Genomic DNA, 114584 nt, shown 5'->3' on the forward strand with positions numbered 1-114584 from the left:
ACAGCCACGGGAGCCTCATTTCATCGTCGAATGGCCCATGTTTTCATATTGTGAGAAAACATTCTTGCTAGACGAGATTAGCGAGGCTTGTGCTGGAGGGTCAATACGCGCCCCGCGGCGGCGGCACTGCTCGCCCCCGGAAGGTTGCTACAAACCGATTGTGACCGCCCAGGCACCCCTTCTTCCTTGACCCGGGGTGATGCAGGTCATACTCTTATTTCACTATTCAATAGTTCGCTTCCGCGATGTGGAATAACAGCAACGGCGTCAGCCGCGCCGGCCTCACCACCGCGGCAGCCATCAGGAATTGAGATCCCTATGCAAACCCCTCCACCGGTGGGCGTTGACGCAGCAGACCTGACAGCGCCGTCAGTTGCCGCAACCCACCTTTCCGCCACCGTCGAGGACCTGTGCAAGGAAGCCAGCCTGGCGTCCGGCCAGCCCATCAGTCCCTCCCTCTACAACGCGGACCTTGCACCCACCAAGCGGGCGGGCCGCAACTGGTCCGGCTACAGCATCTTCACCCTCTGGGCCAATGACGTTCACAGCCTGGGCAACTACGCCTTCGCCATCGGCCTGTTCGCCCTCGGGCTGGGTGGATGGCAGATCCTCCTGGCACTTGGGATCGGGGCCGCCCTGCTGTTCGGCCTGCTCAACCTCTCCGGTTTCATGGGGGTCAAGACCGGCGTTCCCTTCCCCGTGATGAGCCGCATCAGCTTCGGCATCAGGGGCGCGCAGATAGCGGCCCTCCTCCGCGGGGCCGTGGCTGTCGCGTGGTTCGGCATCCAGACCTACCTTGCCTCCGTGGTCTTCCGCGTCATGCTCGTGGCCATGTTCCCGTCCCTGGCAGACCTTGACAAGGACTCGGTTTTGGGCCTGTCCACGCTGGGCTGGGTTGCATTCCTGATCCTGTGGGTGGTCCAGCTGGCCATTGTCAGCTTCGGCATGGAGATGATCCGCAAGTACGAGGCCTTCGCCGGCCCGGTCATCCTCGCCACGATGGCCGCAATCGCCGTCTGGATCTTCATCGAGGCGGGCGGTGCCATTGCCTGGACCTCGGACAAGGCCTTGGAAGGCCCCGAGATGTGGCTGACGATCTTCGCCGGCGGAGCACTCTGGGTCTCCATCTACGGCACCTTCGTCCTGAACTTCTGCGACTTCACCCGCGCCGCCGTCTCAAAGAAGGCTGTGGTCCGGGGCAACTTCTGGGGCATCCCCATCAACATGCTGGTCTTCGGCGCCATCGTGGTGGTCATGGCCGGCGGACAGTTCAAGATCAACGGCACCATCATCGAAAGCCCCTCGGACATCGTCCAGACCATCCCCAACACCCTCTTCCTGGTGCTGGCCTGCCTGGCCCTGTTGATCCTCACCATTGCCGTGAACCTCATGGCGAACTTCGTGGCTCCCGTGTATGCCCTGACCAACCTGTTCCCCAAGCGGCTTAACTTCCGCCGCGCCGCCGTCGTCAGCGCCGTCATCGGCCTGGTCATCCTGCCTTGGAACCTCTACAACAACCCGTTGGTCATCGTGTACTTCCTGGGCGGTCTTGGCGCCCTCCTTGGCCCCCTGTTCGGCGTCGTGATGGCGGATTACTGGCTGATCCGCCGGGGCAAGGTCAACGTGCCCGAGCTGTACACGGCATCGCCGGACGGAGCCTACTTCTACCGGAACGGCGTCAATCCGCGGGCGATCACCGCCATGGTGCCTGCCGCCGTCGTCGCCCTTCTCATCGCCTTCGTCCCGGCACTGGCTTCGGCAGCACCCTTCGCCTGGTTCTTTGCGGCAGGCATCGCGGCGGCCGTGTACTACTTCGTCGCCGACCGCAACCAGAAGCTGGAAGACCGCGACGGCGAGGCCATCGCCGTCGCGAGCAAGCACTGACAGCGCCCCAAACCCGCAAAAGGACCCAGCATGCGCATCCTCGTAGCAAACGTGAACACCACCGCATCCATGACGGACTCCATCGCCGTCTCCGCACGCGCCGTCGCCGCACCCGGCACCGAGATCGTCGGACTGACCCCGCGCTTCGGCGCCGACTCCTGCGAGGGGAACTTCGAAAGCTACCTCGCAGCGATCGCCGTCATGGATGCCGTCACCTCCTATCCCGAACCATTCGACGCCGTCATCCAGGCCGGCTACGGCGAGCACGGGCGGGAAGGCCTGCAGGAACTGCTGGACGTGCCGGTGGTGGACATTACCGAGGCCGCCGCCAGCACCGCCATGTTCCTAGGCCACAAATATTCCGTGGTCACCACGCTGGACCGCACCGTCCCGCTGATCGAGGACCGGCTCAAGCTCGCGGGGCTCGAGGCCCGGTGCGCATCGGTGCGGGCCAGCGGCATGGCGGTCCTGGAGCTTGAAGAGGAACCGGAGCGCGCCGTGGAAGCGATCATCAGCCAGGCGATGGCCGCGGTCAGCCAGGACAAGGCGGAGGTGATTGTGCTCGGCTGCGGCGGCATGGCGGGCCTGGACGAGCAGATCCGGCAGCGCGCCGGTGTCCCCGTGGTGGACGGCGTGGCGTCCGCCGTAACAATTGCCGAGTCGCTGGTCCGGATGGGGCTGTCCACTTCCAAGGTACGGACCTACGCCGCGCCGCGGCCCAAGACCGTCGTAGGCTGGCCGCTGAACAAGCAGGCCGTCCCGGCACCGCTCTAGCAGGACATCTTCAGGAGAACAGCGTGCAGAATCCCACCCCCACCGGACGCGTCGCCGTTGTTACCGGGGCAGGCTCCGGCATCGGGCGGGAGGTGGCGCGGCAGATGCTGGCCGCCGGCTACCGCGTTGCGCTGGCCGGGCGCCGCGAAGCGCAACTGAAGGAGACCGCGGACAACCACCCGGAAGCGCTGGTGGTGCCGTGCGACGTTACCCGGCCCGACGACGTCGAGCGCCTTTTCGAGGCCGCCCGGCAGCGCTGGGGCCGGGTGGACGTGCTGTTCAACAACGCTGGAGTGTTCGGTCCGGCCGCCAGCGTGGACGAAATCAGCGTGGACGACTGGAACAACACGCTCGCGGTGAACCTCACGGGCTCCATGCTGTGTGCCGCCGCCGCCGTGCGGACCATGAAGGCGCAGGAGCCGCAGGGCGGGCGGATCATCAACAACGGCTCCATTTCCGCGCATTCGCCGCGGCCGCGCACCGTGGCCTACACCGTGACCAAGCACGCCATGACTGGCCTGACTAAAAGCATCGAGCTGGATGGCCGCGGCTTCGGGATCACCTGCGGCCAGATCGACATCGGAAACACGGCCACGGAGATCATGGACACCATCGGCGTCGGTTCGGGAGCACTGCAGGCTGACGGCAGCCGGCGGGTGGAGCCGATGTTCCCGGTGGCCGACGCTGCGCGGGCGGTACTCATGATGGCGGACATGCCGCCCGCCGCAAGTGTGGGTTCCGTGGTGGTAACCGCGGCGGGCATGCCCTTCATCGGCCGCGGCTAACCTTGGAGTTTTTGTCCAGATATGCAGGGTTAAGTGGCCCGGAAGTCTGCATATCTGGACAAAAACTCCGGAGTGGAACAGCCGGGCTGTGGATAACCTCTATAAGGCCCAGTGACGGTGGCTGAATGGAGCATGAGCAGATTGCCGCCGCTGCCGGAACCGTTGGATGGCCGGCCCTTCGCCCTGACCGAGGCTGAAACAGCTGGACTGGGCAGGAGCCGCTTGAACGCCCGGGACCTGCACAGGCCAAGCAGGGGTGTCCGGGTTCCGAAGGCAGGTCACTCGGAGCTGGCGGCGCTGGTGCGGTCCCACACCCGACTGGATGCCGATATCTTCGCCAGCCTCATCACCGCCGCCCAGATTCTGGAAGTTCCTTTGCCACGCTGGGCGGAGTTCAGCCCCGACGGCGGCGGGCCGGTTACCGCCGTCACCGAACCTGTCCCGTGGGGCAAGAAGTCGGGTGTCCATTTCCGCGAACCCGGCAAGTTTCTGCACCTGTCCCGGCGAAATGGTGGGACGCTGCCGCGGCGCAAGGGTGTGGCGGGGCACCGACTGAAGGTCCGCGACGGCGACCTCCTGGAGATTGATGGGCTGCGGGTAACCTCGGTTGCCCGCACTTGGGTTGACCTTGGCTCCGTCCTGCCGATGGATGACCTCATTGTCGCCGGGGATGCCATCGTCAGTGAGCATGCCCGGACATTCGGGAAGCCAAAACTCCCCGTGGTGCCGCTGGCCGAGTTGCGGCGATTTGTGGACGGTGCCAACGGGATCCACGGCGTCCGCAAGGCGAGGGAGGCTTTGGAACAGCTGCGGGTGGGCGTTGACTCGCCGCCCGAAACGAAAGTCCGCCTGATGCTCGACGACGCGGGCCTTCCGGAGTTTGTTCCCGACTGCCGCGTGGACGATGCCGTGGGGAAGCCCGTATGGACGGATCTGGGTTGTATCCGTTTCCGGACCTGCGTGGAGTATGAAGGCCTGCACCACCTCCTGCCGGAGCAGCAGGCGCTTGATTCCTACCGGGACCAGCGTGTTGCTGAAGCGGGTTGGCGGCAGGTCAAGATCAACCGGATTGACATGGAACGCGGGCCGGAGTGGGTGGTTTCCAGGGTCGCGCAGACGCTCCGCAAGCAGGGCTGGCACCGCTGAGTTTTTGTCCAGATATGCAGAGTTCCGGGCCCCGGAAGCCTGCATATCTGGACAAAAACTTTAGAGGGGGAGGAGGGCGGAGAGATCCGCGCGCTGTCCTGACGCTGCGACCTTGCCGGCCGCGACAGCCTCCGCCCACGCCATCTGGCCCGTCACCATCCCAAGCCAGGTGGCGGCGTCGCACTCGATCACGTTCGGCGGGGTGCCGCGCGTGTGGCGGGGCCCCTCCACGCACTGCGTAACGCCGAACGGCGGCACGCGCACCTCCACCGAATTCCCCGGCGCCCGCGCTGTCACCTCCTCCAGCGAGTAGCGCACGGCGGTGGCGAGGACGGTGCGCGGCAAAGGAGCGTCCGACGGCGACCCGGCAGCCTGGCGCCAGGCCGCCAGTGCCGCTGCGCCTTCCTGAACGTTTATCCGACGGCGTGCTACGGGCATATTAACGAATTCTTTCCGGTGGATATTCTCAGTAATCGCGCCCGGGCGGGCGCGTAGTGGTGGCCGCAAAGACGGGTAGCCACGAAGGCAATTAGAGTACCGCGGACACTGGTGGAGCATATATCCGGTCGAGCATGCTCATTAACAAGGCTCAACGCAGAGCCGGCAGCAGAGCCCGTCCCTCATGAAACCGGGGCAGACAGGGCACACCATTCCGCCGGCCGCACAGCCCGGCATCTCCCTCACTGATTTCCCGCCCAGCGAAGGACTGCCCATGATTCCCCTTGCCCTCGACGATGCCCTCAACGGGCTCACCCAAAGCAGCCTCAGCGAACTGTACGCCGAGTTCTCGCCCTATTTTCCGCTCGCCATAGCCGGCATAATCGTCTGGGGCCTGTGGCTGTACCGCTTCATCCTCTCCCACCGGGCCCGGCCCATCGTGACGGACTACAAGGCTTCCACGTCCGTGATCGTGCCGTCATTCCACGAGGACCCGGACATCCTGATGAGCGCCCTGGAGTCCTGGCGGCAGCAGAAACCTGACGAAATCATCATTGTCCTGGACGTTGAGGACCTGGACGCCTACCAGCGGATCACCGCCCTTGGCGACGACTCGCTCCGCCCTGTCCTCTTCCACCACATGGGCAAGCGGTCCGCCCTGGGGGTGGGCATGCGGATGGCCCGGCACGAGATCCTGGTCCTCACCGACTCGGACACGTGGTGGCAGCCGGGCCTGCTGGCCAACGTCCAGATGCCCTTCGAGGATCCTTTGGTGGGAGCCGTCGGCACCCACCAGAACGTGTACCAGCGCGATACCAGCATCTGGCGCCGCATAGCGGACTGGCTGGTGAACGTCAGGTATCTGGACTACGTCCCGGCCATGGGCAGGGCAGGCGCGGTGCCATGCGTCTCAGGGCGGACCGCCGTCTATCGGCGCAGTGCCGTCATGGGAGTTATCGAGCATCTCGAGAACGAATACTTCATGGGCAAGCGCTGCATTTCCGGCGACGATGGCCGGCTCACCTGGCTGGTGCTGGCCTCCGGCTACAAAACCGTCCACCAGTCGTCCGCCCGGGCGCTGTCAATGTTCCCTTCCAGCTTCCGCGCCTTCATGAAACAGCGCATCCGCTGGAGCCGGAACTCGTACCGCTGCTACCTCACCGCCATCGCGAAGGGCTGGCTCTGGAAGGTCCCGTTCGTCACCAAGGTGACCGTCCTGCAGATCCTGCTAACCCCGGTCACCATGGGCCTCACGCTGGTGTACCTGGTCTTCCACCGCCTTGACCCCACACCGTTCGGGGTCGGTGCTGCCGTCTGCTGGCTCCTTCTGGGCCGCGGGATCCGCGGCGCCTCGCACCTCCGCCGGCACCCCAAGGACCTCCTGATCCTCCCGGTCCTTGCCGTGACCGTGATCCTGGTGGCCCTGCCCATCAAGATGTACGCCTTTGCCACCATGAACAAGCAGGGCTGGCTCACCCGGCACGCCCACCAGACGGGCGGCGACGGCCAGGACGCCGCCACCCTTACCCCGGGGGAGGTGGCGGCATGAGGGCCACCAGGGCCATCGCCGCCGCGTGCCTCACCGCGGTCCTGGGCACTGCGGGGTTCATTTACGCAGGCACCATCCAGGGCGGCTCCGCCGTGGACGCATCGGGCAGGAACGAGATCGCCGCCAACGGCAACGTGCAAGGTGTGCTCTACCCCGGCAATCCAGCCAGCGAGGCACGGCTGGTGAAGCAGGAGGATGAACGGCTCGTGTATGTCCGCACCGTCGCCTCCGCCGCCCGGTGGCGGGTGGAAGGTCTGGAAGGGCCATACCGGGTCCGGACAGGATCAAGTTACACGCTGGTGCTGCCCGCCCGGCCGGAGGCATACACCGTGGCAGACCTGTTGTCCCTGGCCCCCAACGCCTTCCGGGAGCAGCCGGACGGCGCCTACCTGCTCTCCGAAAGCGTTACGGTCCTGGCCGGTGCCACCCTGTCCCTGGCCTCGCCGGACCCTGCAAGGAAGCTCGACCTGCGCCTGGAAAGCGGAGCCCAAACCTTCGTGTCCCTCGTGGCCCTGGGCGGCTCACTCACGCTGGAGGGATCGGAAACAGCCCGCGTCAGCGTCAGCAGCTGGGACAGCACCAAGGGCGGCCCGGACAAGAACACGGTGGACGGACGGGCCTATGTGCGGGTCATCGGGGGCCACGCCGCTTTCTCCTTCTCCGACGTTTCCCACCTGGGCTTCTGGAGCGGGAACACGGGCGGCCTGTCACTGACCGGAACCGACGCAGTGGGCACCTTCAGCGACGAACAGCCGACGCCGGGAGAGACGGAGGCGGCCAGCGGCGGTGCACGGCTCCTGCCGGAGGCTGAACTTGCAGCCCTCACCCAGGAGTCGGCCCAGGATTACAGCCTGGTCACGGCAGGCATCGACAACCTGCGGGTCAGCAACAACGCGTTCGGGCTGTTCATCACCAACGCGCGGGACATCGTCATCAGGGATACCGTCATCTCCGGCAGCCTTGTGGACGGCCTGGTACTGCACCGCTTTGTATCGGACGCAACCGTTACAGGGACCGTGTCCTCGGACAACGCTGTGGACGGGTTCAGCGTGGGGCGCTCCACCGCGGGCGTCAGTTTCGAACGCATCCAGGCGAGGAACAACGGCCGGAACGGCATCTCGATGGACGCCAGGCCCCTGGCCGACGGTCCGAATGCCGTGGGAACCGCCGTCGACTCCTACGGGAGCAGCCAGATTTCCGCCGGTGCGTTCGAGCAGAACACCCGCTATGGCATTGAAGTCCTGGGCGGGACATCGGTGGCGGTCAGGGACAACCGGGTGACGGGCAACGATGTGGGGATCGTGGCGGCCGACGGTGCCAAGGGTGTGACCATCACCGGCAACAGGCTGCTGGACAATGCCCGCCAGTCAGTCGCGGTCCGCGACGGCGGTGCCACGGCCGAGGTCAGCGAAAACATCATCACCGGCGGCGACACCGGCATCTACGTCCGCGACGCAACCGCCAACGTCAATGCCAACATCCTCGAGCGGATCTCCAACCACGGCATCACCCTGCTGGGCACGGTTCCGAAAACCACGGTCGCCGGAAACACCCTGGCCGGCAACGGGTCCACCGCCATCTGGAGCGAGGCGTCAACAGGGGCCAGCCTGGGCGAAAACGATGTCCTGGCCTGGGCACCTGCCTACACCGTGGAAAGGGTGGTCAAGTCGGTGTTCCAGCCGCTCACCTTGATCTGGTTCGTGCTCGCCGCGCTGCTGCTGGTCACCGCCGTGGCCCGCGGCAAGGACCGACGCGGCGTCATCCGCAGTCCGTACGCAGACCACGTCCCGCTGACGTCCCTGGGCAGGGGAGTGGTGGCGTACGACGACGTGAGGCAGCCAAGGTGACCGGCCGCAGTGTCCGGCGGGGCACCTGGGCCGTGCCCGCCGTCGTGCTGATCGCCCTCCTGACAGGAGTTTTTGCCGTGGTGAGCCTCCAGGAAACTCCGCCCCAAGGCGGCCTGCCGCCGTCAGTTTCCCCCGGCACTTCTCCACAGGCCGCGCCACCGCCTGCCTCCAATGGCACCCCGGCCCCGGCACATTGCCCGCCTGCCGCCGTAACTGTGACGACGGCGGCGGAACTTACGGAAGCGCTGGCGGCGCCCGGCCCGGGAACCGTCATCATGCTGGCTGACGGGGTATACCAGGGGAACTTTACGGCCACGGGTGCCGGCACGCCGGAGCAACCCATCATCCTCTGCGGCGGAACGGGGGCCGTCCTGGACGGGGGCGGCAGCGAGGACGGCTATGTGCTCCACCTGGACCAGGCCTCCCACTGGGCGGTTCAGGGATTCACCATCCGGAACGGCCAGAAAGGCGTGATGGTGGACGAGGGAACACACATCCACCTCCAGGGCCTGACGGTGGAAAACACGGGGGACGAGGCAATCCACCTCCGCCGGTTCAGCTCCGACAACAAAGTCACCGGGAACACCATCCGCGGCGCCGGGCTGAGGAAACCCAAGTTCGGCGAAGGCATCTATATCGGCACCGCCGAAAGCAACTGGTGCGACGTGACCGCCTGCGAACCGGACAGGAGCGACCGCAACGAAATCCGCGGCAACACCGTCTCGGGGACCACTGCCGAGAGCGTCGATATCAAGGAGGGGACCTCGGACGGCATCCTGGCGGACAACACTTTCGACGGCTCCGCCATGACGGAAGCCGACTCCTGGGTGGACGTCAAAGGCAGGGGCTGGCGCATCGAAGGGAACACCGGAAGGAACTCCCCGCAGGACGGATTCCAGACGCACGAGATTGTTGACGGCTGGGGCACGGAGAACGTCTTCCACAACAACGTGGCGGAGGTCAACGGGCCCGGGCTCGGCTATTCACTCAAGCCCGCGCGCGACAACGTTGTCGATTGCAGCAACACAGCCTCGCAGGCTGGGCAGGGACTGTCCAACATCACCTGTACCAGCTAGGGGAAACGCCGGCCATCCGGCACATGCTCAATCCTCCATTTGAGACGGAAGCGAGAAACCAATGAACAACCTGCCTCCCTTCAGCGCGCCCAAAATCACTGTGGTCGGCACCGGCTACCTGGGCGCCACGCACGCGATCTGCATGGCCGTCATGGGCTTCGACGTCCTCGGATTCGATATCGATCGGCGCAAAATACAGCAGCTCTCCGCAGGCGAAGTGCCGTTCTACGAGCCGGGACTGCCGGAGAAACTGGACGAGGCGCTGGCGTCCGGCCGGCTGAGGTTCACCACGGACCTGGACGAGGTGGCGCAGTTCGGCGACGTGCACTTCATCTGTGTCGGTACACCGCAGGCGCCCAACTCCTCCGCGGCCAACCTGACGTTCGTTGACGAGGCCTTTGCCGGACTGGCCGCCCGGATCACCCGCAAGTCACTCCTGGTGGGGAAGTCCACGGTGCCGATCGGAACCGCGGGCCGTCTCGCAGGGATGGTGGCAGATATCTCACCGCTGGGGCCGGAGCTGGAGGTGGCATGGAATCCGGAGTTCCTCCGTGAGGGGTTCGCCGTGCAGGACACCCTGCATCCGGACCGCCTGGTGTTCGGCGTGGCGTCCGAGTGGTCCGAGGCCATGCTGCGCCTGGCGTTCGAACCGCTGCTGGCCGCCGGCACGCCGCTGATCGTGGCAGACATGCCGACGGCGGAGCTGGTCAAGGTGGCGGCCAACTCCTTCCTGGCCACCAAGATTTCCTTCATCAACGCGATGGCGGAGGTCTGCGAGGCGACCTCCGCGGACGTCAGCATGCTCGCACAGGCACTCAGCCTGGATGACCGGATCGGCGGCAGGTTCCTCAAGCCCGGCCTCGGCTTTGGGGGCGGCTGCCTGCCCAAGGACATCCGGGCGTTCAAGTACCGCGCAGAGCAGCTGGGGGTCGGCCAGGCGGTCAGCTTCCTTGGGGAAGTGGACTCCATCAACAACCGGCGGCGGGTCCGCACCGTTGACCTGGTGCGGGAACTGGCAGGCGGAGACCTGGCCGGGGTCCGGGTGGCGGCCCTGGGCGCCGCCTTCAAGCCAAACTCCGACGACGTCAGGGATGCTCCCGCGCTGGACGTGGCCCGCATGCTGTACCTCGAAGGCGCAGTGGTTACGGTGTACGACCCCGAGGCCAACGCCAACGCGCACCGGATCTACCCCGACCTCAACTACGTGGACTCGCTGGAGGCTGCGGTGGCCGGCGCCGACGTGGTTGCCCTGTTGACGGAGTGGGATGAGTTCCGGTCGGCAGACCCGGATGACCTGGGCACGCTGGTGCGGCACCGCCGGGTTGTCGATGGCAGGCATGCCCTTGATTCCAAACGGTACCTGGCCTGCGGCTGGGAATACCGTGCCCTGGGCAGGCCTTACCAGGCTGCGCCGGCACGGGCCGCCGCGGTTGCGCCGGACCTGCCCCGGCCAGCAGCCTGACGGGTTCCCATCCCGGTTTAGTCGAGGAGCGCGGAGACGGCGGGGCCCAGGCGGATCTTGCCCACCGGGCGGCCGCCGCCCATCACCGGGTCCACCACGCGTTCCAGGACGCCGGCCACGGCGGGGATATCAACGGCACCGGCGGCGGCAAGAAGCGTCAGGGCCACCAGCGAGGTGGCCCTGACGTTTCCGTCCAGGATCTTGATGGCCACGGAAACTCCCTGCGGAGTGGCAATGGCCAGGACGCCTTCCGCCCCGATCTTGGCGATGATTCCCAGTTCATCCATCACCATGGTGTTGGCCTCACCGATGCCCTGCACAGCCCACGGATAATCCAGCATGGACGTTGCTATGGTGGCTGCCCGGGCATTGGATGCCTGGTCCCCCGGGGCTTTCCCCAGCTGCGAGTAAGCCCTGGCAAGGCCCAGCAGTGAGATTGCGGCCACCGGGGCCCCGCAGCCGTCGATGCCCAAGTGGGCGATCTTTTCGCCCGTGTACTCCTCGATCACAGTGCGGACCCGCTGCTGCAGCGGATGGTTCGGCTCTAGGTAGCTGTGCGTGTCCCAGCCATTTTCCGTGCAGGCCCAGAGGAATGCAGCGTGTTTTCCGGAACAGTTGAACGCCAGCCTGGACGGGCCTCTTTCTGACCGCACCAGCCAGTTCCGGGCCGTCTCGTCCTGCGGCCATGCCTCCGGGCACTGGAGCTGGTCCTCGCGGACACCCGCTGCCTTGAGCATTCCGGACACCACGTCCATGTGGTCCAGCGAGCCGGTGTGGCTGCCGCAGGCAACGGCAACCTGGGCTCCCCGCAGCGGAACGCCGGACTGCATTGCGGCCAATGCCTGGAACGGCTTAAGCGCTGACCTCGCATAGATGGGGGTGCGGATATCGCCGAGTTCGGTCACCACGGTTCCGTCTGCGGACAGCAGGACGGCCGAACCGATGTGCCGCGACTCAACAAAACCGCTGCGCTCGATGACAGCCAGTTCGACGGCGGAGTCCACGGTGAAGGTGGCGTGCGGATTGTGCGGCATGCTGCCCAGTCTAGGGGCCTCTGTACCCGGAACAGGGCTATTCCACGGTGACCATCACGGACTGCCAGCCAGAGGCACCGTCCGGGACCGGGTCCGCGCGCCGGTTCGTCTGCACCTCGCCGGTGCCGTCCGTGGCCCGGACTTTGATGTAGTGGGCACCGGGCGTGGCGTTCCATTCATAGGACCACTGGCGCCACGTGGCCCGCGACGCCTCGGCGGACAACTCGGCGGCAACCCAATCGCCGTCGTCGATCTGGATTTCCACCCCGGTGATCCCGCGCGTCTGTGCCCAGGCGGTGCCGCCCACCGCCACTTGCCCGGCGGGCACCTTTGCGAAGGACTTGGGCACGTCCACGCGGGCCATGGTCTTGATGGGGCCGCGCTCGGACCAGCCCCGTTCCGTCCAGTACGCCTTCCTGTCCGCGAAGCGGGTCACCTCCAGGTCCACCACCCACTTGGTGGCCGAGACGAAACCGTACAAACCGGGAACCACCATCCGTACGGGGTAGCCGTGCTCCAGCGGAAGGGGCTCGCCGTTCATGCCGATGGCCAGCAGGGCGTCCCGGCCGTCCTGCAGCACTTCCAGCGGAGTGGAGGCGCTGAAACCGTCAATGGAGGTGGACAGCACCATATCGGCCCCGTCCTTGGGCCTCGCCCTGGCAAGCACGTCCCGGATGGGCAGGCCCAGCCACCTGGCATTGCCGGCCAGGTTTCCGCCCACCGGATTCGAGACGCAGGTGAGGGTCACGTGCGCTTCGGTCAGGCCGGCGTCGAGCAGATCCTGAAAGGTGAGCCGAACCTCTTCCTCCACCAGGCCGTGGACGCGGAGCTCCCACTCGTCCGCGCTGACTTCCGGCACGCTCAGCGCGGTGTCGATGCGGTAGAAATCGCTGTTGGGGGTAAGCCACGGCGTCATTCCCGGCACCGGTGACTGCACTCCGGCGGGCACGGCCGGGGCGGCCATCGCCGGGGACGGCAACTGCAGGGCCGCCCGGGCTTCGAGGACGTTGCGCCGGGCGGCGCCAAGCAGCCGGCCGCCTGTGGCCGCGATCCCCGCGGCGGCGGCAGTGATCCCGGCGGCAGCGAAGAACCGGCGCCGGCTGGCCGTCCGGGCATCCCGGGCCTGTCCGGCCGGTGAATCCGCCCCCGGCAGCGTGCGCAGCGGTGCCAGCAGCACCCGCAGAACCAGCAGGCCGGCAAACGTTCCGAGGACACTGGGCACGGCATCTGCCAGGCCCACGCCTGCCCGGGTCACCACGCTCGCAACAATCACGCTGCCCATGAACACAACGCCCAGGACGCCCAGCATCCACCGCCGGTACGCCAGCACGCCCAGGATGCAGGCGAGAACGGCAATGGTGAGGCCCATGCCGGCGAACAGTGCTGCCTTGTCGTTCGTGCCGAAGGTGGCAATCGCGAAATCCTTCAGCCACGGCGGCGTGAAGTCGATGAAGGTCGAGCCCAGCGCGTTCAGCGGCGTGGCCCGCGCGGTGAAGAATGCACCGGCAAGTTCGGCAACGGCCAGTACGACGGCGGCCGCCACCACACCTGCCAACGCCGCCAGTGCAGAGGTGCTATCCAGCTGGTTCCGAAGCTTCGCCATGACAGTTGTTCGGAGCGGTTCCCGGCACGGATTGCCCCGGCAGCCGGGGAAGGACACAGCTTAGGACCGGGCAGGGTCCACAAAGTACCCTTGGAGACTGTGAAGGTACTCGTCATTGGCCCCGGAGGCCGCGAACACGCCATTGTCCGCTCCCTGCTCGCAGACCCCAACGTGTCCGAGGTCCACGCGGCTCCCGGCAACGCAGGCATCAGCAAGCTGGTTCCCACGTACAACATCAACGGCAACGATCCGGAAGCTGTTGCCGCGCTCGCCACCAAGCTTGCCGTTGACCTGGTGGTGGTGGGTCCGGAGGCTCCCCTCGCCGCCGGGGTCTCAGATGCTGTCCGCGACGCCGGGATCCCCGTGTTCGGCCCGAGCAAGGCCGCCGCGCAGCTGGAAGCTTCCAAGGCGTTCGCCAAGGAAATCATGGCCGAAGCCGGCGTGCCCACGGCGATGGCCATGGTGGCTTCCAACGCCGAAGAGGCAGCCTCGGCACTCGATACCTTCGGTGCCCCCTATGTGGTGAAGGACGACGGACTCGCGGCGGGCAAGGGCGTCGTGGTGACCCGGAACCGCGATGAAGCGCTCGCCCACGCCCAGTCCTGCTTCGACGCCGGCGGCTCCGTGGTCATCGAGGAATTCCTGGACGGGCCCGAGGTCTCGCTCTTTGTACTCTGCGACGGGCACAACGCCGTTGCCCTTTCCCCGGCCCAGGACTTCAAGCGCATCTTCGACAACGACGAGGGTCCCAACACCGGCGGAATGGGCGCCTACACCCCGCTGGAGTGGGCACCCGAGGGCCTGGTCCAGGAAGTCATCGACAGGGTGGCCCAGCCCACCATTAACGAAATGGGCCGCCGCGGCACCCCGTTCGTGGGTGTCCTGTTCATCGGTCTGGCCCTGACCTCGCGCGGCACCCGCGTCATCGAATTCAACGTCCGCTTCGGCGACCCCGAAACCCAGGCGGTCCTGGCCCGCCTCAAGACGCCGCTCGGTGCCCTGCTCCTCGCAGCCGCCAAGGGCGAACTGGACAAGGCAGAAGAGCTGCGCTGGGCGAAGGAGACTGCCGTCGCCGTCGTCGTGGCCTCGGAAAACTACCCGGACACTCCGCGGACCGGCGACCGGATCCGCGGCCTCAAGAAGGTGGAAGCCCTGGAGGGCGTGCACGTCATCCATGCAGGTACCGCCCTGGATGACGAAGGCAAGGTAATCTCCGCGGGCGGCCGCGTGCTCGCCGTTGTGGCGCTCGGCAGCGACCTCGTGGAGGCCCGGGAAAGGGCATACGACGGCGTGGAGCTGGTGCAGCTGGAAGGCTCGCAGTACCGCAGCGATATTGCAGGCAAGGCGGCGCGCGGCGAGATCAAGGTTCCGTACGGCGCCACCGGTTCGCTGCCGGTAATCAAGGGAAAGGCCTAAGCATGACGGATACGCCCCGCGGCTACAACACCACAGCACTCGACCTGCCGGGCTGGAAACACGTCTACTCGGGCAAGGTCCGGGACCTGTACGAGCCCGCTGACGAGTCCATCCTGCAGCGCGTCGGGCAGGACTGCGTGCTGGTGGTCGCCAGCGACCGCATCAGCGCCTACGACCATGTCCTGTCCAGCGAGATTCCGGACAAGGGCCGCATCCTCACGCAGCTCAGCCTGTGGTGGTTCGACCAGCTGGACGTGGAACACCACGTGCTGGCCTCCACCGTGGAGGACGGCGTGCCGGCGGAGGTTGAAGGCCGGGCAATGATCTGCAAGAAGCTGGACATGTTCCCGGTGGAATGCATCGCCCGCGGCTACCTCACCGGCTCCGGACTGCAGGAGTACCGTGCATCAGGGACGGTATGCGGCATCCCGCTGCCCCAGGGCCTGGTGGACGGCTCCCGGCTGGAGCGCGCCATTTTCACGCCGTCAGCCAAGGCCGAGGTGGGGGAGCACGACGAGAACATCACCTACGATGCCGTGGCGGCAATCGTGGGCGACGACATCGCCGCACGCCTGAGCGAGCTCACCTTGAAGATCTACACGACGGCGGAGCGGATCGCCCGCGAACGGGGCATCATCCTCGCGGACACCAAGGTGGAGTTCGGGTATGATGCCGTGTCCGGGTCGATCACGCTGGGCGACGAGGTCCTCACGCCCGACTCCTCCCGCTTCTGGGACGCCGCAACGTACAAGCCCGGCCAGGCGCAGCCGTCCTACGACAAGCAGTACGTACGTGACTGGCTGACGTCAGCCGAATCCGGATGGGACAAGTTTTCGGACACGCCGCCACCGGCGCTTCCCGCTGAGGTAGTGGAGCGGACCCGCAGCCGCTACATCGAGGCCTACGAGAAAATCACGGGGAAGACGTTCGCCTGACGGAGCCCCAGCTGCTCCGGGCGAACGGGCTGGCTAGCCGGCCTGCTTGGCCGGTTTGCCGGTGGAGGAAGCCCTCTGCTGGGCCAGCTTGATTTCCAGGATCGCGTCCAGCGCCTGCTGGACGCGGTCCCCGACGCCTGCCGCGCTGAAGGCTTTCTGCGCTTCCTGCAGGTGGACCAGGGCTTCATCGAATTCGCCTGCAGCTTTCAGGGACTTGCCCAAAAGCAGCGAGACTTCGCCGGCTGTGTGCTTGGCCAGTGCTGAACGCTCAGCGTGAATTTCGCGCAGCTTTTCTACGGCGGCAACGATGTCCCCGGTCAGGTACAGCCAGCGGGCACGAATGAAAGCGACCTCCAATTGGTCGCTCTTCATACCGCTCACGATCGAGAAGGCAAGCTCGGCGCGTTCGATGGACGACAGCGTTTCCGGCTCCACGATGCCTGACTGCAGCCGCACGGCCGCAGATGCCTTGTTGAAACGCGCCCACAACTCGATGTCGTTGGCGGGGGATAGCAGCTTGGATGCACGCTCGTGATGTTTGACGCCTTCCACGTAGTCATGGCGCATGAAGGCCACGTTGCCAATCACCCAGGCCACTTCACCCGCCAGTTGGGGCATGGCTTTTTCATCAACCTCCAGGTGCAGGTCCTGACAATACCGCCAGGCTTCGTCAAGGCGGCCGCTCTCAGCAAGAGCCCCGATGAGTGCCCGTAGAGCCCCGACGATAATCGTTGAACTCTTTGGGAGTTGGTCCGCCAGGTTTACCGCCTGGAGCGCGTGGTCCACGGCCATGGTCAACTGCCCCTCACGCTGGCAAACCACCGCCAGCATTTGAAGCGCCCGGACAGCAAGCCCAACAGATTCCCTTGCCATAGGGTGTTCGTAAAGCTTTTCCACGAGTTGCCTGCAGTCCGATACGTCGCCGTGCTTGAGCATGCACTCGGCCTGCATGTAGCTCATGTTCCACCAGGCGCTGATGTTTTTGGCCTCCAAGGCCAATCTTGCGGCCGTGGCAGCATGACTCGCAGCAAGGGGATAATCCCGAAGATCCCAAGCCTGCCTGGCGTAGAGCCCTGCCAGGACATACTCAGCGTCTGTGTCCGAAACAGGGTGGCTCCAGGCTTCCATCGCTTTAGGTGCAAGTTCGAGGCGCCTTGCTAACTCTTCGATGACCTCCGCAGTCGGTTCCCTGCGGCCGGTTTCAAGCAATGAGATGTAGCTGGGGGAGTAGAGGTCTTTGCCTAACTCCGCCTGCGTCAGCCCGCGCTCCAAACGCTCGGCGCGTAGCTTCTCTCCGAATCCGTTGCCCATGGATTTCCTCCCTTCTTCTGCCTAGGTTGACTCTTAACGCTTGACAGCGCCTGTGGAAAACATTTTACAATGTGTGTCAACAAGGACCGTGCTGGCTTTGTAACGAATCCGACTCGTATTGAGGAACTTATATGTTGAAGAAGATTGCAGCCGCAGCCGCTCTGGCTGGGGCGCTGGCGTTTTCTGCGGCGGCTCCCGCCGTCTTGTCCGCGGGTTCCCTCGCTGACTCGGGCGGAGTGGTTGTCGCAAAATCGGGTAACTGGCCCGACCCTATGTCCAAGCCTGTAAAGAGCAAGGGCAGCAGCACTACGGAAGACACCACCTTCACCACCTACTCAGGCAATTGGCCTGACCCGATGTAATAAGCTTCCTCATTCTGGGAGGCGAGGATGGCCCCGGAGCGCACGCTCCGGGGCTGTTCCTTTTAACCAGGGAGCGTCGTTGAGAGCGCGTGCAAAAGGCCCTCATAACGTGGGAAGGCTTGACTTGCGTTCAGGAGCTGGCCGGGTGTAGCGGAACGAAAAGAGGGCCTCCCGCAGGAGACCCTCTCTTGTTGTGGTCGGGATGACAGGATTTGAACCTGCGACCTCTTCGTCCCGAACGAAGCGCGCTACCAAGCTGCGCTACATCCCGATCCGCTGCAAAAGCAACTTTACAAGGATAGCCGATCCCCGGTCAGGATGTGAAATCCGCCGGGAGTCAGACCAGGGAATCCTTCCAGGCCCCATGGAGCTCCGCAAAACGGCCGCCACCGCCAATCAGGTCAGCCGGGCTGCCGTCCTCGACGATCCGGCCGTCATGGACCACCAGCACGCGGTCTGCGGTCTCAACTGTGGAGAGGCGGTGGGCAATGATCAGCGCAGTCCTGCCCGCCGATTCCGTCCCGGCCAGCAGGCGTGCCAGCCCGTTCTGGACAAGCCGTTCCGAGGGGATATCCAGCGACGACGTGGCCTCATCCAGGATCAGCACGGCCGGCCGGGCCAGGAAGGCGCGGGCAAAGCTGATGAGCTGCCGCTGGCCGGAGGAGACGCGGCCGCCGCGCTTGTTCACGTCGGTGTCGTAGCCTTCGGGCAGTTCCTCGATGAAGTCGTGGGCGCCCACCGCTTTTGCGGCTTCTTCGATTTCAGCCCGGGACGCCTCGGGCCGGCCCAGCGCGATATTGTCCGCTACCGTCCCGCTGAAAAGGAAGGCCTCCTGGGTGACCATGACGATGTTCCGCCGCAGGTCGCTGGTGCTCAGGTTCCGCAGGTCCACCCCGTCCAGGGTGAGCGAACCGGAGGTGACGTCGTAGAAGCGGGCGATCAGCTTGGCCAGGGTGGATTTTCCGGCGCCTGTCTGCCCCACCAAGGCAACAGTCTGCCCGGCGGGAATGTGCAGGTTCAGCCGGGGAACGATCACAGGGCCGTCGCCGTAGCGGAACTCCACGTCCTTGAAGTCGATGCCGCCCTTGGCATTTTTCAGCGCCACGGGGTTCTTCGGCGGCCGCACGGTGGGCACCTCCTCGAGCAGCCCGGAGACTTTTTCCAGGGCTGCCTGGGCGCTCTGGAAGGAGTTGTAGAACATGGCCATCTGGTCCACGGGCTGGAAGAACCGCTTGGTGGAGAGCATCAGGGCCAGCAGCACGCCCACGGCAAGGTCTCCGGTCAGCACCCGGAAACCGCCGAACAGCAGGACCACCGCCACGCAGACGTTGCCGATCAGCACCAGTCCGGGCTGGAAGATGCCGTTGAGGTTGATGGAGCGGACAGTCACCCTGCGGTAGTCCTCGGCGAGTTGCCCGTACTGTTCGGCATTCTCGCGTTCCTTGCGGAAGGCCTTGACGGCACGGATGCCTGTCATGGTTTCCACGAAGTGCACGATCAGCCGGGCGGACACCACCCGGGATTCGCGGAAGGCGATCTGGGAGTGCTTCTGGTACCAGCGTGCCAGGAAGAACATGGGAACCCCGGCGGCCAGCACCAGCAGCCCGCTGCGCCAGTCCAGGGCGAAGACCGTGACCGCGGTGAAGACCATGAACAGCAGGCCCGAGGCCAAAGAGCTGACCCCCGAATCCAGGAGTTCGCGGAGGGCCTCGAGATCTGAAGTCTGCCGGGCAATGATCCGGCCGGAGGTGTACTTTTCATGGAACTCAAGGCTGAGCCGCTGGGTGTGGCGGAAGACCCGCAGCCGCAGGTCCAGCAGCATGGCCTGGCTGAGCTTCGCAGTGGAGGTGACGTACAGGGCGGTGAGTCCCGCCGTCGCTATGGCGGCGAGCAGGTACGCGACGCCGGTCAGCACGAGGGGAAGGTTGTCTCCGGCGCGCAGGGCCGGCAGGGCGTGGTCGATGCCGAAGGCGATGAGCGCCGGGCCGGCCACGCGCGCGGCCTGGGAGAGGACCACCGTGGCAATGGTCAACCAGAACCGTACCCGGACGGGCCGGATGAGGGACCCCAGCAAGGCGAGCGACCGCCGTCGTAGGGCCCTGCTGTCACTCTTGCTGAGGTGGGCGTTGTCTTCGTTCGCCGTGCCGAACGTGGCAGTGCTCATCGGGTAACCTCCTCTGCATGGTCCTCAAGCGCTGAAAATTCAGAGTCCAGGTCCCGGGGTTCCCGGTCCAGGCTGGCAATGACGTAGCGGTAGTGGTCGTTGGAGGCCAGCAAGCCGGTATGCGTCCCGACGGCGGTGATGCGGCCGTCCTCCAGCAGGGCCACACGGTCGGCAAGCGCCACGGTGGAGGGCCGGTGCGCCACGATCAGGGTGGTGGTGTCTGAGAGGACCTGGCGCAGCCTGTTCTCCACCAGTTCCTCGGTGTGGACGTCCAGGGCTGACAGTGGGTCATCGAGGACCAGGACGCGCGGGCGGGCAGCTATGGCGCGGGCCAGGGCAATCCGCTGCCGCTGCCCGCCGGACAGGCTGAGCCCTTCCTCGCCGATCAGGGTCTCTACGCCTTGGGGGAGCGAGAAAGCGAAGTGCGCCTGTGCCACGTCCAGCGCCTCGTTCAGGACGTCATCGGTGCGTTCCGGGGCACCTAGCAGGACGTTGTCACGGACCGAGTCGGAGAAGAGGGTGGTGTCCTCGAACGCCACCGCGACGATGCGCCGCAGTTCTTCCACGTCGAAGTCCCGCAGGTCAACCCCGTCGATGGTGATGGAACCGCCAGTGACGTCATACAGCCGCGGGACCAGCTGGATCAGGGCGCTTTTGCCGCTCCCCGTAATGCCCACCAGCGCCATGGTTTCGCCCGGAAGGACCTCCAGGTTGATGTCCTGGAGGATGGGCTTGTCCGGTGCGTCATCGAACGCGAAGGAGGCGTTGCTGAACCGGAGGGCGCCGGTTACCTGCGTGGGGCACCGCGGCTGAGGGGGACTGGTGATGGCGTTGTGCGTGTCCATCACTTCGTAATGGCGGTCGACGGCGGTCTTGGCGGTCAGTGCCATGGCCAGCAGCATGCCTGAGAACTCCACGGGAGAGGCGATGACGGCTGCGGTGGCAAAGAAGGCCACCAGTGCCCCGATGTCCAGCTGGCCGCTGGCGCACAGCGTCACACCGACCACCAGGCCGGCGCCGAGCGCGAGCTCGGGCAGGAGGGTGACCACCATGGTGAACATCGCCTGGTGGCGGGCCTTCTCGATCTCCGTCTGGCGGAGTTCCTCCGCCTGTTCGTTGAAGTTCTCCAGGGCTTCACGGCTGCGGCCGAAGGCCTTGAGCACGCGGATCCCGTGGACGGATTCCTCCACGGTGGTGGCAAGGTCGCCGGCCTGGTCCTGGCTGCGACGGGCCACCTTGCTGAAACGGGTGCGGAACCGGAAGCTGTACGCCATGATGGGCACCGCAGCGGCCAGGAAGATCAGGGCCAGCTGCCAGCTCATGGCAAACATGACGCTGATGCCGATAATGACGGTGAGCGTGGTGACCACCAGCATGATGGCGCCGAAGGCCATCCAGCGGCGCAGGAAGTTGAGGTCCGTCATGGCGCGGGAGAGCAGCTGGCCCGAGCCCCAGCAGTCGTGGAAGGAAACTGCCAGGTCCTGCAGGTGGCCGTAGAGCGACACCCGCATCTGCGTCTCCACCGACGTGGCGGGATTGATGACGAACTGCCGGCGGAGCGCGACGAGGCCGGCCTCTGCCACGCCCAGGACAAGGATTACCGCGGCGGAAATCCACACGGCTTCGGTGGCGCCGCCGGGCTTCAGTGACTCGTTGACGAGTACCCGCAGCACCTGGGGGATGGCCAGGGCAACCACACTGGCCAGGAGCGCGCACAGCAGCCCGAGCAGGAGCCGGGGGATGATGGGGCGGACATGGGGATAGAGACGGCTGATGGATCGAAAGAATGGAGTTTGCCTGGCCATGCCCGCTTCTCAAGCTCTAAATCGAATGTAGTTTCCCGTAGCAACTACCCTATGCCATGGGGTGAGACGATTCACAGGGATGCGGGCGTCCCCATCATCTTGCTTAGTTATTGCGTTCTGTAATGATGCTTTCAGCCGGGCGGGGTGAGGGTCAGCAGGACTGCCTCGGGCTTGCAGGCGATCCTTACCGGTGAGAAGCGGGAGGTGCCGATGCCGCCTGAGACATTGACCGGCGTCGTGCTTCCGTTGCTGGACCAGTCGTTCAGGCCCTTTGCCCGCCACGTGGGGAGGTCGCAGTTGGAGACCAGCGCTCCGTAGCCCGGGATGCACAGCTGCCCGCCGTGGGTATGGCCCGCCAGCAGGAGGTCCGCGCCGTTCTCCGTGAAGTGGTCCAGAACGCGCTGGTAGGGCGCATGGACCACCGCCACCTTGAGGTGGTCGTTGGAGTCCTGGTTGACCGTCCCGCGCGGCCATCCGGCATAGCGTTCCCGGTTCAGGTGAGGATCGTCCACTCCGGAAAAATCGAAGCGCATGCCGTTGAGGACCAGCGACTGATGCCTGTTGGTCAGGTCGATCCAGCCGCCCATCCCAAACCCGGAGCGCAGCCTCGGCCAATCCAGCGGGACAGTCTTGGGCCGCACTTTGGAGGGGCCCAGCAGGTAGGAAGCGGGGTTCCGCAGGCTGGGCGCGAAGTAGTCGTTGGAGCCGGGGACAAAAACGCCCGGAAACTGCAGTAGGGGGCGCAGGGCCGCCAGCAGCGGATCCACTGCCTGTGCGTGGCTGAGGTTGTCCCCCGTGTTAACCACCAGGTCCGGTTCCAGGTCCGCCAAGGATTCCAGCCAGGCTGCCTTCTTTTTCTGGCCCGGGACAAAGTGGATGTCACTGAGGTGGAGAATGCGGAACGGTGCCCGGCCCGGGGGCAGGATTTCCAGTGTTTCCTCGCGAAGCACGAACTGGTTCTTCTCCCACAGCCCGTAGCCGAAGGCGACTATTCCTGCGGCTGCTCCGGCTCCTGCGGTGACGGCAAAGCCGCGCCCGACGGTACGGACGCGGCTGGCCAGCTCGTTCATGGTCATGGTCGGCTAGCCGTTTCCGCGGCCATTGTCATCGTTCGCGCTGCCGCTGCCGCTGCCGCTGTCGCTGCCGCTGCCGCTGCCGCTGCCGCTGTCGCTGCCGCTGCCGCTGTCGCCGTTGCCGGCCGGAGCGGGAGCAGGCGCGGGTTGGGTGGCTGCGGGAGCCGGCGCCTGCGCCCTGGTGGCTTGCGGGGCAGACGTAGCGGGAGTCCGGGTGGTGGAACCGCCACCGCCGTTCAGCATGCTGCTCGGCGGCGCAGGGAACGGATCGGTGCCGTAGGCCGGAGCGATCTGTGCCATGAACCTGGAGAACATTGGGCCGGCGATCATGTAGCCGTCGATGCCCTGGTAGAACTTGCCGTTCACGGTGATGTTCTGGCCGGCGCGGTCCTGTGCACCCAGCGGGTCACCGAACCAGGCGGCGGTGGCCAGGCCGGTGGTGTGGCCAACAACCCAGGTGGAGCCGTTGTTGTTGGACGTACCGGTCTTGGCGCCGATGGGGAAGGTGGTCCGGGTGGAGATCCGGGGCTGGATCAGCGAGCCGGAACCGCGGTTCAGCACCTCCTGCAGCGCGTAGTTGACGCCACGGGCCACTTCGGGCTTCACGGCGTCCCGGCAGTTGGTGGACTGGGCGGGGAGCTGCTTTCCGGTCTGGTCCGTCACCGAGGTGATGGCGATGGCCTCGCAGAACTTGCCGTCGTTCGCGAACGTGGCGAATGCGCTGGCCATGGTCAGCGGGGAGGTCTGCGTGGACCCCAGCAGGTTGGCCAAGGTGGACATATCGATCTTTGGGTTCGGATCCCCGTCCGCCGGGAGGCCGCCGTGGAGTCCGGTGGCGTCCACAATCTTTTGGATGCCGCAGAAGTCCAGCTGTGCCGCGGACGCGAACGTCACGGTGTTGATGGAGTTGTAGAGGCCTTCCAGGACGGACAGCGGCCGGTACCACTGGGGTTCGGCGTTCTGCAGGTCGTCTGCTGCGCCGAGTGCCTTCTGCGCCGTGTTGTAGGCGCCGGTTACCTGGCCGCAGGAGTTGCGCCATGGGAAGTTCAGCGGGTAGCGGCGCTGGGCCGAGTTCACCACGGTGTTCATCGACTTGCCCTCGTTCAGCCACTCGGCAAAGGTGAAGGGCTTCATGGTGGACCCTGGCTGTGCCCCGCCCAGGCCGTTGAGGTCATTGCCGTCCCTGTCCAGCTTGTCCACGTTGAAGTTCACCTGCGAGTCGAATGACCCTTCGGCAGGCAGGAACGTGGTGTTCTGGGCCATGGCGACGATCTTGCCGCTGTTGGGCTGCACGGATACCAGGGCGGCGCCCCACTTGTCCGGGTTCGCGCCGGCGGAAGCGTTCACCTGTTCCTGGGCCGCGGCCTGCGCGGCCGGGTCCAGGGTGGTGGTGATGGTCAGGCCTCCGCCGTAGATGAGGCGTTCACGTTCTTCGCGTTCCGCCCCGTAAGCCGGGTTGTTTTCCAGCAGGTGCAGCACGTAGTCGCAGAAGTAGGGGGCGGTGGCAGCGTAGGCACAGCCCTGCTTGGGCCGGGTCACGTTGGTTTCCACCGGGGTGGCCACCGCGGCGTCGTAGTCGGCCTGCGTGATCTTGCCCTGGTCGAACATGAGCTTGAGCACCAGGTCCCGGCGCTGCTTGGAGGCCTCCGGGTTGTTGATCGGATCGAAGGCGGACGGGCTGTTGACCAGGCCGGCGAGCAGCGCAGCCTGGGGCAGGGTCAGGTCCTTGGCGGAAGTGCTGAAGAAGAACCTGGACGCAGCTTCGATGCCGTAGGCGTCACGGTTGAAGAAGACGATGTTCAGGTAGCCCTCAAGGATCTGCTCCTTGCTGAACTCCTTCTCCAGGGCAATTGCCAGTTTCATCTCGCGGAGCTTGTCGCCCACGCCCTTATTCACGCCGTTGAGCTTGATCTGGTCCTCGTTGCCCTCTGCGGCGAGGTTGGCGTTGAGGACGTTGTTCACGTACTGCTGCGTGATCGTTGAGGCACCTTGGCGGTTGCCGCGCGCCGTGCTCACCAAAGCGCGGAGGATGCCTGTGGTGTCCACACCGCCGTGGTCATAAAAACGGCTGTCCTCGACGGCGATGACAGCCTCTTTCACGAACGGTGAAATTTGGTCCAGGGAGACCTTGGTGCGGTTCTCCGTGTAGACGCTTGCAATCTCACTGCCGTCCGCCGCCAGGATCCTGGTGGTCTGGTTCGGCGGATCCACCTTCAGTTCCGCCGGAAGTGTGTCGAAAAACTCGATGGAACCGCTTGCGGCGCTGCCCGAGACGGCGGCCGCCGGGACCAGCAGGCCGGCTACCAGGACACCGCAGATCGCACTCACGCCAAGGAAAACTAGGATCTTTCCGAGGGTGGTGGCAGTATCGAATAAGGGGTTCTTACGAGATGCCATGTTTTCCACTTTACCGGCAAGGACTAGTCTTTCTCTCATGACCAAATGGGAGTACGCGACGATTCCGCTCATTATCCACGCCACAAAGCAGATTCTGGACCAGTGGGGAGACGACGGGTGGGAGCTCGTCCAGGTTGTCCCGGGACCCGACGGAAACGGCCTCGTTGCCTACCTCAAGAGGGAGAAGCAGTAGCATGAGCACCCCCGCAGAAGCCCGCACCGGCGCGGCAGCGGCCCCTGTTTCAGCCGTCGAGCAGCGCCTCGCCGAACTCGGCCTGACCCTTCCGGAAGTGGCTCCGCCAGTAGCTGCGTACGTGCCCGCCGTCGTCTCCGGCAGCCACGTGTACACCTCAGGCCAGCTTCCTTTTGTTAATGGCAAACTCGAAGCAACGGGGAAGGTTTCAGCCGGCACCGAGGGTGCCGCGGATGAGCCCACCGTCTCGCCCGAGGACGCCCAGCGCTACGCCGCCGTCTGTGCAGTGAACGCGCTGGCCGCCGTCAAAAGCGTGATCGGCGACTTGGACCGGATCACGCGTATCGTCAAGGTTGTGGGATTCGTCTCCTCCGACCCGTCCTTTACCGGACAGCCCGCAGTCATCAACGGTGCCTCCGAACTGCTGGGCCGCGTCCTTGGTGACGCCGGGCAGCACGCCCGTTCCGCCGTCGGCGTTGCCGTCCTCCCGCTCGACGCGCCGGTGGAAGTCGAACTGATCGCCGAATTCAACTAGGTCGCTTCCCTTGCCTCAGCTCGCCCGACGCCTTTTCGCACTGCCCCAGGACCTGGAGGGGGCAGCGCAAAGCTGGCTCGAACACGGCGAGCGGACCCCGCGGGCTGCCCGCTTTGCGTCGTCCGTTGTCCTGCTGCGCGATTCCCCCAACGGCCTCGAGACCTGGCTGGCCTACCGGCCGGGCACCTCGCCGCTGGGGGTCCTCGCGTTTCCCGGCGGTTCCCTGGACGCTGCCGACGACGAGCCCATCAGCTGGTTGGGCCCCTCGCCGCAGTACTGGGCTGAGCAGATGGGTACGGACGACGTCGGGCTGGCGCGGCGGCACGTAGTGGGCGCCATTCGGGAACTGTTCGAGGAAACAGGGGTGCTGCTGGCGGGGCCCGATATGACCAGCACGGTGGAAGCAACCTCCACCACGGAGTGGATGCGTGCCCGGCTGGCGGTGGCCGACCAGGAAAAGACCTTCGCGCAGGTGCTCGACAAGCGGGGCCTTTCGCTCCGGACCGACCTGCTGAAGTCCCTGGTGAACTGGCGAAGCCCCGACTTCTCCCACCGCAGGTTCGACACCCGCTACTTCGCTGCCACCGTGCCCCTGGGCCAGGAGCCCACGCTCCTGGAAGGCAAGGGCGTCTGGGGCAGGTGGGTGAATGCCGGCAAGGTGATCGAGGAGCGGAACACCACCATCCTCGGGGATGAAGTGGGCCAGGAAAACACCAAGGGCCGCATGCTCGGCGAGCTCCTGGTCCCCGGCTCCGAGATTATGCTGGAAAAGATGGCCACCGCCAACGGCTGCATTGCGTACCTGAGCTACAAGCGCAAAGCCCACGTGTACCAACCCAGCCTCGTGGTGGAGGACGGCCGGATGCTGCTCGAAGTGGAAGCCGCCAAGACGACGCCCGGCGATCCCCAGCGGGAACGCTAGATCCTGCGGAGCCTGGAGTAGGGGAGGCTTGGCAGGGTTCCCGCGGTCCAGGGCCTGACCGAAGGTTCCGGCGGGATCTCCCCGCGCCCGTCACGGATCACCAGCACCACCGTCCCGGCAATGGCGGCCAAAACCGCCAGGCCCAGCAGCACCAGAAACACAGCCATAGCCACAGACATCGCCATGCACCTCGTGACTTAAATTTTACCGCCGCCCAGCTGGTGCGGGCCTGCGCCGAGCGAGTTCATTGCAATGGCCCGAGGCCGGGATCCGGAAGCGTGCGGCAAAGCGAGGAAGGAGCAGCACGTGGAGGATGTCGACCTCGGGGCGGTTTTGGCGGGGAAACGGAAAAGGCCGCCCCCTTGGGGCAGCCTTTTCTTGTTGCCTAGCGGGAGCGCTGGCGGAGGCGCTGCATGTCCAGGATGACGACGGCGCGGGCTTCCAGGCGGAGCCAGCCGCGCTGGACGAACTCGGCCAGGGCCTTGTTGACGGTTTCACGGGAAGCACCGACGAGCTGGGCGAGCTCTTCCTGGGTGAGCTCGTGGGCCACCAGGACGCCGTCGGTTGCCGGGCGGCCGAACCGGTCGGCCAGGTCCAGCAGGGCCTTGGCGACGCGGCCGGGGACGTCGGAAAAGACCAGGTCAGACAGCGAATCGTTGGTGCGGCGCAGGCGGCGGGCCAGGGCCTGCAGCAGCTGGGCGGAAACCTCGGGACGGGTGCGCAGCAGGTTGTTCAGGCTCTCGTTCTTAAGGCCGGCCAGCCGGGTTTCGGACACGGCCGTTGCGGTGGCGGTGCGGGGGCTGGGATCGAACAGGGCCATCTCGCCGAACAGTTCGCCCGGGCCAAGGATGGCCAGCAGCGACTCGCGGCCGTCGGGGGAGGTGCGGCCGAGCTTCACCTTTCCGGAGACGATGAAGTACAGCTGGTCACCCTGGTCGCCCTCGCGGAACACCGATGCGCCTCGGGAGAGGTCAACCTCGGTGAGCTCATCCGTCAGCAGGCGGAAAGCGTCGTCGTCCAGCGTGGCGAAAAGGGGTGCTCGGCGCAGTACCTCGATGTCCATGAAATCTCCTGAGTAAAAGTATTGGCTGTGGCGCTCGTGCCATTGTTTCAGAATTTTCAAGGTTCTGTGACGAACTTGGCAGCTGAAACACCCGTATGACGGGCCCAGGCGGGGCCCCCGGGACCCACAGAAGATTGTCAGGGCACGCCCTTAGAATGAGGTTTCAACTGTTTATAAGGAGTCCTTCGTGGTCGGCTTGACTGTCCTGGACCTGATCCTGATCCTGGCGCTGCTGTCCTACCTGGTCTACGGCCTGCGGAACGGCTTCCTGGTCACGGTAGGGGGCATCGCCGGTTTCGCCGCAGGCGCGGTGGCCGCCTTTTTTGCCGTGCCCCTGGTCAGCGGCTTCGTGGAGGATTCAGGGTGGCGGCTCACCGCCATCGTGGCCGCCGCCGTCGTCCTTGTGGTCCTGGGCCACGGGCTGGGCACCATGGTGGGGCGGCAGATCCGCGGTGCCATGCGCATCCGGCCGCTGCGTGCCGTAGACCGGGTGGTAGGCGGCGCCGTCAACGTGGTGGTCTCGGCGCTGGTGATGTCCATGCTGGCGTTCAGCATCAGTTCGCTGGGTGTGCCGATTGTGTCCCAGCAGCTTGCCGAATCCAAGGTCATCCGTTTCATCGACGGGCTTACGCCCACCCCCGTCAAAGCCACCATGGCGGAGCTCCGCTCGGCCGTGATCGGCAACGGCATCCCCACCCTTATCGAGGGCCTGGAACAGGGCCCGGCGGTACCCGTGCCCAACGCCAGCACCGATACCCCAGCCCTCAACCGGGCGGCGCAGTCAGTCCTGAGGATCGCCGGCACCGCCTACGAATGCGGCCAGAACCAGACCGGGACCGGCTTTGTGGTCTCCCCGGACAGGGTGGTCACCAACGCGCACGTCGTGGCGGGTGTCTCACAGCCAGTGGTGGAAATGCTCGACGGCGGCGCGATGCCCGGGCGGGTGGTCTACTTCGACACCAAGCACGATCTCGCCGTGCTGGCTGTGGAGGACCTGCCGTTGCAGCCGCTGCCCCTCAGTGGAGACCTTCCCGGCGGCAGCGCTGCAGCCTTTGCCGGTTACCCGCACGGCGGTCCCTTCCAGTCCAAGCCGGCCACCATCCAGGACATCACCACGGTGCTGGTTCCCGATATCTACGGCAGCAACCCGGCACCCGAGGAGATTTACCGGCTGGCGGGCGACGTGCAGCCCGGCAACTCCGGCGGTCCACTCCTCACCACTGAGGGCCAAGTGGCCGGCGTCATCTTCGCCAAAGCCACCTCGGACACCGATATGGGTTTCGCCATCACCATGGACGACCTGAACCCGGTGGCTGCCCAGGCAGGGTCCCTGAGCGCGCCTGTTTCATCCGGCCAGTGCATCCAGAAGTAACGGCCGGCCTGGCCTAAAGGACGTCCGCGAGGTATTCGATGGCCAGCCGGTATCCGGTGACTCCCGCTCCGACAATCACGGCGGAACACACAGGGGACAGGAAGGAATGGTGCCGGAATTCCTCGCGCTGGTGCACGTTGGTGATGTGCACTTCGACGGCGGGAAGCTGCACCGCGGCGAGGGCGTCACGCAGCGCCACGGACGTGTGCGTGAAGGCTCCGGCGTTGATGACGATGCCTGCCGCGTTGCCGCGGGCGGCATGGATGACGTCCAGCAGGACGCCCTCGTGGTTGGACTGGACGCATTCCACCTCAAAGCCGTGCGCCTTGGTGGCCGAGGCCGCCAGTTGTTCGACATCGGCGAGGGTTGAGGTGCCGTACTTCTCCGGCTCCCTGGTCCCCAGGAGGTTCAGGTTGGGGCCGTTGATCACGAGGATGGTGCCGCGGCCAATCCCGGCGGCGGAGGAAGCTTCAGTCATGGTGTTAAACCTATCGGCTGACGCCAGAGGCCGCGCAACCTCACCTGGAGAATGCGCGGGCCCGGAGCCCCTGGGAGAGGGGACAGGGCAACCACTCCTCAGGAGGCTTCGCGGACAGCCGCCAGCCTCAGCCGGCCCACCCGTTCGTGCAGTACGCGTTGGGCCTCCATGCCGAGGCCGGGATCGCTGATGACCTCGTCCACATCATCGAGCGGGGCGATGGAGCTGATGCCGAGCATTCCCCACTTTGTGTGGTCGGCCAGGACCACTGTCTTCCGGGCAGCCGCCACGAAGGCGCGGTCCGTTTCCGCCTCGAGGAGGTTGGGCGTGGTGAAACCCGCGTCGGCATCCATCCCGTGGACACCCAGGAAAAGGATGTCCAGGTGCAGCTGCTTCAAGGCGCCGGTAGCGATGGGTCCCACCAAGGCGTCCGACGGCGTACGCTCACCGCCGATCAGGATCACCGTGGACGCGTAGCGGGCCGAACCGGACGACGCCGCATGGTGGAACAGGTCCGCGATCCGCACCGAGTTCGTCACCACCGTGATCCGGGGGCCGCCGGCCAGCTCCTTCGCCAGGGCCCACGTGGTGGTTCCGGCGCTCAGGCCCACGGCCATGCCCTCGGTCACCAGCCCGGCCGCCTCCACGGCAATGGCCCGCTTCTCGTCCGTCAGTTGGGTGGACTTCAGCTCGAAGCCGGGCTCATGCGTGCTGGCGTCGCCCGGCAGCTTGGCGCCGCCATGGATCCGCTCCAGCCGGCCGCCCTCCTCCAGCACCTCAATGTCGCGGCGCACCGTCATCAGGGACACGCCCAGCTGCTGGGCCAGGTCCGAGACGCGCACAACCCGCTCGCGCTGGAGTGCGTCCAATATGGCCTCATGTCGGGCAACGGCGAGCATCCGGGGCAGGTCCTTAAAGCAGGGGACAGGTCTGCTCCCAGTCTAGGTGCCTGCCACGCTGATGCGCGGGAGTCATCCTCCGCGTGCTGCCCGTACCTCGCTTTGACGCACGCTTCCGGATAACCCCCGCGCATCAGCTTGTGGGTTCGTTCCGTCGGGAGCGACGCTGGCCCTGCCAACGGTCGCCCCGGTGTTCGTTCCCCCTACTTCCTGAGGGATGCCGCGATCTGCTGCATGATCGTGGGGTCGGAGAGGGTGGTGGCGTCGCCGGGGTCGCGGCCTTCGGCGACGTCCTTGAGGAGGCGGCGCATGATCTTGCCGGAGCGGGTCTTGGGCAGTTCCGGAACCACGAGGATGTTCTTGGGCTTGGCGATGGGCCCGATTTCCTTGCCCACATGGTTGCGGAGTTCCTGGACGGTTTCGTCGCCGTTGTTGGCGGCGTCCCCCCGGAGGATCACGAACGCGACCACTGCCTGGCCGGTGGTTTCATCCGTGGCGCCCACGACGGCGGCCTCGGCCACGGCGGGGTGGGAGACCAGGGCGGATTCGATCTCCGTGGTGGAGAGCCGGTGCCCGGAGACGTTCATGACGTCGTCCACGCGGCCCAGGAGCCAGACATCGCCGTCCTCGTCCTTCTTGGCGCCGTCGCCGGCGAAGTACATGTTCTCGAACCGGGACCAGTAGGTGTCCTTGAACCGTTCCGGGTCGCCCCAGATGCCGCGGAGCATGGCCGGCCAGGGTTCGCGGATGACCAGGAACCCGCCGTGCCCGTTGGGCACGGATGCGCCCATCTCGTCGACGACGTCCACGGCGATGCCGGGCAGCGGGACCTGGGCGGAGCCGGGCTTGGCGGCGGTGACGCCGGGCAGCGGGGCGATCATCTGGGCGCCGGTTTCGGTCTGCCACCAGGTGTCCACGATGGGGGTCTTGCCGCTGCCGATGACGTCCCGGTACCACATCCAGGCTTCGGGGTTGATGGGTTCGCCTACGGAGCCCAGGACGCGCAGGGAAGTGAGGTCGTACTTGTCCGGGATGTCCCTCCCCCATTTCATGAAGGTCCGGATCGCGGTGGGTGCGGTGTAGAGGATGGAGACCTTGTACTTTTCCACGATCTCCCACCAGCGGCCCTGGTGCGGGGAGTCCGGGGTGCCTTCGTAGATGACCTGGGTGGCGCCGTTGATGAGCGGGGCGTAGGTGACGTAGGAGTGGCCGGTGACCCAGCCGACGTCGGCCGTGCACCAGTACACATCCGTGTCCGGGTGCAGGTCGAAGACGGCCTTGTGGGTGTAGGCCGTCTGGGTGAGGTACCCGCCGGTGGTATGCAGGATGCCCTTGGGCTTGCCGGTGGTGCCGGAGGTGTAGAGGATGAACAGCGGGTGCTCGGAGTCGTGGCCGACGGCGGTGTGCTCGGCGGAGGCGGCGTCCACGGTGTCCGCCCACCAGTGGTCCCGGCCCTCGGTCCAGTCCACATCCTGGCCGTTGCGCTTGACCACCACCACGTTCTGCACGGTGTGGCCGTCCTTGGACAGGGCCTCGTCGACGGCGGGTTTGAGTGCGCTGGGCTTGCCGCGGCGGTACGTGCCGTCAGCGGTGACCACCAGCTTGGCCTCGGCGTCCTCGATGCGGGAGCGCAGGGCGTCTGCGGAGAACCCGCCGAACACCACCGAGTGGACCGCGCCGATCCGGGCGCAGGCCAGCAGAGTGATCACTGCTTCGGGGATCATCGGCAGGTACACGGCCACCCGGTCGCCCTTGGCCACGCCCAGGGACTCGAAGGCGTTCGCGGCCTTCTTTACCTCTTCGGTCAGCTGCGCATAGGTGTAGGTGCGGGTGTCGCCCGGCTCACCCTCGAAGTGGATGGCAACCCGGTCGCCCCGGCCGTTCTCCACATGCCGGTCCAGCGCGTTGTAGGCCGCGTTGACCTCCCCGCCCACGAACCACTTCGCGAACGGCGGGTTGGACCAGTCCAGCGCCTCGTCGAAGTCCTTGCTCCAGGTGAGCAGCTCCCGCGCCTGCTTCGCCCAGAAAGCCGGGCGGTCGGCGTCGGCCTCCTGGTACTCCCCGGCGGTCACAACAGCGTTGGCAGCAAACTCCGGCGAGGGCGGGAATGTCCGGGTCTCATGCAGCAGGTTTTCAAAGGCATCGCCCTGCTGTGCCGAGCCTGCGGGAACGGTGGCCGTGGAGCTTGGAGTGTCCTGGGACATGTGAACCTCATCATTCATCGATCTTCACTGGGCGGCGTGGCGGCCACCGGCAGGACCGTCCGCATGCGCGGCATCGGGCTCCGGCCGATCATGGACACACCGCAAAGAGCTGTTCCGAAACCAAGCCTAATGCTTGCCCGCGCAGGCATGTGCGCCGTGTCACAGACGCGACCGCGAACGGCGTTTATTTAGCGGTGAGTGGCTTGCGCCGCCGTCCTGGCCGCGTCTTCGCAGCAGCCTGCCAGCTAGTGATCAGCCCGGCTGTTGACTAGGCTGAAATGGAATTGTGGCTTCACTTCGGACCGCTGCAGGCAGGGACCAGCAGTGCCTGGCGGCGGCGGTTCCGCGGTTACATCGGGACGGTTCCCGGACTTCGGTCCGGTGCCGCCACGCTAAGGAGAACAGATGAACCAGCAGAGCTTCGGCCAGAAAACCGGCCCGGACACCACGCCAGGTTCCGGGACGGCGGAGTCCGCCACCGGTGCCGGCCAGCAGGCCACGCCCGGAGGCAAGGCCACGCCCGGGGGCCTTTCCAAAGACGCGAACCAGGCGGTGCTGGGCCCTTTCACCGTGCGGGACCTTGCTGTCTTCGCGGCCACGCTCATCCTGTTTGTCGCATCGCTGTTGCCCATCTTCGGCGGCCGGTACAACCTGTGGAACCTCAACAACCTCTTCTTCCTGGGACTGGGCATCATCCTGCCCCTGATCGTCAGCGCGCTTTTTGCGGCCCGCAGGTTGGCGCCGGCCACGCGGATCCGCGTCGGATCCCTCTCCGTTGACCAGTTCGCGTCGGTAGTGGCCTGCTTCGCCGTCGCCTTTTTCTTCCTGTCCGTGGCAGGTGCATACGTGCCCAGCCTGCTGGTGGGCCTGATCGGATCCCTGATCCTCTTCGCAGCGACCGTGATGGGCCGCTTCCTGCCGTATCTTTCGGGTGACTTCAAAGACCGTGCGGAAGTGCCTGCGCATGTGGTGGCCCGCGAGGCCGCGGTCCCCGTCCAAAAGCCGCGTGCCCCGAAAGAGCCCAAGCCGGAAACCGGGTCGAAGCCCGGCGGAAAGCTGCTGGGCGGGGCTGCCGGAAAGCTCTTTGGCGGTGCGGGTGCCGGGTCTTCGGCTGTCCAGGAAGGTTCCCCGGACCGCGAGCGCGACCATGAACCGGCAACCGCAGCCGTTCCGTCGGCCGCGGCACACCACACCCCGGCTACCGCAGCCGTCCCTGCAGCCGGAGCCGTGTCCACCGCTCCCGAAGTTGCCGACCGCCACATTGATGCCGGCCCGCCCACCCAGGCAGCCGACGTCGTAAGCCCTGCGTCCACGTCAGCGGCTGAGGAGACGCAGTTCGGTGACGTGCCGGCGGCACACGGTTCCTCCGCAACCGGCAGCTCGCAGGCAGGACACGACGACGGCGGCGCGCGGCAGGATGCGTCGCCTGCCCACGGCACGTGGGAACCGCCGGCTGCCACGGCTGTCCACCAGCAGGTTCGTACCGAGGAACCGATCGGCGCGACCGTCGATCCCTCCAGCCGGCATGACGAACTGGAGGAACAACCCATCCACGAGGCGTTCTGGTTCGCCGTCGCCCAGCACCGCACCGCCTACGATCCGCGTACCGGGGCGCCGGCGTTCGTCATCGAGCCGGGCGGCTGGGTGCTCGCCCTGGAAGACCGCGGGCACGAGTTCCTGGTCCAGCACACCGACGGACGGCTGGGCGTCCTGCGCGACCTCAGCAATATCGAGCGCGGCTAGCAGCCATGGCCGCGCCCAGGGCCGCCAAGGCCGGCGGAAAGACGACGTCCGCCGGCCAGGCCGCCGGGATGCCGGTTGTCTCCTCCGAGTCGATGCTCGCCCTGAAGCGGCGGGCCCGGCGCATCAACAGGGCGCTGGCCGAAAAGTATCCGTACGCGCACGCTGAACTCGATTTCACCAATCCGTTCGAGCTGCTGGTGGCCACCGTCCTTTCGGCCCAGACCACCGACGTCACGGTCAACCAGGTCACCAAGGTGCTCTTTGCCCGTTATCCGGACGCCCGTTCGCTGGCTGAGGCGGATCCGGAAGATCTTGAGCTGATCCTCAAGCCCACTGGGTTCTTCCGCGCCAAGTCCAGGAATGTCATCGCGCTTTGTACCCGCCTGGTGGACGACTTTAACGGGGAGGTGCCGGGCCGGCTCGAGGACCTGGTGACCCTTCCGGGTGTTGGCCGCAAGACTGCAAACGTCGTCCTGGGCAACGGGTTCGGTATCCCCGGTGTCTCCGTGGATACCCATTTCGCGCGGCTGGCCAACCGGTTCGGCTGGACGAGGTCCGACGATCCGGTGCAGATCGAGCGGGATGTGGCCGAGCTCTTCGAACCGAAGGACTGGACCATGCTGTCCCACCGGGTGATCTTCCATGGCAGGCGCGTCTGCCACGCCCGCAAGCCTGCGTGCGGTGCCTGCCCGGTAGCCAACTGGTGCCCGAGCTACGGCATGGGGGAGACGGATCCGGTGAAGGCGGCCAAGCTGCTCAAGTATGAACTGGCTTCGGGCAACGAAGCGTTACTGGAGCAACTTCTGGCGGAAACCCACAGGGCAGCTGAAATCCGGATGGAATCACAAAAGAGGACACCATGAGCGCCCGCGAAGACCTGGTGGAGCTGGTGCGCCGCGCAGAATCCGGCACGGACACCACGCCTGATCCGCGGTGGGCGGCACTCACCGTGGATGAGCAGCGGGCACGCAGGGCCGCGGTGCTCATGCTCTTCGGCGAGCTCGATGACGTTCCGGCGTCCTCCGGCAAGCCGCTGGCACCTGCCGACCTGGATGTGCTGCTCCTGGAGCGCGCCCATACCCTCGGGTCGCACCCCGGCCAGGTCGCGTTTCCCGGCGGCAGCATCGACGCCGGTGAGTCTGCTGTGGAAGCGGCATTGCGGGAGGCCGAGGAGGAAACAGGGCTCGAAACGGCAGGTGTGGAAGTCCTGGGCACCCTGCAGCAGCTCGGCCTGGCGCACAGCAATTTCCTGGTGACGCCCGTGCTTGCGTGGTGGCGGTCGCCGTCGCCGGTCCGCGTGGTGGATTACGCGGAGTCCGCGCAGGTCTTCCGGGTCCCCGTCCGGGATCTGTTGGACCCGGACAACCGGGTGATGGCCACCGTGCACCGCGCCGGGCGCACCTTCGACAGCCCGGGCTTCACAGTCAACGGCGTGTTGGTGTGGGGGTTTACCGGGATTGTCCTGAACGGGCTCTTCGACCAGCTCGGGTGGTCTGTTCCGTGGGACCGTACCCGGCTGCACCCGCTGGGGGTGTAACAGAACCAGGGAAGCCACGCGCGCCGTTGAGCGCGGCTGCCCCGTCTGGTGCGGGCACCCTGGTCAGTAAGGTGCCCGCAGTCTTGGGTACCTTAGGCCTGCTGCTGCCTCAAGTCCACGACGATCCCCGTTGCCGCGTTTTCCCGCATCGCCTTGATGCCGTCAAGCAGCGTGTTCACGGATTTGAAGTTGGGTGATACGGCAACAATGTTGCCTTCCCCGTCCGTGAGCCGCAGCCGGTACGACTCGTCGCCAACTCGGTGAATCTCAAATCTGCCCGCCATATGCCGGGACCTCCCCTGGTATGCGTCGTTGCATCAGTTCCGGACCGATCTGCCTCAGTCGCCGCTATGAACTGTAACCTTCGTCACGGTGCCAGTCGAGCTACTGCCGGGTAGGTTACTTTCCCTGTCATGCGGATAGGTAATACGGTTGACGATCCGTCATTTTGCTTTGTCGTAGGAGTCTACTACCGCCAGGCTGACCGGGAATTCCACCGGAATGTGGCCGAACAGCAATTCCTTCGCGGACCGGGCAGCATCCTCGATGGCCCTGATGCACAGGTCCACCCCCTCAGCCGGGGCGTGGACCATGACCTCGTCATGAAGGAAGAACACCAGCTCGGCACCCGGTGCGCCGTTTGCGCGCATGCTCCGCAGCCGCCGTCGCAATTCCGCAAGCCAACAGGCAGCCCAGTCCGCGGCTGAACCCTGCACCACGAAATTGCGCGTGAACCGGCCGCGGGACCGGGCAATGGATTCCGCCCGGCGCTGCTCTTCCGCGGAAGCGGAGCGCTGGCCCTGGAACCAGCGTTCCGACGGCGGCGGGCTGCTGCGCCCCAGCCTGGTGGTCACCGTCCCGCCGGACTCACCGGTCCGCGCGGCGCGCTCCACGAAGTCCACCGCGCGGGGGTAGGTCCGGGCAAGCTGCGGCATGAGGCGGCCCGACTCACCGGACGTGGCACCATACATGGCGCCCAACAGGGCCACCTTGGCTTTCGCCCGGTCGCCGCCGAAACCCTTCGCTGCGATGCCGGCGTAGAGGTCCTGGTCCCGCGCCGCCTCGGCCATGACAGGGTCCTGCGCCAGCGCCACCAGGACGCGCGGCTCCAGCTGGGAGGCGTCGGCCACGATCAGCTTGTAACCGGGGTCGGCATGCACGGCGCCGCGGACCTGACGGGGGATCTGCAGCGCTCCACCGCCGCGGGACGACCAGCGGCCGGACACCACGCCGCCCACCACATATTCCGGACGGAACCTGCCGCCTGCCACCCACGCATCCAGCCAGGCCCAGCCGTTTGCGGTGTGCAGCCGGGACAGTTTCTTGTACTCCAGCAGCGGCGCGATCGCGGGGTGCCCGGACTCCCGCAGCTCCCACTTCCGGGTGCTCTTCACCTCAATGCCGTTCCGGTGCAGGGCCCGCAGCAGGTCCTGCGGGGAATCCGGGTTCAGGGCGGGCACGTCCAGCAGTTCCCGGAGTTCGGCGGCCAGCATCTCCAGCCGGGCGGGCCGGTGGCCCACGGGCGGGCGCGGTCCCAGCTGTTGGGCGAGGATCCCGCTGTGGAGGTCCTCCCGCCAGGGGACACCCGCGTGCTGCATTTCGGCTGCGATGATGGCGGCAGCGGATTCCGCGGCAAGCAGCAGCTGGAGCCTGCCGCGCCGGTTCTCCCCGGTGCTGGCCGCCGCAAGGGCAGCCTGCTGGGCGGCGTACTCCGCGCGCAGGCCGTCAAGGGTCTCCCCGGGTGCTGCAACGGTGGCGGGTTCGCCGAAGAGGGCGCCCTGGTCCGCCGGCGGCCGGGGCGGAAGGAGTGTCCTGGGCGGGAGCGCCAGGTCTTCCACGGGCGTCCTGTCAGCGGTCCGGGCATAGCCGGTATGCGCTGTGAACTCCGAAAACGCCAGGATGTTCCCGCAGAGGGCGATGTCGTAGCACCGCTCCACGTCCACCCCGGCCCGGAGAAGTCCCGGGTACCAGTCCTGGGTGCGCCGCCAGATCCAGCGCGGGGCCGTCCCGTCCGGGTGCCCGTTCTCCAGTTGGCGGACGACGGCGGCGAGGTCCTCGTGCGGGACGATGCGGGGTTTGGGGTTGGCTGGCCGGGGATCGCCTGCCTGGGTCAGTTCCTGAAGCGCCGCGCCGCGGGGGTGGGCGGCGAGCAGCAGGTACATGCTCCCATTCTGCCCTGTTTCCGATGCCGGTCCTTTCCGGTGTGCCGTGCTGCCGGCTGCTCCGTATCTTCCCTGCTTTTCCACATAGCGGCCGCTGCGGCTTACGCCGGGCAGGCCGCCAATGGAGAGTGGCTCCATGAGCAGGCACCAAGTCACCCCGTCCCATTCCGGTCCGGCCTCCGGCGGCTCCCTGCGAACCCCCAGTTTCCGCGACGACGCTGGGCGCTTTCCCACCGCCGCGGCTGCCGCGGAGCCTGTCCCCGGTTCCTGGCTGCCCGACGGTTCGGCGGAGGTACTGCTGGTGACGTCCTCGGCATTGCTTCGTGCAGAGGTGGAACGCATCGTGGCTGCTGCCGGTGCGCACCTGCGGGTGGCCGGTGACGCAGCGGAAAGCGGCAGGTATTGGGACTCTGCAGGCGCTGTCCTAGTGGGCAGCGACGTCCGCGAACTGCCGCCCCGGCGCCATGCGCCGGCCGTGCTGGTGGGACTCGACGGCGAAGGTGACAGCCTGTGGCACCTTGCGGCAGCACTGGGCGCAGAACGGGTGGCGGTCCTCCCGGATGCGGCTGCCTGGCTGGCGGACTATCTCAGCCGTTCGCGCTCCCCGGAAGCGGGCGGCCTTGTCCTGGGTGTGACCGGCGGTTGCGGCGGGGCCGGGGCCACCACGGCCGCGGTGTGGATAGCGCAGGCTGCGGCGGGCCTGGGCGTCCGGGTGCTGCTGGTTGACGGGGACCCATGGGGCGGCGGGGTTGAGCTTGCCATCGCAGCCGAGGAGGATCCGGGCCTGCGGTGGCCTGACCTCGCCGAGGCCCGGGGCAGCATCGACCCCGTCCAGCTTTCGGATTCATTGCCTGTGGCGGGCGGTTTTTCTTTTCTTTCGTGGCCTGCCAACAGGGAGCCATCCGTTCCTGTCGCCGCTGCCACCAGCACCGGTGTACTCGATGCTGCCCGGCGGGGTTATGAGCTGGTGGTGGTGGACATCGGCAGGAGGTCTGAGCCGCTCCAGGCTTTTGCATGGGATTGTGACCGGATCCTGGTGGTGGTTCCGGCCCAGCTGAAGGCGGCGGTGGCTGCCGCGCGGCTGCTGCAGGAGTTCCCGCCTGTTGAGGCTGCCCTGCTGGTTCGCGGTAAACCCGGTAGTGCTTTGGACGGGTCCCTGCTCTCCGAAGCCATCGGCCTGCCGGTCCAAGGACGGGTCCCGGAACTGCGCGGGGTGCCCGCGGCCATGGAATCGGGACGCCTTCTGGACCTGGGCAACCGGCGCAGCGTCCGGCATTTTGCGGCTTCCGTCCTCGACGTGCTCGGAGACGACATGCCCCTTGGCGGGCCGGCGTGAGTCAGCACGATCCTGCCGGGCGGCGGCGCGACAACCGTCTCCAGGAGGGCCGGCCCCGCCGCGGGGTCGATGCAGGGCTGCTGGAATCGGTCCGCGAGTCCATGATGGCGGAGGCCGGGGCTGTCACACCGTCACGCGTTGCAGCTGCGGTGCAGGCCACCGGAAGGCTCCTGGGCACCGCGGGTTCACTCGCGGCGGCGGAACGGATCAGCGCCGAGCTGAACGGGTTGGGGCCGTTGCACGAACTGACCCGTGATCCAGCCACCACGGATATCTTCGTGAACGCGCCGGACGGCGTCTGGGTTGACCGGGGCCGCGGCATCGAGCGCGCCGGCGTGGTGTTCGACAGCGAAGTACAGCTGCGGGCACTGGCCTGCAGGCTTATTGCCGCAGGCGGCCGGCGGCTGGACGACGGTTCCCCCTGCGTCGATGTGCGGTTGCCCGGCGGTTACCGCGTCCATGCCGTTTTGCCGCCGGTTTCCACCTCCGGGACCCTGTTGAGCATCCGCATCCGGCGGGAGCGGGTGTTCGCAATGGACGAGCTCCGGGCAACCGGGATGTTCGGGCTGCGCCTGCACAAAGTGCTGGAACTGATTGTCGAGCGTAGGCTGAGCTTCCTGGTCAGCGGCGCCACAGGGTCTGGGAAGACTACCCTGCTGTCCACCCTCCTGGGATTGTGTTCCCCAGCGGAACGGCTGGTGCTCATCGAGGATGCGGCCGAACTCAACCCGGTCCACCCGCACGTGGTGTCGCTCGAATCCCGACACGGGAACCTGGAAGGCGGCGGCCAGGTGGACCTCGGCGAACTGGTGCGCCAGGCCTTGCGGATGCGTCCGGACCGCCTGGTGGTTGGTGAATGCCGCGGCGCGGAAGTCCGGGACCTGCTGACCGCCATGAACACCGGCCACAGCGGCGGTGGCGGCACCATTCACGCGAATACTGCCGCCGCGGTGCCGGCCAGGTTGGCGGCCCTGGGCGCACTGGCCGGGCTTGGACCTGAGGGGGTGCGGCTGCAGGCGGCCAGCGCCCTCGACGTGGTTATCCATGTTGACCGGACGTTAAGGGGGCGGGAAGTGTCCTGCCTCGGCGTCGTCACGGACGGGCCGGAAGGGCTGGTGGTTGTTCCCGCGCTGGAAACAGCAGCCGGAGTTCCCGGTCCTGCCTGGCCGGCGCTTGCAGCCCGGTTGGGCGTTGACGCCGGGGAGTTCCCGTGATTTTCCTGCTTGCGGCAGCCCTGGGTTGCGCAGTTGTCCTGCTGCTGAAACCGCCGCATGGGGCACCGGCACGGCTTCGTTATCTGGCAGGACAAAGCCCGGGACAGGCCCGGACCGCTCCCCGGATCAGGGTCCTGCTGTTGGCGCGTCCCGGAACCGCCGGGAAGCGGAACCCCGGAACGGCCCCCATGACCGTGCTGGTGCAGCAACTCGCCGCACTGCTGAAGGGCGGCCGGACACCGGGCAGGCTTTGGGACGAATTATGGATGTTGTATGCGGGCGCAGAGTCCGCCCACCGGCTGCCTCTTGGGTCTGTCGCTGTGCTGGCGGCCGCCAGGGCAGCGGCAGCTGAAGGCGCCCCGGTGTCTGCAGCAATTCGGAAGGCTTTGCCCGGGGCACTGCCGCTCCGGAGCCGTGAAGCCGGAATTTGGTCGGAACTGGCGGCATGCCTGGACATCGCGGAAGCCAGCGGCTGCCCCCTGGCCGGCGTGCTGACACGCTTCGCTGCACAGCTCGAAGTGGAAGACGACGCCGACGCCGCCCGGCAGACGGCGCTGGCGGGTCCCAAGGCAACAGTGCGGCTGCTGACCTGGCTGCCTCTGATGGGGCTGGGACTTGGCGCTGCGCTGGGGGTCGATCCACTTGCTATCCTGCTGGGCACGCCGCTGGGGCTGGCCGCGCTGGCTGCCGGGGTTGGCCTGACCGTGGCCGGCAGAATCTGGTCCGCACGGCTGGTGGCCGCTGCTGCCGGTGGAAGAGCGCCATGACCGCAAACAGTATGACCGCTCTTGCCGTCTTCCTGGTGCTCGCGGCTGCAACCTGCCTCGCCCGTGCGGGAGGGGGCAACCCTGGGAAACGGCTGCGCAAACTGCCCCTTGCCGTGGTCAATGGCGACGGATCGGTTTATGAGGCGGCAACCGCGCGGAGCCGGGGCGCACCCGGCCTCCGCGATACCGCCATGATGCTCGAACTGGTGGCAGCCATGCTGGACGCCGGTGCCAGCATCGGACGCTCCCTGGAACTTGTGGCGGCGTCGGCTTCGGCACGGTACAGCGATGCCCTGCGGCCGGTGGTGTCCGCCTTGGCCATCGGCGCCGACTGGGACACCGCCTGGCGCAGTTCCGCTGTGCGGCTGCCCGAGGTGCTGGAACTGCGTGACGCCCTCGGGTTTGCGGCGCTGACGGGTGCCCCCTCCTCGGCCATCCTGTACGCCCAGGCGGCAAGGCTTCGCCGGGAACGGTTCCGGACAGCGGAGAAACGTGCCGCCTCACTCGGGGTGAAGCTTGTGGTCCCGCTCGGACTGTGTTCGCTTCCGGCCTTCATTTGCCTGGGTGTGGTCCCCGTGCTGCTGGCGCTGGTTCCCTCGGGCGGCTAGAAAACCCGCCCAGTTCTCCTCCACACCACCAAACCGCTCCGGCTTTTCCACTTAGCCGATGAGATGGCTTACCGTCCCCTACCCCGGGCGGAAGAGTCACAACTGCCGGCAACATCACCGGCCCCAGGAAAGGAAAACACCACATGTCCATGAACCACCACCGCCGCTACTACGCCGGATCTGCTGTGCCTGCCGCTTCACGTTCCGGCGGCCCCGTCCGGAGCGGCAACCGGCGCCGCGATGCACACGCGAACACCGGCGGCACCCTGCCGGGCAACGTCGTGGAGCTCTACCCCGGCGCCAGTTTGCCACCAAAGCACCGCAGCTCAGTCAGGCTGGCGGGATCCGAGGCCGGCATGGCCACCGCCGAGTATGCCATCGCCACCCTGGCGGCCGTGGGGCTGGCCGGGCTGCTCGTCTTCATCCTTCGAAGCGAGGAGGTGCGGGGCTTCCTGCTGACCCTGATCCGCACCGCGTTGGCCTTGCCGTGAGCGGGGCTCCGGCCGCCCGGCGGGACCGGAGAACGGGAACGGGCCTTTCCGTCCAATGCACCCGCGGAGCGAGGTTCCTCAGGGGACATCATGCGCCGTACTTGTCCCGCGGTGCCGTCACCGCAGAGTTTGCCGTGGTCCTGCCCGCGGTGGTGGCTCTGCTGGCCTTGCTCCTGACGGGGGCCTCGGCCGGGGTCACGCAACTGCGGATCGAGGAAGGGGCGCGGGCGGGAGCACGGGCGCTGGCAAGGGGCGAGGATCCGGCCGCTGTCCAAAGGACTGTCAGGACACTTGCCGGGGAGACGGCTGTTGCATCGGTCTCCGGCGAGGGCGGGTGGTACGGCGTCACTGTCACTGACAGGGTGGGCGGGCCCTTGGGGTCGTCGATTCCCTGGACGCTGACCGCCAGGGCTTCCTCCCGGAGCGAGACTCCTGCCGCTGGCCATGCCGGCGGGTCGGCCGGCGGCAGGGACAGCACATGAGCGGTGGTGAAGAGGGGCAGAGCAACCTTTTGTGCCACGGCGAGCGGGGTTCGGGAACAATCCTGGCGGCGGGGCTGGCGCTCGTGGTGATGACTGCGATGGCCATGATGCTGCTTTTGGCCCAGGCGGCTGTGCAGGCCAGCAGGGCGGCCTCCGCCGCTGATCTTGCTGCCCTCGCGGCCGCCGACGCGCTCCGCGGCATCACCACGGGTCAACCCTGTGCTGTTGCTGCGGAGGTGGCGTCCCGCCATGCCGCCGTACTCCTGGATTGCATGGAAGGGCCGGGGCAGACAGTTGAGGTCCGGACGGTGCTGAACGAGGGATCGGTATATGGCCGCGCAACCGGCCGGGCACGGGCCGGGCCTCCGCCGTAACCGGACCGGTGATCCCGCCGTTACTGACCGTGGCTCTGGCCGTTCTGGGGCTCAGGCGGGACGGAAACCGACGCTCGGTTCACTGGCTGCCGCAGGCTCGGTGGCGTCCTTCAACAAAACCTCCAGGAGGGTCACGGCAGCGTGTTTGTCCAGCGGATTGTTCTTGTTGCCACACTTGGGGGACTGCACGCAGGACGGGCAGCCGGAATCGCACTCGCAGGCCTTGATCGCGTCCCGGGTGGCAGCCAGCCACACTTTCGCCTTGTCGAAGCCGCGCTCGGCGAAGCCCGCGCCGCCGGGGTGCCCGTCATACACGAAAATGGTGGGCACCCCCGTGTCGGCGTGCAGTGCTGTCGATACACCGCCGATGTCCCACCGGTCGCTGGATGCCACCAGGGGCAGGAGCCCGATGGCAGCATGTTCCGCCGCATGCAGGGCACCGGGAAACTGGGCTTCGATGAGGCCGGCGGCCGTCAAGGACCTGTTGTTCACCACGAACCACACGGCCTTCGTGAACAGTTCCCTGGCGCCGAGATCGAGAGGTTCCTCGCCGAGGATCTCGTTCGAGATCAATGCTTTCCGCTGGAAGGAAACCACCTGTGTGGTGACCTTTACGTCGCCGAAGTGGACGGTGATGTCACCCCACTGCATGGTCCGCTGGGTGTCCAGCACTTCGATCTGGGTCACGTCCCGCGCGGTGGTGTAGTAGTCGGGGTTGGCGCGGCGGACCACCACGCAGTGGTCGTCCTCGTTCAGGTCCTCCACCACATACGTGTCGCCCTGATGGACATAGACGGCGCCGTTGTGGGCCTGGTAGTGGGTCTGCGGTGAGTCCATCGTTCCCAGGAGGGAACCGGTGTCGGCATCCACAATGCTGACGGGCCCGCCGCCGTCGGCGCGCAGGTTGACCATGGCGGCGGCGCTCTGCGAATGGGTCCAGAACCAGCCGGCCGGCCTGCGGCGGAGGTAGCCCTGGGCCACCAGCTTGTCCAGCAAACCCTCAGTGGTTGGGCCGAACAGGTCCAGTTCGCCCGGGCCAAGCGGGAGCTCCGCCGCTGCAGCGCACAGGTGCGGGCCCAGGACATAGGGGTTGGACGGGTCGAAAACCGTGGCCTCGACGGACACGTCGAAGATCGCTTCGGGGTGGTTGACCAGGAAGGTATCCAAGGGGTCGTCACTTGCCACAAAGGCCGCGAGGGCCTCCTGGCCCGCCCTGCCGGCCCGCCCGATCTGCTGGAACAGGCTGGCCCGGGTTCCCGGCCAGCCTGCCACCAGGACGGCGTCCAGGCCGGAGATGTCGATACCCAGCTCCAGCGCAGAGGTGCTCGAAACTCCCAGCAGGCGGCCGGACCTCAGTGCCTTTTCCACGGCCCGGCGTTCCTCGGGCAGGTAGCCCGAGCGGTAGGCGGCCACCCGCTGGGGAAGGCTCGGATCCACCTCGTCCAGCAGGCGCTTGGTGATTGAGGAAATGGTTTCGGCGCCCCGCCGGGACTTGATGAAGGCAATGGTGCGTATCTGGGCGGACACCAGGTTGGCCAGCAGGTCCGCTGTTTCGGCCACCGCCGTGCGCCGTTCCTTCGCGCCGTTCTCGCCCTTGACCTCGGTCAGGGCCGGTTCCCAGAGCGCCACGGTGGTGGCACCGTGCGGCGAACAGTCCGTGGACACCGCTTGGACGGGAGCGCCAATGAGCCGGGAGAAGGAAGCGTCAGGGTCCGAGGCCGTCGCCGAGGCGGCAATGAAGACGGGCTCGGGGAAGGAGGTGCCGGCCCCGTAGTAGGCACACACGCGGCGCAGCCGCCGCATCAGGTTGGCCACATGGGACCCGAACACTCCACGGTAGCTGTGGGCCTCGTCCACAATCACATAGCGCAGGCGGCGGAAAAACCCGGCCCACCAGGCATGGTTCGGGAGGATGCCGAAGTGGAGCATGTCAGGGTTGGCCAGGATGAAGTTGGCGTGGTCCCGGATCCAGCGCCGTGCTGCGGGATCGGTGTCCCCGTCGTACGTTTCCGCCCTCACCGTGGGCAGTTCCAGGGCGCGGATGGCGCTCAGCTGATCGGCAGCCAGCGCTTTGGTGGGGGACAGGTAGAGGGTGACAGCGCCGTCGTCGTGGATCTTTCCCGGATCAGCGAGGACGCGCAGTTCCGAGCGGTGTATGGCGTCGAGCGCGGGCAGCTGGTAGGCGAGTGATTTTCCTGAGGCCGTTCCTGTCGCCACCACCACATGCCTGCCGTTGTGGGCGGTATCGGCCGCTTCGACCTGATGACGGTACGGTTCCTGGATACCCCGTGAACCGTAGGCGGCCACCAAATCGGGGTGCACCCAGGACGGCCACGGCTGGTGCACAGCCGCACGCGCCGGAATGGTGTGGACATGACGGAGCTGTTCCGGTTCCGGGCTGCGGCCCAGCAGCGGAAGCAGGGAGTCATGGGGGTTCACCCCAATATTGTTTCACCCGGCTGGAACCGCTGAGGGACCGGTTCGCCCACGGGGAAACACGGCACGCCACGCGGTAGAGACCCAGGGGTCAGCTGAGGGAGAGGTCCGCGCCCTCCCGGGAGGCCGAGAGCATCAGCACGCGCGAGACGGTGCTCCAGCCGAGGTGTGAGTACAGCTTCTGGCCGTCAATGGAGGCCAGGAGCAGGCCGGTGGTTACATCGTGCTCGAAGGCCTGCGCGGCCAGTGCGCGCATGATGAAGCTGCCAAGGCCGCGGCGCTGGAACCCGGGTTCGGTGATGATCTTGTCGAACACGGCGGTGTCGCCCACCACAAACACCCGGCCGCTGGCGGCGAGGGCGTCGCCGGACCGGACTTCCGCATAGTGGACCCCGTTCTGCTCGGACGTCGAAAAGGCCAGGTCGTCATCGGACAGCCAGGGATCCTCGGCATCCTGCGTGGCCATGTCCACGATCATCATGGTCTGGGTATCTGAGGTGGCATTGAGTCCATACCGGGCGGCCAGGGCGGTGTAGCGGGGGAGGTCGTTGGTAAGGATTGTCAGGCCGCGGGACGGCACCTCCGCCGTCTTGGCCGCGAGGCCAGCGAACTCGTCGTCCGTGGGATCCGACGCGAAGTATTCCCATTCGCCGCTCGTGTCGGCCCGAAGCGCGGCGGGGAAGCGGTCCTCTTTGGCTGTCTGGTATCCGCGGCAGCCGGCCCAGCCGGCCACCCACACTTCAAGAAGGCCAGTGATGTCTTCGATCATGGTTTCCGGGCTCATGGGATGAAGACTATTCCAGCCCGATCGCCAGTAACAGAGTGCTTATGCAATTGTGATGCGCGTGACCGCGGTCCAGTAAAAGCAAGGCTGCGGGCGCCCGAGGGGGCCGCCAGGCACCAGCCGGTACCCTTAAATACGTGGCTTTGAACAAAATCGTCCTCTTCTACGGCTTTACCCCCATCCCGGATCCTGACGCAGTGCGGCTGTGGCAACGCGCCCTCTGCGAGAGCCTGGGCCTGACCGGGCGCATCATCATTTCCAAGGACGGCATCAACGCCACCGTGGGCGGCGGGATCCGCGCCGTGAAGCAGTACGTGAAAACCACCCGCGAGTACAAGGGTTTCCGGGGCATCGACGTTAAATGGTCCGATGGCAGTGCAGGCGACTTTCCGAGGCTCAGCGTCAAGGTGCGCGACGAGATTGTGTCCTTCGGCGCCCCCGGTGAGCTGAAGGTGGACGCCAACGGTGTGGTGGGCGGCGGCAAGCACCTCAAGCCCGAAGAGCTCCACCAGCTGGTGGACGCCAAAAAACAGGACGGGGAGGAGGTGGTTTTCTTCGACGGCCGCAACGCCTTCGAAGCCCAAATCGGCCGCTTCAAGGACGCCGTGGTCCCGGATGTCGCCACCACCCACGACTTCATCAAGGAACTGGACTCAGGCAAGTACGACTCCCTTAAAGACAAGCCCGTGGTCACCTACTGCACCGGCGGTATCCGCTGCGAGGTGCTTTCCAGCCTGATGGTGAACCGCGGATTCAAGGAGGTCTACCAGCTGGACGGCGGCATCGTCCGGTACGGGGAAACCTTCAAGGACCAGGGCCTCTGGGAGGGCTCCCTTTATGTCTTTGACAAGCGGATGCACCTGGAGTTCAGCGAGGACGCCAGGACCATCGGTGAATGCGCCCGCTGTTCGGCGCCCACCAGCAAGTTCGAGAACTGTTCAAACCCCAGCTGCCGCACCCTGACGCTGTACTGCACTGGGTGCTCGGCCAGCCCCGAGACCCTGCGCTGCCCCGGGGGCTGCGCAGCCTGAACGGGTCATGGCTTCAGCCGGGCACCAATACTTAGGAGTCAGAGCCGACGCAGCCGGTAGGCGAAGTTCGCCCCGGTCCGTGCCTCCACCGTCACGCTGAGCGCTGTTTCGGCCGAGAGGTAAATGACGTTTTCGCGGTTCACCCCGCACCTCAACCCCAGGTCTACCAGGGTCAGCGTGTCGCTGCGGACCACGAACGTCACCCGCCGCTGGCTGCGGCAGGCCAGGGCCAGTGCGTAGGTGCCCGTCTCCAGGACCGGCGTCGCTTCTGTCCGCACCTCACCGGCTGCCAGCAGACCCGCTCCTGCATGCACCACCGGCTGCGGGGTATCGGACAGGGTCCGCGACACCCAACCGTCCAGTTCGTCTTCCGGCACGGGGTCACGCCGCAGCGGGTCGCGGGTGAAGACCGGAGCGGGAGCGGCGGTCGGCCCGGGTTCCGTTGTGCCGGACCAGCCGCGGCCGTCGTCGTAGGTGTATTCGCAGCCGGCCGTCGCCGCCCCTGCCGCCAGCACAAGGCCAAGGACGACGGCGCTCGCCCGCTTCTGTGCATGCAGCGCCGGTGCTGTCCCCGGGTGAGGGGGCGCGGAGTGTCTCCGCACGCTGGGCATAGTCCGACTTTAAGCCCGCACGCGCCGGCGGACCATAGGAGGGCCGGTCCTATTCAGCGGGCAGCAACTGGTAGGCGTAGATCAGCGGGGCGTCCACGCTGGAGGTGCTGATTTCAAGGCTGCCGGCGTCCGGCAGCGTGATCCTGGTGGTTTCCCTGCTGCCGTTGCAGGCTGCGCCGGCGTCCACCACCTGCGTCCCGTTCAGCGACACAGCAAAAAAGGCCTTCCCGCCGCCCTCGCACGTGGCCGTCAGCGTATAGCGCCCGGCAGGAACATTTGCCGCCTCCCGGACAATACGGTCCCGGTTCAGGATCTTCCCGGCGTCCCCGAGCACCTCCCCTGAGGCGGGCGGCAGGGCTGAGGCCCGCCACTGCGGGACGTCCGCGTTCTCAATGGACACCACCGGGGAGCACGCCGCCACGGTGAAGGCAGCAGCCACCGCCGCGCCGCTTTCCAGGAGGAGTCGGGGGCGGGCACGCGGAAGGAGGGACAGGCTGGAAGGCATGTTTCCACGCTACCCCCTGGACGGGACAGCCCAGCACGGGCGAGGGGTCACGGGTCAGGCCCAGGACTAAACTTGTCCGGTGCCTAGTTCCCCACACGAGTTCACCTCCGGCAACACCCCGGACGCCCCCCGCAGCGACCGCCCTGCGCTGCTGGCCGCCCTCGCGGAAGACCTGCGCCGGCTCGGCTACACGCTCGACGGCGTCGCGCAACTCTTGGGGCCCGCCGCCTCCGCCGCGCTGAACCGGGACCAGATTATCCCCGCCCTGCTGGCCACCCAGCGGGCTGCCAAGGAGGAGGACGGCGCACGGCGCCTCGCCGCCGTCGTCCGTCTTTGGCTCCTTGCCGAGCCCCAAGACTGGGTAACGCTCGACGGCGCCCTGCCGGGCACCGGTGCGGCAGGCCTGCTGGAACTCGGGCTGGTCCAGCCCGTTCCCGGCACCGATCTGCTCAGTGCCAAGGCGGACCTGCGACCGTACGGATGGGACGCGAACCAGGATGGCAGCGGCGGCGCGGAATTGTGGGTGGCAAGCGACCTTGCGGCACACCAGCACGAGGACGTCCTCCGGCACGACCACGTCCTGGGCATCGGGCAGGCCTCCACGACGCTGGTGCAGACCACCATCCGCCGCCACGCCCGGCGGGCACTGGACCTCGGCACAGGGTGCGGCATCCAGACGTTCCACCTGCTGCACCACTGCGAACACGTCACTGCCACCGACATCTCGGAGCGGGCCCTTGCCTTCACCCGGTTCAATATCCTGCTCAATGCCGCAGCCCTCTCCGTGGACCCGGAGCGGCTGGACGACCGGGTAAGCCTCCGGCTCGGCTCGCTCCTGGAACCGGTCGCCGGCGAGGCATTCGATCTGGTGGTGTCCAACCCGCCCTTCGTCATTACCCCGCGGCGTCCTGGCGAGGATGCCGCCGGACAGTTTACCTACCGTGACGGCGGGCTGCCGGGCGACGAGATCGTCTCCTCACTGGTTGGGGAGCTGCCCGGCGTGCTTGCTCCCGGGGGCACGGCGCAGATGCTGGGCAACTGGGAGGTGGCAGCGGGCGCCGAATGGCACGATCGGCCCAGGGGGTGGGTCCCGTCCGGTGTGGACGCCTGGTTCATCCAGCGGGAGCTGGTCAGCCCGGAGCAGTACGCCGAAACTTGGCTGCAGGACGCCTCAGAAAGCCGCGACCGGCGGCACTACCAGGAGGCGTACGCCGCCTACCTCGAGGATTTCGGATCCCGGAACGTGGAGGGTATCGGTTTCGGCATGGTCTGGCTCCGCCGCCCATTGTCCGGCGGGCCGGCCCTCCGCCGGTTCGAGGAAATCACCTACCCCATCGAGCAGCCCGTCGGCCCGCACTTGGGCGCCGCCGTCGAACGCGCCGACTGGCTGGCCGCCCACAGGCTGGAGGATGCGCACCTGCTGGTGGCGGACGACGTCACCGAGGAACGGCACCAGCGGCCCGGCGCGGAGCATCCGGGGGTGATCCTGCTGCGCCAGGGAGCGGGGCTTCGGCGCACCAACCTGCTCAGCACCGTGCTTGCGGGCTTCGTTTCGGCGTGCGACGGCGACCTGTCCGCCGGGCAGATCGCCATCGCCCTGGAGGCGCTGCTGGGCGGGGACGATGGGGCCGGAGACGCCGGTTCGTTCCGGCGCGCACTCCTTGCCGACGTCGAAAACCTGGTCCGCGACGGCTTCCTGGTTCCTGCCGCCGACTGAGTCCCGGCGAGGCCTCTCCGGAGCCCTGGCTTTTCCACAGGACTGCGCAAGATTGTCCAAAATATGGTGAACTAGGCCAATATGGGCTCATCTGCCCCAGCAACCTTTTTCTGTAGGAGCACCGTGCCAAGCAAGGCCAAAACCGGCAAGAAACTCGTGATTGTGGAGTCTCCGGCCAAGAGCAAGACCATCGCCAAGTACCTCGGCGAGGGCTTCATCGTAGAGGCCTCCATCGGTCACATCCGCGACCTGCCGCAGCCGTCGGAGCTCCCTGCCGAACTGAAGAAGACGTCGGTGGGCAAGTTCGCCGTCGATATTGAAAATGACTTCAAGCCCTACTACGTGGTGTCCGCGGACAAGAAGAAAAAGGTTACTGAACTCAAGGCGGCCCTCAAAGACGCCGACGAACTTTATCTCGCAACAGATGGGGACCGCGAGGGCGAAGCCATCGCGTGGCACCTGCTGGAAGTGCTCAAGCCCAAGGTCCCGGTGTACCGGATGACGTTCGGCGAAATCACCAAGGAAGCCATCCAGCGCGCCATGGGCAACCTGCGCGACGTCGACTCCGCCCTGGTGGACGCGCAGGAGACCCGGCGCGTCCTGGACCGGCTTTACGGCTACGAGATTTCCCCCGTCCTGTGGCGCAAGGTGGCCCGCGGCCTGTCCGCCGGACGCGTGCAGTCCGTGGTCACCCGAATGGTGGTGGACCGTGAACGCGAACGCATGGCCTTCAAGGCAGCCTCCTACTGGGACCTCACCGGACAGTTCGGCGCAGACGCCGGATCCTTTAAGGCCAAGCTGGCCGCAGTGGACGGCGCCAAGGTCGCCGCGGGCCGTGATTTCAATGACGACGGCGTGCTGGTCTCCAAAAACGTCGCGCACCTGAACGAGGAGCTGGCTACGTCGCTGGCCGCAGGTCTGCAGGACGCTTCGTTCACGGTCCGCTCCGTCGAAACCAAGCCGTACACCCGCCGCCCTGCCGCCCCCTTCACCACCTCCACGCTGCAGCAGGAAGCGGGGCGCAAGCTGCGGTTCTCCTCCAAGAGCACCATGCAGATCGCGCAGCGGCTGTACGAAAACGGCTATATCACCTATATGCGTACGGACTCCTCGGCCCTGAGCGACGAAGCCATCACCGCCGCCCGCCGGCAGGCATCCGAGCTGTACGGCCCGGAGTACGTCCCGGGCTCACCGCGGGTCTACTCCAACAAGGCCGCCAACGCGCAGGAAGCCCACGAGGCCATCCGGCCCGCCGGTGATTCCTTCCGCACCCCTGCCCAGGTGGCCGCCCAGCTCTCCGGTGACGAGTTCCGCCTCTACGAGCTGATCTGGAAGCGCACCGTCGCCTCGCAGATGGCCGATGCCAAGGGCTCCACCGCCACCATCCGGCTCGGGGCCGTCGCCGCCGACGGGCGGGACGCCGAATTCTCCGCCTCCGGCACCGTCATCACCTTCCCGGGCTTCCTCGCAGCCTACGAGGAGGGCAAGGACGAGACCCGCGGCGACGAGGACCCGGACGAAGCACGCCGCCTGCCCAACGTTGCCAAGGGCGATTCGCTTACCGCCGCGGAAATCGTGGCAGTGGGACACGAAACGTCACCGCCGCCGCGCTACACGGAAGCGTCCCTGACGGCAGAGCTGGAAAAGAAGGGCATCGGCCGTCCCTCCACCTACGCCTCCACCATCTCCACCATCCAGGACCGCGGCTACGTCCGGAAGCAGGGATCGGCGTTGGTTCCCAGCTGGATCGCCTTCTCCGTAATCAGGCTGCTGGAACAGCACTTCACCGACTACGTGGACTACGAGTTCACCGCCGACATGGAAGGCGACCTGGACAAGATCGCCAACGGCGAGGAAGTGGGTGCCGCCTGGCTGAAGCACTTCTACTACGGAGAAGACGCTGATCCGGGCCTGCTGAGCATCGTGAACAACCTGGGAGAAATCGACGCCCGGGAGATCAACTCCGTGCCCATCACCGACGGCATCACCCTCCGGGTGGGCAAGTTCGGACCCTACCTGGAAAGCTCCCTGCCCACCGTGGACGCCAAGACCGGCGAACTGGTGGAGTCCGCGCGAGCCAACGTTCCCGAGGACCTGGCCCCGGATGAGCTGACCGCAGCCAAGGCCATTGAGCTCATGGAGACGGCGGCTCCGGAGGAACGCGTGCTGGGCACCGATCCGCACACGGGCCACACCATTGTCGCCAAGAACGGCCGTTACGGGGCGTACGTCACGGAGATCATCCCGGAGATCAGCGAGGAAGAACTCGCCAAGCAGCCGGTGGAGTACTACAAGAACGGCAAGCCGAAGCCGCCCAAGAAGCCTGTCAAGGCCAAGCCGCGGACCGGTTCGCTGTTCAAATCCATGACGGTGGAATCCGTCACCCTGGACGAGGCCCTGCAGCTGATGAGCCTGCCCCGCGTGCTGGGCGAGGACGCCGACGGCAACCCGATCACGGTGCAGAACGGCCGGTTCGGCCCGTACCTGAAGAAGGGAACGGACTCCCGGTCCATCGGCTCTGAAGAAGAAATCTTCACCATCACCCTGGAACAGGCCCTGGAGATCTACTCCCAGCCGAAGCAGCGCGGCGCCCGCGCAGCCGTGCCGCCGCTGGCCGAGTTCGGCCCGGATCCGGTATCGGAGAAGAACATCGTGGTGAAGGAAGGCCGGTTCGGGCCGTACATCACCGACGGAATCACCAACATCACGGTTCCGCGCGCCACCTCCCTGGAGGAACTGACCCGGGAACAGGCAGTGGAACTCCTCGCGGAGAAGCGGGCCAAGGGGCCAGTCAAGCGCACCGCCACCCGCAAGGCGCCGGCCAAGAGAAAGGCAGCGGCAAAGAAGTAGGTGACGGCCGTAAATTGCGCGGCGCCGCCGGACGTGATCGGCTAGGGGAATGACTGAACAGCCTGGAATTGCCGACCCCGCTCCGCTGAACGACCTCGAGGAAAAGCTCGCCAAGGGCGGACAGCCTGACGCCAGCCCGGTGGATGTCATCCTGGCCTTCCTCAACAGCGAGGTGTACATCGTCAGCTCGGACACCGTTGAGGGTGTGGACTCCCAGGTGGAGCCCCTGATCCTCGCCAACGCCGACGGCGACCCCGTCCTCGCGGTCTTTTCGCACCCCAGCCGGGTGGATCAGCAGTATCTTGAGGCGGCTCCCAACGTGCTGGGCACGCAGGGCGCGGCCATTATCGCCAATATCGGCGAGGAACTGGGCCTGGTCATCAACCCGGGTGCTGCCTACGGTTTCGAAATCAACCCGGAGGGCGTGGCAAACATCAAGCGCGACTTCAAGCGCGCGGACGGGCAATAATATCCCCATGCGGCTAGGCGTCCTCGATATCGGGTCCAACACTGTCCACCTCCTCCTGGTGGACGCACATTCCGGCGCACGCCCGGTACCCTTCGCGTCGCACAAGCGCCCGCTGTCCCTGGTCCAGTACCTTGAACCGGACGGCAGCATCAGCGATGCCGGTCAGCACGAGCTGACAGAGTTCGTACTGGAAGCCTGGGAGTTCGCTGCCCGGCACAAGGCCGAGGATCTTCTCGCGTTCTGCACATCTGCCATCAGGGAAGCGACCAACGGACCCGAGGTCCTGGCCCGGGTCAAGCACGAGACCACGGTGACCTTGCAGGAACTCACCGGCAGCGAGGAAGCGTCCATGACGTTCTTCGCCGTCCGGCGCTGGTACGGCTGGGGTGCCGGACCCATCCTGAACCTGGACATTGGCGGCGGTTCCTTTGAAATGGCCTTCGGGCAGGACGAACTGCCCGAGGTTGCCATGTCTGTGCCCCTCGGGGCCAGCCGGCTCACCAGGGACTGGCTTCCCGAAGACCCGCCCACCGCCAGGAGCGTCAAGGAGTTGCGGCGGTATATCCGCGCCACCCTAAAACCGGCGGTACGCGAATTCGACGGCCTTGGCAGGGCGAACCTTGTTGCCGGAACCTCCAAGACGTTCCGGTCGCTGGCCAGGATCGCCGGGGCCGCCCCCAGCGATGCCGGGCCTTACGTCAAGCGGGAACTCAACGCCACGGACCTGGGCATTTGGGCCCAGCGGATTTCCGCCATGAAGGCTGAGGACCGGCTGCACCTTCCCGGCGTTTCGGAGGCCCGTGCCCACCAACTGCTCGCCGGCGCGCTCGTTGCCGAGGCTGCCCTGGAACTCTTCAAATTCAAGAAAATGCGGATCTGTCCGTGGGCGCTGCGCGAAGGGCTCATCCTGCGCCGGCTCGACCAGCTGGTCTTCGACGGCCCGCTCGAGCCCGCGCCGCACGTAGTCCCGGCCCACGCGGCCGAAGCCACCGTCTAGTACCCGCGGTGCGAGCAGACGTCGGGCTTTAACGCGGAGCGCCGGCGCCGGCAACAGGAAAAATGGGGGAAAACCTGTCGTCGGCCGCCGGCGCCCTGGCAGGCATCCCCAGGCCTGCCGCATCACTCGCACCCTCAATGAGGTACTAACTACAGTAGGGCTGCTCCTTGTGAGCTACCTGCACCCAACATGTGAGCAAGCTGTGAATCGTTAAGCGCGCGTTTGCGTAAGGAGTCGGCAGCTGCCGGACCGAACTGCAATGATGGAGCAATGAGCAACCGAATCGCATTCCTTGGCTGTGGATCCATGAACGAAGCCATCCTTGGCGGACTTTTGGAAGCGGGGACTGAGCCTGCGGACATCGTGGCCACCGTCAGGCGTGCGGAACGGGCCGCGGAACTGGCTGAGCGTTACCACGGCATCACCGCGATCGCCGGCGAGGAGGAACCGGAGAACAACAAGCAGGCCACCAAGGGATCCGCCGTCGTAATCCTTGGCGTCAAGCCCATCGGGATCACTGACCTTGCCCGTGAAATCAGCGGCGCCCTGGCTCCCACCACCGTTGTGGTCAGCGTGGCCGCGGCCGTGTCCATCGCCCAGCTTGAAGCCGCCCTCCCGGCGGGGCAGCCGGTCATCCGGACCATGCCGAACACTCCGGCCAAACTCGGCCGCGGCGTGGTGTCCGTGTCACCGGGCACCAACTGCACCCGTGATCAGCTGCAGATGGTCAAGGACGTCCTGAAAGGTGCGGGGACCGTCGTCGAAGTCCCCGAGGAGCAGGTGGACGCGCTCTCGGCGATCAGCGGTTCCGGACCCGCGTACGCGTTCTACCTGGCCGAGGCGATGGCTGCGGCGGGGGAGGAACTGGGCCTGGACCGTGAACTGTCCCTGCTGCTGGCCCGCGAAACAGTTGCCGGGGCCGGACTGATGCTTGCTGAACCTGGGGCCGATCCCGCGGCCTTACGCAAGGCGGTCACCAGCCCGAACGGCACCACCGAGCGTGCCATTGCGACGTTCGACGAGCGCGGCATTCCCTCCATCATCGCCGCCGGTGCGCGGGCGGCAGCGGACCGGGCGGCGGAAATCACCAGGCAGCTCGGCTAGGGCCGGGCGGCGAACCGCTCCAGCAGGTCCACGTGGCCGGAGACAATCAGCATGTCCCGTGAGGACACCTTTGTCTCCGGGCGGGCGTAGGTAAAGTCCTCGCCCGGGGACTTTACACCCACGATGGTGACCCCGTACTTGGAGCGGACCTTCGATTCGTCCAGCGTGAAGCCCACCGTTTCACGCGGCGGGTACATCTTCACGATGGCAAAGTCGTCGTCGAATTCGATGAAATCGAGCATCCGTCCTGACACCAGGTGCGCGGCCCGGACACCGGCATCGGCTTCGGGATAAATGACGTGGTTGGCGCCGATCCGGGTGAGGATCTTGCCGTGGGACGGCGTGATGGCCTTGACCCAAAGGTGCTCGATTCCGAGGTCCACCAGGTTCACGGTGATCAGCACCGAGGATTCGATGGAGGTTCCCACGCCCACGACGGCGGAGCTGAACTCCTGTGCCCCCAACTGGCGGAGAGCGTCGATGTTGGTGGCGTCGGCCTCCACCACGTGCGTGAGGAGCGGTGCCCATTTTTGCACGAGGGTCCGGTCGCGTTCGATCGCGAGTACTTCCCTGCCCTGCTTCACCAACTGTTCAGCGGTGGCGGAGCCAAAACGTCCTAGTCCGATCACGAGCACCGGCGCATTATGGGCTGGGCGGTTTGGAGTGCCTGGGGAACTAGCCAATGATGGGCCTCTCTTCCGGGTAATGGTACAGCTGGCTGCGCTGGCGCAGGCTCAAGGCGGCGGCGAGGGTAACCGTACCAACACGCCCCATGAACATCAGGGCGGTCAGCACGTAGGCTCCTGCGGGCGGGACCTCTCCACTCAGGTTCGTGCTGAGCCCACAGGTGGCGAACGCGGAAATTGCCTCGAAGAGCACGCGGTCCAGGGACTCACCGCTGATGGACAACAGGAGGAACGAACCCACGGACACCAGCGTCGCTCCCGCAACGATCACGGAGATAGCTACCCGCATTGCCCCCTGCGGGATGGTGCGGCCGTGTACTTTCACGTCAGCATCTCCTCGGGCTTCTGCCGCTATGGCGAGGAACATGATGGCGATAGTGGTTACTTTGATTCCACCGGCAGTGGATGCCGAGCCGCCCCCCGCAAACATGAGGGCATCCGTCAGGAGCATGGTGGTGGACTCCAGCTGGTTCTGGTCCACCAGACTGAAACCTCCGGATCGGATCTGGACCGATGCGAAAGCCGCGTGGAAGAGCTTGTCATTGAACCCCAGTGCTCCGATTGTCCGGGCGTTGTCCCACTCCATGAGAGCCCATAGCACGCTTCCCGCCGCAAAAAGGATGAGCGAGACCTCAATGGTCAGCTTGGTATGAAGATTCCACTTCTTCCAGTTGAGTCCGTTCTGCTGCAGCACCATCACCACGGGAAAGCCCAGACTGCCGAAGAAAACACCGGCCATGATGGGAACAAGGATCCACAGGTCGTTCCGAAACGGAACGATGCCATCGGCGTGAACGGCGAATCCTGCATTGTTGAAGGCTGAGATGGAGTAGAACAAGCCATGCCAGACGGCACGCCAAAAGTCCTCGCCCAGCACGAGGAACCGGGGGATGAGGACCAGGGCAAGGATGGCTTCGATCACCACCGACGTGGTGATGACAATTCGCAGCAGGGTGCCCACTTCGCCGAGGCGTCCTGCATTGTTCATCGATTCCGCCGCGATGATCTTGCCCCGGACGCCAAGGCGCTTGCTCACCATCAGCGCCAGCAGTGACGCCAGGGTCAGGGTGCCCAGGCCTCCGATGAAGATGCCGATCAGGATCACCAGCTGGCCAAAAAAGGACCAGTGCGCAGCGGTTGATACCACGGTGAGGCCGGTAACGCAGACGGCCGAGACCGCAGTGAACATGGCTTGGTGCAGCGGGGTGGCAGTGCCGGCGGCAGAGGAGATGGGCAGTGACAGCACGAATGTGAAGAGCAGGCATACTGCAGCGAATACCGTCAGGGCGAGCCGGGCAGGCGACGTGTTGGCGATGTCATCGATGAAGTCGCGCAGCCGGGTGAGGAGCCAGAGGCCTTCCCGCTCCTGTGCTGCGGGATGCCAGATGGCCGCACTCCGGGGCCGCGACTGGCTCTGCGTCATGTGTGGCTTTTCCTCGTCTGAATCTGCTTCCCTCAGTAGTAAACCACTAATGCCCGCGCAATGGCCGGGCCGGCAGCGGGTGCTGCTCGGGTAGCCTGTGATTGATGACATACCTGCCGGGTCTCAGCCAGCCCGCGCCGCCGACGCTGGTGGCGTGGGGCCCTGACATGACCGCCTACAATTTTGGGCCGGGCCACCCGATGGCGCCGGAGCGGATGGAGCTGACGGCGCGGCTGGCCCGCAGCCTGGGGCTGTTCGACCTGGACCACGTTGCCGTTGAGGCGCCGGAGGTTGCGTCCGACGACGAGCTTGAGCGGGTGCATTCGGTCGAGTTCGTGGCAGCGGTGCGTCGGGTCAGCGAGGATCCTTCCGACCCGGACGAGTCCCGCGGCCTGGGCACCGAGGACGACCCCGCGTTCGCGGGAATGCACGAGGCAGCAGCCCGGCTGGCCGGCGGATCCCTGCTGGCGGCGTCCCGGATTTTGGACGGCTCGGCCGTGCATGCCGTGAACTTCGGCGGCGGCATGCATCACGCTGCCCGCGACCGCGCGAGCGGCTTCTGCATCTACAACGACGCAGCGCTTGCGGTGCAAAGGTTGCTCGACGGCGGCGTCCGCAAGGTGGCCTATATCGACGTCGACGCGCACCACGGTGACGGGACGGAGAGTATCTTCTGGGACGACCCCCGGGTCCTCACCCTGTCCCTGCACGAAACCGGCCTCACCCTGTTTCCGGGGACCGGCTTCGCCAACGAAATCGGCGGGCCGGCTGCGGAGGGGACGGCGGTTAATATCGCCCTGCCGGCAGGCACCAGCGACGCGGGCTGGCTGCGGGCGTTCCATGCCGTGGTGCCGCAGCTCGTGGCGGCCTTCGAACCGGAAGTAGTTGTCAGCCAGCATGGCTGCGACTCGCACCGGACGGACCCGCTCACGCACCTCAATCTCAGCGTCGACGGACAGCGCGAGGCAGCCCACGCCGTTGGGCATCTTGCGGAACGCCACTGCGGAGGGCGCTGGATCGCGACCGGCGGCGGCGGGTACAACGTCCTGGAAGTGGTACCCAGGGCGTGGAGCCACTTGGTGGCCATCGCTGCGGGGCGGCCGGTGCCGCTGCGAACCCCCGTGCCGCAGGAGTGGCGGGACTACGTCCATGAGAAGTTCGGCGCATCCGCACCGGGCCTGATGGGTGACGACGTGGAATTGTGGTGGCGGTCCTGGGAGGTGGGCTTCGACCCCAACGACGCCGTGGACAGGACGGTCATGGCCACCCGGAAGGCCGTCTTCCCGCTGCACGGCCTTGACCCCTGGTTCGACTAGGCCATCCGTTGGCTCAGTGAGGCTTTCCGGCTAGGTGCCGGTCTTTTCCCTCTGGAGCACCACGCCGGCCGCGATGTTCAACAGTTGCTGGCGCAGGACGCGGCCATGCTGTGTTGTAGCACCGGGAGGAACCGTGGGCAAGAGGCCGTTCCCTTGCCCGAAATAGTTGATGCCTTTCGGCGTATATGTCGCTAGGGTGGGAGGCATGGTGACAGACGACGTATTTGCCGTCATTGCGGAATCAACCCGGCGGGACATCCTGGTCGCCCTTCGCTCCGGAGACAAGGCCGTGGGGGAACTCGTGGAAGAACTGGCAGCAAGCCAGCCCACCATTTCCAAGCACCTGAAAGTCCTGCGCGAAGCCCAGCTGGTGAGTATGCGTGCCCAGGGCCAGAAGCGCTACTACGCGTTGAACCGCAAGCCCCTCGAGGGGATTGCCAGCTGGCTGGAGACGTTCGACGTCGGGTCCCCGGCTGTTGCAACTGCAGCCGCCTCCGCGGGTCCCGCCAGGGAAACGGCCGCCTCCAAGGAAACCGCCGGCACCGCCGCGGGCGAAACGGCGCAGGCCGTGGCAGCGGGGGCAGTCTCCGAAGGTGTTTTGGCGCCCGACGGCGCCGAGTTGAGCCCCGCCGTCGTCATCCCCGGTGGAACCACCGCCCCGCTGGGCGACGACAGCGTGCCCCAGCAGATCGGCCGCACCGTTGGCCGGGCGGCCACCCGGGCTGCCGACCTGCTGGCTAACCTTCCCAAGTTCGGCCGCAAGAAGTAGCCGTCCCCCAAGTAGGTAGCATCAGGTGTCGTTCCGGGCCCGCGACGACATTTGACGTTACAAGGTTGGGTGGCGGCTACTTGTTCAGCAGCCGCACGTGCTCCGGGGTGAGCTCCGAAATGCGGCTGACACCCAGCAGTGCCATGGTGCGGGCCATGTCCTTTTCGAGGATCTGCAGGGTGCGGTCCACTCCGGCCCGTCCGCCGGCCATCAGGCCGTAGAGGTAGGCGCGGCCGATCAGCGTGAAGTCGGCCCCCAGGGCCAGCGCGGCCACGATGTCCGCGCCGCTCATGATGCCCGTGTCCAGCATGATGGCCGCATCCGTGTTGTCCGAGGTGAAGGCCTGCTTCACCTCGGGCAGCAGGTGGAACGGGATCGGGGCGCGGTCCAGCTGGCGGCCGCCGTGGTTGGACAGGACGACGCCGTCGGCGCCGTGGTCCACCACCCGGCGGGCGTCCTCCACGGTCTGGATGCCCTTGACCACCAGTTTGCCCTTCCAGGTTTCGCGCAGCCAGTCGAGGTCCTCGAAGGTGAGGGTGGGATCGAACATCGAGTTGATGAGGTCCGCCACGGTGCCGGTGTAGCGGGACAGCGAGGCGAAGGTCAGCGGCTCGTGGGTGAGGAAGTTGAACCACCAGGCCGGACGGTAGGACGCGTCCAGCACGGTCTTGAGGGTCAGTGCCGGCGGGATGGTCATGCCGTTGCGGACGTCGCGGAGGCGGGCGCCGGCCACGGCGGTATCCACGGTAACCATCAGGGTGTCGTTTCCGGCCTTGGCGGCGCGGTCGATCAGTTCCAGGGAGCGGTCGCGGTCCGTCCACAGGTACAGCTGGAACCAGTTGCGGCCGTTCGGGGCGGCGGCGGCCACGTCCTCGATGGACGCCGTCCCCATGGTGGAGAGGGTGTAGGGGATTCCCGCGGCTTCCGCAGCCTGGGAGCCGGCGTATTCACCCTCGGACTGCATCATCCGGGTGAAGCCGGTGGGGGCGATGCCCACGGGCAGGCGGGAGGGCTTGCCCAGGATCCGGGTGGACAGGTCGATGGCGGAAACGTTGCGGAGGATGCCAGGGCGGAATTCGATGTCCCGGAAGGCCTGCCGGGCCCGGCCGAGGGTGATCTCCTCTTCAGCCGCGCCGTCGGTGTAGTCGAACGGCGCCTGCGGGGTGCGGCGCTTGGCGATGTCGCGCAGCTCCCAGATGGAGCTGGCCCGCTGCAGCCTGGCCTCCGTGCTGAACTCCGGCTTCTTAAACTGCATCAGTGGAGCAAGATCCGAGTACTTGGGGATGCGGCGTTTCAGGGCGGCAGGAACAGCGGACGACGCCGGCGCAGGAGTCAGTGCCGGAACGGCGGGAACGTCCGTGGCATCCGGCGCGGGCGTGGTTTCCGGGTTGTTGGGCTGGATGGTGTGGGTCATGGCGTCCTCCGTTGGGCCAGGAGGTCCGAGTCGTGGACTTCCTGTGGTCTAACCACACTGTAGGTCATGTGGTCCAACCACATCAACTACCATGGAGCCATGCGCACCCATCAGCTGGTCCTTTCCTGGATCGAGAATGAGCTTTCCGGCGGCAGGCTGGCTGTTGGCGGCCGGCTCCCGGCTGAGCGCACCCTCGCCGAGCAGCTCAAGGTATCCCGTACTTCGGTGCGGGAGGCGATCCGGATCCTGGAGGCGATGGGGGTGGTGCGGGCCGGCGTGGGTTCGGGCCCCGAAGCCGGCACTGTTGTTATTGCGGATCCGACGGCTGCCCTGGCGTCTGCCCTGCGCCTGCACATTGCCACCCAGCACCTTCCCGTGGCGGACATCGTGGAGACGCGCGTGCTCCTGGAGTCGTGGGCGGTGGCGAAGGCGAGCCCGGATGCCCCCGAGCTGGCTGACGCTGCCGTGCTCCTGGAAGGCATGGCCGCCGAAGGGCTGGGTGTGGGTGACTTCCTTGCCCTGGATGTCAGGTTCCACCTGGCACTGGCCGACGCCGCGGGCAACGCCGTGGTGAGCGCAATGATGGGCTCCCTCCGCGAAGCCATCCAGGGCTACGCCGCGGAACTGACGTCCAACCTGCCGGACTGGGAAGCCACAGCCTCCCGCCTTCGGGCCGAGCACGAGGCCATCCTGGCCGCCATCAGGAACAACGACGGCGGTTTGGCGGCCAAGCTGGTGGCCGCCCACATCGAGGGCTACTACAAGGAAGCCGGCCTGGCGTCTTAGGGGAAGCCCGAAACGCCCGGGGGTCAGCCGTGGACGGCTGTGCGGGGCGCCTTGGCGGGGCCGGTGCTTGCCCTGACTTCCAGACGCGGCTGGTACCGGCTGCCCGGCGCGTCGCTGTCCTCCTTGCGGATGAGCGCCCGCAGCTGTTGCCACGCCTGTTCGCCCAGCTCCGTGATGGGGACCGCCGCCGTGGTGAGCGCCGGCGTCGTGTATTTGGCGAAGGGAATGTCATCGAAGCCGGTGACGGAGATGTCGCCGGGGACATCCAGCCCGCGCTCATGGAGGCCGCTCATCAGGCCCATGGCCACAAGGTCGTTGAAAGCCAGGATCCCCGTGGCGCCGCTGTCCAGGACGGCGTCCACGGCTTCGTGTCCGGTGTCGAAGTCCGACCCGCCCTCGAGCATGGTCACCTCGACGTCCGGGTGAGCCGCCTTGAAAGCCTCCAGTCCCTGAAGCCGGAGGCCGTTGGAGGCACTGCGCGGCGGGCCGGCAAGGAACGCCAGCCGGGTGTGGCCAAGCTCCACCAGGTGTTCCGCGATGTCCTGCACGCCCTGCCCGTAGTCAACCACCAGGCTGGGCACCCCTTTCGTTGCCGTGGCCCGGTTGATCAGGACCAAAGGATGCAGGGACGGCACAATGTCCTCGAGTTCGGCGTCCGTCATGCGGGGCGCACACAGCACCAGCCCGTCACAACGACGGCGGGCCTCGCCGGCCAGGATGGCTTCCTCACTGGAGACCTCGAAGGAGTCGGCGATCAGGACGCGGTACCCGTCCTGGGCCGCAGCGCGGCTGAGCCCGCGAAGGATCGCCTGGAAGGTGGGGTTGGCCAGGTCCGGCACCACAATTCCAATGGTGTCCGTTTTCCCCAGGGCCAGGCTGCGCCCCACCGGATTCGGCTGGTACTTCAGTTCGGCGGCTGCAGCGCGGACGCGGGCCGCGATGTCCGGATCCACCGTGTAGTTGCCGTTCATGACGCGGGAAACCGTGGCATGCGAAACACCCGCCTTGACGGCGACATCCGCGATGCCGACCCGGCCGGTTGCCGATTTCCTGACCATTGGAGCCCTTTCGTAGCGCCACGGACCTCTGGTCCACGGCCGGTTTCGCCAGTTCTGCAGCAGTGCCCGGCCGCCGTGGTGGCGGTGTGTTGAGTGCCAGCATATACCGGGACGGGAAAGCGATTTCTATTTGTTTTCCCGCGTTTTCCCGCACGATTTGCAGCGGAAACGCAGCGGCCGTTTGCCGCCGGTCGAGAAAACGCTTTCCTTTAGTGTCCATAATGGTTGACGCGGGACCGGGGTGGTTGGTACAAATCTATTAGAGAACCGAGAAAGCGCTTTCTCGTGCCGGTGCAGCAAGACGCCGGTGCCGTCCTGATTGGCCTTCCGCAAGGCCGCCTCAAAGCTTCCGAAAGGGCCCATTATGGTCAACACAGCCGAGTCGAGTTCAGCAGTGGCAACCGGCGCCGCCACTGCTGCCGCCCCTACCGCCAATAATGGCGGCAAGGCCCGCATCGCCCTGATCGGTACCGGCGGACGCTCCGAAATGTACATCCGCGCCATCTTCGGCAACTACGCCCACGCAGCCGAGCTGGTCGCCTTCTCCGACGTCAATCCCGGCCGGGTGGAGTTCTACCAGAAGCTCATCCAGGAACTCGGAGCTCCCGGCCCCATCTCCACCTTCGACCCGTCGGAGCTCACTGCCTTCATCCAGGCCAACGCCATTGACCGCATCGTGGTGACCACCCCTGACTACACCCACGCCGATTACATCGTGGAGGGACTCCGCGCCGGCGCCGACGTCGTCGTCGAAAAGCCCCTGACCATCGACGCCGAGGGCTGCCGCCGCATCACCACGGCGGTGAAGGAGACGGGCCGCAACGTGGTGGTCACGTTCAACTACCGCTACTCGCCGCGCAACAGCGCACTCAAGGAAATCATCCAGAGCGGTGTGATCGGCAAGGTCACCTCCATCGACTTCAGCTGGGTCCTGGACACCGTCCACGGCGCGGACTACTTCCGCCGCTGGCACCGCGAGAAGAAGAACTCCGGCGGCCTGCTGATCCACAAGGCTTCCCACCACTTCGACCTGGTCAACTGGTGGATCGACGATGTGCCCGAGCGCGTCTTCGCCTCCGGCGGCCTGAAGTTCTACGGTGACAAGAACGCCGCCGAACGCGGCCTGGGCCCCCGTCCCGACCGCGGCACTCCCGACGCCGACGCCCCGGCGGCCGCAGAGAAGGACCCGTTCACGCTTGACCTCCGCGAGGATGAGCGGCTGAAGGCCCTCTTCCTGGACAACGAGCACTACGACGGCTACCGCCGCGACCAGGATGTGTTCACCGGCGGCATCACCATCGAGGACAACCTCGCGCTGGTGGTCGAATACCAGGGCGGCCCCCGCCTGAGTTACTCGCTGAACGCCCACAGCCCCTGGGAGGGCTACCGGGTGGCCGTCAACGGCACCGAGGGCCGCGCGGAGCTGGAAGTGGTGGAACGCGCCGCCGTCACCAGCAGCACGGACAAGAAGACCGTCGTGGACCCCAGCGCCACGCCCGTCGAGGAAGACGATGCCATCCGCCGCAACGGTGAACGCCTTGTCGTCCAGCGGCACTGGGAAGCAGCTTACGAGGTGCCGATCGTCAACGGCGAGGGCGGCCACGGCGGCGGCGATGAACTCCTGCTTTCGGACCTGTTTAACGGGCCCGGTGAGGACCCGCTGGGCCGCCCCTCCGGCTACCTTGACGGACTGCGTTCCGTCTCCGTTGGCATCGCCGGCAACCAGTCGCTGGAGTCTTCCCTGCCCGTCCGCATCGAGGACCTGGACCTCGGCGTCGACCTCCGCCGCGGCAAGTGACCCGCCCGATCCCGAAGGAACAACCATGAGCAGGATCTTTGTCACCGGCGGCTCCGGCCGGCTGGGACGCAGCGTGGTGGCGGGGCTCGCGGAAGCCGGCCATGACGTCATCTCCGTGGACCGCGACGCATTGCCGGCGGAGCACCTGCCAGCCGGCGCCGTGCAGGAAACCGCCGACCTCCTGGCACCCGGGGAGGCGCTGCGCCTCCTCAGGAAAACCAGGCCCGACGCCGTCATCCACCTTGCAGCGATCGCGGTGCCTTTCAGCGCACCCGAGGACGTCATTTTCGCCACGAACACCCGGCTCGCCTTTGCCGTGATCAGTGCGGCGACGGAACTGGGCGTGCCGAGAATCATCACGGCCAGCAGCCCCACAGTCCTGGGCTACGGGTCGCCGGCCGGATGGCTGCCGCCGTCGTTCCCGCTGGACGAGCGGACACCGCCCAGGCCTTGGAACGCCTACGCCCTGTCCAAGCTCATAGCCGAGCAGACAGTCCAGATGTTCGCCGCCGCCCAGGGGGAAAAGATCAGGTACGCAGCGTTCCGGCCCTGTTTCGTGATTTCCCCGGAAGAGTGGGAAGGCGCACCCACCCAGCAGGGCCACACCCTGGCCGAGCGGCTTTCGGATCCTGCCCTGTCCGCCCCTGCATTGTTCAATTATGTTGACGCCCGGGACGTGGCAGATTTCCTTGATTTGCTGCTGGAGAAGATGGACACCATCCCTAACGGTGAGACCTTCTTCGTCGGCGCTGCGGATGCCCTCGCCACGGAACCGCTCGCCGGCCTGATGCCCAGGTTCCTCCCGGGCAGCGAGGCACTTAGCTCCGGCCTCACCGGCACCAGCCCCGCATTCTCCATCGCCAAGGCCCAGGAGCTTCTGGGTTGGCAGCCCAAGCGGACCTGGCGCACCGAGCTCAAAACCCCCCTCAACGACGAGACCTCCGTGCTGGCCGCTGCCGGCACCGGAGCCAAGGAGACATTATGAAATTCGACGGCGTCCTGTTCTTTCCCGTCACCCCGTTCACGGCCGAAGGCGCCGTTGACGTGGACCTGCTCAAGGAACACATCAGCTCCCGGCTTCCATTCGGCCCCGGCGGTGTGTTCCCCGCATGCGGTACCGGTGAATTCCACGCCCTGAGCATCGATGAGGTCCGCACCGTGGTGGCGGCCGCCGTCGAGGTTGTTGCCGGGAAGGTCCCGGTGGTGGCCGGAGCCGGCGGCCCGCTGGGCCACGCCCTCGCCGTCGCCAAGGCGGCCGAGGAGGCCGGCGCCGACGCCCTCCTGGTGCTGCCGCCCTACCTGGTCACCGGCCCCACCGCCGGGCTGGTTGCCTACATCGAGGCCGTGGCCAACGCCAGCAGCCTGCCCGTCATCGTGTACCACCGCGGCAACGCCAAGTTCACGGCCGCGTCCATGGCCCGGCTCGCGGCCAACCCCAAGGTGGTCGGCTTCAAGGACGGCCTGGGTGACGTCGGCCTGGCGCAGGAAATTGTCACCGCCGTCAAGGCCGCTGGCCGCGACGATTTCGCGTTCTTCAACGGCCTGCTCACCGCCGAACTGACCCAGGGGGCCTACCGCGGCCTTGGCATTCCGCTGTACTCCTCCGCCGCCTTCGCCATGGCGCCGGAAATCGCGAAGGCCTACTACGACGCCTACGTTTCCGGAAATGAGGAGCGCCGCAACGCTTTGCTCGAGGGATTCTACGGACCCCTGGTCCGCCTCCGGGACCAGACCCCCGGCTTCGGCGTTTCGCTGATCAAGGCAGGACTGCGGCTCGGCGGCCTCCCGGTCGGATCCGTCCGGCCGCCCCTGGTGGATCCCACCGAGGACCAGCTCGTGGAGCTCAAAGCCATCCTTGCCAAGGGCTACGAGCTGGCCGGCCACTGATGAGCGCCCCCGCAGCCGAAGCCGTCCGCACGGTCCCGCGCATCACCGGGCTCAGCAGCAGGCTCATCACGGTCCCGTTGCGGCGGCACTGGGGTGCCGAGGCGCCGGAAAACCACGTCATCGTCACCGAAATCCAGACGGATGACGGCGGCGCGGGGCACGGGTTCTCCTGGACGCCCACTATCGGCCCGCACGCGGTTAGGGCGCTGCTCGATCACGACATCGCGCCCTTCATCACCGGACTTCCGGCCCATCCGGAAACGGTCTGGGATGCGCTGTGGAAGCGGCTGCACGAGGCCGGCGGCGGGGGACTGACCACCATCGCAATGGCCGGTGCAGACCTCGCTTTGTGGGACCAGCAGGCACGCCGTGCGGGCACCACCGTCACCGGGTTGCTGGGCCAGCGGCAGGATTCCGCAGAGGTTTACGGGTCCGGCGTGAACCTGCACTACACGATTGAGGAGCTCGTTGCCCAGGCAGAACGGTGGGTCGCCGCAGGGCACCAGGCCGTGAAGATCAAGGTGGGCAAGCCGGACCTGCGTGAGGACGCCGAACGCGTGGCTGCGGTGCGCTCTGTCCTGGGCCCGCACCGCAGGCTAATGATCGACGCGAACCAGCGCTGGGACCTACCCACCACGCTCCGCGCCCTCGACGTTTTGTCCGAATTCGGGCTGGACTGGCTGGAGGAACCCATCCGCGCAGACGACCTGTGGGCCTACCGCAGGCTGCGGAAGCACTCACCGGTGCCCATCGCCCTCGGCGAAAACCTGCACACCATTTACCGCTTCCGGGATTTCATTGAGGCGGAAGCAGTGGACATCATCCAGCCCAACATCGTGCGCGTGGGCGGCATCACCCCGTTCCGGCGCATTGTTGAACTGGCCCGGACCAACAGCATCCGGGTCATGCCCCACCTGCTTCCGGAACTGTCCGGCCAGCTGGCGCTCACGCTGGCGGAGCCCACGCTGGTGGAGGACGTTGAAGAGGCGTCCTTTGAGCAGCTGGGCATCCTGGACGGACCGTCTCCCGTTCGGTTCACGGACAGCAGGGTGGCTTTGACCGGCCAGCCGGGACTGGGCTTCCGGTTCCGGAACGGGCTGTGACCATACATGTACATACGACGAACAGGTTCCTGACGTGACAACTGCAACGCTTTCCCTGTCCGAACTCACCTCCGCAGCAACCGAGGCAGCCAAACTCTCGGCAGCAGCGTCGGACGCCGAACGCGCCCGGTGGCTCACGGCCGTGGCTGACGCGTTGGATGCCCACGCCGCCGAACTGGTGGAAGTCGCGGATTCGGAAACCAGCCTGGGTCCCCAGCGGCTCACCGGCGAGGTAGCCCGGACCACCGGACAGCTGCGCCTCTTCGCCCGCGTGATCACCGAAGGTTCCTACCTGGAAGCCGTCATCGACCACGCTGACCCGGCGTCCACCCCGCCCAAGCCGGACCTCCGCCGCATCCTGCGCCCCATCGGCCCGGTGGCGGTCTTTTCAGCGTCCAACTTCCCCTTCGCCTTTTCCGTCGCCGGCGGCGACACCGCGTCCGCCCTGGCCGTGGGCTGCTCCGTGATTGTGAAGGCCCACTCCGGCCACCTGCGGCTGTCCGAGCGCACGGCGGAAATCGTCGCCGAGGCCCTGCGCGGTGCCGGAGCACCCGAAGGGCTGTTCACACTCGTCAGCGGACGCGAGGTGGGCACCGCCCTGGTCCAGGATCCGGCCATCAAGGCCGTGGGCTTCACCGGCTCGATCCCCGGCGGCCGTGCCCTCTTCGACCTTGCCACCTCCCGCCCCGATCCCATCCCCTTCTACGGTGAACTGGGCAGCCTCAACCCGGTGGTCATCACCGCGGCGGCCCTGGCAGAACGCAGCGGACAGCTCGCCGAAGGCCTGGCCGGTTCCTTCACCCTTGGCGCCGGGCAGTTCTGCACCAAGCCCGGCCTTGTCTTCATCCCGGCCGGAACCTCCTTTGCGCAGGAAGTGGCGGATGCAAGCAAGGACAAGCCGGCGCTGGGCATGCTGACCAGCAGGATCGCCGAGGCCTACCCGGACGGCCTCCGCAGCTTCGCCTCCGTCCCAGGCGTGGACGTGGTCAGCGGCACCGTGGAACAGGACGCCGCTGCAAACGGTGCCGCACCCGTGGTCTTCTCCACGACGGCGGCAAAGGTGCTGGAGCGCCCGGAGCAGCTGCTGGAGGAATGCTTCGGTCCCACTACGATGCTGATTGAATACTCAAGCCAGGAGGAGCTGTCCGGGGTGCTGGCCAAGGTGCCCGGCAGCCTCACGGCCACCCTGCACGCCCAGCCCGGCGAGGATATCGCAGCCCTGGTGGAGCAGCTGTCCGGGCTGGCAGGGCGGGTCCTCTTTGAGGGATGGCCTACGGGCGTCGCCGTCAACTGGGCGCAGCAGCACGGCGGCCCCTACCCGGCCACCACGTCCCTGTTCACGTCCGTTGGCGCGACGGCGGTCCGCAGGTTCCAGCGCCCGGTTGCGTACCAGGACGCCCCCGAAAGCGTGCTGCACCCCGCGCTGCATGAAAGCAACCCGCTGGGCATCCCGCGCCGGGTGGACGGCGAGCTGCAGCTTCCGTAGCAACGCTCTCTCACTTAATGTGGGTTTGAACCGAACGCTCTCCCACTTTCCTTCCGGAAGTGAGAGAGCGTTTCGGGTTTAACCGCGGGATCTGAGAGAGCGTTTGGCCCCTACAGCTGCAGGGTCGCCGGCCGCTGCAGCCCGTTGACAGTGCTGACCGGCCAGCGCGGGTCCACCGTGAGGACCTGCAGGCCGGACTCCGTGAGCTGGACGGTGTCCTCGATCTTGACCGCAGGGCCGGACGGGTTCCAGGTGAAGGTCTGGTTCAGGACCACCGTGTCCGTGGCGGAAGCGGTAACCCGGGGATCACGCCCGGCGTAGCCGGCGGGGCCGCCCTGGTGGTGCTGCTCCCACTGGTCTTCACCGAAGCCGTGGCGGACGTAGGCGGTCTTGATTTCGGTGAAGATCCGGTCCAGCCGGGCGCCGGGAACCGTGGCATCGAAAATGTCTGCCTCCACCGCGGCGATGCGGGACTCGGCGTCGCGCTCCTGGGGCGTGCCGGCGTCGAACCTTACCCAGCGGGTGATGTTGGCAACCAGGCCGTCGCGGCGTGCGCACACCACGGTCATGGCGCGGCGGCCGATGGGGGAGTGGGTGGCCAGCGGGTGCCGGAAGCCGCTGCGGGAACTGCCGTTGCACAGCAGGACGAGCGGTTCGGCGCCGGCAGCCACAACCCGCCCGGCCAGCCTGGATACCAGCTCGAACTCCGTGGTGTCCGGCCGGGCCCTGGACAGGACGTCCGTCATGAGGGCCGCCAGTTCGCCGCTGAGGAGGGCGTAGCGCGCGCTTTCGCCCGGCAGTAGCTGCTGGCGGGCGGCGCGCAGCTCGGACGCCACGTCTGCCTCCACCAGCGGACCCTGCCCTGCCGCAGCGGCGGAACGGCCGACGGCGGCGGCAGCCTCGTGCAGGTTCCCGTACCAGGGCACGGAGTGGAGGGAGACGCCGGCGGGGAGCTCCTCGGCCGCTATGCGGCCGGCCTCGTTGTTGAAGGTCACCAGGTGGTCGCCGTCGCGGTCCACCAGCACCGCGGCGACGGGGTCGCCGGCGAGGCTGATGTGGACCCGGCTGCCGTCCAGGTACCAGGTAAGGGCCGTGTGCGTGGTGAGCAGCAGAGAGTCCCGGCCCCTGGCATCCAGGATGTCCAGGACGCGCCGGCGCTTCACCGCCCGGTCCTCCACGGAGGCCGGTGCGGTCCTTGCGGCCCGCGGCGGTGCGGCTGTTGCCTGTGTCATGAGAGGTCCCCCTGCTGGTTGATCAAGTCTTCGATGTCGGTTGTGCCCAGGATGCCGTCGGCCACAAAAACGGTGATTTTCCGGCGCACCGGAAGACCGGGTTTGGCGGTGGCAGGGGTCCCCCAGGCCAGCGACTGGCCAACACCCGGGTAGCCGTCCTTGCGCACGAACCACGGGTCCGTGGAGCCCTCCGGCGCCACGAAAATGAGGGTTGCTTCGCCGCCGTCGAATGTTCCGGACCAGGCGAGCCAGCGCGAAACGCTGCCATGCACCCCGGACTCCCCGCTGCCCACGGCCGTCCAGACGTTGGCGCCCCCGCACGCCGGGAGCCGCCAGAAGAAGCCGCCGTAGCCGCCCTCGTGCCGGCCGTTGGAACCAGGGCTGCCCAGGTTCACGGGCCGGTCACCGGCGGGGGAGAGGGCGAACTCGAGGGAGAGGCTCCACACGGACGGGCTGACGCCGGTCCAGGTCCACGTGCGCTCTTCCCCCAGGACGGGCGCGCCGTCGGGACCGTTCCAGCTCAGGCGTTCCTGCAGCCGGCCGGGGCTCCCGGCGCCGGCCGCCGTTTCTTCGACGGGGGTCTCGAGGACGGCGATGCTGCCGTGGTCGGGCCGCCAGACGTACCCGCCCGCTTCACGCGTGTACGTGCGGCCGCCCCAGAAGTTGACGCCGTTCACGTCCTGCAGTGCCACGCCAACGCCCAGGTGCCAGACGTGGTCCAGCGGCTGGTGGTCCGTCACCACGGTGCCGCCCAGGGTGCGGACGGGGTGCAGGTAAGGGCGAGGCGAGGACACGGCGCGGATGTGGGTTCCGTCCTGGTAGTCCGCCACGGTGGCCCCGTCAAGGGTCAGGGACCGGACCGGCGGAAGGGAACGGGCCCACGGAACGCCGAGCTCGGCGAACGTGGCCTGTGCCCTGCACGCCCGGTCAATCAGCTCCGCGATGCCGTGCACCACGGGGTGTGCGTCGTCGCCCTCGCCCTCCCAGGTGATGTGGTCCGGCCCGATGGCCTGCGGCGCCGGCAGCGTCCGGATGGCTTCCAGCACCAGCGTAAATGCTCCGGTCTGCTGCAGCGGGCAGAGCAGGGGATCGCCGCCGGTCCGGGCCGCGAGGAGGTTCTCCAGCAGGTCTGTCCGGCCATAGCTTTCCCGGCGCTCGCCCTCGGGGGTGGTGACCACTACCTCGTCCCTTGTGTAGTAGAGGGTGATCTCGCCCCGGGTGCCGTGGATCGTCACGGTGGGATCCAGTTGCTCGGGCGCGCACAGGGTGAGCCCGCACATCAGGGTTCCGCCGTGGGCAGTGCGGATCCGGATGACCGATGTATCGTCGCTTTCGGTGTCGTGCGCCCGGTACAGGTCAGTCTCCACGGACGCGAGGTCCGCCACCGTGTGCGCCCCGGCCAGGTGCAGCGCCGTGGCCACCGCGTGCGCCAGGGCATTGGTGGCCACTCCGTCCACTACGTCGATGCCGTCCAGGCTGCGTTTGCCGGCCCAGCGGGAGCGCTTGAAGTAGGCCTTGTTGCGCACCCACTGGCCCTTGGCGCTGAGGCCCAGGACATCACCGATCCCGCCGGACCAGACAAGGTTGCGGATGGCCGGAAGCGCGTGTGAACCGAGGCTCTGGAAGCCGACCTGGACCAGCCGGCCGGCGGCCTTTGCCGCTGCAAGCACCTCGCTGTATTGGGCAAGGGACGCCACGGGAGGCTTTTCGACGTAGACGTCCATGCCGGCGGCCAGCGCGGCGAGAGCCAGCGGTGCGTGCGTCTGGATGGGCGTGGCCAGGATGACGACGTCGGCGCCCGGCTGGGCGGCCAGCAGCCGGTCCAGGTCGGTGAAGACGGCCACGGAATCCTTGAGCCGTCCGGGGGCCGGCGGGTTGGGGTCGGCCACGGCCACGAGTTCCAGGGCGCCGGCTTCCTCAAGCCGGGCGAGGTTGGTGAGGTGCCTTTCGCCGAACCCGTGGACGCCCACCAGGGCAATGCGGGGAACGGCAACCGGCGGCTGTGCGGCGCTGGGCGCGCCGAATTCCGCGGTTGCGGATCGCTGAGTCATCAAGAAGTCCTTGCAGGCTGGGGGGTGGATGAAGGTGAAGTGTTGAGGGTGGCGGCGAGGAAAGCGGTGGCCTCCTCCTGCATGGCCGCGGTGAATACGTGCCCGCCCGGCCAGAAGCTTCCGGTGTACCTGCCGGAGGCGTGCAGCGACTCCAGGATCCGGTGGGCGTCCCGCATGCCGTCTTCCGGGAAGAGTTCGTCGGCCAGTGCGTACTGCACCAGGAAGTTTGCCCGTGCGGATCGGGTGGTGAGCTCCGGCCAGTCACCCAGCTTCCAGAGTCCGGGCGTTTGCAGCAGCCAGGAGTGGGCGTCCAGGTATGCGGGCAGGAGTGATTGGAAGGTTGTCATCATGCAGGTCACCACCGAGGCGCGGATGCGGGGACTGAGGACAGCCAGGGCAACGGAGCGGCCGCCGCCGCCAGAGAACCCGGCGCAGCCCAGCCGGTCCGGGTCCACGCCGGGAAGGCCGGCCAGGATTTCGAGGGCGGCGAGGTCGTCGTGGGCCACCATGCCGGCCAGGCTGGTGCCAAGCAGGCCGGCCGTCTTGGCTACAGTGTCCTCGTGGATGCCTGCAGCGGCGTTGTAGTCCTCCGCTTCTGAAGGTACGACGCCGTCCTCCCGCCACTGCGCGCGCCGCGCCTCGAGCGCGGCGGCAGTGCGCCATGGCGGTGTTGAGAGGTCGAAGCGGCGGCTGCCCCAGGCAAAGGCGTCGTGGGCCAGGACAGCGAAACCGTTGCGGGCGATGTCCGTTGCAAGGGCCCGGCGCTCATAGCCGGTCCGGGGGTTTGCTGGGTGGTCCGCCGGGAGCTCGACCAGCCGGTCCGCGCCGCCGAATTTGTTGCCGCCGTGGCAGTGCAGTGCCAGGACGCCCGGCAGCCGGCCGGAAGCGTCCGCGGGCCGGAGCAGCCAGCCGGTGCTCCGGGGGCCGAAGCCCAACTGCCAGCTGAGCTGGGAGGTGGTGACCCCGTGGTGCGTTTCCTCCCCGTGAACCGTTACAGCGGGAGCGCCGGGCATGCCCGGAACGCCCAGCGCGTCCGCCAGTTCCTGCGCTTCGGGCGCGGCGGCAGCGAAGCGGGGGTGCTGCCGGACGTAAGCGGGCCAGTCCTCGTAACCGGCGATGGCACTGGGCCGGGCGGCCTGGGCTTCAGCGCTCACGGGCGTGCCTCCTGTCGTCATGATGGTTGAAGGGCCGCGGCTGCTGTCCAGCCGCGGCCCTGCCCGGGGGGTCAGCCGAGGTTCGAGTTGACCTCGTTGATCATGCCTTTGGCTGCATCCCGCGGCGAGATCTTTCCGAAGAGAACATCCGTGTTGAACCTGTTCAGTACCTCCATGGTGGCTGATGAGCCGGCCGGGAACGGCTTCGGCGGATCAATCTTCATCTCGGCGATGCGGTCCAGGTACGCGGCTTCCTTCTGCTGCGTCTCCTTCAGGAGGGGCGTGATGCCTTCCTTCAGTTCCGTGTTGGCGGGCATGCCGCGGTCGCTCTTGATCTTGCTGGCGGCGTCCATGCTGTTGACCAGGTAGTTGATGAAGAGCGCAGCTTCCTTGGGGTGGGCCGACTTTGCGGAGATGGCGTACTCCATGGAGGAGCGCAGCCAGGCACCGGGGGTCTTGCTTTCGCCGGGCAGCTTCATCATGACCAGCGGGGCGCCGGAGTAGGAGGTCATCTGGTTGCTCCAGCTGATCTTCATGCCCTGCTTGCCCTGGCCCATCAGCGTCATCTCCGGCTGGGCTGAGCCGTCCTCAACCGTCTGTGACGGTGACGGGGCACCGCCGGTTTCCATCAGCTTTTTGTTGAGCTCGAAGTAGCGGGTGAGGGTGTCCTCGCTGATGCCCATCTTCTTGCCGTCATCTGTGTAGAGGGTTTCGCCTGCCTGCCGCGCCCACACCGCGAGGAAGGAGTCGTTGGCCATGGGGGTGGTTCCGAAAGTGCCCGCTGGGGATTTCCTGGTGATCTCGGCCGCGATGTCCGCGTAATCGTCCCAGGTCCAGGTCTCGTCGTCGGGAAGTTCCACGCCGGCGGCCTCGAAGACGGTGGGATCCACCACCATGGACATGGAGTTAACGCCGGCAGTGATGGTGTACTGCTTGCCGTCGATCTTTCCGAGGTCCACCGTGCCTTCCGCGAACTTGGAGGTGTCGATCTGGTCCTTGACCTTGTCCAGGTCCAGCAGGACGCCGCGGCTTGCGTACTCGCTGGGGTACGAGCCGCTCATTGCAAAGACATCCGGGGTGGTGCCGCCGGCGATCTGGGTGGCCATCTTGTCCCAGTACGAGCTGAACTCGGTGTTCTCGCCCTGCACCTTGATGGTGGGGTTTGCGGCCTCAAAGTCCTTGATGACCTCAAGGGTGGTCTTGGCGCGGGAATCGTTGCCCCACCAGGCGAAGCGGATGGTGACCGGGTCCTCCACGGTCCCCACCTTCCCGGCTTCCGGGTTGCTGCCGCATCCGGTAAGCACCATGGCCAGCGCGGCCGTAGCACCGGCCACCCTCATTACAGACTTCTTGAGACGAAACCGCATTGTCCTGCCCCTTAGTTCTTGTGATCCAGTGTTAGTGACGCCAGTTACAGAAAGCGTTTTCTGAAAAACTAACAAAGGGCTATACAGGAGTCAAGAAACCGTTTACTTTGGTACCGGGCCGCTTTTGAACCAGCACCACCGGCGGCGTCCGGACCAGTAGTCCGCAACCCCTCCGTTGCGGCGGGTCCTGAGGCTCCGGGTGCTTGAACCCCATCGCCCCGGCGATGACCAGAACGTGGAGGCCACGATGACCAAAGGAGACCACATGGCCGCTAAACACCTACCCGGGACGCTGCGTCCGGCATCGCTGCCGGCCGGGGCGCGCCTGTTGCGCGGGACGGGGCGCCTGAAGTGAGTGCGATCAGTGAACTGAGCTCGCTGTCGCGGCGCAAGGGCAGGGCCACGGCGGAGGAGAAGAAGGCGAACGGCCGCGACAACAAGGCCGCCTATATCTTCCTGCTGCCCTGGATTGTGGGCCTGGTGGCCATCACCATCGGCCCGATGATCATGTCCCTCTACCTGTCCTTTACGGATTACAACCTGCTCCAGCCGCCGGAATGGACCGGCCTGGACAACTTCACCCGGATGCTTTCCGATGCCCGGTTGCACAATTCGCTGGGCGTGACCTTTACCTACGTGTTCATTGGTGTCCCGCTCCAGCTGGCCGTGGCGCTGCTGATCGCCCTGGTCCTGGACAAGGGCCTGCGCGGGCTGCCGTTCTACCGTTCGGTGTTTTACTTGCCGTCCCTGCTGGGCGGATCGGTGGCTGTGGCCATTCTCTGGAAGCAGATCTTCGGCACGACGGGCCTGGTGAACCAGGTCCTGGCGATGTTCGGTATCCAGGGCCCGGGCTGGATCTCCGATCCGAGCACCGCGCTGGGTTCGATCATCCTGCTGCACGTATGGACGTTCGGCGCCCCGATGATCATCTTCCTCGCCGGCCTGCGGCAGATCCCGAACATGTACTACGAAGCAGCCAAGGTGGACGGCGCCACCACGCTGCAGCAGTTCTGGCGGATCACAATGCCGATGCTGAGCCCGATCATCTTCTTCAACCTGGTGCTGCAGATCATCGGTTCCTTCCAGTCGTTCACGCAGGCGTTCATCGTCTCCGGCGGCAACGGCGGACCGTCCGACTCCACGATGTTCTTCACGCTCTACCTCTACCAAAAGGGCTTCGGCCAGTTCGACATGGGCTACGCGTCAGCCATGGCATGGGTCCTGCTGGTGATCATCGGTATCTTCACCGCCATCAACTTCATCGCTTCCAAGTATTGGGTTTTCTATGACGACTAACCTGCAGACGCTGCCCGCCGCGGACAACAAGTCCGCAGGAGCCGGCAAGCCTACGAACCGCCGCAAGCCCCGCGAGTCCCGCGGCACCCTGGCCTTCAGCCGGGCGCAGCGCGCCAGGTCACTGATGAAGCACGCCATCCTGATCCTGGCTGGCGGCCTGATGATCTACCCCCTTCTGTGGATGGTGATCTCATCGCTGCGGCCCAACGAGCTGATCTTCCGCGAACCCGGCCTGTGGCTGAACAGCCTGGAGATGAGCAACTACACCTCCGGGTGGTCTGCCCTGACCCACCCGTTCGGGCATTACATGATCAACTCGGCCATCGTGGTGATCGGTTCCATCCTGGGCAACCTGATCTCGTGCTCGATGGCTGCCTACGCCTTCGCACGGCTGCAGTTCACCGCCAAAAAGCTGCTGTTCGGCATCATGCTGCTGACCATCATGCTGCCGTTCCACGTAGTGATCGTGCCCCAGTACATCCTGTTCTCGCAGATCGGCTGGGTGAACACCTTCTGGCCGCTGATCGTGCCCAAGCTGCTGGCAACGGAAGCGTTCTTTGTGTTCCTCATGGTCCAGTTCATCCGCGGCATTCCGCGTGAGCTTGACGAGGCCGCCCGCATCGACGGTGCAGGACATCCCAGGATCTTCCTGCGGGTCATCCTGCCGCTGATGGTTCCGGCCCTGGCCACCACCACCATCTTCACGTTCATCTGGACCTGGAACGACTTCTTCGGCGCCCTGATCTATCTCACCGACCCGGACATGTTCACCGTCCCCGTCGCCCTGCGCGCCTTCGTTGACTCCCAGTCCGCCACCAGCTGGGGCTCGCTGTTCGCCATGTCCATCGTGTCCCTCCTGCCGGTCTTCCTGGTCTTCCTCTTCGGCCAGCGGTTCCTCATCAAGGGCATCGCCACCACCGGCATCAAGTAACTTCTCTGCCGGCTTCGGCCACTTACAGCCCGGACCGGCGGCAGGAAGGCAACGGCCCGTCCCTCTGGACGGGCCGTTGCCTTGCCCGACCTGTTGTCTCGACTGAAATTCCTGAAATGACCCCTTGTATTACAAGTCACGCACTTATAACATCAGATGCAGAAAGCGTTTTCCTGAGTTGGTTTTCCAACTACAGGACCGCTTGCACCCGCAGTAAATCCCCAGCACCAAGATCAAAGAAGATCGGAGTACTCCGTGCCGCTTTTCCCCCGTTCTGCGTCTGCTGCCAAGCAGCCCGCAGGAACTTCTTCCCGCGCCGCCCGGCGCATTCGTAAGACAGGCGTAGTAGCCGCGGCGGCCGCCGTCGTGATGGCCCTCAGCGCCTGCGGCGGCGGATCCGAGCCGCAAAGCGCTGACGGTACCGTTGAACTACGCTTCTCCTGGTGGGGCGGCGACAAGCGGGCCCAGCTGACCCAGGAAGCCATTAAGCAGTTCGAGGCCGAAAACCCGAACATCAAGATCAAGCCGGAATTTGGCGACTGGAGCGGCTACTGGGACAAGTTGGCCACCCAGGTGGCGGCCAACGACGCTCCCGATATCATCCAGATGGACGAAAAGTACATCACCGAATACTCCAGCCGCGGTGCATTGCTTGACCTGTCAAAGTACGAGATCGACACTTCGAAGTTCGACGAAGCCGCACTGAACGCCGGCAAGAGCGAAGACGGCCTGACGGGCATCGCAGCGGGTATCAACGCCGCCACCATCCTGGCCAATCCGGCGGTCTTCGAAGCCGCAGGCGTTCCGCTGCCGGATGACTCCACGTGGACCTGGGAGGACTTCGAGCGCATCGCTGCTGAAATCACGGCGAAGTCGCCCAAGGGCACCTACGGGGCAGCGGCCTACGGAACGGACGAGGCCTCGCTGGGTGTGTGGCTGCGCCAGAACGGCAAGTCACTCTACACGTCGGATGGCAAGCTGGGCTTCGAGCCGAACGACATCGCTGACTGGTGGGCTTTCCTGAAGCAACTCAGCGAAAAGAAGGCTGTGCCGACGGCCTCCGAGGTGGTTGAAGCCGAGGCGGCACCGCTGGACCAGAGCGGCCTGGCCACGGGGAAGAACGCGATGGCCTTCTGGTGGTCCAACCAGGCTCCCGCACTGGAGAAGGCTTCCGGAGGCGACTTGAAGATCCTGCGCTTTCCCACCAAGACCGGCTCCGCTGATGATGCCGGGCTCTGGTACAAGGCATCCCAATTCTGGTCCGCTTCCTCGCGCACCAAGCACCCTGAGGAAGTCGCCAAGTTCATCAACTTCCTGGCCAACGATGTCAAGGCTGGCGAGATCCTCCTGGCCGACCGCGGTGTCTACCCGAACTCCGACGTCCGCGCAGCCATCGAACCCAAGCTGACCCCGGCCGACGTCAAGGTGGTCAAGTTCATCGACCAGATCAAGGACGAGCTCGGCGAGGCTCCCGCCCCGCCGCCGAAGGGTGCAGGCTCCATCCAGGAAATCATCAAGCGCTACACCTCGGAAGTACTCTTCGAGCGCTTGTCGCCTGAAGACGCTGGCAAGAAGGCCCACGACGAAATGAAGTCGGCCATCAGCAGCTAGGTTTCACACCGCCAACACGGCTCCCGGACAGATGGGTGGAAGCCTCCTCCGCCCACCACATGTCCATCGGCGGGTGGCAGCTCCGTCCCGGCAGGAACCACACGTTCCTCCGGGACGGAGCTGTTTGGCGTGCGAGCCTCAACGTTCAAGCCGGACTGTCTGTGAAGGGCCGGCGCGGCCCAGCACCTGGACGCTTGGCTTTTTTGCCGCCGGGACCCTCCATCGGGCGCCTGCAAGGGGTGGCGCGGTGGATGTGTAGGTGTGGCCGGTGGGGGTTTTAAGCTGGACGGTATGCCGGGCTCCGGGGATATGGAGTGGTTTGGCTGACCAGCCGGGTGTTTCTTTGGTGTGGTTGCAGGCTTCGCAAAGGCCCTGGCCGTTACCGGCGCTGGTAGGCCCGTCCTTGCGCCAGGGGATGATGTGGTCGTCGTGGCGGATGGGCGCGTCACAGTACGGGGTCCGGCAGACATTGTCCCGGACCTGGATGAAGCGGCGGAGTCCGTGCGGAAAGAGCCGGGCCCGTGAGTCCATCGCGACAAGATCGCCTGTGGCGGGTGCGGTGTAGAGCCGCCGGACCTAGGTCTTCAGCTCTTCACCTCCCGCCGGCCCCGCGACAGCAATTTTTCTGGCCCACTCGGCGGGGACGGTGCCGTAGCCGGTCAACCGGGCGGGTTCGCTGTCGCCCTGGAGGAGGGTGCGGTCGGTCATGACGAGCTGGATTTCGATGCTGCTGACCCCGCCCTCAATGCCGGTGGCTCTTTCGACGAGGGTGTCGGCCATGATCTGGCCCTTGCCCCGCCCATCTCCCACAGCCCGGAGCGTGTCGGCTTTCTTGGTGAGAGCTGCATATACGGCCACGCCCTGGGCGACGGGCAGCAGCGCGGTCACGCGCGCCATGGTGTCCGGCGCCGGCCGCAACGACACCGTCCGTTCATTCACCGCGTGGCTGGCCCGCTTCGCCACCGACCTTGGGTCCTTCCGGTACGCGGCGGCCTTGACGGCGGAGATGATGGCCCGGTCTCCGGCGCCGTCGAAGGTGCCGGTGTCGGGGGCGAGTTCCTCGTCCACCGCGGCCCGGTCCTCCACCGACAAGCAGACTGTTTCCTTGACGATCAGCGTGGTGCGCCACTCGTTCAGCTGCCCGGACCGGAACGCCGCGTACGTGCGGGGCATTCCGGTGAGGGCTTTGGCCAGGCCCAGCAGCCTCCCGCCCCGGGCCGGGGACTCCCGCCGCGCCAACGCCACCTGCGCCGCCACTCCGGTACCCTGCTCCCCGGCAGGGACGCCGGCGGCGGCCTGCTCCCGCCGCTGCTGCAGGTCAAAAGCCACTGCGACCTCAGCCTGCCTCGCCGCCGCCAACGCCTTCACATCCTCAAACTGCCGCAGCTGATCAACCTTCCCCGGACCATCACCAGCCACAGGCACAGTGGCCAGAACCCTCAGGGCATCGGCAACAGTGGGGACGCCGGCATAAATAGGAACACCAGCAACCGGAGGGCTGCCAGCAGCAGATGGGACGTCGTCTACGGGACGTCGGGGAGCAGGCCCGGCAAAACCGGCAGTCAGGGTGTTTCCGGCAGCAGGGGACGCGCCACTGTGCCCTGCCTCCACTACTGCAACCCCAAACGCCTCCATGAACAAAGTCTTCCAGCAAGCACTGACAATTCCTGCCAGCCAAAGGCGCTATGTGGAAAACGATGATCAGCGCGACAAGAAAGCGCCAAAGGGTGCGCCGCCGTCGTGATTTAAGGCCCAGGGCGAGTCGCCATTGCTGGCCCTACGGCCAGCAAAGGTGAACCTTGGCGAGAAGCATCAGGCTTCTGCGATGACCGCTACACTTCCGGCTGGCACCGAGCCGGTGAAGGGCTCGCCGGTCAGGAGGTCCTGCCCGGCAGCCTGGACAGAGGCGTCAGCACGGGTGTGGTTGATGGCGAAGAGGAAGCTTCGCCCCTCCTTGGAGCGGCGACGAACCACCTCGACGCCTGGGTCGGCGTCGGCGGCAGGAGCCACACCGGATTCGGCCAGGAGCCGGTTAACCATCGCTTCGATACCGTCCCGGTCCGGGAAGGTGGCAAGATACCAGGCCGCACCGCTGCCAACCGCACGCCTGGTCAGGGACGGAACGCCCTCCAGCGGGTATTCGGTGAAGGTTTGCAGCGCTTCGGCCCCGTCGAGGTGCACATGCTCGCTCCACACTGAGGACACGGTACCGTCGTTCAGCTTCAACTGGGTGCCGGCCAGCAGCGGATGGAATTCCTCCACCCGCACCCCGAGCAGCTCGCGGAAGGCGCCAGGGTACCCGCCGAGCCGGACGTGGTCCTTTTCATCCACGATTCCACTGAAGTAGCTCACCAGCACGGTGGCGCCGGCGGAAGCGGCGGTAGCGATGTTGGCCGCCGCGTGATCGGTCACCGAGTACAGCGTGCAGACCAGCACCAGGTCGTACCCGTCCAGCGGCGCGGACGGGTGCACCATGTCCACGGAGATGCCCCGCAGGTACAGGGACCGGTGGAAGGCGCGCAGCAGGTCCAGGTATTTCACATCGATGCTGGGCTTCGAATCGGTCTCGCTGGCCCACCACGCCTCGTAGTCGAACACGATGGCCGCCCGCGATTCCACCCGCGAACCCCGCACCGGCTCCAGGAGCTTCAGCGCCGCACCGAGGTCCACCACCTCGCGCCACACGCGCGTCTCGCGCCCGCCGTGGGGAACCATCGCCGAGTGGAACTTCTCCGAACCGGCAAAGCTCTGCCGCCACTGGAAGAACATCACGGCGTCTGCGCCACGGCCCACATGGGACAGGGAGTTGCGGAGCATTTCGCCCGGCATCTTCGGCTGGTTGCGCGGCTGCCAGTTCACGGCCGACGTCGAATGTTCCATCAGGATCCACGGGGCACCGCCCGCGATTCCCCGGGTGAGGTCCGCGCTGAACGCCAGTTCCACGTTCCGTTCCGGATCGGCCGCCACGAGGTAGTGGTCGTTGGCGATGACGTCCAGGTCCTTGGCCCAGTCGAAGTAGTCCATGGACTTGGTGGCGCTGGAGGCCATGAGGTTGGTGGTGCAGGGGACATCGGGTGTCACCTCGCGAAGCACCGCCACGAGGTCCCGGTAGTAATCCATCAGCGCCCACGAGTTGAACCGCTGGAAGTCGAGCTGCTGGCCCGGGTTCAGCGTGCTGGGGGCGACGCCGGGCGGCAGGATCTCCTCGAATGATCCGTAGTTCTGGCTCCAGAACGCGGTACCCCAGGCGGCGTTCAGTGCCGCGATGCTGCCGTAGCGCCGCTCCAGCCATACGCGGAAGGCAGCGGCGTCCTCCTCGCCGTAGAACTCGGACACGTGGCACCCAAGTTCATTGTCCACATGCCAGAGTGCCAGCGCCTGGTGGTCCTTGTAGCGTTCGGCCAGCTTGCGGGTAATGCCCTTGGCGTACCGGCGGTAAACGGCCGACGACGGCGTGTAGTGCCGCCGGGAGCCCGGTCCCAGCACAGTGCCGTCAGCCGTGACGGGGAGGATTTCCGGATGCTTGCGGACCAGCCAGGCGGGCGGGGCGGCGGTGGCGGTAGCCAGGGCCACCTTGACACCGATGCCGGCCAGGTTGTCCATCACCTCGTCCAGCCAGGCGAAGTCGTACTGGCCCTCGGCGGGTTCCAACAGTGCCCAGGAGAAAATGCCCACGCTGAGGAAGTTCACACCGACTTCCTTCATCAGCTCCAGATCCTCCAGCCGGACGCTGACCGGCCATTGCTCCGGGTTGTAGTCGCCGCCGAAGGCGATGCCTTCGATGTTGCTCCACACGCTGTCCGGGCCGGAAGTTGCCTGCAAGTTCATGGGACTCCTTTGTCTGCTGCGAGGATGGAACCAGATGGAATGTCAGATGTTTGGAAAACGCTTGCCCAATTTCGGGAATGCCGCTATTGTATCGTTTCAGAAGCCGTGTAAGCCAGCTCACTACCCGCGTTGTAGATGAGATCAGGGATTGCACACATTGAGCAAGGAGGCTCCCGTGATCAACAGAAGGCATTTCCTCACCACCGTCGCCGTCGGCACCGCATCTGCCGGCGTCCTGGCGGCTTGTGGCAATGGTGCCAGCTCCTCCGGGGAGACTGGTTCCGCCGAGAACCCCGTCACTATCAATTACACCTGGTGGGGCAACGACGACCGTGCCGAGCGTACCCGCAAGGCCATCGCCCTGTTCGAGTCGAAGAACCCGGATATCAAGGTCAACGGCAACTTCACCGACTTTGCCGGTTACTGGCAGAAGCGCGCCACCGAGGCGGCAGGCGGCGGCCTGCCGGACGTCATGCAGTGGGACCTGTCCTACCTGCGTGACTACGGCCAGCGCAACCAGTTGCTGGACCTGAGCACCGTCAACATCAACACCGACGCATTTGAGAAGTCCCTGCTGCCCTCCGGCCAGATCCGGGGCAAGACCTACGGCATCCCCACCAGCACCAACGCCTTCGCCGTCTACTACGACCCCGCCAAGCTGGCCTCCCTGGGCATCGCGGAACCCACCGGCAAGTGGACCTATAAGGAATACAACGACTTCCTCACCGAGGTGGGCACCAAGAGCAACGGCGCCCTTTTTGGCGGCACCGATTACACCGGCGTCTGGTGGATGTTCAACATCTGGCTGCGCCAGAACAACATCGAAGCCTTCACCGAGGACGGCAAGCTCGGCTTCAGCAAGGACGACCTGAAGAAGTGGTGGAACTTCACCGCCGAGCTGCGCGGCACCCCCGCAATCGCCTCCGAAGAGCGGGTCACCCAGCTGGCCCCGAAGTCGGCTTTCGGCTCGAACGTCACCGCCACCGAAGTTACCTGGGACAACTTCATGGCCGGCTACCTGGCGGACAGCGGTGCCAAGGAACTGAAGCTGGTTCCGGTCCCGTCCGATGACCCGGACAACCTGGGCCTGTTCCTGAAGCCGTCCATGCTGATGGTGGCCAGCGCCAAGACCAAGTACAAGGATGCTGCCGCCCGGTTCATCGACTTCATGGTCAACGATCCCGAGGTGGGCCAGATCTTCAAGACCTCCCGCGGCGTGCCTGCTTCCAAGACCCAGCGTGACGGCACCACCTTCGAGGGCACCGACAAGCTCGTGGTGGATTACGAGAAGTCCATCGAGCAGTACCTCAAGGACGCCCCCGAGCCGCCGATCGTCGGCTTCGGCACGCTGGAGGCTTCCTTCAAGCGCATCTCCTCGGACCTGAACTACGGCAAGCTGGACATCAACGCCGCCACCGATGCCTGGTTCAAGGAAGCCGAAGACCTCATCAAGCAGAACGCCTGATTCAGGCTCGACTGACGGATTGAACTCGTGACTCAAAGCCCAACCCTGAGCAGGCGTTCGACGACGTCCGCCCCTTCGCAGCTTCGCAAGTCGAAGCGGCGGGGGGCGGACGCCCGCGCCGGTTATACGTTCCTGCTGCCCTGGCTGCTGGGGTTCATTGCCCTGACCGTGGGGCCGATGATTTCCTCGCTGTACCTGTCGTTTACGAACTACAACCTGTTCGAGGCACCGAAGTGGATCGGCCTGGACAACTACACCACCCTGTTCCAGGACGAGAGGTTCCTGCAGTCCGTCGGCGTGACCGTGAACTACGTGGTGTTCGGTACCCCGCTGAAGCTCGCCGCAGCACTGGCTGTGGCGATGCTGCTCAACAGCAAGCGCCGCGGCCAGGGCTTCTACCGGTCCGCGTTCTACGCGCCGTCGCTGATCGGTGCGTCGGTGTCGATCGCGATCGTGTGGAAGGCAATGTTCGGCGACAACGGCCCGGTGGACCAGGGCCTGTCCATCTTCGGGATCAACCTGGGCGGCTGGGTGGGCAACCCGGCGATGACCATGCCGATGTTCATCCTGCTGACGGTGTGGCAGTTCGGCGCCCCGATGGTGATCTTCCTGGCCGGTTTGAAGCAGATCCCGAATGAACTCTATGAGGCTGCATCGATGGACGGTGCCGGTCCGGTGCGGAAGTTCTTCAACATCACGTGGCCGATGCTTTCCCCGGTGATCTTCTTCAACCTGCTGATGGAAACCATCCACGCGTTCCAGATCTTCGCCTCGGCGTACATCATCTCCAACGGTGAAGGCGGCCCCGCCGGATCCACCCTCTTCTACACCCTTTACCTGTACCTGCGCGGCTTCAGCGATTTCCGGATGGGCTACGCCTCGGCAATGGCCTGGCTGCTGGTGATCGTGGTGGGCATCATCACCCTGATCTTCTTCCGCACGTCCAAGTCCTGGGTCCACTACAGCGGTGATTCACGATGACAACCATGGCAACTCCCACCCAGTCCGCCCCGGACGCGAACGTGCCGGTGTACAACCCCAAGTCCGAATCCGTGGGTGCGAAGCGGGCCAAGAGCGTGGCGTTCCACGCCGCTGCCCTGATCCTTACCGCGATCGTGCTGTACCCGGGCCTGTGGATGGTCGCCTCGGCGTTCAAGCCGAACTCGGAGATCGGCGGCGCGAACACCTCGCTGTGGTCGAACAACTTCAGTTTCGACAACTTCGTCACCGCAATGGAGGGCATCGGCGGCGTTTCCACGATGCAGTTCTTCACCAACTCGCTGATCCTGGCGATCGGCGCAGTGGTGGGCACCATCCTCTCGGCGTCCGTGTCGGCGTACGCGTTCGCGCGGATCAACTTCCCCGGCCGTGGAATCTTCTTCGGCATGATGATCGCCACGCTGCTGCTGCCGTTCCACGTGGTGATCATCCCGCAGTACATCATCTTCCAGCAGCTGGGCCTGGTGGACACCTACATCCCGCTGCTGATCGGCAAGTTCCTCGCCGCCGACGCGTTCTTCGTCTTCCTGATGGTCCAGTTCATGCGCGGCCTGCCCGCAGAGCTGGACGAGGCAGCACGCATTGACGGTGCGGGGCACGCACGGATCTTCGGGTCCATCATGCTGCCGCTGATGAAGCCGGCCCTGATCTCCACCTCGATCTTCTCCTTCATCTGGAGCTGGAACGACTTCCTGGGCCCGCTGCTCTACCTGAACACCCCGGAAAAGTACCCGCTGCCGCTGGCACTGCGCCTGTTCGTGGACCAGACCCAGTCCTCGGACTACGGCGCCATGATCGCGATGTCCGTCCTGGCCCTGCTGCCGGTGCTGATCTTCTTCCTGATCTTCCAGCGCTACATTGTCGAAGGCGTCTCCACCCAGGGCCTCAAGGGCTAGGAAAAGAAGATAATGAGCGTCATGGACAGCACCAGACCTGCAAACCACCAGCACGAGCCCGTCCCGGTAAACCGGTTCGCCCTGTTCTCCGAGACCCTGCTCGCCGGGCTGCTGGTGCTGGTACTGTCCCTGCCGCTGGTTACGATCCCCGCCGCCTACGCGGCGGGGATCGCCCACCTGGAACGGCACCTCGCCGGCCGCGACGATTCCGTCCGCGGCCTGTGGGGCACCTTCAAAGCCGCGCTGCCCGGCAGTTGGAAGCTCGGCGCCCTCACTGCGGCAGCCGCCGTCGTGATTGTCCTGAACCTCCTGCTCGCCTGGGTGGGCCAGTTGCCCGGCCGGGAGGTAGTCCTGCCTGCCACCCTGATCCTCGCCGCCTGCGGCGCGATCCTGCTGCTGCGCACTACCGCCGCCTGGCCCAACACCACCCGCACCGTCACCAGCCCGAAAGACGCCTGGCACGCCGCCCTCCAAACCGGCAAAACACTGTCCGTGAAAGACTGGACCGGATCCCTCCTGCTCGCCGCAGCACTCTTCCTCGCCGTCGTCTTCGTCTGGATGCTCGTCGCACTCTTCGTCGTCGTCCCCGGCACGCTGATTCTCGCCGCCGCCGCCATCAAACTCCGCTCCAACCGCGCCTGACCCAACCAACTGCCGCACCCGTCAACGGCGGCCCCCTTTCTCCTCCTGCAGTTCCCACCCGCTACCGAGTTGAGTCCAGACGTGTCAACCGACCGCCAGCGTGCCCACGAGTCCATCGAGCCTGCCAAACGCCAGCCACGCTGGTACCACCCGCTGACCCAGTACAACTACCGGCTCTTCCTTGCCATGCAGCTGGCCGGAAGCGTGGGGGTGTGGATGCAGCGGCTGGCCCAGGACTGGCTGGTGCTGCAGCTGACAGGAAGCCCGGCTGCCGTGGGCGTGGCCGTCGCCCTGCAGTTCCTGCCCATGCTGGTGGTGGGTCCCCTCTCCGGGCTGGTGGTGGACCTGTTCCCCAAACGCAGGATCATGATGGTCTGCCAATCGGTGATCATCCTGCTCGCCCTGGGACTGGCGGCCTGGGTGGCCAGCGGCACCATTACCGTGTGGGCGGTCTACGCCAGCTGCATCGCACTCGGGATCACGTCAGCCATTGACGGCCCGGCACGCCAGGTTTTCGTCAACGAAGTGGTGGGTGACACCTACCTTCGCGCTGCCATCGGCCTGAACAACGCCCTCGCACAACTCGGAGCCATGGCCGGTCCCGCCCTCAGCGGGGTGCTTATCGCCCAGGCAGGCCCTGCCGCCGCCTTTGCCGCGAACTCCGCCGTCGGCCTGCTGGTCCTGGGCCTGGTTGCCGCTGTCCGGACGGGAGAACTGCACCCGAGTGCGCCGGCTGAACGGGGCCGCGGGCAACTGCTGGCCGGCTTCCGTTACGTGCGGGACAGGCCCCGGCTGCTGCTGCTGATCGTGCTGGCCGGCCTGCTGGGGGCCTTCGGCATGAACGGCCCAGTGGTCCTGGCCGCTTTTGCCGACAGGGTGTGGCACAACGGCGTGGAGGGCTTCGGCCTCTTCAATACCGTCAGTGCCGTGGGTGCCCTGGGCGGCGCCCTGCTTGCCGCCCGCCTCAAGAACATGGGGCGCAAGGGCATCGTGGCTGCGGCCGGACTCTTCGGGCTGTCCCAGCTGGTGGCGGCCCTGATGCCGAACCTGGTGCTGTTCACGGCAATGCTGGTTGTGGTGGGACTCATGACGCTCCTCTTCCTGACCAGTGCCGGCACGGCGGTGCAGCTCGAGGCAGACCCGTCCATCCGCGGACGCGTCATGGCGCTGTACCTGCCATTGCTGCTGGGCGGACATGCGTGTGGCGGGTTGCTGGCGGGGTGGCTGACGGAGCAGTTCGGTGTTCGCGCGGGACTGGTAGCCACAGGCGCCCTTGGCATGCTGTCCGCGGCCGTGATCGGCGCGCTCCTTTGGTGGCACGGCAGGCGGTCCGTAAGCCACATGTAGGCCTGGCTCTGATCTTCGGTAAGGGACTCAGGCGCGGGCGGGCTCGAACTTCCAGGCGCCGGGGTGGACGCGGAATTCGCGCCGGGCTCCCTCGTCCCCGCCTTCCGTGACGGAAGGCACGACGGCGGCATCCGGCGTCGGGCCCTTGACCCCGTAGGTGCCGGCGGGCAGGCGCACAACGGCCGTCACTCCGGGCGGCACGGTGCACTCCAGTTCAACGAGTGGTCCGCGGCGCCACCAGCCGGCCTCCACGTGGCCCCCGGCCACGGGAACGGTGCCGCGGGCATGCTCAAGCCGGCACAAGGGCGGCTCGATGAGAAGTTCCGCGCCTCCGGGCGAGCTGAACCGGACACCGAGCAGGTGCTCGAGGATCTCCTTCACCACGGAGGCGGCCCACGCGTGGGACTGGCTGTAGTCCGTCCCCTCCACCAGGTCCCAGGCTTCCCACGTGAAGGTAGCCCCGCGTTCGAGAAGCCGTGCCCAGCCGGGCTGATCCTTGGCGGTGAGGAGGTCCAGGACGGCGTCCGTCCTGCCCTGGGAGAGCAGTGCACGGACCAGGCGGTGGACCGTCAGCGGTCCCTGCCGCATGCCCATGGCGGCGATGCGTGCAGCGTCGCCGGCTGCGTGCTCCGGCGCGGTGATCCCAAGCGAGAGCGGGAACGATGTGGCGTGCTGGGAGGCGTGGGCGCTGGGTGTTCCGTCAACGTATAGGCCGTCCACCATCACCCCGTGCACGCGGAGGCGGGTCCGGATGGCCTCCGCGAGGCTGCGGGCAGAGGCCGCATAGCGGATGGCGGCGTCCTCGTCGCCGGCGGCGCTGCAGAGCCGGGCAGTGGACATCAGGGCGGAGTATGCCTGGGCGTTGACGGTGGTCTTGGCGGCGCAGTCCATGTCATAGCCGAACCGGCCGGGTGCCGGCCAGTCAACGATGCCGTGCAGGTACGGGCCGGAGCCGCCGCCCAGTTCGGTGACCAGTCCCGCCGTCGGGCCGTCCTTCGGAATGTAGCGCACGGCGTAGTCAGCGGTGTCGCGGAGGCGGGGGAGGAGTTCCCGCACCAGCGTGAGGTCACCGGTGCGGAGGTGGTATTCCTCTGCCCACTCGGGAATCATCAGGGAGAAGTCGGGGATGTCCCGCTTGCCGTCCCCGTTGGGGTACACGGCGTTGTAGCGGCCCTTGTCCTCACCCGAGGTCCAGTAGCGCAGCGCGGACCAGCCGAACTCCCGCAACGCCTGGGCGGTGTAGGCGTGCTCGGCGAACAGCGCCATGGTGGCGTAGGAGATATTGACGGCGTCCGCCAGGAACTGGCCCTTTTCCCGGGTGGGCGTGTCCACGAACTGTTCCTGGACACCGTGAAGCGCCGAGTCGCGCAGCAGCGTGAAGACGCCGTCCAGTACCGGGTCCGAGCTGCTGAAGATACCCTCGCCGGGATGCCGGCCGTGGACCACCACAGCCCCCAAACGGGACACCTCCGCGGCCTCCACGCCGGGCAGCTCGAGGTAGCGGAATCCCAGGTGCACGCTCGCCCGGTACTGCTGTGGTCCGGCCGTTTGCGTATACGGAAAGGACATGTCCGTGTTCTGGCTGGCGGTCTTGCCCGCGTCCACCCGGCCGTCGGGCCGCAGGCCGTAGCCCGCCCTAATTATCACTGTCCGGCCCGGAACGCCGTCCATGAAGTCGACCTCCGGCCGTCCCGGCAGGACCCGGCCAAAGTCCGCCACGAGAGTACCGTCGCGGGCGGCCAGGAACTCCCGGGGTGCCACAAACTCCTCATGGAGGAAGGTGCGGCGGGGGTGCAGCCGTGGGAACTCCGGAACGGGATGCGTACCGCAGCTGATGGCCGCGGGCAGCTGTTCGGCGGCAGCCATTGAGGCAGCCGCCTGGCCGTCCAGGTGCTCCACCGGATCGCCCTCGTCATTGCGGTACCCCGATTGGCGGTACGGCGCCTCGCCCGCGGACCAGCCAGGTCCGGAGACGAAGGACTCCCGGCGGCCATCGGTGTACTCAACACCGAGCCTGGCCAGGAGGCCGGGGACTCCGGCGGCGCGGCCCTGCCCCGGCCCGTACCAATGCAGCAGGGCGGTCAGTGGAATCGCAGCCCCAACGGGCTGTTCCGCCAGGACGGACGTGACGTCGGCGGCGTCGTAGTACCCTTCGCCGGGGTAACCGAACGACGTTGTGCTTAAGCAGTGTGTCCCTGCGAGCGACACCTGCGCGTGGTGGTGCGCTGCCACGAAAAGCCGGGCGCGCCGGACCGTTCCGGACAGCTCAAGGGTGGTCCGGAACAGCGTCCATTCGTCCGGTTGGCGGTAGGCAGTGGTCTGCGGCCAGTGGGCCAGGCATGCCCGGGCGTGGTCCTCGCTGGCGTCGAACCGGTGGTCCAGGAGGAGTCCGTCCGCGCCGGCAGTGGCCGGGTTTTCCGGTCCGCCCGTGATCTGCAGCGAGGCGTACTCGGCTTGGCTGCGCGGACCCTGGTGCAGGGCGAGTTTTCCGGCGGCACCGGGCGCTGCGGGCTCGTCCACAACCAGCAGTTCCACGCCGTCCAGGGACACCCGGATGGAGCGCCCGTCGTCGGCGACTTCGATGTCCTGCCAGACGCCGGCGACGAGGTCCTTGCCGGGCAGGCGCTCCTGGAGGACTCGCTGGTCCCGGTCAGCCTGGCCGCGGGCAAGGACAGGAGTTTCCAGGATGGCCGGAGCCGGGCTATCCCAGTGCGGTGCCTGCCGGAGGACCACTTCCCCCGCCGTGTTCAGTTCCAGCAGCAGCCCGGTGCCGGGGCCGGTGCTCCGCAGGATCAGCCCGGCCCAGCCCATGACCGGCCGGAGCCGGGCCATGAGGCGGAAGCTTCGCAGGGGAGGGCACGGAATAGGCAGGAAGGGGGAGCCAGCCACCCGGAGCGCCCGGTCCAGGACTTCCAGGGGCGCGCGTCCCCCCTGAGCCCTTCGGATCCAGTCCGCCTCCCAGGCTGCATCCGTGAGCCCGGTGCTGAAAGGCTGCGGGGCGGACCAGGGGCCGGGGATACCTGCGGCATCCCGGACCTGGACGCGCCACGCATAGTCCGCGTCGTCGTCGAGCGCGGGGCCCTCATACGGAATGCCCTGCGTGGCGGCGGAAGGCACAAGCCCGGAGGACCACAGCCGGCGGCCCAGGCCGTCCTCCACCACCAGCTCGTAGCCCGCCTGCAGGGCGGCGGCCGGATCACCGCCCTCGGCGAGTTCCAGCCGCCAGGAAAAGGACGGGCGGGCGGACGCCGTGAGGCACGCTGCAAGTCCGTCGGTGAGCAGCCCGGCGGCATGCAGGTGCCCTGTGCCGTCCGCCAGCCGGGGGAGGGTGGTCTCAGGAGCGGACTCAGCCGCAAGGGGGGTGGCGGGTGTTCTGCCGTGAAGCGGTGCCATCAGGAAGCCGGAACCGGGAACGCGGTGGGGGTGGAAGAGGCCCAGGGCAACCCCAGCTCGCTGAACGTGGCGTGTTGCCGTCCGGCGCGTTCCAGGGCGTCCTCGATGCCAACCACGACGGCGTGGGCTGCTTCGCCGTCGCCCTCCCACCGGACATGGGCGGCATGGATCGGCGTGGGAAGCGGGGCGGTCCGCACGGCTTCCAGCACGAGCATGAAGGCGCCGCTGTCCTCCAGCGAGCTGATGAGCGGGGCACCCTGGTTCCGGTGGGCCAGCAGGTTCCCGGTAAGGTCGTCCCGGCCATACGCCTGTTCCGTGCGGCCCGCTGCCGTCTCCACTGTGAGCCGGTCCTCCGTGTAGTGGAACACAGCCGTTCCGGCCGAGCCCTGGAGCGTCACGTAGGGCTCCACGGATTCCGTGGCGCAGATGGTGAGGGCGCAGGTGATGGGCAAGCCGGCTGCGGTACGGATCCGGATGACAGAGGTATCGTCCGACTCGATATCGTTCGCGCGGTACAGCTCTGTTTCAAGCGAGGCGATGTCCGCGGTGGTGCGGGCGCCGGCGATGCGCAACGCCGTGGCCACGGCGTGGGCCAGCGGGTTCGTGGCAACGCCGTCCACCACATCGACGCCGTTCATGCTGCGCTTTCCGGCCCAGCGCGAACGCTTGTAGTAGGCCTTGTCCCGCACCCACCGGCCCGTGGCCGAGATGCCCTGCAACGTGCCGATGGTGCCTGCCACCAGCAGCTCTTCGATAGCCGGCAGGGCGTGCGAGCCGAGGCTTTGGAATCCGATCTGCACACTCCTGCCCGAGGCGCGGGCTGCCTCGCCCAGGCGGGCATAGTCGGCCAGCGACGCGACGGGCGGCTTCTCCAGGTACAGATCCGCCTGCGTGCCCAGCGCGGCCAGCGCCAGCGGGGCGTGGGTCTGGATTGGGGTGGCCACGATGATGACGTCAAGGGACGGCGTCTCCGCGAGCAGTTCTTCGAGGCCCGGAAAAACAGCGGCCGACGGCGGTACCGCCCCCGGTGCCGGCGGCTGCGGGTCCGCAACGGCCACGAGTTCGACGGCGCCGGCCGCCTGCAGGCGCTCAAGGTTGCGGAGGTGGTGGGTGCCGAAACCGTGGACGCCTACCAGGGCCACGCGGGCGGAACCGCCCGGACTTTCGACAGTACCGGCGGCAGGGAGGTCTTCCGCGGGCGGGGTTTCAGTGGGGGACGGCAAAGAGGTGCCGGACGGCGTTGCCATGGTTCTCCGTTCTGCCTTTCAAGCACAGGTGTGTAAGCGCGCACAGTAGGGCAGCAAACGCTTTCCAATAATTAGTGTGCGTCATACAGCTGGTGAACGTCCATCTATGTAACGATTCAAAAAAGCGCTTGACCATGCTGCTGCCGGCGGTCTAGATTTCGAGAAACCGATTACTCACGTGACGCGGACCACTTCCGGATTCGCTTCTGCAACGATGGAGAACTGAAGGGAGTTGTGCCATGCTGTCCGGAACCTTCAGCGCCAAAGCGTACTCATTCTTTGACACCCTCCTCTGGATTGCCTGCCTGAACCTGTTGTGGCTTGCCTTCGCGCTGCTCGGAGCAGGCGTGCTTGGGGCCGGGCCTGCCACGGCGGCCGCCCAGATACTGGTCCGGAAGCGCGCCCGCGGGGAGGCGGCCCCGCTGGTCCGGGACTTTGCGCGCAATTATGGCCGCAATTTCTTCCGAACCAACGCCCTCGTGTTGCCTGTTGTGGCAGTGGCCGTGGTTCTGGCCATGAACTGGAACTACTTCGCCGGTTCCGCTGATGTGTTCTCCCAGCTGATGGCTGCCGGAATCTTCGTGTCAGCCATCTTCCTGGCGGGCGCCGTCTGCTACCTGTTTCCGATGTACGCCCGCTACGAACTGCCCCTGCCGCAGTACCTGCTGATGTCCAGCCGGTTTGCCGTCCGGCATCTGGCCGGCACGGTGATCCTGTTGTTCATCTCGGCAGTGGTGGTCTACGCCAGCAGTACCCTGCCGGGGCTTATTCCGTTCTTCAGCGTCGGCGCCTGGCTTTTCGCCACCGGCTGGCTGTGCGACCGCTTCTTCACCGCGAACGACGAATTCGTTGCCGCCACCATGGCACCTGCCGGCACCCAAGCCGGCAAGCTGCGGGAAGCGCCTGCCGCCTGACCCGCCCGTTTCCTGAAAACGCCCTGCAGACCTGCCGGGCAGGGAATGAAACGTATCAAAAATAGTTGTTCCCTGGTCTTAGACCCCAACGAAGTGGAAAAGGAAAACCATGATCCGCAGGAAATTCTCCCTTGCCGCCGCCGTCGTGACGGCCTCCGCCATTTCGCTCACCGCATGCAGCGGCGGCGAAACCCCGGCAGCAGACCTCACGACAGTATCCATCATGGCGCCGTTCCTTGAAGCGCAGCCGCCGAGTGCCGACGGCGCCGTCCAGAAGAAGCTGGAGGAGCTCACGGGCAAGGACGTCAATATCGCCTGGACACCCAATTCCTCCTACGAGGACAAGACAAACATCACCCTGGCCGGATCCGGGATTCCGCACATCATGGTCATCCAGGGCAAAACCCCGGGTTTCGTCAAGAACGCCGAAGCCGGCGCCTTCTGGGACCTGACGGACAAGCTTGACGACTACCCCAACCTGAAGACGACCTTCCCGGAGATCCAGCAGAATGCCAGCGTCAACGGCAAGGTCTACGGCGTCTTCCGCGGACGCGCCCCCATGCGGGCCGCCGTGATGTTCCGCCAGGACTGGCTGGACAAGCTGGGCCTTGAGGCGCCCAAGACCACCGAGGACCTGTACAAGGTGGCAAAGGCCTTCACTGAGCAGGATCCCGACGGCAACGGCCAGGACGACACCTGGGGCATCACCATCCCCAAGTGGGGCGCCCTGGGAACCAACAGCCCTTACGACTTCATCGAGACCTGGTACGGCGCCGGAAACCGGTGGACCGAAAAGGACGGAAAGCTCATCCCGAGCTTCGAAACCGAGGAATTCCTCGAGGCCAACCGGTTCGTCAAGAAGATGGTGGACGAAAAGCTCATCAACCCGGACTTCGCCACGTTCGACGGCACCAAGTGGAACGAACCGTTTTTCAACGGCAAGGGCGGCATCATCGTGGACGTCGACTCCCGGGTGAGCGTCCTGGTCAACCTCTTCAAGCAGGCGGACCCGAACAACTTCGAAAACAAGGTGGGCTTCGTGGGCAACCTCGAGGGCCCGGACGGTGAACTCCACGCCCACCCCACGGACGGGTACTCCGGCTTCCTGGCCGTCCCCAAGGCCAGCGTCCGCACCGAGGCGGAGCTGGACAAGGTGCTCGAATTCCTGAACACCCTGAACAGCAAGGACGTTGCCATCCTGCTGAACAACGGCATTGAGGGGGTCAACTTCACCGTGGAGGACGGCAAGGCTGCCACCATCAAGCCCGAAACCGAGGAAGGCAAGGTGGTCAATACGGACATCAAGAGCTACCCCCAGCTCGGCATGAACGTGAAAGGCAACGAGTTCTACCCGGTCAAGCAGGCCACGGACTACGAGCAGCAGGTCTTCGACAAGCGCACCGAAGTAATGGCCCGGGACCTTGAGAGCGCCGTCTACAATCCGGCCGCCCCCTACGTCAGCGCCACCTACGTAGCCAAGGGTGCGCAGCTGGACAACATCGTGGCAGACGCCCGGATCAAGTACCTGGCCGGCCAGATCGACGAGCAGGGCCTGAAGGATGCCATCAAGCTGTGGAACACCAGCGGCGGTGACAAGGTCAAGGAAGAAATCAACAAGCTCTGGCAGGACAACAAGTAGTGGCGGCGCCCGTCGTCGAGGCTGAGGCCTCGGGGCGGGCGGCCTCCCGGCCGCCCGCCCGGGAACGGAAGAACGGCAGGTTCTCCGTCCATTTCGCGCACTACAAGTGGCTGTACCTGCTGCTGCTGCCGGGTGTCCTGTACTTCGCCATCTTCCGATACGGCCCCATGTACGGGGTGTCCATCGCGTTCAAGGACTACGTCCCGTTCCTGGGCATCAACGGCAGCCCGTGGGTGGGGTTCCAGCATTTCCAGGACTTCTTCGCCAACCCCGACTTCCCGCGGTTGCTGTGGAACACGCTGGTCCTGGCGTTCCTGAACCTGGGCATCGCGTTTCCGCTGACCATTGTGCTGGCCCTGCTGCTCAATGAGGTCCGCCTGACGATCCTCAAGCGCACGGTCCAGACCCTGGTGTACATCCCGCACTTCCTGTCCTGGACCATCGTCGCGTCACTGAGCTTCCTGCTGTTCGCACTGGACATCGGCCCGCTGTTCCAGTTCCTCAACACCGTGATGGGCACCAACACCGACTTCCTGTCAGACCCTGCCTGGTTCCGGCCGCTCATCGTGCTCCAGGAAATCTGGAAGAACACCGGCTGGGGCACCATCATCTTCCTGGCCGCGCTGGCCACGGTGGACCAGGACCAGTACGAGGCAGCCATTATCGACGGCGCCGGAAGGTTCCGCCGGGTCTGGCACATCACCCTGCCCGGAATCAGGTCCACCATCATCGTGATGCTGATCCTGGCGATCGGGCAGATGCTGAACACCGGGTTCGAGCAGATCTACCTGATGACCAACGCCCTGAACCGGGAGGTGGCCGATGTCTTCGATACCTACGTCTATTTCGTGGGCATCACCCAGGGCGCGTACAGCTACTCCACAGCCGTGGGCCTGTTCAAGGCCGTGGTGGGAATCGTGCTGATCTTCGGCACCAACGCCCTGGCCAAGCGGTTCAACCAGAGCGGACTGTTCTAATGAAGATCCACAACACCACCGGCGGCCGAATTTTCGACGCCGCGAACTACGTATTCCTGTCCCTGGTCGGCATCGTCACGCTGCTGCCGTTCGTCTACGTCTTTGCCGGGTCCTTCGCCACCGAGGCCGAGATCACCCGGCGGGCGTTCTTCGTCTGGCCGGAGCAGTTCACCCTGGGCTCCTACGAGTACATCTTCTCTACCCCGGCGTTCACCCGGGCCCTGGTCACCACCGTCCTGGTCACCGCCGTCGGCACCCTGGTCCAGCTCGCGCTGACGGTCACCATGGCGTACCCGCTGGCCAAGAAGACCCTGCGCGGCCGGAAGGTGATCCTGTCCCTGGTGGTCTTCGCCATGGTGTTTTCGGGCGGCATGATCCCCACGTTCCTGCTGGTCAAGGATCTGGGCCTGCTGAACTCCTACTGGGCGCTGATCCTGCCGGCGGCGATCAACCCGTTCAGCCTGATCATCATCAAAAACTTTTTCCAGGAACTCCCCGCGGAGCTGGAGGAATCGGCGAAGATGGACGGCGCCACCGAGATCGGCATCCTGTGGCGGATCCTGCTGCCGCTGTCCAAACCGGTCCTGGCCACCTTCGCGCTCTTCTACGCGGTGGGTATCTGGAACGACTTCATGTCACCGCTGCTCTACCTCAGCGACAACAGCAAGTGGACCCTGCAGATGTACCTCCGCCAGGTCACCGCGGCCTCCGACCTCCTGGGAACCGGCAACGTGGACCCCGCCTACATCCCGCCGGAACAGGGGATCAAGTTCGCAGTGATCGTGGTGGCGACCCTCCCGATCCTGATCTTCTACCCGTTCCTGCAAAAACACTTCGCCAAAGGCATGCTCATCGGCTCCGTCAAAGGCTAGAACAAGAGAAAGCAACACCATGAAAATCCTCCTCGCCGGCGACTCCACGGTCGCAAACTGCCCCACCCACGAGTACCCCATGAGCGGCTGGGGGGCGAAACTTGCCCCGCTCACCCATACCTGGGCCGCCGTGCACAACTTCGCCAAGGGCGGGGCCAGCACCGAATCGTTCCGTGAGGACGGACTCTGGGGGAGCCTGCTGGATGAAACAGGCGAGGGCGACCTGGTGCTCATCCAGTTCGGCCATAACGACCAGAAAAATCAGCACCTGGCCGCACGGACCGGCTACGCCGCCAATCTGCGCACCATGGTGGGCGAAGTGCGGGACCGGGGCGCTGCTCCCGTGCTCTGCACCTCAGTGGAGCGCCGGCACTTCCTGGACACGCCGTCGTCGGACGCTGCCTTGGAAGAAAGCCTGGAAGACTACCCGGAAGTGGTCCGCGAGATCGCCCTGGAGCTGGGGGTTCCACTGATCGACCTCAACACCTGGACAAGGTGCCTCTACGTGGGCCTGGGCCGCGGCGGCTCCATCAGCCTGTTCTGCCACTTCGGCCCCGGGGAGCATGCGCACTGGCCCGGCGGCCTCACGGACAACACGCACTTCTCCCAGAAGGGGGCCGCGCTGGTGGCCGGGGAAGTCGCGCGGCAGCTGGGACGGCTGGGCTTCGGGCCGCAGGCACGCGAGCTAAGCACGACGGCGGGACGGGCCTAGGTGCGATCGGCAGGCACGGCAACCAGCGTCCTGTACAGCAATCCGCTTGCCGGTCCGGAGGATGTGGCGGACTGGATCGCCGAAGGGCCTCTGGGGTTAGGGACGCACCATGGCGCCCTGGAGCTGTCAGGGCTGCTGGACGACGGGGAATTCGGCGACCACGCGCACTGGACGTTCTGGTGTCCCAAGGAGTTCCCGGACTGCATCCGGATCAGCTGGGAGTTCATGCCCCTGGCCGAGCCGGGGCTGGCCATGCTGTTTTTCGCCGCCGCCGGGCAGGACGGGGTGGACCTCTTTGCCCCGGAACTGGCGCAACGGACCGGCTACTACCCGCAGTACCACTCGGGCGATATCGACGCGTTGCACGTGTCCTATTTCCGGCACAAGTTTGAGTCGGAGCGTGCTTTCCGCACGTGCAACCTCCGCAAGAGCGCCGGCTTCGAGCTTGTGGCCCAGGGCGCCGATCCGCTCCCGCCTGCGGAGGACGCCAACGGCTTCTACCGCCTGGAGGTGGTCAAGGACGGCCCGCGCGTGGCTTTCGCCATCAACGGCCTGCCGCTCTTTGAGTGGCATGACGCCTCGGACAAGATCCTCGGCGGCGGCCGGATCGGGTTCCGCCAGATGGCTCCGCTCCGGGCGGCCTACCGCAACCTGGTGGTGGAAAAGCTCTAGGCCTTTCCGGTGCTTTGCCGGACCACCAGCTCCGGGGTGAACACCACGGCGCGGTGGGTGGGGTTCTGCGATTCCACTTCTTCGGACAGCAGTTCGATGGCGGTCCGCCCCAACGCCTCCGTGGGCTGCCGGATGGAGGACAGTGGAACGACGGCGGACACGGCAAAGTCGATGTCGTCGTAGCCGATCAGCGCCACATCCTCGGGGATGCGGAACGTGTGCGTCATGGTCAGGGACTGCATAACGCCCAGGGCCAGGAGGTCGTTTGCGCAGAAGATGCCGTCCGGGAGCTCGTCCCTGCCCCGCTGCACCAGCATGTTGCCCACGCTGCGGCCGGCCAGGACGGTCATCCCCTCGGAGGTGAGCACTTCCAGCGTGGCGCCGGGCTCTTCCTGCACCGCGCGCTGCGCACCCTGCAGGCGGTCGGCCACCTGCCGGATGTCGGTGGGTCCGCCCACGAAGGCGAGCCGGCGGCGGCCCGTGTCCAGCAGGTGCCGGGCGGCGAGGTACCCGCCGGCGTCATCATCTACTGCCACGGAGCTGAACTTGGACTCGTCCGCGAGGCGGTCCACCAGGACAGTGGGCACGCCGCGTTCGCGGAGCAGGTCCAGGCGTTCGGTCACGTCGCCCACGGGGGAAATCAGCAGGCCCTGGACCCGTTGCTCCTGGAACAGGTCGATGTAGTTGGCCTCGCGGCCGGCATCGTGGCCGCTGTCACCGAGCAGCACCGCGCTTCCCTGCAGGGCTGCCGCATCCTCCGCGGCCCGCACCACGGAAGTAAAGAACGGGTTGCCCACGTCCAGCACAATCAGCCCCACGGTACGGCTGTGGCCGGCACGCAGCTGCCGCGCGGCGTCATTCCGGACGAACCCGAGCTCGTCAATGGCCTTCAGCACGCGTTCCTTGGTGCGCTGGGACACCCTGTCCGGGTAGTTCAGCACATTCGAGACAGTGCCGACCGCCACGCTGGCATGGGTGGCGACGTCCTTGATGCTGGCTGTGCGGTTCATGATTCTCCGTGCTGGTGGTCCAAGTGCGCCGCGAACCTGCCCCCTCGGGAACGGGGAGCGGGAATGCTTGACACCTACTTCCGTCAAGAGTACTTTGAATCGTAACAATGAAACGATTCAAAGATTCGCGAGTTCAGGAGAATTCCAAATGAGGGTGTGCTTCCGGTCATCGATCAAGCCAGCGCTGATCGAGGAGTACAGGCGGCGGCACGCCGCCGTGTGGCCGGACATGCTCCGTGCCCTCAAGAAAGCGGGGTGGAACAACTACTCCCTGTTCCTGGGTGCGGACGGCCTGCTGGTGGGCTACGTGGAGTGCGACGACTTCGACGCAGCCCGCGCCCGCATGGCCCTTACCGACGTGAACACCCGCTGGCAGGCCGAGATGGCCACCCTGTTCGAAAACTCCGGCCAGGCGCCCGATGAAGGGTTCCAGGTCCTTGAGGAAGTCTTCAACCTGGACGCCCAGCTGGCGGCGGCAGATACCACTGCTTCCCGGAGCACAACTTCCTGGAGCGCAACCGGCAGCTCCAGCAGCGGGGCCAACAACAAACCATCACAGAACACAACACCGAAAGAACCATCATGAATGACGTAGCAACGGCGCTGGGCAGGCTCGGGGAGCTTGCGATCGAGGTCCCCTCGTGGGCCTATGGCAATTCAGGAACCCGGTTCAAGGTGTTTGGCGCCCCCGGCACTCCGCGGACTGTGCAGGAAAAGCTGGCGGATGCCGCGAAGGTGCACGAACTGACCGGCCTGGCACCCACGGTGGCCCTCCACATCCCGTGGGACAAGGTTGATGATTACTCTGCCCTGAAGGAGTACGCGGCCGGCCTGGGTGTTGGACTGGGAACCATCAACTCCAACACGTTCCAGGACGACGAGTACAAGTTCGGCTCGCTGACCTCCTCCAACGAGGCTGTCCGCCGCCGCGCAATCGACCACCACCTGGACTGCATCCAGATCATGCACGCCACGGGGTCGAAGGATTTGAAGATCTGGCTGGCTGACGGCACGAACTACCCGGGCCAGGACGATATCCGCGGCCGCCAGGACCGGCTGGCCGAGTCGTTGCAGGAAATCTACGCCGCGCTCGGTGACGGGCAGCGCCTGGTGTTGGAGTACAAGTTCTTCGAGCCGGCTTTTTACCACACCGATGTTCCGGACTGGGGCACCTCCTACGCCCAGACCCTCGCACTCGGCGAGAAGGCGTTTGTCTGCCTGGACACCGGCCACCACGCCCCGGGCACCAACATCGAGTTCATCGTGATGCAGCTGCTGCGCCTGGGCAAGCTGGGCTCGTTCGACTTCAACTCCCGTTTCTACGCCGACGACGACCTGATCGTGGGTGCCGCGGATCCGTTCCAGCTGTTCCGCATCATGCATGAGGTGATCCGCGGCGGCGGGTACGGCAAGGATTCCGGCGTGGCCCTCATGCTGGACCAGTGCCACAACCTGGAAGAAAAGATCCCGGGCCAGATCCGCTCGGTCCTGAATGTCCAGGAGATGACCGCCCGCGCCCTGCTGGTGGACACCGAAGCCCTGAACGAGGCACAGCGCGCGGGGGATGTCCTGGCCGCAAACAGCATCTTCAATGATGCCTTTTACACCGACGTCCGGCCCATGCTGGCCGAGTGGCGGGAATCCCGCGGCCTGCCCGCGGACCCGATCGCTGCCTATAAGGCCAGCGGGTACCAGAAGAAGATTAACGAGGACCGCGTGGGCGGCCAGCAAGCCGGATGGGGCGCCTGATAGCTATGACGAACAAGACTGTTGAAGACCTGATTTCCCGTTCCAACCGCCTGGGCGCGGACAAGCGGAACACCAACTTCGCCGGCGGCAACACGTCCGCGAAGGGCACCGAGAAGGACCCGGTGACCGGTGAGGACGTGCAGCTGCTGTGGGTCAAGGGCTCCGGCGGGGACCTGGGCACCCTGAAGGCGGAAAACCTGGCCGTCCTGCGGCTGGACCGGCTCAACGCCCTGAAGAAAGCCTACCCGGGCGTGGAGCGTGAAGACGAGATGGTGGCCGCGTTCGATTACTGCCTGCACGGCAAGGGCGGCGCCGCCCCCTCGATCGATACGGCCATGCACGGGCTGGTGGACGCCGCGCACGTGGACCATCTGCACCCGGATTCGGGAATCGCGATCGCGACGGCGGTGGACGGCGAGGCGCTGACCACGAAGATCTTCGGCAACAAGGTGGTCTGGGTTCCCTGGCGCCGTCCCGGGTTCCAGCTGGGCCTTGACATCGCCGCGATCAAGGAAGCCAACCCGCAGGCCGTCGGCACCATCCTGGGCGGCCACGGCATCACCGCCTGGGGCGTCACCAGCGAAGAAGCCGAGCAGAACTCGCTCTGGATCATCGACCAGGCCGAAAAGTACATCAAGGAAAACGGCAAGGCCGAGCCGTTCGGCGCCAAGCTGACCGGTTACGGCGCCCTGCCGGAAGCCGAACGCCGCGCCAAGGCCGCCGCCCTGGCACCGGTGATCCGCGGCCTGGCCTCCACGGACAAGCCGCAGCTGGGGCACTTCAGCGATGACGCCGTCGTCCTTGAATTCCTGGAAGCCGCCGGGCACCCGCGCCTGGGCGCCCTGGGCACCTCCTGCCCGGACCACTTCCTGCGCACCAAGGTCAAGCCACTCATCCTGGACCTGCCCGCCGACGCCTCAATCGAGGACTCCATCGCCCGGCTGCACGAGCTGCACGCCGACTACCGCAAGGACTACCAGGCCTACTACGACCGCCATGCGGACGAAAACAGCCCGGCTTTGCGCGGCGCCGACCCCGCAATCGTGCTGGTCCCCGGTGTTGGCATGTTCTCCTTCGGCAAGGACAAGCAGACCGCCCGCGTCGCCGGCGAGTTCTACATCAATGCCATCAACGTGATGCGCGGCGCCGAGGCCATCTCGACCTACTCGCCCATCGAGGAATCCGAAAAGTTCCGGATCGAGTACTGGGCCCTGGAGGAAGCCAAGCTGGCCCGCATGCCCAAGCCCAAGTCCCACGCCACCCGCATCGCGCTGGTCACCGGAGCGGCGTCGGGAATCGGCAAGGCCATCGCCACCCGCCTCGCCGCGGAAGGCGCCTGCGTGGTCATCGCCGACCTGAACCTCGAAAACGCGCAGAACGTGGCCGAGGAACTCGGCGGCTCCGACGTCGCCATCGGTGTCCAGGCCGACGTCACTGACGAAGCCCAGGTTGCAGCGGCCATCGACGCCGCCGTGCTGGCCTTCGGCGGCGTGGACCTGGTGGTCAACAACGCAGGCCTGTCCATTTCCAAGCCGCTGCTGGAGACCACCGAAAAGGACTGGGACCTGCAGCACAACGTTATGGCCAAGGGCTCGTTCCTGGTGGCCAAGGCCGCCGCCAGGGTGATGATTGCCCAGGGCATGGGCGGGGACATCATCTACATCTCCTCGAAGAACTCCGTGTTCGCCGGCCCGAACAACATCGCCTACTCCGCCACCAAGGCAGACCAGGCCCACCAGGTCCGACTGCTCGCGGCCGAGCTGGGTGAGCACGGCATCCGGGTCAACGGCATCAACCCCGACGGCGTGGTCCGCGGCTCCGGTATCTTCGCCGGCGGCTGGGGCGCCAAGCGGGCCGCGGTGTACGGCGTAGAAGAGGAGAAGCTGGGCGAGTACTACGCGCAACGCACTTTGCTCAAGCGCGAAGTCCTGCCTGAGCACGTGGCCAACGCCGCCGCGGTGCTCACCAGCAACGAACTGTCCCACACCACCGGCCTGCACATCCCCGTGGACGCTGGCGTGGCCGCCGCCTTCATGCGATGAGCAGCACAGCACGCAACGGCAAATCCGCTCCGGCTCCGGCCGGGGCGGATTCCGCCGCTGTCCCTGGTGTGTTTGCCGCGGTCGATATCGGCGCTTCCTCCGGCCGGGTCATTTTGGGCCGGGTTGCGGAAGGCTGCGTGCAGCTCGAGGTGGTGCACCGCTTCCCGAACGGCGTGGTGGAGATCGACGGCGGCCTCCGCTGGAACTTCGACGCCCTCTTCGCGGAGGTGCTTGAGGGGCTTCGAACCGCAGCCACGGTCGCGGCCGTCCAGGGCGAGACCATCGCCAGCATCGGCATCGACACCTGGGCCGTGGACTACGGCCTGGTGGATGCGGACGGAAAACTCATCGCCCAGCCGTTCAGCTACCGCGATGGCCGCAGCAGCGCCGCCGTCGACCCCGTCCACCAAAAGCTGGATCCGGCCCGCCTTTACGCAACCACGGGCCTGCAGTTCCTGCAGTTCAACACCATCTACCAGCTTGCCACTGAGGAAAACCTGGACGGGCTCCAGGCGCTGCTGATCCCGGACCTGATCGCGTTCCTCCTCACCGGGGTCCGCCGAACCGAGGCCACCAACGCCTCCACCACGGGGCTGTTCGATGCCGTGGCGGGGGAGTGGGCCACCGAATTCCTGGCCGCACTGGGCCTGGGCACAGACCTGTTTCCGCCGCTGATCCAGCCGGGCGAAAGCGTGGGCATGCTCCTGCCGGAGATCGCCGCCCAGGTGGGTCTGCGGCAGGACACCAAGGTGGTGGCCGTAGGCTCGCACGACACCGCCTCCGCCGTAGCCGCCGTTCCCGCCCAGGAAGAGGACTTCGCGTACATCTCCTCCGGCACGTGGTCCCTGGTGGGACTTGAGCTCAGACACCCGGTCCTCACAGAGGCAAGCCGTGACGCGAACTTCACCAACGAACGCGGCGTGGACGGCACCATCCGCTACCTGCGCAACATGGGCGGGCTTTGGCTACTGAGCGAATGCCAGCGGACCTGGGCAGCCCAAGGCTTCCAGCCGGAACTCCCTGCCCTGTTGCAGTCAGCCGCCGCGCTGCCGCCGGGCGGACCCCGGATCAACCCGGATGATCCCTGCTTCATCGCCCCGGACCACATGCCGGCGCGGATCCTCGCAGCCGCCCAGGCTGCGGGCGATGTCCTGCCGGATGATCCGGCCGCCATCACCCGGTGCATCATGGACAGCCTCGCCGCCGGATATGCCCGGACCCTGGCTGATGCCGAGCGCCTGGCCGGCCGCGCCGTGGACGTGGTGCACGTGGTGGGCGGCGGTTCGCAGAACACCCTGCTTTGCCAGCTCACGGCGGACGTCACGGGCCGTCCGGTTGTTGCCGGACCGGTGGAAGCCACGGCACTCGGCAATCTCCTCATCCAGGCCCGGGCAGCCGGAGCGCTGGCGGGCGGACTGCCTGAACTTCGCAAAATCATCAGCGCGGGAACCAGCCTGCGCCGTTACGAGCCCGCCGACCGGACTGCACCTACCTATTCCGCTTCCAGGGATTGAACATGTGAACATCTACGGCTCCAAGGCGCCCGGAATTCCGGTTCCGGCGTGGCCAAGGGGATCGAGGTCTACAGGTTCAACAACCATGAGGGCGGCCAGGAGCGCCACTGAATCAGGCAGCTGCTGTTTCTGCGCAAGATTTTGGGGTAAGTTCCTCCTGAAGGCTTGAGAAAACGGTTTCCGAGCCGCGGGACAAGGAACCATGAAGAAACTCAGCAGGACGAGCATCGCTGCCTACGGCGCCGGTGATGCGGCGAACAGCATGATCATCAGCACCGCCAACATGTTCCTGCTGGTCTATTACACGGACGTGGCAGGGATCGGGGCGGCAGCGGCCGGGACACTGCTGGTGGCGGCTCGGGTCTTCAACGCCTTCGCCGATGTTGCCGCCGGTCGCATCGTGGACCGGGTGGACGGCAGGCGCTGGGGCAAGTTCCGCCCGTTCCTGATGTTCGGGTTCATTCCGCTGCTGCTGAATGCGGCGGTGTTCCATGTGCCGGATGTGGAGCCGGGCCTGAAGCTGCTGTATGCCTACTGCACCTATGGCCTTGTGTGCCTTGCGTACAGCGTGGTCAACGTCCCCTACGGCTGCCTGGTGGGAGCCATGACCCAGGAGCCAAGGGAGCGGGCCCGGCTCGCCGGTGCCCGGACCATCGGCGGCCTCTCGGTCGGTGCAACCCTGGGCTTCGTGGTCGCACCGCTGTTGGGATCCGGCGGGAACATGCAGCAGATCTTTACCATCATGACCCTGGTCTTCGCGGTGGTGGGGTCCGGGCTCTACCTGTTTACCGGCGTCGCCTGCCGCGAGCAGATCGGCGGCAGCATTCCCAAAATCACCCTGCGCCAGAGCGCGGACGCGCTGAAGGTCAACTCGCCGCTCGTGGTGCTCTGCGCCAGTTCGGTGCTGTTTGTGACGGGTGCCAGCGCCACTGGCGCCGCGCAGTTCTTCTACCTCCGCGACGTCCTCTCCCGCGTGGATCTTTTCCCCGTCATGGCGGCGACACAGGTGGCAATCACCCTCTTACTCGCCGTCGTGATGCCGCGCATTGTGGGGAGGTGGGGCAAGAAGGCCATCTATACGGCAGGCGGCTGTGCCGGGGGCGCCGGCGGGCTCATCGTCTTCCTTGCTCCGGCAGACGCGCCGTGGCTGGCCGTGGCCGGAATTGTCCTGGCGCAGCTGTCCTCCGCATCGGTGGGCATTGTCACCTGGGCGCTGATCGCGGACACCGTGGAGTACGGCGAATGGAAGACCGGCGTCCGGGTCCAGGGCATCAACTACGCGCTGCTGGCCGCAACGCGGAAGCTGGGTATGGGCTTCGGCGGGGGAGTGGTCGCCTTCTCCCTGGCCTGGGGCGGCTATTCGTCAGTGCTTTCGGAGCAGGCGGATCCTGCCCTGCTGGCCATCCGGGCCGCCGCCGGCCTGCTGCCCGCCGCGCTGGTGTTTGCCGGCGCCGGCATCATGTACTGGTACCGCCTCACGGACGAGAAACATGCGGAGCTGGTGGCCGGACTCCAGGGATCCCGCTAGCAATATGGCGGACATAATTTTGCACCTCGGCGTGCCGGGGTTATGGTCTTTTCCATGACTAACCGTTGGTATGCGTATTTTTCGTTGGCTCTGGAGGGGCCCGCGTCTAACTGACACGCATCCAACTACCTTCAGAGCCAACAGGGGCAGGGATCATTCTCTGCCCTTCGCCGTTTCTCCGGCGGGTTCTGAACCGGGCCCGCTTCCCATCTGGAACAGGACCCGAAACCATGAGCACCGCAACAGCATCAGCAGCAAAATCCACCTCGAACCTGCGCGTCAGCGAATTCACCGCGCTGCCCTCCCCGTCCGACCTCATCGCGGAACTGCCGCTTGACGCAAAGGTGGCAGACGTCGTCGAACGCGGACGCGATGAAGTCCGCGCGGTCATGGACGGAGTGGACAACCGCCTCCTGGTCATCGTGGGTCCCTGCTCCATCCACGATCCCAAGGCAGGGCTGGAATACGCCCGCCGGCTGGTCGGCCAGGCCGGGAAGCACAAGGAAGACCTGCTGGTGGTCATGCGGACCTACTTCGAGAAGCCCCGCACTACCGTTGGCTGGAAGGGCCTGATCAACGATCCCCGGCTGGACGGCAGCCACGACATGGTGACCGGCCTCCGGACCGCACGGCACTTCCTGCAGCAGGTCACCGCCCTTGGCCTGCCTGCCGCCACGGAATTCCTCGAACCCATCAGCCCGCAGTACATGGCAGACCTCATCTCCTGGGGAGCCATCGGCGCCCGCACTACGGAGAGCCAGATCCACCGGCAGCTGGCGTCCGGGCTGTCCATGCCCATCGGCTTCAAGAACGGGACCGACGGCGACCTGCAGGTGGCCATCGACGCGTGCCGTGCTTCCGCGGCAGCCCAGGCGTTCCTGGGCATCGACGGCGACGGCCGCGCCGCCCTGGTAGCCACGGCCGGCAACCCGGACACCCACGTCATCCTCCGCGGCGGACGCAAGGGACCCAACTACGGCCCTGCCGACGTCGAGGCTGCCTCCGCAAAGCTGGCAGGCAAGGGCCTTAACCCCCGCCTGATCGTGGACGCCAGCCATGCCAACAGCGGCAAGAGCCACCACCGGCAGGCCGAGGTGGCTCTGGAGATCGGCGCCCAGCTCGAGGACGGCGGTTCCTCAGCCCAGGCGATTGCCGGCGTCATGCTGGAAAGCTTCCTGGTGGGCGGGGCCCAGAACCTGGACGTCGCCGACCACGCCGCCGGACGGGGCGATCTTGTGTACGGCCAGAGCGTGACGGACGCCTGCATGGAATGGGATGTTACCGTCTCGGTACTGGACCAGCTGGCGGCGTCTGCCAGGAAGCGCCGGGCGGCGAAATAGGGGAGCGCACTACTTTCACTTCCGCCACAGGAACATCTAGAGTATCTAGGTAGGTGGTTGGTGGATGGCTCAGCATCGGAACACCGCATTGGCATGTACCTGGGGTCACTGTTGTCCATCCGTCAGCAAAGGAATAGGGAAATGTCGGAACAGAACTTCTCCAACGCGAAGTTCCTAACCGTGGCTGAAGTAGCCCAGGTCATGCGTGTCTCGAAGATGACGGTGTACCGCCTGGTCCACTCCGGGGATATGCCCGCAGTGCGCTTCGGCCGCTCCTACCGGGTTCCGGAGGCCGCTGTTGAGCAGTACCTGAAGGGCGCAGTGGTGGAGGGCCACACCGAAACCGCCTGATCCGGTTCCGCTGCCATGGCCGGCGGGAAGCTCCTGCTGGTCAGAGCCCCTCCCCGGAGGCGGTACCCTGTTAAGGAACGTTTTACGCCATTGTAAGAATCTGTCAGTTGTTCAGTTCGTAGCTTCGTCCACGGACGAATTCCAGCAGACAGGTACTGCATCTAGTTTGTAAGGAACTTTCGTGGGTTCAGTTATCAAGAAGCGTCGCAAGCGTATGGCCAAGAAGAAGCACCGCAAGCTGCTTCGCAAGACCCGTCACCAGCGCCGCAACAAGAAGTAGAACTACTTCGCAGAGCGTGGAAAAGCCCGTCGCCTTCCGAGGCGGCGGGCTTTTTTGTGTTTCCCGCCCAACTGGGTAGCAGTAAGTGTCGTTATGGGCGCTCAAAACGACATCTGCTGCTACCTAGATTCGCGGGCCGCGGATCCGGGCGAAGCCCTTCCAGAGACCGTAGACGGCACCGCCCGCGGTGGCTGCCTTCAGCCCGAACGTTGCCGCCCGCCGGCCTGCCCGGAAGTCGTACACCGGCCAGTTGTGGTCGCGGGAGTGGCGGCGCAGCCGGGCGTCCGGGTTGATGGCCACCGGATGGCCCACCAGGGACAGGAGCGGGATGTCGTTGTAGGAATCGCTGTAGGCCCAGCACCGCTTCAGGTCCAGGCCCTCCTGCTCGGCGATGCCCTGGACTGCCACGGCCTTGGCGGAGCCGTGCAGGATGTCGCCCACCAGCCGGCCGGTGTATATGCCCTCGGAAATTTCGCCCACCGTCCCCAGCGCTCCGGTAAGCCCCAGCCGGGTGGAGATCACCGTGGCCACCTCGATGGGCGTCGCCGTCACCAGCCACACGCGCCGGCCCACCCGCAGATGCTGCTTGGCCAGGGCCTTGGCGCCGGGCCAGATCCGCGAGGCGATCATCTCGTCATACACTTCTTCGCCCAGGGCCTTGATGTCATCCACCAGGATGCCCGCGGCGAGGGTCAGGGCGGAGTCGCGGATAGCATGGACGTCGGAAAGGTTCTCGCCCCGCGCCAGGAACTTGAACTGCTTCCAGGCGAAGCTGGCCGCCTGGGCGATGGTGAAGGCGCCGCGCTGGTGCATCTTGCGGGCCACGTGGAAAAGGCTGGCACCGCGCATGAGGGTGTTGTCCACGTCGAAGAAGGCAGCCTCGGCAGGTTGCGGCGCAGCAACCGGCTTGGTGACAACTGCGACGTACTTCTCCTCGGGCATGGACTCGAGTCTAGTCAATGCGCCCGCCGTAAGCCGTCGGCGTGCCCGGCACCCCGAACGGGGCTACGGTTAACCCATGGCCACACCCCGCGTCGTCCTTCTCACCAAAGCGAACTGCCACCTTTGCGGGGAGGCGCGCGACGCCGTCGCCCGGGTTACTGCCGCACTCGGCCTTGAGTGGGTGGAGGAGTCGGTGGACAACCAGCCTGAACTTCGTGAGCGCTACGCCGAAGAAATCCCGGTGGTGCTGGTGGACGGGGTGCAACGGGATTTTTGGAAGATCGACGAAACCCGGCTGGCGCGCGTCCTCCAGCGGGCGATGGCCCAGTAGCCCGGGTTGCGGTTTGTTGTTGATGGCACCTGCTTTGTTGGCACCGGCGGCAGGGATCTAGAGTGGAGTCACAACGCGACTCAAGGGAGGGGCTGGTGACTTCGCTGGACTCAACTCCCCAGGCTGTCCCGGACCTGCCGGACGCCGCGGGCACCCCGGCCAAACAGATCCCGCCCGCAGCGGTGGCCCGCCTGACGCTCTATCTCCGCGCCCTGAACACCCTGCTGGCCGACGGCGTGGAGCGTGTTTCCTCCGAATCCCTCGCGGAAGCCTCAGGCGTCAGCTCCTCCACGCTGCGCAAGGACCTTTCCCACGTGGGTTCCTACGGCACACGGGGCGTGGGCTACGAGGTGCAGTACCTGAGCCGGCATATCGCCGCTGCGCTGGGCCTGACGCATGACTGGAAAGTGGCGATTGTCGGTGCCGGCAACCTGGGCAAGGCCCTGGCCCGGTACGGCGGATTCGAGTCCCGCGGGTTCGACGTCGTGGCCATCTTCGACGCCGACCAGATGGTGGTGGGCAATGAGGTGGGCTGGCTGCGGGTCAGCGACGTGGCGGACCTTGAAACAGTCCTGCACCGCACCGGGGCCAACATGGTGGTCCTGGCGCTGCCCGCAGCGGTGGCCCAGGAGGTCTGCGACCGCGTGGTGGCGGCCGGCGTCCACAGCGTGCTCAGCTTCGCCCCCGTGATGCTCCAGGTCCCGGAAGGGGTCAACCTCCGCAAGGTGGACATGGCTACCGAACTCCAGATCCTGGCTTACCACGCACAGCGGGCGCAGGCCCCGGGACAGACTGCCTAACGTTCAGGCAGTTCCCCGGAGGCCTGCGCCCGCAGGAGTGGGAAGGCTTGCGCCTACCGGCCGTAAGGGTTTCCCAAGCCGCCGCCGTAAGGGTTGGCGAACGGCTGCTGCTTGCGGAAGTAGGGAGCCGCGGCCGGGAGGTAGAGCAGCACGATGGCGGCGATCCCCAGGAGCGTGCCCAGGGTTCCGATGGTGGGCGGGCCGAACAGGCCGAAGACGGACAGGGCAGCGAACACCGTGCCCAGGATGCGCGCCCAGTTCTTGCCCTTGCGCACGAAGAAGGCCACCAGCAGGTACAGGCCGGCGCCCAGGATGGCGAAAACCACCAGTGTGCCGACAATAACGCCCTTGATGTCCTCGTACGTGACACCGGTTGCGCCGCTGGCCTCCATCTGGTCCTCGAAGGTCTGGCGGAAGATCGGATCATCCAGCTGGCCCAGGCCCGTCAGCAGGGAAGCAACGAAAAGCACGGCGGACGCGATCAGCAGCCAGAAGGAGATGTTCACCAGCTGCGGGACGCCGTTGGCACCCGAGGGCTGCGGCTGGTAGGAGGGATACTGGGCATACGGTGACTGGCCGTAGGAAGACTGGCCAAAAGGCTGCTGCCCGTAGCTGGGAGCCTGGGGCGGGTTCTGTCCGTACTGCGAGCCGAACTGCGGCGGGTTCTGCCCCTGCTGGCCATACTGCGGGGCCGACGGCGGCTGCGCACCATACTGCGGCGGGTTCTGCCCGTACTGCGGCTGGTTCTGCCCGTACTGCGGCTGGTTCTGCCCGTACTGGGGAGCGTTCTGGCCGTAGCGGGGTGCACCGGATTCGCTGGCAGAGCTGCCGGACTGCGAGCTTCCGGAGTCCGGATCATTGGGGACGGGAGGCGGGACTGGAGGAGTACTCATGAGCGGTCCTTACACATGTCGGATTCCAGGGAGGCTGCCGGGAGCCTTTCCTGTGCCTGCCCCCAGCATGGCTTAAGTCCACCGTACCCCCGGGCGGGTGCCTTGTGGGTCATTCCGGCGAGGTATTCCGTCCGGCGTCTGCGGCGAACCATGCCTGCGCTTTGGGCAGCCACATCAGCACTGTTGCGGCCAGGCTGACCAGGAAGGCCACCCAGTTTCCCGTCCCCTGGCCGAGGCCCGCCACCGAGTTGGCGCCAGCCAGGACCAGGGTCACCGCGGCGAGTGCCGTAAGCGCCAGCCTGGCCCACTTCCTGCCCGCCTTCATCTTGACGGCAAGGACCATCTGCGCGGCGCCCACCGCGGCAGCCAGCAGCATCAGGACAACCACGCCGGCCGCTGCCGCCGGTGCCGCGGCAAACAGCACCAGGGACCCCAGCGCTCCAAGCATTCCGCCCAGCACGCCGAACAGGCCGCCCGCAAACCAGATCCAGAATGAAACTTTCACCTCGGTGGGCCGGCCCGCCACGGAAAACAGCGTGCCCGGGAGGCCCTGCCGGGGGCCGGAAGAGTTGCTCATGCCGTTCACTGTAGTGCCGTCGTCGTGCCTTTAAAGGCGGAAACCCCGGCACCGCGCTGGAGAAGCCGGTGCCGGGGTGGCGCTTTAGGGGAGTTGGCTGCTTACGCTGCGGGAGCGATGAAGGCCAGTTCCAGGTTGATGGCCACCTTGTCGCTGACCAGGACGCCGCCGGTCTCGAGGACAGCGTTCCAGGTGAGGCCGAAGTCCTTGCGGCTGATGGTGGTCTCGGCGGAGACGCCGGCGCGGGTGTTGCCAAAGGGGTCAACGGCCACGCCGTTGAACTCGGTTTCGAGGGCGACCGGGCGGGTGACGCCCTTGATGGTAAGGTCGCCGGTCAGCTCGTAGCTGTTGCCCTTGGCCACCAGTCCGTTGCTGACAAAGGAGATCTCGGGGAACTTCTCGACGTCGAAGAAGTCCTCGCCCTTGACGTGGCCGTCGCGGTTGGCGTCCCCGGAGTCGAAGCTGGCGGTGTTGATGGTGGCCGCGATCCTGGAATCGGTCACGTTCTCGGCCAGCTCAAGGGTGGCGGTGGCCTCGGTGAACTGCCCGCGGACCTTGCTGATGCCCGCGTGCCGGACAGTGAAGCTGATCTCGCTGTGGGAGTTGTCCAGGGTCCAGGTGCCGGTGGTGATGTCTGCGGGAAGTGCCATGGTGATGCTCCTTATAGTGGTGTTCCTGATGGTCCTGCTGTTGAACCTTCATCTGTTGAAGCCTCAACTATCTTGCTGCATCCAGTATAAACATGCATTTGCATCTTTTGTTCCCGCCTTCGGAACATTTCTTCAAAAACCGGAGTTCTACTCTTTGTAGAAGCTCATGCAGGAGATTTCTGATCGCAGGCCATTTTTGAGAAACTGGTAAACATGCCCCAAGCCACTGTCCATTTGCTCCGCCATGGCGAGGTCCATAATCCGGACGGCGTCCTGTATGGACGGCTGCCCGAATTCCACCTCTCCGACCTGGGGCGGGAAATGGCCCGGACGCTCGCCGAACACTTCCGGCAGCGTGCGGCCGGCGGTGCCCGCATCACCTACCTGGCGGCGTCCCCGCTCGACCGCGCGCAGGAAACCGCGGCGCCCACCGCCGAGGCTCTCAATCTTCAGATCCACACCGAAGAGCGGATCATCGAGGCCGAAAACTACTTCGAAGGCATGAAGGTCAACAAAGCCGAACTCCGGCGGCCCAAGCACTGGCCGCGGCTGGTCAACCCCCTGCGGCCGTCTTGGGGCGAGCCGTACAAGCAGCAGGCTTCGCGGGTTATGGAAGCTGTCCATGATGCCCGCCTGCGCGCCATTGAACTCGCGGACGGTGAGTACGGGACCGGCGACTACAGTGCCAGCGGGCCCGAAGCCATCCTGGTCAGCCACCAACTTCCCATCTGGGCCACCCGGCTCAGCGCCGAGGGCAAGCCGCTCTGGCATGACCCGCGGAAGCGCGAATGCACCCTTACCTCCATCACGTCCCTGGTGTTCGACGACGACGGCACGCTCGTGCGCGTCAAGTACAGCGAGCCGGCGGCGTCCCTACTTCCCGGTGCGGCCAGCACCCCTGGAGCCCTGTAGTGACCCACAGCAATCCCAGCAAGGCCGGAGGCGGCAAGGGCCCCGTCAGTTCCCGGCGGAGTGTCCTGGCCGCCGGCGGCCTGGCCCTGACGGCACTGACCATGGGGCTTTCCGGCTGTGCGCAGGAGGACGCCCTGGCGCAGCAGGCCCGTGCCGGGGACAACAAGAACTATGTGGCCGGGGACGGTTCCGTCACCGAATTCGCCGCAGCTGACCGCAAGTCCGCCGTCCAGGTCAACGGCACCCTGTTCAACGGCACCGCCGTTTCCCCCGCCGACTTCCAGGGCAAGGTGACTGTCCTTAACTTTTGGTTCGCGGCCTGCGCCCCCTGCCGGGTGGAAGCCCCGATCCTTGAAGAGCTCCACCGGGAGTTCAACGAGCAGGGCGTCCAGTTCTACGGGGTGAACCTGCGGGACGAGAAGGCCACCGCCGAGGCTTTCGAGAAGACCTTCAACGTCACCTACCCCAGCTTTGACGACCAGGACGGCGGCGTCCTGCTCTCCGTATCAGGGCTGGTACCGCCGGGCGCCGTCCCCACCACGCTGGTGCTGGACAAGCAGGGGCGAGTGGCCTCCCGAGTCCTGGGCGAGGTCCAGAAGGGCACCCTGAAAGCCCTGATCACAGCCGCCGTGGCAGAGTAGCGCGGGGCGCCCGTGAACAGCCCCTTTGCCGAAGCCATCCTGAACGGCTCGCTGCTGCTGGCCATCCCGGTGGCCCTGCTGGCCGGCCTGGTCTCCTTCCTCTCACCC

The 114584-nt window shown here is 66.3% G+C and carries 101 protein-coding genes, 1 tRNA gene and 1 pseudogene (1 of these 103 running past the window's edge); 66 read left to right on the forward strand and 37 right to left on the reverse strand.

Annotated features, from left to right (window positions below):
* The first annotated feature begins 318 nt into the window (after positions 1 to 318).
* The 4 genes from FDW83_RS06315 to FDW83_RS19390 all read left to right on the forward strand — a co-directional run bounded on the left by FDW83_RS06315 (position 319) and on the right by FDW83_RS19390 (position 4589).
* On the forward strand, positions 319 to 1884 hold the full coding sequence (locus tag FDW83_RS06315; RefSeq protein WP_138136780.1) for an NCS1 family nucleobase:cation symporter-1: 1566 nt from the start codon (positions 319 to 321) through the stop codon (positions 1882 to 1884).
* Between the two features lie 30 nt (positions 1885 to 1914).
* Positions 1915 to 2658 (forward strand): aspartate/glutamate racemase family protein, encoded by a 744-nt coding sequence (locus FDW83_RS06320; RefSeq protein WP_138136782.1) that lies wholly within the window; start codon positions 1915 to 1917, stop codon positions 2656 to 2658.
* Positions 2659 to 2681: 23 nt separating this feature from the next.
* On the forward strand, positions 2682 to 3443 hold the full coding sequence (locus tag FDW83_RS06325) for an SDR family oxidoreductase (RefSeq protein WP_138136784.1): 762 nt from the start codon (positions 2682 to 2684) through the stop codon (positions 3441 to 3443).
* Between the two features lie 117 nt (positions 3444 to 3560).
* Positions 3561 to 4589: a hypothetical protein gene (locus tag FDW83_RS19390; protein ID WP_240720876.1), complete on the forward strand. Its 1029-nt coding sequence runs from the start codon at positions 3561 to 3563 to the stop codon at positions 4587 to 4589.
* 60 nt (positions 4590 to 4649) lie between these two features.
* Here the strand turns inward: FDW83_RS19390 and FDW83_RS06335 are convergent, their stop codons facing one another.
* Positions 4650 to 5027 carry a sterol carrier family protein gene (locus FDW83_RS06335; RefSeq protein WP_138136786.1) on the reverse strand — a complete coding sequence of 126 codons (378 nt, stop codon included), beginning with the start codon at positions 5025 to 5027 and terminating at the stop codon, positions 4650 to 4652.
* A 274-nt stretch (positions 5028 to 5301) separates the two neighbouring features.
* Here FDW83_RS06335 and FDW83_RS06340 point away from each other — a divergent pair, with 274 nt between their 5' ends.
* The 4 genes from FDW83_RS06340 (at position 5302) to FDW83_RS06355 (ending at position 10961) form a co-directional block, all read left to right on the forward strand.
* Complete coding sequence (locus FDW83_RS06340; RefSeq protein ID WP_138136788.1) at positions 5302 to 6576, forward strand: glycosyltransferase; 1275 nt, start codon at positions 5302 to 5304, stop codon at positions 6574 to 6576.
* Positions 6573 to 8423, forward strand: a complete 1851-nt coding sequence (locus tag FDW83_RS06345) for a right-handed parallel beta-helix repeat-containing protein (RefSeq protein ID WP_138136790.1) — start codon at positions 6573 to 6575, stop codon at positions 8421 to 8423. The genes FDW83_RS06340 and FDW83_RS06345 overlap by 4 nt, the downstream gene beginning before the upstream one ends.
* Complete coding sequence (locus tag FDW83_RS06350; protein ID WP_240720877.1) at positions 8420 to 9499, forward strand: nitrous oxide reductase family maturation protein NosD; 1080 nt, start codon at positions 8420 to 8422, stop codon at positions 9497 to 9499. The genes FDW83_RS06345 and FDW83_RS06350 overlap by 4 nt, the downstream gene beginning before the upstream one ends.
* Positions 9500 to 9560: 61 nt before the next feature.
* Positions 9561 to 10961 carry a UDP-glucose/GDP-mannose dehydrogenase family protein gene (locus FDW83_RS06355; RefSeq protein WP_138136792.1) on the forward strand — a complete coding sequence of 467 codons (1401 nt, stop codon included), beginning with the start codon at positions 9561 to 9563 and terminating at the stop codon, positions 10959 to 10961.
* A gap of 17 nt (positions 10962 to 10978) precedes the next feature.
* Here FDW83_RS06355 and FDW83_RS06360 read toward each other — a convergent pair whose 3' ends face one another.
* Complete coding sequence (locus FDW83_RS06360) at positions 10979 to 11995, reverse strand: asparaginase (RefSeq protein ID WP_138136794.1); 1017 nt, start codon at positions 11993 to 11995, stop codon at positions 10979 to 10981.
* Positions 11996 to 12032: 37 nt separating this feature from the next.
* Complete coding sequence (locus FDW83_RS06365; RefSeq protein WP_138136795.1) at positions 12033 to 13598, reverse strand: molybdopterin-dependent oxidoreductase; 1566 nt, start codon at positions 13596 to 13598, stop codon at positions 12033 to 12035.
* A 99-nt stretch (positions 13599 to 13697) separates the two neighbouring features.
* Between FDW83_RS06365 and purD the strand changes: the two genes are divergently transcribed.
* Both purD and FDW83_RS06375 read left to right on the forward strand, forming a co-directional pair.
* The gene (gene purD, locus FDW83_RS06370; protein WP_138137097.1) at positions 13698 to 15014 is read left to right on the forward strand and encodes a phosphoribosylamine--glycine ligase; all 1317 of its coding nucleotides are present in this window, start codon (positions 13698 to 13700) and stop codon (positions 15012 to 15014) included.
* Positions 15015 to 15016: 2 nt separating this feature from the next.
* Entirely contained in the window at positions 15017 to 15949 is a 933-nt protein-coding gene (locus FDW83_RS06375) for a phosphoribosylaminoimidazolesuccinocarboxamide synthase (RefSeq protein ID WP_138136796.1), read from the forward strand.
* A gap of 33 nt (positions 15950 to 15982) precedes the next feature.
* On the opposite strand, the gene FDW83_RS06380 is transcribed toward FDW83_RS06375, so the two are convergent.
* Entirely contained in the window at positions 15983 to 17260 is a 1278-nt protein-coding gene (locus FDW83_RS06380) for a helix-turn-helix transcriptional regulator (protein WP_138136797.1), read from the reverse strand.
* Between the two features lie 131 nt (positions 17261 to 17391).
* Between FDW83_RS06380 and FDW83_RS06385 the strand changes: the two genes are divergently transcribed.
* On the forward strand, positions 17392 to 17622 hold the full coding sequence (locus FDW83_RS06385) for a hypothetical protein (protein WP_138136798.1): 231 nt from the start codon (positions 17392 to 17394) through the stop codon (positions 17620 to 17622).
* A gap of 194 nt (positions 17623 to 17816) precedes the next feature.
* On the opposite strand, the gene FDW83_RS06390 is transcribed toward FDW83_RS06385, so the two are convergent.
* The 5 genes from FDW83_RS06390 to FDW83_RS06410 all read right to left on the reverse strand — a co-directional run bounded on the left by FDW83_RS06390 (position 17817) and on the right by FDW83_RS06410 (position 25061).
* A tRNA-Pro gene (locus FDW83_RS06390) sits at positions 17817 to 17893 on the reverse strand.
* A 66-nt stretch (positions 17894 to 17959) separates the two neighbouring features.
* The gene (locus tag FDW83_RS06395; protein ID WP_138136799.1) at positions 17960 to 19786 is read right to left on the reverse strand and encodes an ABC transporter ATP-binding protein; all 1827 of its coding nucleotides are present in this window, start codon (positions 19784 to 19786) and stop codon (positions 17960 to 17962) included.
* A complete protein-coding gene (locus FDW83_RS06400; RefSeq protein ID WP_138136800.1) occupies positions 19783 to 21591 on the reverse strand; it encodes an ABC transporter ATP-binding protein in 1809 nt (602 codons plus the stop codon). Before FDW83_RS06400 ends, FDW83_RS06395 begins: the two co-directional genes overlap by 4 nt.
* A 131-nt stretch (positions 21592 to 21722) precedes the next feature.
* Positions 21723 to 22667 (reverse strand): metallophosphoesterase, encoded by a 945-nt coding sequence (locus FDW83_RS06405; protein ID WP_138136801.1) that lies wholly within the window; start codon positions 22665 to 22667, stop codon positions 21723 to 21725.
* 6 nt (positions 22668 to 22673) lie between these two features.
* Positions 22674 to 25061, reverse strand: coding sequence for a transglycosylase domain-containing protein (locus FDW83_RS06410; RefSeq protein ID WP_138136802.1), 2388 nt, complete (start codon positions 25059 to 25061; stop codon positions 22674 to 22676).
* A 37-nt stretch (positions 25062 to 25098) separates the two neighbouring features.
* Between FDW83_RS06410 and FDW83_RS06415 the strand changes: the two genes are divergently transcribed.
* From FDW83_RS06415 to FDW83_RS06425, 3 genes are read left to right on the forward strand one after another with little or no spacing between them, the layout of a single operon-like run.
* Positions 25099 to 25254 (forward strand): DUF4177 domain-containing protein, encoded by a 156-nt coding sequence (locus FDW83_RS06415; RefSeq protein WP_003797879.1) that lies wholly within the window; start codon positions 25099 to 25101, stop codon positions 25252 to 25254.
* 1 nt (position 25255) lies between these two features.
* Positions 25256 to 25789: a RidA family protein gene (locus tag FDW83_RS06420; RefSeq protein ID WP_138136803.1), complete on the forward strand. Its 534-nt coding sequence runs from the start codon at positions 25256 to 25258 to the stop codon at positions 25787 to 25789.
* 10 nt (positions 25790 to 25799) lie between these two features.
* Positions 25800 to 26711: an NUDIX hydrolase gene (locus tag FDW83_RS06425; RefSeq protein ID WP_138136804.1), complete on the forward strand. Its 912-nt coding sequence runs from the start codon at positions 25800 to 25802 to the stop codon at positions 26709 to 26711.
* On the opposite strand, the gene FDW83_RS06430 is transcribed toward FDW83_RS06425, so the two are convergent.
* Together FDW83_RS06430 and FDW83_RS06435 are read right to left on the reverse strand one after the other, a co-directional pair.
* Complete coding sequence (locus tag FDW83_RS06430) at positions 26708 to 26878, reverse strand: hypothetical protein (RefSeq protein ID WP_240720878.1); 171 nt, start codon at positions 26876 to 26878, stop codon at positions 26708 to 26710. The genes FDW83_RS06425 and FDW83_RS06430 overlap by 4 nt on opposite strands.
* A 218-nt stretch (positions 26879 to 27096) precedes the next feature.
* Positions 27097 to 27774 (reverse strand): Crp/Fnr family transcriptional regulator, encoded by a 678-nt coding sequence (locus tag FDW83_RS06435; RefSeq protein WP_009359192.1) that lies wholly within the window; start codon positions 27772 to 27774, stop codon positions 27097 to 27099.
* Positions 27775 to 27961: 187 nt separating this feature from the next.
* Here FDW83_RS06435 and FDW83_RS06440 point away from each other — a divergent pair, with 187 nt between their 5' ends.
* Positions 27962 to 29146 (forward strand): MarP family serine protease, encoded by a 1185-nt coding sequence (locus FDW83_RS06440; RefSeq protein ID WP_138136806.1) that lies wholly within the window; start codon positions 27962 to 27964, stop codon positions 29144 to 29146.
* Between the two features lie 13 nt (positions 29147 to 29159).
* Here the strand turns inward: FDW83_RS06440 and aroQ are convergent, their stop codons facing one another.
* The 3 genes from aroQ to acs all read right to left on the reverse strand — a co-directional run bounded on the left by aroQ (position 29160) and on the right by acs (position 32727).
* Complete coding sequence (gene aroQ, locus FDW83_RS06445) at positions 29160 to 29624, reverse strand: type II 3-dehydroquinate dehydratase (protein ID WP_138136807.1); 465 nt, start codon at positions 29622 to 29624, stop codon at positions 29160 to 29162.
* Positions 29625 to 29722: 98 nt separating this feature from the next.
* Positions 29723 to 30523, reverse strand: a complete 801-nt coding sequence (locus FDW83_RS06450; RefSeq protein WP_138136808.1) for a DeoR/GlpR family DNA-binding transcription regulator — start codon at positions 30521 to 30523, stop codon at positions 29723 to 29725.
* Positions 30524 to 30726: 203 nt separating this feature from the next.
* Complete coding sequence (gene acs / locus FDW83_RS06455; protein ID WP_138136809.1) at positions 30727 to 32727, reverse strand: acetate--CoA ligase; 2001 nt, start codon at positions 32725 to 32727, stop codon at positions 30727 to 30729.
* Positions 32728 to 33132: 405 nt separating this feature from the next.
* On the opposite strand from acs, the gene FDW83_RS06460 reads away from it, so the two are divergent.
* From FDW83_RS06460 to FDW83_RS06470, 3 genes are all read left to right on the forward strand, one after another.
* A complete protein-coding gene (locus FDW83_RS06460; protein WP_138136810.1) occupies positions 33133 to 34470 on the forward strand; it encodes a hypothetical protein in 1338 nt (445 codons plus the stop codon).
* A 68-nt stretch (positions 34471 to 34538) separates the two neighbouring features.
* On the forward strand, positions 34539 to 35333 hold the full coding sequence (gene nth / locus FDW83_RS06465; protein WP_138137099.1) for an endonuclease III: 795 nt from the start codon (positions 34539 to 34541) through the stop codon (positions 35331 to 35333).
* Positions 35330 to 36007: a CoA pyrophosphatase gene (locus FDW83_RS06470; RefSeq protein ID WP_138136811.1), complete on the forward strand. Its 678-nt coding sequence runs from the start codon at positions 35330 to 35332 to the stop codon at positions 36005 to 36007. Before nth ends, FDW83_RS06470 begins: the two co-directional genes overlap by 4 nt.
* A gap of 92 nt (positions 36008 to 36099) precedes the next feature.
* Here the strand turns inward: FDW83_RS06470 and FDW83_RS06475 are convergent, their stop codons facing one another.
* Both FDW83_RS06475 and FDW83_RS06480 read right to left on the reverse strand, forming a co-directional pair.
* Complete coding sequence (locus FDW83_RS06475) at positions 36100 to 36291, reverse strand: DUF1508 domain-containing protein (RefSeq protein ID WP_138136812.1); 192 nt, start codon at positions 36289 to 36291, stop codon at positions 36100 to 36102.
* Between the two features lie 159 nt (positions 36292 to 36450).
* Positions 36451 to 38169: a bifunctional 3'-5' exonuclease/DNA polymerase gene (locus FDW83_RS06480; RefSeq protein WP_138136813.1), complete on the reverse strand. Its 1719-nt coding sequence runs from the start codon at positions 38167 to 38169 to the stop codon at positions 36451 to 36453.
* A gap of 136 nt (positions 38170 to 38305) precedes the next feature.
* Here FDW83_RS06480 and ssd point away from each other — a divergent pair, with 136 nt between their 5' ends.
* The 7 genes from ssd (at position 38306) to FDW83_RS06515 (ending at position 43441) form a co-directional block, all read left to right on the forward strand.
* On the forward strand, positions 38306 to 39505 hold the full coding sequence (gene ssd / locus FDW83_RS06485; RefSeq protein WP_138136814.1) for a septum site-determining protein Ssd: 1200 nt from the start codon (positions 38306 to 38308) through the stop codon (positions 39503 to 39505).
* Complete coding sequence (locus FDW83_RS06490; protein WP_138136815.1) at positions 39502 to 40719, forward strand: TadA family conjugal transfer-associated ATPase; 1218 nt, start codon at positions 39502 to 39504, stop codon at positions 40717 to 40719. The genes ssd and FDW83_RS06490 overlap by 4 nt, the downstream gene beginning before the upstream one ends.
* Positions 40716 to 41486 carry a type II secretion system F family protein gene (locus FDW83_RS06495; RefSeq protein ID WP_138136816.1) on the forward strand — a complete coding sequence of 257 codons (771 nt, stop codon included), beginning with the start codon at positions 40716 to 40718 and terminating at the stop codon, positions 41484 to 41486. Before FDW83_RS06490 ends, FDW83_RS06495 begins: the two co-directional genes overlap by 4 nt.
* Positions 41483 to 42094 carry a type II secretion system F family protein gene (locus FDW83_RS06500; RefSeq protein WP_138136817.1) on the forward strand — a complete coding sequence of 204 codons (612 nt, stop codon included), beginning with the start codon at positions 41483 to 41485 and terminating at the stop codon, positions 42092 to 42094. The genes FDW83_RS06495 and FDW83_RS06500 overlap by 4 nt, the downstream gene beginning before the upstream one ends.
* A 143-nt stretch (positions 42095 to 42237) precedes the next feature.
* Positions 42238 to 42585, forward strand: coding sequence for a DUF4244 domain-containing protein (locus FDW83_RS06505; protein WP_138136818.1), 348 nt, complete (start codon positions 42238 to 42240; stop codon positions 42583 to 42585).
* Positions 42586 to 42686: 101 nt separating this feature from the next.
* Positions 42687 to 43067, forward strand: coding sequence for a TadE family type IV pilus minor pilin (locus FDW83_RS06510; RefSeq protein ID WP_138136819.1), 381 nt, complete (start codon positions 42687 to 42689; stop codon positions 43065 to 43067).
* The gene (locus tag FDW83_RS06515) at positions 43064 to 43441 is read left to right on the forward strand and encodes an Rv3654c family TadE-like protein (RefSeq protein WP_138136820.1); all 378 of its coding nucleotides are present in this window, start codon (positions 43064 to 43066) and stop codon (positions 43439 to 43441) included. The genes FDW83_RS06510 and FDW83_RS06515 overlap by 4 nt, the downstream gene beginning before the upstream one ends.
* 51 nt (positions 43442 to 43492) lie before the next feature.
* Here the strand turns inward: FDW83_RS06515 and FDW83_RS06520 are convergent, their stop codons facing one another.
* Both FDW83_RS06520 and FDW83_RS06525 read right to left on the reverse strand, forming a co-directional pair.
* Positions 43493 to 45880: a DEAD/DEAH box helicase gene (locus FDW83_RS06520; protein WP_138136821.1), complete on the reverse strand. Its 2388-nt coding sequence runs from the start codon at positions 45878 to 45880 to the stop codon at positions 43493 to 43495.
* 88 nt (positions 45881 to 45968) lie between these two features.
* Positions 45969 to 46661: a GNAT family N-acetyltransferase gene (locus tag FDW83_RS06525; protein WP_138136822.1), complete on the reverse strand. Its 693-nt coding sequence runs from the start codon at positions 46659 to 46661 to the stop codon at positions 45969 to 45971.
* Between the two features lie 137 nt (positions 46662 to 46798).
* Here FDW83_RS06525 and FDW83_RS06530 point away from each other — a divergent pair, with 137 nt between their 5' ends.
* Positions 46799 to 47692 (forward strand): rhodanese-related sulfurtransferase, encoded by an 894-nt coding sequence (locus FDW83_RS06530; protein ID WP_138136823.1) that lies wholly within the window; start codon positions 46799 to 46801, stop codon positions 47690 to 47692.
* Between the two features lie 38 nt (positions 47693 to 47730).
* Here the strand turns inward: FDW83_RS06530 and FDW83_RS06535 are convergent, their stop codons facing one another.
* A complete protein-coding gene (locus FDW83_RS06535) occupies positions 47731 to 48303 on the reverse strand; it encodes a hypothetical protein (protein ID WP_138136824.1) in 573 nt (190 codons plus the stop codon).
* A 49-nt stretch (positions 48304 to 48352) separates the two neighbouring features.
* Entirely contained in the window at positions 48353 to 48808 is a 456-nt protein-coding gene (locus FDW83_RS06540) for a hypothetical protein (RefSeq protein ID WP_138136825.1), read from the reverse strand.
* A gap of 79 nt (positions 48809 to 48887) precedes the next feature.
* On the opposite strand from FDW83_RS06540, the gene FDW83_RS06545 reads away from it, so the two are divergent.
* The 5 genes from FDW83_RS06545 to proC all read left to right on the forward strand — a co-directional run bounded on the left by FDW83_RS06545 (position 48888) and on the right by proC (position 55945).
* Positions 48888 to 50525 (forward strand): class I SAM-dependent methyltransferase, encoded by a 1638-nt coding sequence (locus FDW83_RS06545; RefSeq protein ID WP_138136826.1) that lies wholly within the window; start codon positions 48888 to 48890, stop codon positions 50523 to 50525.
* Between the two features lie 123 nt (positions 50526 to 50648).
* Positions 50649 to 53375, forward strand: coding sequence for a type I DNA topoisomerase (gene topA / locus FDW83_RS06550; protein WP_138136827.1), 2727 nt, complete (start codon positions 50649 to 50651; stop codon positions 53373 to 53375).
* 49 nt (positions 53376 to 53424) lie between these two features.
* Positions 53425 to 53844, forward strand: a complete 420-nt coding sequence (locus FDW83_RS06555; RefSeq protein ID WP_138136828.1) for an SseB family protein — start codon at positions 53425 to 53427, stop codon at positions 53842 to 53844.
* Between the two features lie 7 nt (positions 53845 to 53851).
* Entirely contained in the window at positions 53852 to 54841 is a 990-nt protein-coding gene (locus FDW83_RS06560) for a Ppx/GppA phosphatase family protein (RefSeq protein ID WP_138136829.1), read from the forward strand.
* 270 nt (positions 54842 to 55111) lie between these two features.
* Positions 55112 to 55945 (forward strand): pyrroline-5-carboxylate reductase, encoded by an 834-nt coding sequence (gene proC / locus FDW83_RS06565; protein ID WP_138136830.1) that lies wholly within the window; start codon positions 55112 to 55114, stop codon positions 55943 to 55945.
* Here proC and FDW83_RS06570 read toward each other — a convergent pair.
* Both FDW83_RS06570 and FDW83_RS06575 read right to left on the reverse strand, forming a co-directional pair.
* Positions 55942 to 56580 carry a TrkA family potassium uptake protein gene (locus FDW83_RS06570; protein WP_171027469.1) on the reverse strand — a complete coding sequence of 213 codons (639 nt, stop codon included), beginning with the start codon at positions 56578 to 56580 and terminating at the stop codon, positions 55942 to 55944. The two genes, proC and FDW83_RS06570, sit on opposite strands and share 4 nt — an antisense overlap.
* 40 nt (positions 56581 to 56620) lie before the next feature.
* Positions 56621 to 58054, reverse strand: a complete 1434-nt coding sequence (locus FDW83_RS06575; protein ID WP_138136832.1) for a TrkH family potassium uptake protein — start codon at positions 58052 to 58054, stop codon at positions 56621 to 56623.
* A 104-nt stretch (positions 58055 to 58158) separates the two neighbouring features.
* Here FDW83_RS06575 and FDW83_RS06580 point away from each other — a divergent pair, with 104 nt between their 5' ends.
* Positions 58159 to 59370: an acetoin utilization protein AcuC gene (locus FDW83_RS06580; protein ID WP_138136833.1), complete on the forward strand. Its 1212-nt coding sequence runs from the start codon at positions 58159 to 58161 to the stop codon at positions 59368 to 59370.
* A 205-nt stretch (positions 59371 to 59575) separates the two neighbouring features.
* The gene (locus tag FDW83_RS06585; protein ID WP_138136834.1) at positions 59576 to 60139 is read left to right on the forward strand and encodes a helix-turn-helix transcriptional regulator; all 564 of its coding nucleotides are present in this window, start codon (positions 59576 to 59578) and stop codon (positions 60137 to 60139) included.
* A gap of 76 nt (positions 60140 to 60215) precedes the next feature.
* Here FDW83_RS06585 and FDW83_RS06590 read toward each other — a convergent pair whose 3' ends face one another.
* Positions 60216 to 61553 carry an alpha-hydroxy acid oxidase gene (locus FDW83_RS06590; protein ID WP_138136835.1) on the reverse strand — a complete coding sequence of 446 codons (1338 nt, stop codon included), beginning with the start codon at positions 61551 to 61553 and terminating at the stop codon, positions 60216 to 60218.
* Between the two features lie 99 nt (positions 61554 to 61652).
* On the opposite strand from FDW83_RS06590, the gene FDW83_RS06595 reads away from it, so the two are divergent.
* A complete protein-coding gene (locus FDW83_RS06595; RefSeq protein WP_138136836.1) occupies positions 61653 to 62339 on the forward strand; it encodes a FadR/GntR family transcriptional regulator in 687 nt (228 codons plus the stop codon).
* Positions 62340 to 62362: 23 nt separating this feature from the next.
* Here the strand turns inward: FDW83_RS06595 and FDW83_RS06600 are convergent, their stop codons facing one another.
* Positions 62363 to 63397, reverse strand: a complete 1035-nt coding sequence (locus FDW83_RS06600) for a LacI family DNA-binding transcriptional regulator (RefSeq protein ID WP_138136837.1) — start codon at positions 63395 to 63397, stop codon at positions 62363 to 62365.
* A gap of 364 nt (positions 63398 to 63761) precedes the next feature.
* Here FDW83_RS06600 and FDW83_RS06605 point away from each other — a divergent pair, with 364 nt between their 5' ends.
* Genes FDW83_RS06605 through FDW83_RS06625 form a run of 5 tightly spaced genes read left to right on the forward strand, consistent with a single transcriptional unit; the run spans position 63762 to position 69671 of the window.
* Positions 63762 to 65195 carry a Gfo/Idh/MocA family protein gene (locus tag FDW83_RS06605; protein ID WP_138136838.1) on the forward strand — a complete coding sequence of 478 codons (1434 nt, stop codon included), beginning with the start codon at positions 63762 to 63764 and terminating at the stop codon, positions 65193 to 65195.
* 25 nt (positions 65196 to 65220) lie between these two features.
* A complete protein-coding gene (locus FDW83_RS06610) occupies positions 65221 to 66180 on the forward strand; it encodes an NAD(P)-dependent oxidoreductase (RefSeq protein ID WP_138136839.1) in 960 nt (319 codons plus the stop codon).
* A complete protein-coding gene (locus tag FDW83_RS06615) occupies positions 66177 to 67082 on the forward strand; it encodes a 5-dehydro-4-deoxyglucarate dehydratase (protein ID WP_138136840.1) in 906 nt (301 codons plus the stop codon). The genes FDW83_RS06610 and FDW83_RS06615 overlap by 4 nt, the downstream gene beginning before the upstream one ends.
* Complete coding sequence (locus tag FDW83_RS06620; RefSeq protein WP_138136841.1) at positions 67082 to 68185, forward strand: mandelate racemase/muconate lactonizing enzyme family protein; 1104 nt, start codon at positions 67082 to 67084, stop codon at positions 68183 to 68185. The genes FDW83_RS06615 and FDW83_RS06620 overlap by 1 nt, the downstream gene beginning before the upstream one ends.
* 34 nt (positions 68186 to 68219) lie before the next feature.
* Positions 68220 to 69671 (forward strand): aldehyde dehydrogenase (NADP(+)), encoded by a 1452-nt coding sequence (locus FDW83_RS06625; protein WP_138136842.1) that lies wholly within the window; start codon positions 68220 to 68222, stop codon positions 69669 to 69671.
* 110 nt (positions 69672 to 69781) lie between these two features.
* Here the strand turns inward: FDW83_RS06625 and FDW83_RS06630 are convergent, their stop codons facing one another.
* Genes FDW83_RS06630 through FDW83_RS06645 form a run of 4 tightly spaced genes read right to left on the reverse strand, consistent with a single transcriptional unit; the run spans position 69782 to position 75448 of the window.
* A complete protein-coding gene (locus tag FDW83_RS06630) occupies positions 69782 to 70903 on the reverse strand; it encodes a Xaa-Pro peptidase family protein (protein WP_138136843.1) in 1122 nt (373 codons plus the stop codon).
* Positions 70900 to 72954, reverse strand: a complete 2055-nt coding sequence (locus FDW83_RS06635) for a DUF6807 family protein (RefSeq protein WP_138136844.1) — start codon at positions 72952 to 72954, stop codon at positions 70900 to 70902. The genes FDW83_RS06630 and FDW83_RS06635 overlap by 4 nt, the downstream gene beginning before the upstream one ends.
* Entirely contained in the window at positions 72954 to 74129 is a 1176-nt protein-coding gene (locus tag FDW83_RS06640; protein ID WP_138136845.1) for an acetylxylan esterase, read from the reverse strand. Before FDW83_RS06640 ends, FDW83_RS06635 begins: the two co-directional genes overlap by 1 nt.
* A 50-nt stretch (positions 74130 to 74179) precedes the next feature.
* Positions 74180 to 75448, reverse strand: coding sequence for an ABC transporter substrate-binding protein (locus tag FDW83_RS06645; RefSeq protein ID WP_138136846.1), 1269 nt, complete (start codon positions 75446 to 75448; stop codon positions 74180 to 74182).
* 378 nt (positions 75449 to 75826) lie between these two features.
* Here FDW83_RS06645 and FDW83_RS06650 point away from each other — a divergent pair, with 378 nt between their 5' ends.
* The 3 genes from FDW83_RS06650 (at position 75827) to FDW83_RS06660 (ending at position 79313) form a co-directional block, all read left to right on the forward strand.
* Positions 75827 to 76771 (forward strand): carbohydrate ABC transporter permease, encoded by a 945-nt coding sequence (locus tag FDW83_RS06650; RefSeq protein WP_138136847.1) that lies wholly within the window; start codon positions 75827 to 75829, stop codon positions 76769 to 76771.
* Positions 76761 to 77702, forward strand: a complete 942-nt coding sequence (locus FDW83_RS06655) for a carbohydrate ABC transporter permease (RefSeq protein ID WP_138136848.1) — start codon at positions 76761 to 76763, stop codon at positions 77700 to 77702. Before FDW83_RS06650 ends, FDW83_RS06655 begins: the two co-directional genes overlap by 11 nt.
* Positions 77703 to 77957: 255 nt before the next feature.
* Positions 77958 to 79313 (forward strand): ABC transporter substrate-binding protein, encoded by a 1356-nt coding sequence (locus FDW83_RS06660; protein ID WP_138136849.1) that lies wholly within the window; start codon positions 77958 to 77960, stop codon positions 79311 to 79313.
* Between the two features lie 138 nt (positions 79314 to 79451).
* Here the strand turns inward: FDW83_RS06660 and FDW83_RS06665 are convergent.
* Together FDW83_RS06665 and FDW83_RS06670 are read right to left on the reverse strand one after the other, a co-directional pair.
* Positions 79452 to 80948, reverse strand: a pseudogene (locus FDW83_RS06665) (DUF222 domain-containing protein).
* A gap of 177 nt (positions 80949 to 81125) precedes the next feature.
* A complete protein-coding gene (locus tag FDW83_RS06670; protein ID WP_138136850.1) occupies positions 81126 to 83141 on the reverse strand; it encodes a beta-galactosidase in 2016 nt (671 codons plus the stop codon).
* A gap of 175 nt (positions 83142 to 83316) precedes the next feature.
* Between FDW83_RS06670 and FDW83_RS06675 the strand changes: the two genes are divergently transcribed.
* The 5 genes from FDW83_RS06675 to FDW83_RS06695 all read left to right on the forward strand — a co-directional run bounded on the left by FDW83_RS06675 (position 83317) and on the right by FDW83_RS06695 (position 88490).
* Positions 83317 to 84606: an ABC transporter substrate-binding protein gene (locus tag FDW83_RS06675; protein ID WP_138136851.1), complete on the forward strand. Its 1290-nt coding sequence runs from the start codon at positions 83317 to 83319 to the stop codon at positions 84604 to 84606.
* Between the two features lie 27 nt (positions 84607 to 84633).
* On the forward strand, positions 84634 to 85587 hold the full coding sequence (locus tag FDW83_RS06680) for a carbohydrate ABC transporter permease (protein WP_138136852.1): 954 nt from the start codon (positions 84634 to 84636) through the stop codon (positions 85585 to 85587).
* On the forward strand, positions 85584 to 86501 hold the full coding sequence (locus tag FDW83_RS06685) for a carbohydrate ABC transporter permease (protein ID WP_138136853.1): 918 nt from the start codon (positions 85584 to 85586) through the stop codon (positions 86499 to 86501). The genes FDW83_RS06680 and FDW83_RS06685 overlap by 4 nt, the downstream gene beginning before the upstream one ends.
* Before the next feature lie 12 nt (positions 86502 to 86513).
* On the forward strand, positions 86514 to 87143 hold the full coding sequence (locus FDW83_RS06690) for a Poxvirus protein I5 (RefSeq protein ID WP_138136854.1): 630 nt from the start codon (positions 86514 to 86516) through the stop codon (positions 87141 to 87143).
* An 81-nt stretch (positions 87144 to 87224) separates the two neighbouring features.
* The gene (locus FDW83_RS06695; RefSeq protein ID WP_138136855.1) at positions 87225 to 88490 is read left to right on the forward strand and encodes an MFS transporter; all 1266 of its coding nucleotides are present in this window, start codon (positions 87225 to 87227) and stop codon (positions 88488 to 88490) included.
* Between the two features lie 27 nt (positions 88491 to 88517).
* Here FDW83_RS06695 and FDW83_RS06700 read toward each other — a convergent pair whose 3' ends face one another.
* Both FDW83_RS06700 and FDW83_RS06705 read right to left on the reverse strand, forming a co-directional pair.
* The gene (locus FDW83_RS06700; protein ID WP_138136856.1) at positions 88518 to 91883 is read right to left on the reverse strand and encodes a family 78 glycoside hydrolase catalytic domain; all 3366 of its coding nucleotides are present in this window, start codon (positions 91881 to 91883) and stop codon (positions 88518 to 88520) included.
* Positions 91883 to 93130 carry a Gfo/Idh/MocA family protein gene (locus tag FDW83_RS06705; RefSeq protein ID WP_138136857.1) on the reverse strand — a complete coding sequence of 416 codons (1248 nt, stop codon included), beginning with the start codon at positions 93128 to 93130 and terminating at the stop codon, positions 91883 to 91885. Before FDW83_RS06705 ends, FDW83_RS06700 begins: the two co-directional genes overlap by 1 nt.
* A gap of 239 nt (positions 93131 to 93369) precedes the next feature.
* Between FDW83_RS06705 and FDW83_RS06710 the strand changes: the two genes are divergently transcribed.
* From FDW83_RS06710 to FDW83_RS06735, 6 genes are all read left to right on the forward strand, one after another.
* Complete coding sequence (locus FDW83_RS06710; RefSeq protein WP_138136858.1) at positions 93370 to 94044, forward strand: YesL family protein; 675 nt, start codon at positions 93370 to 93372, stop codon at positions 94042 to 94044.
* A 109-nt stretch (positions 94045 to 94153) separates the two neighbouring features.
* Positions 94154 to 95683: an extracellular solute-binding protein gene (locus FDW83_RS06715; protein ID WP_138136859.1), complete on the forward strand. Its 1530-nt coding sequence runs from the start codon at positions 94154 to 94156 to the stop codon at positions 95681 to 95683.
* A complete protein-coding gene (locus FDW83_RS06720) occupies positions 95683 to 96660 on the forward strand; it encodes a sugar ABC transporter permease (protein ID WP_138136860.1) in 978 nt (325 codons plus the stop codon). Before FDW83_RS06715 ends, FDW83_RS06720 begins: the two co-directional genes overlap by 1 nt.
* Positions 96660 to 97532, forward strand: a complete 873-nt coding sequence (locus FDW83_RS06725) for a carbohydrate ABC transporter permease (RefSeq protein WP_138136861.1) — start codon at positions 96660 to 96662, stop codon at positions 97530 to 97532. Before FDW83_RS06720 ends, FDW83_RS06725 begins: the two co-directional genes overlap by 1 nt.
* A 19-nt stretch (positions 97533 to 97551) precedes the next feature.
* On the forward strand, positions 97552 to 98244 hold the full coding sequence (locus tag FDW83_RS06730; RefSeq protein ID WP_138136862.1) for a rhamnogalacturonan acetylesterase: 693 nt from the start codon (positions 97552 to 97554) through the stop codon (positions 98242 to 98244).
* Positions 98245 to 98916, forward strand: a complete 672-nt coding sequence (locus tag FDW83_RS06735; RefSeq protein ID WP_138136863.1) for a DUF1961 family protein — start codon at positions 98245 to 98247, stop codon at positions 98914 to 98916.
* Here FDW83_RS06735 and FDW83_RS06740 read toward each other — a convergent pair.
* Entirely contained in the window at positions 98913 to 99926 is a 1014-nt protein-coding gene (locus FDW83_RS06740) for a LacI family DNA-binding transcriptional regulator (RefSeq protein ID WP_138136864.1), read from the reverse strand. The genes FDW83_RS06735 and FDW83_RS06740 overlap by 4 nt on opposite strands.
* 148 nt (positions 99927 to 100074) lie before the next feature.
* Here FDW83_RS06740 and FDW83_RS06745 point away from each other — a divergent pair, with 148 nt between their 5' ends.
* The 8 genes from FDW83_RS06745 to FDW83_RS06780 all read left to right on the forward strand — a co-directional run bounded on the left by FDW83_RS06745 (position 100075) and on the right by FDW83_RS06780 (position 108730).
* On the forward strand, positions 100075 to 100512 hold the full coding sequence (locus FDW83_RS06745; RefSeq protein WP_138136865.1) for an L-rhamnose mutarotase: 438 nt from the start codon (positions 100075 to 100077) through the stop codon (positions 100510 to 100512).
* A complete protein-coding gene (gene rhaI / locus FDW83_RS06750; RefSeq protein ID WP_138136866.1) occupies positions 100509 to 101675 on the forward strand; it encodes an L-rhamnose isomerase in 1167 nt (388 codons plus the stop codon). The genes FDW83_RS06745 and rhaI overlap by 4 nt, the downstream gene beginning before the upstream one ends.
* A gap of 5 nt (positions 101676 to 101680) precedes the next feature.
* A complete protein-coding gene (locus FDW83_RS06755) occupies positions 101681 to 103717 on the forward strand; it encodes a bifunctional aldolase/short-chain dehydrogenase (protein ID WP_138136867.1) in 2037 nt (678 codons plus the stop codon).
* Positions 103714 to 105231, forward strand: coding sequence for a rhamnulokinase family protein (locus FDW83_RS06760; RefSeq protein ID WP_138136868.1), 1518 nt, complete (start codon positions 103714 to 103716; stop codon positions 105229 to 105231). The genes FDW83_RS06755 and FDW83_RS06760 overlap by 4 nt, the downstream gene beginning before the upstream one ends.
* 202 nt (positions 105232 to 105433) lie before the next feature.
* Complete coding sequence (locus FDW83_RS06765) at positions 105434 to 106759, forward strand: glycoside-pentoside-hexuronide (GPH):cation symporter (protein WP_138136869.1); 1326 nt, start codon at positions 105434 to 105436, stop codon at positions 106757 to 106759.
* Positions 106760 to 106989: 230 nt separating this feature from the next.
* Positions 106990 to 108099, forward strand: coding sequence for a 3-deoxy-7-phosphoheptulonate synthase (locus FDW83_RS06770; RefSeq protein WP_138136870.1), 1110 nt, complete (start codon positions 106990 to 106992; stop codon positions 108097 to 108099).
* A 141-nt stretch (positions 108100 to 108240) separates the two neighbouring features.
* On the forward strand, positions 108241 to 108450 hold the full coding sequence (locus FDW83_RS06775) for a helix-turn-helix domain-containing protein (RefSeq protein ID WP_138136871.1): 210 nt from the start codon (positions 108241 to 108243) through the stop codon (positions 108448 to 108450).
* Positions 108451 to 108631: 181 nt separating this feature from the next.
* Positions 108632 to 108730, forward strand: coding sequence for a 30S ribosomal protein bS22 (locus FDW83_RS06780; protein WP_003792170.1), 99 nt, complete (start codon positions 108632 to 108634; stop codon positions 108728 to 108730).
* A gap of 123 nt (positions 108731 to 108853) precedes the next feature.
* Here FDW83_RS06780 and FDW83_RS06785 read toward each other — a convergent pair whose 3' ends face one another.
* Positions 108854 to 109672: an HAD family phosphatase gene (locus tag FDW83_RS06785; protein ID WP_138136872.1), complete on the reverse strand. Its 819-nt coding sequence runs from the start codon at positions 109670 to 109672 to the stop codon at positions 108854 to 108856.
* Between the two features lie 76 nt (positions 109673 to 109748).
* Between FDW83_RS06785 and FDW83_RS06790 the strand changes: the two genes are divergently transcribed.
* A complete protein-coding gene (locus tag FDW83_RS06790; protein WP_138136873.1) occupies positions 109749 to 110003 on the forward strand; it encodes a glutaredoxin family protein in 255 nt (84 codons plus the stop codon).
* 95 nt (positions 110004 to 110098) lie between these two features.
* Positions 110099 to 110803, forward strand: a complete 705-nt coding sequence (locus FDW83_RS06795; protein WP_138136874.1) for a redox-sensing transcriptional repressor Rex — start codon at positions 110099 to 110101, stop codon at positions 110801 to 110803.
* A gap of 53 nt (positions 110804 to 110856) precedes the next feature.
* On the opposite strand, the gene FDW83_RS06800 is transcribed toward FDW83_RS06795, so the two are convergent.
* From FDW83_RS06800 to FDW83_RS06810, 3 genes are all read right to left on the reverse strand, one after another.
* Positions 110857 to 111696: a hypothetical protein gene (locus FDW83_RS06800; RefSeq protein WP_138136875.1), complete on the reverse strand. Its 840-nt coding sequence runs from the start codon at positions 111694 to 111696 to the stop codon at positions 110857 to 110859.
* A gap of 109 nt (positions 111697 to 111805) precedes the next feature.
* A complete protein-coding gene (locus FDW83_RS06805; protein ID WP_138136876.1) occupies positions 111806 to 112273 on the reverse strand; it encodes a hypothetical protein in 468 nt (155 codons plus the stop codon).
* 101 nt (positions 112274 to 112374) lie between these two features.
* A complete protein-coding gene (locus tag FDW83_RS06810; RefSeq protein WP_138136877.1) occupies positions 112375 to 112923 on the reverse strand; it encodes a YceI family protein in 549 nt (182 codons plus the stop codon).
* Positions 112924 to 113136: 213 nt separating this feature from the next.
* Between FDW83_RS06810 and FDW83_RS06815 the strand changes: the two genes are divergently transcribed.
* The 3 genes from FDW83_RS06815 to FDW83_RS06825 all read left to right on the forward strand — a co-directional run.
* Positions 113137 to 113835, forward strand: a complete 699-nt coding sequence (locus FDW83_RS06815) for a histidine phosphatase family protein (RefSeq protein ID WP_138136878.1) — start codon at positions 113137 to 113139, stop codon at positions 113833 to 113835.
* 101 nt (positions 113836 to 113936) lie between these two features.
* Positions 113937 to 114476: a TlpA disulfide reductase family protein gene (locus tag FDW83_RS06820; protein ID WP_138137101.1), complete on the forward strand. Its 540-nt coding sequence runs from the start codon at positions 113937 to 113939 to the stop codon at positions 114474 to 114476.
* Between the two features lie 12 nt (positions 114477 to 114488).
* A protein-coding gene (locus FDW83_RS06825) for a cytochrome c biogenesis CcdA family protein (RefSeq protein ID WP_138136879.1) crosses the window boundary here: on the forward strand, positions 114489 to 114584 show its 5' end (the start). Its footprint extends 660 nt past the window's final position; the window shows 96 of its 756 coding nt (coding positions 1–96); the start codon lies at positions 114489 to 114491; the stop codon falls past the right edge of the window.

The organism is Pseudarthrobacter sp. NamE2, from assembly GCF_005796205.1.
Lineage (GTDB): Bacteria > Actinomycetota > Actinomycetes > Actinomycetales > Micrococcaceae > Arthrobacter.

Coding starts and splice junctions, on each gene's coding strand:
- FDW83_RS06315 (WP_138136780.1), top strand. CDS start 319: ATGCAAACCCCTCCACCGGTGGGCGTTGACGCAGCAGACCTGACAGCG.
- FDW83_RS06320 (WP_138136782.1), top strand. CDS start 1,915: ATGCGCATCCTCGTAGCAAACGTGAACACCACCGCATCCATGACGGAC.
- FDW83_RS06335 (WP_138136786.1), bottom strand. CDS start 5,027: ATGCCCGTAGCACGCCGTCGGATAAACGTTCAGGAAGGCGCAGCGGCA.
- FDW83_RS06340 (WP_138136788.1), top strand. CDS start 5,302: ATGATTCCCCTTGCCCTCGACGATGCCCTCAACGGGCTCACCCAAAGC.
- FDW83_RS06345 (WP_138136790.1), top strand. CDS start 6,573: ATGAGGGCCACCAGGGCCATCGCCGCCGCGTGCCTCACCGCGGTCCTG.
- FDW83_RS06355 (WP_138136792.1), top strand. CDS start 9,561: ATGAACAACCTGCCTCCCTTCAGCGCGCCCAAAATCACTGTGGTCGGC.
- FDW83_RS06360 (WP_138136794.1), bottom strand. CDS start 11,995: ATGCCGCACAATCCGCACGCCACCTTCACCGTGGACTCCGCCGTCGAA.
- FDW83_RS06365 (WP_138136795.1), bottom strand. CDS start 13,598: ATGGCGAAGCTTCGGAACCAGCTGGATAGCACCTCTGCACTGGCGGCG.
- FDW83_RS06375 (WP_138136796.1), top strand. CDS start 15,017: ATGACGGATACGCCCCGCGGCTACAACACCACAGCACTCGACCTGCCG.
- FDW83_RS06380 (WP_138136797.1), bottom strand. CDS start 17,260: ATGGGCAACGGATTCGGAGAGAAGCTACGCGCCGAGCGTTTGGAGCGC.
- FDW83_RS06385 (WP_138136798.1), top strand. CDS start 17,392: ATGTTGAAGAAGATTGCAGCCGCAGCCGCTCTGGCTGGGGCGCTGGCG.
- FDW83_RS06395 (WP_138136799.1), bottom strand. CDS start 19,786: ATGAGCACTGCCACGTTCGGCACGGCGAACGAAGACAACGCCCACCTC.
- FDW83_RS06400 (WP_138136800.1), bottom strand. CDS start 21,591: ATGGCCAGGCAAACTCCATTCTTTCGATCCATCAGCCGTCTCTATCCC.
- FDW83_RS06405 (WP_138136801.1), bottom strand. CDS start 22,667: ATGACCATGAACGAGCTGGCCAGCCGCGTCCGTACCGTCGGGCGCGGC.
- FDW83_RS06410 (WP_138136802.1), bottom strand. CDS start 25,061: ATGGCATCTCGTAAGAACCCCTTATTCGATACTGCCACCACCCTCGGA.
- FDW83_RS06415 (WP_003797879.1), top strand. CDS start 25,099: ATGACCAAATGGGAGTACGCGACGATTCCGCTCATTATCCACGCCACA.
- FDW83_RS06420 (WP_138136803.1), top strand. CDS start 25,256: ATGAGCACCCCCGCAGAAGCCCGCACCGGCGCGGCAGCGGCCCCTGTT.
- FDW83_RS06430 (WP_240720878.1), bottom strand. CDS start 26,878: ATGGCTGTGTTTCTGGTGCTGCTGGGCCTGGCGGTTTTGGCCGCCATT.
- FDW83_RS06435 (WP_009359192.1), bottom strand. CDS start 27,774: ATGGACATCGAGGTACTGCGCCGAGCACCCCTTTTCGCCACGCTGGAC.
- aroQ (WP_138136807.1), bottom strand. CDS start 29,624: ATGACTGAAGCTTCCTCCGCCGCCGGGATTGGCCGCGGCACCATCCTC.
- FDW83_RS06450 (WP_138136808.1), bottom strand. CDS start 30,523: ATGCTCGCCGTTGCCCGACATGAGGCCATATTGGACGCACTCCAGCGC.
- acs (WP_138136809.1), bottom strand. CDS start 32,727: ATGTCCCAGGACACTCCAAGCTCCACGGCCACCGTTCCCGCAGGCTCG.
- FDW83_RS06460 (WP_138136810.1), top strand. CDS start 33,133: ATGAACCAGCAGAGCTTCGGCCAGAAAACCGGCCCGGACACCACGCCA.
- nth (WP_138137099.1), top strand. CDS start 34,539: ATGCCGGTTGTCTCCTCCGAGTCGATGCTCGCCCTGAAGCGGCGGGCC.
- FDW83_RS06470 (WP_138136811.1), top strand. CDS start 35,330: ATGAGCGCCCGCGAAGACCTGGTGGAGCTGGTGCGCCGCGCAGAATCC.
- FDW83_RS06475 (WP_138136812.1), bottom strand. CDS start 36,291: ATGGCGGGCAGATTTGAGATTCACCGAGTTGGCGACGAGTCGTACCGG.
- FDW83_RS06480 (WP_138136813.1), bottom strand. CDS start 38,169: ATGTACCTGCTGCTCGCCGCCCACCCCCGCGGCGCGGCGCTTCAGGAA.
- ssd (WP_138136814.1), top strand. CDS start 38,306: ATGAGCAGGCACCAAGTCACCCCGTCCCATTCCGGTCCGGCCTCCGGC.
- FDW83_RS06500 (WP_138136817.1), top strand. CDS start 41,483: ATGACCGCAAACAGTATGACCGCTCTTGCCGTCTTCCTGGTGCTCGCG.
- FDW83_RS06505 (WP_138136818.1), top strand. CDS start 42,238: ATGTCCATGAACCACCACCGCCGCTACTACGCCGGATCTGCTGTGCCT.
- FDW83_RS06515 (WP_138136820.1), top strand. CDS start 43,064: ATGAGCGGTGGTGAAGAGGGGCAGAGCAACCTTTTGTGCCACGGCGAG.
- FDW83_RS06525 (WP_138136822.1), bottom strand. CDS start 46,661: ATGAGCCCGGAAACCATGATCGAAGACATCACTGGCCTTCTTGAAGTG.
- FDW83_RS06535 (WP_138136824.1), bottom strand. CDS start 48,303: ATGCCCAGCGTGCGGAGACACTCCGCGCCCCCTCACCCGGGGACAGCA.
- FDW83_RS06540 (WP_138136825.1), bottom strand. CDS start 48,808: ATGCCTTCCAGCCTGTCCCTCCTTCCGCGTGCCCGCCCCCGACTCCTC.
- FDW83_RS06555 (WP_138136828.1), top strand. CDS start 53,425: ATGACTGAACAGCCTGGAATTGCCGACCCCGCTCCGCTGAACGACCTC.
- FDW83_RS06560 (WP_138136829.1), top strand. CDS start 53,852: ATGCGGCTAGGCGTCCTCGATATCGGGTCCAACACTGTCCACCTCCTC.
- proC (WP_138136830.1), top strand. CDS start 55,112: ATGAGCAACCGAATCGCATTCCTTGGCTGTGGATCCATGAACGAAGCC.
- FDW83_RS06575 (WP_138136832.1), bottom strand. CDS start 58,054: ATGACGCAGAGCCAGTCGCGGCCCCGGAGTGCGGCCATCTGGCATCCC.
- FDW83_RS06580 (WP_138136833.1), top strand. CDS start 58,159: ATGACATACCTGCCGGGTCTCAGCCAGCCCGCGCCGCCGACGCTGGTG.
- FDW83_RS06585 (WP_138136834.1), top strand. CDS start 59,576: ATGGTGACAGACGACGTATTTGCCGTCATTGCGGAATCAACCCGGCGG.
- FDW83_RS06590 (WP_138136835.1), bottom strand. CDS start 61,553: ATGACCCACACCATCCAGCCCAACAACCCGGAAACCACGCCCGCGCCG.
- FDW83_RS06595 (WP_138136836.1), top strand. CDS start 61,653: ATGCGCACCCATCAGCTGGTCCTTTCCTGGATCGAGAATGAGCTTTCC.
- FDW83_RS06600 (WP_138136837.1), bottom strand. CDS start 63,397: ATGGTCAGGAAATCGGCAACCGGCCGGGTCGGCATCGCGGATGTCGCC.
- FDW83_RS06605 (WP_138136838.1), top strand. CDS start 63,762: ATGGTCAACACAGCCGAGTCGAGTTCAGCAGTGGCAACCGGCGCCGCC.
- FDW83_RS06610 (WP_138136839.1), top strand. CDS start 65,221: ATGAGCAGGATCTTTGTCACCGGCGGCTCCGGCCGGCTGGGACGCAGC.
- FDW83_RS06615 (WP_138136840.1), top strand. CDS start 66,177: ATGAAATTCGACGGCGTCCTGTTCTTTCCCGTCACCCCGTTCACGGCC.
- FDW83_RS06620 (WP_138136841.1), top strand. CDS start 67,082: ATGAGCGCCCCCGCAGCCGAAGCCGTCCGCACGGTCCCGCGCATCACC.
- FDW83_RS06630 (WP_138136843.1), bottom strand. CDS start 70,903: ATGACACAGGCAACAGCCGCACCGCCGCGGGCCGCAAGGACCGCACCG.
- FDW83_RS06635 (WP_138136844.1), bottom strand. CDS start 72,954: ATGACTCAGCGATCCGCAACCGCGGAATTCGGCGCGCCCAGCGCCGCA.
- FDW83_RS06640 (WP_138136845.1), bottom strand. CDS start 74,129: ATGACGACAGGAGGCACGCCCGTGAGCGCTGAAGCCCAGGCCGCCCGG.
- FDW83_RS06645 (WP_138136846.1), bottom strand. CDS start 75,448: ATGAGGGTGGCCGGTGCTACGGCCGCGCTGGCCATGGTGCTTACCGGA.
- FDW83_RS06655 (WP_138136848.1), top strand. CDS start 76,761: ATGACGACTAACCTGCAGACGCTGCCCGCCGCGGACAACAAGTCCGCA.
- FDW83_RS06670 (WP_138136850.1), bottom strand. CDS start 83,141: ATGAACTTGCAGGCAACTTCCGGCCCGGACAGCGTGTGGAGCAACATC.
- FDW83_RS06685 (WP_138136853.1), top strand. CDS start 85,584: ATGACAACCATGGCAACTCCCACCCAGTCCGCCCCGGACGCGAACGTG.
- FDW83_RS06690 (WP_138136854.1), top strand. CDS start 86,514: ATGAGCGTCATGGACAGCACCAGACCTGCAAACCACCAGCACGAGCCC.
- FDW83_RS06700 (WP_138136856.1), bottom strand. CDS start 91,883: ATGGCACCGCTTCACGGCAGAACACCCGCCACCCCCCTTGCGGCTGAG.
- FDW83_RS06705 (WP_138136857.1), bottom strand. CDS start 93,130: ATGGCAACGCCGTCCGGCACCTCTTTGCCGTCCCCCACTGAAACCCCG.
- FDW83_RS06710 (WP_138136858.1), top strand. CDS start 93,370: ATGCTGTCCGGAACCTTCAGCGCCAAAGCGTACTCATTCTTTGACACC.
- FDW83_RS06715 (WP_138136859.1), top strand. CDS start 94,154: ATGATCCGCAGGAAATTCTCCCTTGCCGCCGCCGTCGTGACGGCCTCC.
- FDW83_RS06725 (WP_138136861.1), top strand. CDS start 96,660: ATGAAGATCCACAACACCACCGGCGGCCGAATTTTCGACGCCGCGAAC.
- FDW83_RS06730 (WP_138136862.1), top strand. CDS start 97,552: ATGAAAATCCTCCTCGCCGGCGACTCCACGGTCGCAAACTGCCCCACC.
- FDW83_RS06740 (WP_138136864.1), bottom strand. CDS start 99,926: ATGAACCGCACAGCCAGCATCAAGGACGTCGCCACCCATGCCAGCGTG.
- FDW83_RS06745 (WP_138136865.1), top strand. CDS start 100,075: ATGAGGGTGTGCTTCCGGTCATCGATCAAGCCAGCGCTGATCGAGGAG.
- rhaI (WP_138136866.1), top strand. CDS start 100,509: ATGAATGACGTAGCAACGGCGCTGGGCAGGCTCGGGGAGCTTGCGATC.
- FDW83_RS06755 (WP_138136867.1), top strand. CDS start 101,681: ATGACGAACAAGACTGTTGAAGACCTGATTTCCCGTTCCAACCGCCTG.
- FDW83_RS06760 (WP_138136868.1), top strand. CDS start 103,714: ATGAGCAGCACAGCACGCAACGGCAAATCCGCTCCGGCTCCGGCCGGG.
- FDW83_RS06765 (WP_138136869.1), top strand. CDS start 105,434: ATGAAGAAACTCAGCAGGACGAGCATCGCTGCCTACGGCGCCGGTGAT.
- FDW83_RS06770 (WP_138136870.1), top strand. CDS start 106,990: ATGAGCACCGCAACAGCATCAGCAGCAAAATCCACCTCGAACCTGCGC.
- FDW83_RS06775 (WP_138136871.1), top strand. CDS start 108,241: ATGTCGGAACAGAACTTCTCCAACGCGAAGTTCCTAACCGTGGCTGAA.
- FDW83_RS06785 (WP_138136872.1), bottom strand. CDS start 109,672: ATGCCCGAGGAGAAGTACGTCGCAGTTGTCACCAAGCCGGTTGCTGCG.
- FDW83_RS06790 (WP_138136873.1), top strand. CDS start 109,749: ATGGCCACACCCCGCGTCGTCCTTCTCACCAAAGCGAACTGCCACCTT.
- FDW83_RS06800 (WP_138136875.1), bottom strand. CDS start 111,696: ATGAGTACTCCTCCAGTCCCGCCTCCCGTCCCCAATGATCCGGACTCC.
- FDW83_RS06805 (WP_138136876.1), bottom strand. CDS start 112,273: ATGAGCAACTCTTCCGGCCCCCGGCAGGGCCTCCCGGGCACGCTGTTT.
- FDW83_RS06810 (WP_138136877.1), bottom strand. CDS start 112,923: ATGGCACTTCCCGCAGACATCACCACCGGCACCTGGACCCTGGACAAC.
- FDW83_RS06815 (WP_138136878.1), top strand. CDS start 113,137: ATGCCCCAAGCCACTGTCCATTTGCTCCGCCATGGCGAGGTCCATAAT.
- FDW83_RS06820 (WP_138137101.1), top strand. CDS start 113,937: ATGGGGCTTTCCGGCTGTGCGCAGGAGGACGCCCTGGCGCAGCAGGCC.